This is a genomic window from Anaerosphaera aminiphila DSM 21120 (genome assembly GCF_900129925.1).
Lineage (GTDB): Bacteria > Bacillota > Clostridia > Tissierellales > Peptoniphilaceae > Anaerosphaera > Anaerosphaera aminiphila.
This window is the reverse complement of the sequence record NZ_FQXI01000002.1, coordinates 1-115,343: the sequence shown is the minus strand read 5'-3', so window position 1 is coordinate 115,343 and position 115,343 is coordinate 1. Positions and strand designations below refer to the sequence as shown.

Genomic DNA, 115,343 nt, shown 5'->3' with positions numbered 1-115,343 from the left:
GAATTTTCCTTTTTTACAAACTCTAGCTGAACGACTTCCTCTTCTCTTTCGGTTTCCTCAGAGATGTCAAATATTTCACTGTCTAAACTTTTTAAAGCTTCAAATATTTTTGAAGTTCGCACTAATAACTCAGGCTCATCTATTTTTTCAATGGTAATTTTTCCAAAATTTTCCAGTATTTCCCTAGGTAAAACACCGTGGTATCTAAAGACTTCCACTTTTATTAAACCTAGAAATCTGTCCTTGTCAAAATAAGTTCTATCAGTTACCTTTGCCAGTGAGTGTTTGTTTTTATAATTTATCCAAATATAGTCACCATAATTTATTCCCAAAATTAAATCTGCAAATTTACTTATTTCATCTTCAATTTTTACTTTAGAATTATTTTCACGACGAGTAATACACTCGTCATCTTCAACAGACTTATAACTTATGGCTATAACTTCTTTTTCAAAAAGCATTTCATAACTTTTTCTGTCGAGTAAATTCAGCCTATATAACATAGTGCACCTCTCCAGCTATTAAAATCCTCTCAATACTTCAGGTTTAAAATTTTTCTTCTTTAAAACATCGTCTATTTGTGCTATTAACATCTCTCTGTCTTTATTTAGTGTACCACCTAGAGATACGTAGTTAGATGCATGATTAGATCTAAATACACTTCCCTCAGAATCCACATTTTCTAAAAACAATCTCATTTCAACTAAGAGCTCTTCTGCACTTGGCATTTGAAATTTACCCTCTTCATAATCTCTATATAGAGGAGTATTTTGGTAAAGTCTCATAGTTAAATAAGATACGTAGTCGGGCTTTGTCTCTGAAATTAACTTTGCAGTGTTAAGAGCATTTTGTCTCCACTTTTCAGTTCCACCAAGTCCCACAATGATAGTAATTGAAGTTTCAAAACCAACCTCTCTACACTTCTCCATTGCATCTAAATAGTCTTGGTATGTCAGACCTTTTTTAATATCTCTTAGTATTTCATCGTCGCCACTTTCAAAGCCTATATAGAGCATTTCAAGACCCATATCGTAAAGCTTTTGAAGTTCCTCTACAGACTTTCTATTTATGTCACCTGCTGTGGCATAAGAAGAAACTCGCTTTACATTTGGAAAGTTGTCTTTAATATATTTAAGTAACTTTAATAAATCTTCAGTTTTTAATACAAGAGCATCTCCATCTGCTATAAATATTCTCTCAAATCTTGGAAAATACTCTCTAATTTCTTCTAAGTCCTTTACTATATCTTCATATTTTCTAATAATAAAGGGTTCGTCTTTATACATATAACAAAATGTACAGTCATTGTGAGCACAGCCAATAGTAGCTTGAATAATAAGTGACCTTGCCTCACTTGGTGGCCTAAATACATTTCCATAATAATTCATAAATTCCCTACTCTCTAAATAATTCTACTTGTAATTCTTTCCATGTTTATCCAGTAGCTCATCTTTTACTTTCCAAAGGTCATAAGATAAATCTACAATGTACTCCTGAGGATTGTCCAGTCTCTTAACTTCTTCCCAGAGAGTTCCCAGTTCCTGTTTTACTTTAGATCTAATTTCTTCCAAGGTAGGCAGCTTGTAAATTAAATTGCCCTTGTCATATATTTGAACTAAAAGGGGCTTTGCTGTGAAGTCATATATGTCTCTTCTCTTCCAAGTATATATTGGGTGAAAAATTTCATAGTCCTTTGAATCGTCTATTTTTTCATCATGTAAAGTAATTACGTCAGCTAGTGCCTTTCCGTTGCTATTGCTATAAAGTCTATATAAATTTTTAAATCCCGGATTAGTTATCTTTGCAACATTTTCAGATATCTTAATCGTTGGGACAAGTTCATCAGTTTCATTGTTTTTAATTGCAGTTAATTTATATACTCCTCCAAATACAGGAGAGCTCTTTGAAGTAATAAGTCTCTCTCCAACTCCAAAGGAATCGAGCTTCGCCCCTTGAAGCAATATATTTTGAATAGTAAACTCATCCAGTGAATTTGAAGCCATAATTCCCACATCTTCAAAACCTGCATCGTCCAACATCTTTCTCGCCTTTTTTGAAAGATAGGCAATATCTCCTGAATCTATTCTAATTCCCTTAGGTCTAAAACCTCTTGGAACTACTACCTCATTAAAAACTTTTATTGCATTTGGAATTCCCTCTTTTAAAACGTCATAAGTATCAACTAAAAGTAGACAGTTGTCCGGATATACATCAGCATAAGTCTTAAAAGCCTCATACTCTGTATCAAATAATTGCACCCAAGAGTGCGCCATAGTTCCAAGAGCAGGCACTCCATATATCTTCTCTGCAAGAGTATTTGCCGTTCCCACACATCCACCTATGTATGCAGCTCTAGCTCCAAGGTTTGCTCCTGAATAGCCTTGAGCACGTCTTGAACCAAACTCTACAACAGGTCTTCCCTTTGCAGCAGAAACTATCCTATTGGCCTTAGTAGCTATCATAGATTGATGGTTCATAGTTAAAAGCACCATAGTCTCTAAAAGTTGCGCTTGAATAATAGGCCCTCGCACTACAATAAGTGGCTCTTGAGGAAATACAATGGTTCCCTCAGGAACTGCCCACACATCACACTCAAACTTAAAATCTCTCAAATAATCTAAGTAAGCTTCATCAAAAATCCCCTTACTTCTTAAAAAATCTATATCACACTCTTCAAATTTTAAACTCTCTAAATACTCTATAACCTGTTCTAATCCAGCACTAATAGCATAGCTGGCATTGTCCGGAACAGATCTGAAAAACATATCAAATACAACAACCTTATCTTTAAAACCCGCCTTAAAGAAACCATTGCTCATGGCAAATTCATAAAAATCACAAAGAAGTGTATAGTTGTTTTTCTCATGTATGTCAATTTTCATAATGACCCCCTATTTTTACTAATTATATAATTAAATGAGCAATGTTGCAACTTAAGTAACTCTATTTCACCTAAAAGTACACAAAAAAAGAGAGCCCTAAGACTCTCTTTAAATACTTAATTTAGTTAATTTTTGTCCAAACTTCTGTATCATCAGTTGATGATTTTCTGTATGAATCATGAGCATTTGATGCATCCATTACATTTGCATAGAACCAGTCTGAAGACTTAACATCTCCAAAAGATTTTAAGCTAGATTTTACACTGTCAAATGATTGAGTATTTGAAACTCTACCAAATACAGAGTTAAGAATTGTAACTGCTTCTGCTCTTGTGATTTCATCATTAGGTTTAAATGTTCCATCTGGGTATCCTGTTACAGATTTGTTTCCGTAAAGTTTTTCAATTGCTTCTTTTGCCCAGTGATCATTTACATCTTTAAAGTTTGTAGCACTTCCACCCACTGTTACATAACCGGAAATCATTTGTGCGAATTCTGCTCTTGTAATATTAGCATTAGGTTTAAATGTTCCATCTGGATATCCTGAAATTAATCCCTTATTAACTACATAGTTAATAGCTTCTGAATACCATTGGTTATTAGCATCTGTAAACTTAGTTGTCTTTGTAGTTCCAAAGTTGTCAGAATTGTTTAGAAGTCTTGCAAACATAGTTGCTGCTTCCCCTCTTGTTATATTTCCATGAGGTTTAAAGTTTCCATTTGGATAACCTTTAATATAAGAAATTCTCTTTAAGTCTGCAGTTTTTGACTCAGATACTGTGTAAGTTATTGAGTTGTCGCTCTTACCTGATTCACTAGTAGTTATAGTAAGTTTTTCTCCTGATTTAAGAGTTCTATTTGCATAGATTGTAAACTTGCCATCTTTGTCAGCTGTTGCTGAACCTAGTTTAACATTATCTTTGTCTTTTACAGTTACTGTAGCATAAGCTGCTGCAGTTCCTTCAATTTTGTATTCGCCGGCTTTTGCGCTTGTTATAGTAGCTGCCTTTGTCTTATCAGAACTTGAAGTTCTAACATAGAATTTTAAATAACTGTCATCATAAATTTTTCTATCTGTCTTAATGTCAAAATATCCACTACTGTCAGTCATTCCGTCTCCAACAGATTTTCCGTCATACTCTACATATACTCTTGTGTTCTTATAGTCTGATAGACGACCTTTCACTCTATATCCACCATCATATACATCTATACTATTTGGATAAACTCTTTTGTTTGTTGAACTACTTGTACTTGAATTTGTATAGAATTTTAAATCGCTATTGTCTTTAATATATCTATCTGTTTTAAAGTCAAAGTATCCATTTGAGTCAGTGTAACCACTTGCTACTTGACTGCCATCATACTCTACATAAATTTTTGTATTTTTGTAATCTGATAGACGTCCTTCTACTCTATATCCACTATCATAAACTTTTATTCCTGTTGGATAAACTCTCTTATCGTAGTTGTTGTTACTGCTGTCTGAGGTTTTTCTCCATTGTGCATATAAATTAGTGTTTCCTGTAATTTTAATCTCATCGCCTGAGTAATAGTATGTTCCTGAACCTGAAGAATTTGTTGTCCAACCATCAAAAGTATAACCTGTTCTGTAAAGGTCTCCTCTTGATTTTACAGTTGCATAATCTCCATTTGCATATGTTTTAGAGTCTGTAGGAACTGCTCCTGAACCACCATTTCTGTTGTAAGATACTGTATATTTCCCAGTTGAATTAGATTCCCATTTTGCATATAAATCCATATCAGAATTTATATTAGTATTGAAATCAAATATTGTACTTCCATTTTTAACTTCTGTCCAACCCTTGAAAGTATATCCACTTCTTGTTGGGTTTGCAGGTTTTGTTACTGTAGAACCTTTTTTAACTTTTATAGTTCTATCTAACCCATTTCCACCATTTTGATAGAAATTAACCTCTACATATTCAGTTACTGGAGTTTGTTCAACTAATGCTTTAATAACGTCATCTAAAGCTTTAGTTGCATTATTAATTTGTGTTTGAGTTGTAGCAGTCGTTTTAACATTTTCAGCTACAGTTATTGCAGCTTTTAACAAATTAATACTTTCTGGTGTGTACTTACTTGTTTCTGTTACTTTTGTTTTAGCTTCTGTTATTTTTAGTTCTAACGCTGCTGTGTCTAATACTACTTTATCTTCATAATGAGCGGTGATTATAACAGCTTTATCACCCATTTTAAATGTAGTTTTTGAAGCGCTTGCATTTGTAATAGTTACATTTTCATCTGCGGTCCAATTTACAAATTTCTTTCCCACTGCAGGTTCATCTGCGGTTATTGTAACTATTTCATCTTTTTTTGCTGTAGCTTTATCAGATATTCCATTTACAACTGTTACTTTTTTTGCTTCTGGTGTAAATTTTGCTGTTAATGTTATATCGCTATCTGGCATTTTAAATGTCAGTGGATTATCTGTTAAATTTGCATTAATACTAACAGATGATTCCCATTTTTCAAAAACCTCACCTGTTGGTGCAGTACCTGCGGTAACCTTAACTGTTGCATTGGGCATCACTGGAGATGTCACATCAGAAGTTCCTCCTGTAACAACTAAGTTTCTACCTACTGGTTCATCTCTCATTTGTGCCTCTGCATTATTTTTTGTCGTATCAGTTGCTGCTGCAAAAACATTTAATGGCATAACACTTAGCATCATTACGAATACCAATAACAGGGATAGCCATCTTTTATTATTTTTCATTTACTATTCCTCCTTTAAATTAAATTAAGTAAATCCTGCTGTAGTTATTATACCCCTCCTATGCTTTCATATTCAAGGAGATTGCTAAAATTTAGATAATTTAATATGTTTGTAACAATCTATAGGAACCTTGAGACCCAACCTAACAATCTATAGAAACCTATGGTTTCGTCATAGATTTTATGCAAGAATTTCCCAAGAGAACGAAGTTCGATTGGATGAAATTTACTGCTAACATAATAGTTTTTAATTTATAAACCTTTAGTTTAGTTAGTATATAATTTAATATTTATATTTATTTTCTCTAAAATTAACTTCAATACATTTCTTGAGGGAGGGCGAAGGGAATTGCGATTTTCCCTCACAGCCCTCCCTCAAACTCCCTCCCCCTACACCCTTGAAACGCTTTGAGACCTAACAGAAATCTTTGATTTCGTCGTAGGTCCAATGTCAGGTTTTCCCAAGGCTGAAAGACTTGGTTGAAAACTACGGCAAGGTTTCGCCATAGATTTTAAACAAAAGTTAAACAGCTGAAATTTATTGTTAATTTTTGATTTATAATAGGTTTCTAAGGCTAAAATGCTTGGTTGAAAACTACGACTGAAACTAATCCGATTTACATAATAAATTACAGGTAATTACATATAGAGCATAAAACAAAAAAATACCCACCAACAACTTATATTTGTCAGGCAGGCATTTAAATTATTAACAATTATTTACTAAAACTTTTAAAAGTTTTACTTTCTACTTCTTTATTTAATTTCAATTTTCTTTTTAGTAGAAACTTCTTCTTTTTTAGGAATAACTACTGTTAAAAGTCCTTTTTCCAAGTTTGCTTCTAAGCCATCTTCATCAATGTCTTTAAAGTACATTGTTCTTTGCATTGTAGTTGATTTTCTCTCTTTGTGAATATAGTTTTTGTCTTTGTTAGAGTCATCTTTTTCTTCTGTCTTTTCTGCTAAGATTGTAAGCTTTCCGTCGTCAAGAGTTACTTCAACGTCACCCTTTTCAAATCCCGGAAGTTCTGCTTCTACTTTGTATTCTTTTTCGTCCTCTAATACATCTACTTTAAAGGATTCTGATTTCATTGCACGACTAGGTGTAAAATCATCATTAAAGAAGTCATCAATCATGTTGTAAAAATCTTCAAACCCTCTGTCTAGACTTCCCAATTCATTTCTTCTAAAAGGTCTTAAATTTGTCATATTAACATCTCCAATTTTAATTTACATTTATATTTATATTTATATTTTAGCACTCAACTCATTCGAGTGCTAAAAACTATCTTTAGTATAGTCTTAAGATCAAAGAATGTCAATAGATTTCAAATAAAAAAATTAAACTTTTCCAAAAAGTTTAATCAAGCGTTAATAAAATATTTAAAATTATTAAAAATATGTAGGTATATTAATTTTTTAGCGTTTCAAGGGTTAGCAGTAAATTTCAACCAATCGAACTTCGTTCTCTTGGGAAATTCTTCCATAAAATCTATGACGAAATCTTGCCATTCAACCTCCCTGTAATTTACGTCCTAAATTATGTTAGGTCTCAAAGCGTTTCAAGGGTGTAGGGGGGAGGGAGTTTGAGGGAGGGCTGTGAGGGAAAATCGCAATTCCCTTCGCCCTCCCTCAAAAATATACTAAAATTAATTTTAGAGAAAAATAAAGATAAGCATAAAATAATACTTTAACTAAACTAAATTTTTAAAATTAAAAAAATATTATACAACTACGTTAACCAAATCTATTATGAAATTTGATATTAAACCTACTAAGAAATTAAAAATGGCAATGAACTCTATTTCAAAAATTTACTGTGTTTTATTAATTTTTAAAACTTGACTAACGGCTAAAATTAAGTCAAATATTATTGCAACTGCCACTATACATAAGCTGATTTTAAAAAAACTTATGCTATAAAAATATTTTACCAATAGTGGATATATTAAAAGTAGTGAAATTACATCACAAAAAATCGCCAAGAAAGTTACATATCTTCCATATCCATCTTCTGCCAATTTATTAGAGTCTCTTAATATTAATAAAAATAAAATTGCCTGTAAAATTTTTATTGATGCGTCATTTGAAATTACAACTTCATTTGCAATTACTATAAATAAAAATAGTGAATTACATAAAAGTGGAAATGCTAGGGGTTTATTGAGTTTCGGCTTTTTAATGTAAAGGTCTTCTATTCTAAAGCTCTTTACTAAATTGCTCATTATCTTTGTACTTTTAACTTTTTCTGCAATCCAAAGAGATATTGTGGCACTAAAAAATATAGTTATCATTTCAGTTTTTAAAACGTTTAGCACATTTAAAATACTTAGTAGTTTTATATTAAATATAAAGTATATTACCAGCGCCAAAATCATTTGAATTGACAACACTTTTAGTACATCTATGTAGATAGTATAATTCTTACCGCTAATTAATATATTTGACTTGCTCTCATATTGTGCAGCTAGGCTGTAGGGACTTCCAAGCTTTAAAAGTATTTTTTTTAAATCTTCTTCTGTGTAGTTTTCAGGAAGTTCCTCCTCAACTATTTCTCGTATGTCTCTTTCTGCAGACTTGGCATTGTCGTATGCCATATATTTAGTTAGCTCTCTTAGGTATCTATCTAATAATTCCCTGCTTTTCAAATTAACACCACCAATAATTAAATTATAACATTTTAATTTAAAATAGACAAAACAGGTTATTATACCTTGTGAACTAAAGTTCCTATAAATTGTTAGGTTAGGTCTCAAAGCGTTTCAAGGGTGTAAGGGGAGGGAGTTTGAGGGAGGGCCGTGAGGGAAAATCGCAATTCCCTTCGCCCTCCCTCAAGAATTGTATTGAAACACACTTTAGAGAAAAGAAATATAAATATTAAATGATACTTTAGCAAAACTAAAAATTGGCAGTAAATTCTATGACGAAATCTTGCCGTAGTTTTCTACCAAGCCTTTCAGCCTTGGGAAAACTTGACATTGGACCTACGACGAAATCAAAGATTTCTGTTAGGTCTCAAAGTTCCTATAGATTGTTAGGTTAGATCTCAGTCGGAGTTTTCTACCAAGCCTTTCAGCCTTGGGAAAACCTGACATTGAACCTACAACGAAATCAAAGATTTCTGTTAGGTCTCAAAAAAAAGGAGCTATAAGCTCCCTTAATTAATCCAGTACATATACTCTTACGTTTCTTCTTCCAAAGCGAAGTGCTTCTGAGTTAGAATTGTAAAATAAATCTATTCTATTTCCCTTAATTGCTCCACCTGTATCTTCTGCTACACAGTATCCATATGATGTAAATCCATCAAGTGATTCTACGTATAGCTTTGTTCCCAGTGGAATTACCTTAGGATCTACTGCTACAGCTCCAACTCTTGCTCTTGTTCCCATTGCAGTTTTTGAACCTGCTGTAGGGTCGTAAGCTGTTGCTTCCATAGTTACAACTCTTTTTACATTTTTCCCTTCCAGTGCTGCTGATGAAGGAGTTTCCTTTGTTCCAATTTCTTCTACTTGAGTTACCGGCTCTTGGATAATTTCTGAATTTATAGTATCTATTGACACTAGTTCATCATTTACAAAAGTGTTTTGAATTGTATTTACTTGAATTCCCTCAACGCCTTGTTCTATTATCTTTGTTTCACCTTTGTACATATCAGCATTTTCATTTTGAATTTTTTCAAAAGGTAAAGTTATTTCTTCTGTAAATGTTTCTTTTTGAACTCTTTCAATGCTTATAGTTTGATTTGGAGAAACTTTTGACTCAAGTGCAGGTGTTACTACGTCATGTTCATCTAATTCAATTTCCGCTTCTTCTAAAACTTCTTCTACTGTCTTTCCCGTAGATTTTACTCTTCGCTCTTCTTCGTCTTCACGAATTACATAGTTCTTCGGAGTAGATATAATAATATCCATTTCTGGAGTAATTTTTTCATCTAGTGATGGAGTTACTACTTCGCCATCTTCTAATTCTATTCTCTCTGTCTTTAAAAATGAACCAACTGTTGAAGAGTAAGTCATTATCTCTCTTGTTTGTCCATCTACTATTAAATTAACATCCTTGCCAAGTACAGTGTTAAAACCCATTGTAAATGTTGAGGATAATAATGTTCCCCCTATTAATATTGTCGCAAGTTTTTTTCTGAATTTCCCTTGTGAAATATTCATAATTAAAAATAACCTCCCAAATTTAAAAATTACAAGATTGTAATTTTTGTTACTTCTTTGTAACTATTTGTTACTCTAAGTGAGTATAAAGGTTATTTATATAATTGTCAAATATATTGTTACTTCTTTGTAACTATTGACTCTTTTTATATTATATTACTGTTTTCAACTGTTTTAGAATATTCACTTTTCTACTACATTTTAAAGTTTATTATTTTATAATTTAAAAAAGGGCTAAAAATAGCCCTTTTAATTTTAATTATTACAAGAATATTACAGTTTTATTTTTTTTATTAAATTCTGTGTCATCTTGGCAGTAAATCCCCAAATTATCTTGCCTTCGTATTCATAAAACAGGACATTTTCTCTACCTCTTTTAAATTTATAGTCCTTTCCATTTGGTATTAATCCATAGGGAAATTCCTTGTTGTTCTTAACTGAAAGTTCCAAGTCGTAGGACTTTGGCTCTGTATTTAACAAATAGTCTAGTGGCACAGTAAAAATACTGTCCACTTCCGCTTCACTGGGAACTATTTTTTCATAGTTTACATTTATTCTACCTATTACAGAGTATAAAACTGAGTAGTAGGGATTTACTAAAAAGTCTCCCTTTGAAAATACTTCTATTTTTCGCTCCGGAATTAACAATTCTTCACTGGTTTCTCTAACTGCTGCTTTTACACAACTTTCTCCTCTTTCAATTCTGCCTCCGGGAAAGCTGATTTCCCCAGGTTGATTTCTCAAGGTCTTGGCTCTAACTTCATAGAGGATGTGATATTTTCCATCTATTTCAATAAACGGAATAAATACAGAGTAGTTATTTTTAACGTCTATAGGTCTTGGCTTTTGACCTTTTAGCTTATCTTTTACGCGATCTATCTTCATACCATTTCCCTCATTTATTCTATTTAATTATTCTCTTTACCAATTGATTAAATTTACTCACTTCGTAGTTTGCAAATTCAATGCCGTTTTTTTTCATCAACTCGTCTATGAGTTCAGAAATTTTATATATTCGCAAATATTCTATATTCTGTCTTTCAGATTCTTCTTCAACTAGTGCTGCAACAAAGTCTGCATAGGTATAATTTCCTCTAAGTCCCAAACTTGAAGATAACTTTGGAATTACTTCTTCAAAAAGTCTTCTATATTTTGAACTTAGATTAAAGCTACTGTCTTCTGCAAAAAAATCCAGCTTGTCAAAGAAGATGTCTTTTATTATTTTAAATGCCTCTTCTTCAGAAAAGTCTTCTATATAGTACTTATTTCCCCTTAGAGATTTTATTTTTTTATATGTGTCAAAATACCCTATTCTTATTAGTTCATCTGCTTTAACCGGATCAAAGTCCATAACAGATGTATGGTTTTTCCTAGGCTCTATTACTATGGCGTCCTTTGGAAAGGACAAATCTCTAATGTCTGCCGGTCCCGTTCTAACTATTATTGGAGTTAAGTTCAACTTTTCTACCATATTATATGGAACTTTATTGTAAAATCCTCCATCAAGGTAGTACTTTCCATCTAAGGGCTCCAATTTAAACACAGGCAAATAACAACTTGCAACTATATATTTATTTAGCTCTCCCTTTGGGATATCTTCTATATATAACTCTTCCGCCTTTTTATCTGTGACATTTACTGTTACAAGTCCAAACTTCATCTTTGAGTTTCTGACTTTTTCTTCATCTATGTTGTTACTCACTAAGTCCTTTAGTGGTTGTAATGAAACTGTTTTAGTATTTAACAAGTCCATAAAGGCACTTTTAATTGAATCTAAAATTTCATCTCCATCACTTAGTATTGCCTTTATAACTTCAGATATTTCTTTTTCTTCATCTGATTTGTCCTCTTGCTTATTTGTCTTGCTTGCTACTGTCCTTACTTCCGCTTCTTTTATTAAGTCATTTAAGTTCAACGTTCTCCAAAGTTCAACACATTTTTCAGCTTCGCCCATGGCAATCATAGCTCCATTTATTGAGCCAATTGACGTTCCAACTACAGCTTCAAATTCAAATCCCAACTCTACTAGCGCAAAGTAAGCTCCTATTTGGTAAGCTCCCTTTGCTCCTCCACCTTCCAGCACTAAACCGTACATTTTTATCACCTTAATCTAACTGACTTGTACAATTTGGACATCTTGTAGCTTCTATATTTATCTCCGTTTTACAGTAAGGGCAAATCTTCGTTGTAGCTTCTTCTATAACTTCCTCTTCCTTTATCATCATAGACTTTAACTTAGACATATTTTTAATTACTACAAATATTACAAAGGCCATAATTAAAAAATCAAATACACTTTGTATAAATGCCCCTACGCCTATCGTAGTACTTCCTAATTTAAAGGATATATCTGTAAATGTTTCTTTTCCAACTACTGCACTGATAAGCGGTGTAATTATATTTTTAACTAGAGAATCTACAATTTTACTAAAAGCACCACCTATTACTACCCCAACAGCCATGTCTATTACATTACCCTTGGAAATAAAGTCTTTAAATTCTCCAAAGAATTTTTTCGTACCCTTTCCAACTTTATCCATTTGTTCCATAATCTACTCCTTTAATAATTTAATTTTTTTACTATCACTTTATTTCTCTCTAATAGTTCAAGAGCATAGTCATCTATCCTATACCCTTCTTTATAGTAAATAGCCTCTATTCCAGCTTGAATTAAGGCCTTTGTACAGTTTAAACAGGGAAAGTGAGTTACATAGGCACTACACCCCTTTACAGAAATCCCCTCTTTTGCACAGTATAAAAGTGCATTCATCTCTGCGTGAATAGTGGCGATACAGTGTCCATCACGCATTGTATGGCCTATTTCATCACATTGAGGATTCCCTGAAACAGACCCGTTGTATCCAGTTGAAACTATTCTATTGTCTTTATTTACCAGCACACATCCCACAAAAGCTCTATCGCAAGTTGATCTGGTTGCAACCATTTCTGTAATTTCCATAAAATATTCATTCCACGATTTTCTCAACATAACACCTCATTTTGCTTCTTTAGCTAATTTATCTACTACATCATTGTATTCTACTCCACTGTGAGCTTTCACCTTTATAAAGTTAACTTTAATTTTTTTAGATATTTCACTGTAAAAATCTCTGTACTCCATAGTTCCCTTTTTATTGGCCTTCCAATTTTTTAAAGCCCAATTTTCTATACCTGCATAGTCATAATGAAGGTATAGGACTTTTTTTCCCAGCTCAACAGCTCTTTTCATTGCGTACATTGCACCTTCTATTTCACCTGATACATTTCTCATTGTAGCGTCTTCATTGTAAAATCTCTTAGAGTGCATTTCATATATTCCCGCTCCGTCAAATAACAGTGCCCCAAAAGAAAAACTTTTATTTGAATCATCATAGGAGCCATCTACATATGCTATTAATTCATCTTCTGCACAAATACTTTTTTCTTCTGTGCCGGAATTTAAATTTTCAACTTCATCACCCATAAATACTTTTGCATCTTCCTCATTGGAAAATTTTTTGTATACTGCGCCACTATATCCGTAAACTTGGTCTTTACAATCAGCCCAAGTTGTGTAAATTCCCGGTATCTTACCTTTTTTAACTGCGTAATAATTCATAACTGCTCCTTTTTTATCTAGATACTATTATTATACTTCATTTACCCCGCCAATGTTAACACCTTTCATATTTATGCTATAAGAAATTCATCATTTATGGTATACTTACTTTATTGTAATGTAGCGTTATTTTATGGAGGTATTAAATGAATACTAAACAATTTGAAAGAATTAAAAATGCAAAAGGTTTTATTGCTGCTCTTGACCAAAGTGGTGGTTCTACACCAAAAGCTCTACAACTTTATGGAGTTGAACCAAGCAGTTACACAAATGATGACGAGATGTTTAAACTTGTACACGACATGAGAACTAGAATTATTAAGAGCCCTGCTTTTACTGATGATAGAATTCTCGGAGCAATTTTATTTAAAGTGACAATGAACTCAAAAATAGATGGTCAATACACATCTGATTTCCTTTGGGATAAAAAGGGCATTGTTCCATTTTTAAAAATTGACGAAGGTCTTGACGAGCTAAATAAAGGCGTTCAACTAATGAAGCCTATGAAGAGCTTAGACACACTTTTAGAAAATGCAAAAGAGAGAAATATCTTTGGTACTAAGATGAGATCTGTAATTAAAGAACTAAATGAAGAGGGAATTGTTGAAATTATAAAACAACAATTTGAATATGCAAAGATAATTTCCGCTGCAGGCTTTGTTCCTATAATTGAACCTGAAGTTGACATTAATGCAAAAGACAAAGAAGAAATTGAAGAAATTGTAAAACGAGAAGTAGTTGCACAATTAGATGCACTTCCAAAAGACTGCTATGTAATGTTTAAATTTACTATTCCTTCAAAAGTAAACTTGTACTCTGATCTTTTAGAATATCCTCAAGTTGTTAGAGTTGTAGCTCTTTCAGGTGGATACACTAGAGATAAGTCAAATGAACTCTTAGCTAAGAACGAAAACCTAATAGCTAGTTTTTCCAGAGCTCTTTCTGAAGGATTAAATGTAAATCAAAGTGAAGAAGAGTTTAATAAAATGTTAGATAATTCAATTGAAGGCATTTACCAAGCTTCAATTGCAAAATAAGTAATTTTATGGAAGAGAGCTTAAGCTCTCTTCTTTTGTTTAAAGGAGTTATTATGGAAAAATACTACGAAGAATTAATTGCTCTTAGAAGAAATTTTAGACAAATAGCAGAAGTTGGCTGGTTGGAAATGCAAACCACAATAAACATCATTAAATATTTAAAGATGTTGGGCTTAGATGTAAAATATGGCAGAGAAATTCACTCTGCAGATAGAATGGGACTTCCCTCTGAAGAAGTTATGTCTGAACATGGTAAAAAAGTAAATACAGATAATTTAAACTTTGACGTTTCAGATATATTAAAGGGATATACAGGTTGTATTGTGGAAATAAATAGTTCAAATCCGGGGAAGAATTTCGGATTTAGATTTGATATTGATGCCCTTCCCCTTCACGAAACTGACGATCCTGAGCACATTCCAAATAAACTCGGCTTTCGTTCAAAGGACAACTCCACAGACCATGCCTGCGGCCATGACGGTCACATTGCTATGGGGCTTGGACTTTGCCACTGGATAGTGGACAATATAGAAAAACTATCTGGAAACTTTAGAATTATATTTCAGCCTGCCGAAGAAGGTGTAAGGGGCGGAAAATCCATGACTGCTGCCGGAGCTGCTGATGGGCTTGACTATATGATAGCTTCACATATTGGCATGAACGAAAAGATAGGTGTAGTCGGTGTCGGCTCCACAGGATTTTTGGCAACTTCTAAATTCGACCTGTCCTATGAGGGAGTTACTGCACATGCAGGAGCTAATCCTCAAGACGGAAGAAACGCTCTTTTAGCTGCCGCTTCAGCTGCCCTTTCTCTTCACACACTTCCTCAGTACTCAACAGGTTCTTCCAGAATTAACGTGGGAGTTTTAAATGCAGGCACTGGCAGAAATATAGTTCCCGGAGAAAGTTATATGCAAATAGAAACCAGAGGTAGTGACGAACTTATTTTAAACGACCTTTCAAAGAGAGTTGAGCAAGTTGCAAGAGGAACTGCCGAAAGCTTTGATGTAAAGTACAATCTAAGTAAAGTTGGAGAGGCAATTAACTTTGAAACTATTCACCCTGAATTTATAGATTATATGGCAGAAAAGCTTGATGAAAAAGGATTTACAACTCACTTAAGACCAAATCTTGGCGGTTCTGAAGATGTAAGCTACATGCTTAAAAGAGTTGAAGAACTTGGTGGATATTCTATTCACTACATGCTTGGCACAACTTTAAAAGCTCCACATCACAACGTTGCCTTTGACTATGATGAAAGTGTTTTAAAACTTGGACTGGACACATATATTAGCACTATTGAAATACTTTCAGATAAGTAAAAATTAAAGCTTAGTTAGATAACATTAATTTTAATGGTTTAAAGTGCACCTTAAAAGTTAGACTCAAAACCTAATTTTTAAAGGTGCATTTTATATATTTAAATAAAAATAAAGCCGATACCTTAGTTGAAGTGTCGGCTTAGACTTTTGATAAAGTATAAATAAACATAATATTATCTATGTTTTCATTTGATTTCAAATTTATTTTTAAAATTCTTGGGAGGACGAAGGAGATTGCGATTTCTCCTCATGCCCTCCCAAACCCTCCCCTTTAACAATTTATAGAAATCTACGATTTCGTAATAGATTTTATGCAAGAATTCTCCACGAGCATTAGCGAGTGGATAGAATTTACTGCTACACCTCTGAAACGCTTTTGAGTTGATTAATAGGTTTAGTTGTTTTTAATTTGAAAGTTTATTAAAGTTCCAAAGCTAATTATTTTTTATAGGAAAAATGTAATAAAAATAATTTGCAGTATTTGTCTTCACTCTGAATCACCACTTAGCCAAAGTATCGACTTTTATTATTTTATTAAAGCATTATTTGCCCACCTATTCCTATTGGAAGTGGAATAAAGAAGTACCAAACCAGTGTAAATATTATCCATGTAATTAACATTGCCACTGAATATGGAATCATTGTGGAAATTAAAGTTCCCGCACCTGCATCTTCATCATATTCTTTCATAAAGCTAAGTATTATTGGGAAATATGGGAACAGTGGCGAAATTATATTAGTTGTTGAATCTCCAACTCTATATAAAAATTGTGTCCACGCTGGGTGATATCCCAGTAGTGTCATCATTGGCACAAATATTGGAGCAAGTAGCGCCCACTTTGCAGACCCTGAACCGATAAATAAATTTATAAACGCCACTATTAATATATACAGTACAAAGAGCGGTGCTCCTGTGAATCCTCCCTCTTCCAAGAAGTTTGCAAGTATTATAGCCAAGTATTCACCCATACTAGTCCAATTAAACCAAGCTATAAATTGCCCGATTATAAATGCTAAAACTATAAAGGAACTCATTTTAGCTATAGATGTCTCCATAATTTTCGGAACTTCTCTCAAACTGTCTTTTATTTCTCCGGAAGCCTTACCATAGGCAATTGAAATTATTAAGAACAAAAACAAAATCAATGGAATAATACCACTCATTAAAGTTGAACCTGAAGTAAGTGAACCTGTCTCCGCATTTCTCATAAAGGAATTTTTTGGTATACAGACTGCCACTATTACTACTAAGTAAATAATAAGTGAAATTGCCGCAGCTTTTAATCCCTTGTTTTCCTCTGTTGTGATTTCTTTTCTCTCTACATCAGTATTTCCATGGTACTTCCCAAGTCTTGGCTCAATAATTTTATTATTTACAATGGTACCAACTATTGTCAATATAAATGTAGATACAATCATAATAAACCAGTTGGCTGTAACTTGTATCTCCGGACCATTTACAATTTCAGATGCCGTATTTGTAATTCCTTGAAGCAACGCATCAGTTCCGGCTATTACCAAGTTTGCCGAAAATCCTGCAGTAGTTGCAGCATATCCCAGAGCAACACCGGCGAGTGGATTTTTTCCTATGTATAAAAATATCATTGCCGCCAAAGTTGGAACTATAATAATAGCTGCATCAGAAGCTAAATTCCCGCAAATACCAACTAACATAATTACAGGCACTACAAATTTGTCATTTACTCCTAAAATTGTCTTTCTCATAAATGCACTCATAAGTCCCACTTCTTCAGCCAGACCTATACCTAAAGTCATCGACAACACAAGTCCCAGTGGTGCAAACGAAGTAAAATTAGTAACCATGCTGGTTAAAGCATAGGATATTCCCTCTCCCGAAAGAATGTTTTTTATTACTACCTCTTCTCCTGTGGCAGGATTAATAGTTGTTGCTCCCTTTGCCAAAAGTGAAATCACCGCTATAATTACCATAAGTGCTAAAAACAAAATAAACGGATGCGGAATTTTATTTCCCACTCTTTCAATCCAACCCAAAAAACCTCCCATGTCATTAGACTGCTTTTTCTTTTTTTCTGACATATTAACTCCTCCTTTACCTATATTAAATTATTGAATCATATATACCCACTTTTTATGAATTATAAAGCATTTTATAAAGTAATAAATTAATAAAGTATTGAAGTATTGAGTATAGTTTAGATATAATGGTAAAAAAGGATGTGATGTTAGTTATGGATAAAAAATTAAAGGAACTCGCCAAAAATTTTAGAGAAAAAACTATTGAAAATAGAAGACATTTACACAGACACCCTGAATTGTCCCTTCACGAAAAAAATACAGCTGACTTTGTAATGAAAAATTTAGATGAACTTAGAATAAACTACAAGTCAAATGTCGGAGGATATGGAGTTGTAGGACTAATTGAAGGTGCTCACAAAGGTCCAACTATTATGATTCGAGCAGATATGGACGCTCTTCCCGTTAATGAGATTACAGGACTTGAATTTTCTTCTGAGGTTGAAAATGTAATGCACGCCTGTGGTCACGACATACATACTTCAAACTTAATCGCCGTTGCATCTATATTAAATAAATATAGAGATGAAATGCATGGAAGTGTAAAACTTTGTTTCCAACCCGCTGAAGAGGGTTCAGGAGGAGCTCTTGCAATGATTAACGATGGGGTCCTTGAAAATCCAAAAGTTGACTACGCCATTGGAATGCACATAGAACCTTCATTGAAAATAGGAACTGCCTCTATTGAAGTTGGCCCAATAACTTCCTACCCAAGATTTTTTTCTATAAAGTTAACAGGTAATGGAGGACATGGAAGTGTTCCCTACAAATCTATTGACCCAATAGTCGCAGGAGTTAGACTTTACGAAGCACTAAATTCAATTTCTAAGGAAATCTCTCCGCTAAATCCAAATGTACTACAAGTTTGCGCTTTTAACGCAGGTGAAGCTGCAGCTATTATCCCCGATGTCTGTGAGATAATGGGTACCATTAGAACTCACTATGTAGAAGACAAGGAATTATTTAAAAAGAGACTTTATGAAATGACTAAGAGTATTGCAGAACTATTTAATGTAGAATATGAAATAAAGTACTGGGGCATTTCCGAACCTGTCATAAATGAAGAAAAACATACTCTACTTGCAGCTGAGTGGGTTGAAGATATTTTTGAGAAGGGTCTTGTTCAAAGTGAGAGCTTTAAGCTGGCTGGAGAGGACTTCTCCAGATACTCAGTCCTTGTGCCATCTACTTTCTTAGTAGTGGGTTGCTCAAATGAAGATCCAAAAACTCAGTACGGACTTCACAATGCCAAGTTCAATCCAGATGAAAATGTTTTGGACTATGGAGTATTGGCACTTTCTACTATTGCATTAAAGTATTTAAAAGCTATATAGTAAAAACACCTTACATTTTAAAATGTAAGGTGTTTTATATTTATTTACCAAACTACAACTCTATTTTCAGGTGCAATATACATTCCGTCGCCTTTTTTTACATCAAAGGTCTTATAGAAGTCCTCTAAATTTGAAACTTGAATATTAGTTCTCAGCTTACCTGGAGCATGAGTATCTGTCAAAAGCATTATCTCTTCAGTTTCCGGGGTTGCCTTTCCCCTCCAAGACATAGCCCAATTTTCAAAAAACTCTTCTAAATTTGCATCTTTACTTTCTTTAGCAGCTTCTAAGGCTACAATTAAGCCTCCAGTATCTGCTACATTTTCAGTAATAGTCAACTTGCCATTTATTTTTCCACCAGCATATTCTATTCCGTCAAATTGTTTTACTGCTGCCTCTGTTCTCTCTTTAAATGCCGCATAATCTTCCGGCGTCCACCAGTTGTTTAAATTTCCCTTTTCATCATATTTAGATCCCTCAGGGTCAAAGGCGTGTGAAATCTCATGTCCTATAATCGCTCCAATTCCACCATAGTTTTGACTTGGTGTCTGATCTATACTATAAAAGGGTGCTTGTAAAATCCCCGCTGGAAAAGTAATAGTATTGGTTGTAGGCATATAAAATGCATTTACTTCTTGAGCTCCCGTTATCCATTTATCTCTATCTACAGGTTCACTATAACTACTAAAAAGTAATTTGTTATTCTCTCTACTCATATTTAAAGTATTTTCGTATAAACTCAAATTTTCATCTACTGTTAGCTTTTCATCTTTTGAATTGTCATAATCAGGGTATCCGATTTGTATTGTCATGCTGTTTAATTTTTTTATTGCCTCATTTCTAGTTTCTTCAGTGAGCCAATCTGCATTTTTTATTCGCTTGCCATATATTTTAATCAATTCATCTACCATAGTTTCCACATCTTTTTTTGCTTCTTCACCAAAATAAGTCTTTCCATAATATTGACCTATTTCATCATAAAATGCTTCTCCTGCCAGTGAATAAGCTCTAAATTCCGGATCTTCAGCTTCAGAAATTCCAGCCACTTCCATAGCAGCCTTACTTGCTATATTTTCTAAATTCTTAGATAGATAGGGTGTGCTTTCTTCAAGGGCCAGTATATACATCCAACTCTTTATTAAATCCAGATTTTCTTCAGAGATTATTTTATCTAAATCTCTATAATATTCTAAATCTGCAACAATTACTTTTTCAGGAACAACTCCTATTGTTGACAGTAAAATATTATTAATATCTATATTTTCACTGTCTTTTAACAGTTCTTTTGTGCTTATAGGGTTGTATGAATTATCTATGTTGGAAGACTCTTCTGAGCTCTTTGCATAAGTTGAAAGCAGTTTATCAAATTCAATTGCCTGTTCAGCTATTTTTTTTGCATCACTTTCACTTTTCCCAGTTAATTTAATCATCTCTACAAAAGATTTTCTGTATATATCTAAAATTTCTTTTCCTCTTTTACTTGTCTCTTCATAATAGGACTTTTCGCCTTTTAACAAACCAGGCATTCCAAAATAAAGTGAATTAGTGTCAGATTTTTCCATATCTGTGTCTACAGAAATTATTGTAGGAAGTACATATCCATCTAAAAGCATTTCACTATAGTTTTTATTTAAGTCATCTAGAGATTTTAAATTTTCAATTTTACTTAACCTCTTTAAAACAGGTTTTTCTCCATCTTTATTTCTACGTTCATAGTCAGAAGCCAATTTATAGTACTTTAAAAACTCCTTTAAATCTGAACTCTCCGGTTTTGTTTTTCCCTCTAACATTTTATCAAAATCAGACTTTAGTGTACTTGCAATTTTATCTTGAATGTCTTCAGTAACACCTACTGAAGTAGTTGTTGGCGGTATTTCCACTTTTTCCATCCACTGACCATTTACAGCTTCATATAAGTCATCTTGCGGACGAACTTCTGCTTTTTGTATTCCCTTGTCTCCACAAGCTACGAGCAAAATACTTAAAGCTAATATGATTACAATTGATTTTATTTTATTTTTATTATACATCTTTCACCTCTATCAAATATTTTTCCCACACATACTAACACATTGTTTTAATTTATTGCAATACACTTTATGCCCTCTATTACACATCTTAGACAGTCTTTAAACTTTGTATTTTTTTATTCACTAAAATACTATACATATTTTTATTTAATTTTAAACAAAAAAATGGAAAGATAGAATTCTCCATTAAGAGCAGTATTTTATATGTTATAATAATATTTTTAACAGATCACAAATAATGGGCCAAAAATATGTCACCACTGTAATTTCATCTTTGATTTTAAGTTTTGAATCTATAATTTCCGTTATTTCGGGAGCTTTGATTTTTCACGAAGTTTTATCTGGAAGAGAAATTATTGGCTGTGTTCTTATTTTTCTTGCCATTATACTTGCACAACTTCCCGATATACTTAGAAACCGAATTTAGCTTTTTTAATAATATTAAAAAATAAGGAGCATATAATGACAGCTACGAGCTTAAAATTTTTAATGATGTTTTTAATGGTCTTAGACCATATAGATTACTTTATTCCAATAGAATTTGCATCGCTATTTCACCTAATTAGTAGACCTGTTGCAGCTGTATTTGCCTACTTTATAGTTGAGGGATTTATCCACACAAAAAGTGTTAGAGCATATGCCTTTAGACTTTACTTCTTTGGTTTTGCAATGTCTATGGGATCATTTTTTATAAATGAATATATAATTATAAAACCTGAATACTTTGTGAATAACAGCATTCTTTTGACATTTGCTCTGGGGCTTACAGGACTTTACACTCTAAATAAACTCTACTATGAGAAAAATAAAAAGCTGCTGGCAATTATTTTATTGCTTTTAATTTATTCCGCCTCTCTTTTATTTGAAGGTGGTATTACTATATTTCCCTTTATGATAATTTGCTACATATATAAAAATAACTCGAGGAAGAGAAATCTTATATTTGTACTGATAACTTTTTTATTTTCACCGGGACTTTTCCAAGGAAATTCCCTTAGAGAAATTTTAATAAATTTTGGACTTCACTCAGATTTATTATTCTTCATTGCAGGTCTTCCATTTATTAGACTATATAATGGCAAGAGAGGACTGAATAACAATTTTACAAAGTACATTTTTTATATATTTTATCCGGCTCATCTCTGGATAATCGGAATTATCGCATCAAGAGTATTATAATTTTAAACACAAAAAAGAGACCTTAAAAGGTCTCTTAATTTTTTAAAAATTTATTTTACATCATGCCCATTCCTGGATTCATTGGTGCTTGTGGTTCTGCTTCAGGAATTACTGCAACTGCTGCCTCTGTAGTAAGAATCATAGCTGCAACGCTTGATGCATTTTGAAGAGCTGATCTAGTTACTTTTGTAGGATCTACAATTCCAGCATCTATCATATTTTCATATTTTCCATTAAGTGCGTCAAAGCCTGTTCCAACTTCAAGAGTTTTAACGTGTTCTACTATTACTGAACCTTCAACTCCTGCATTTTCTGCTATTTGGCGAAGTGGTGCTTCAAGTGCTTTTAACACTATGTTAACTCCGGTTTTTTCGTCGCCTTCCATTTCTTCTGAAAGTTTTGCAATTGCGCCTATACAATCTACTAAAACTGTTCCGCCTCCTGGAACAATTCCTTCTTCAACTGCTGCTCTTGTTGCAGATAGTGCATCTTCAATTCTAAGTTTTCTCTCTTTAAGTTCTACTTCTGTTGCTGCACCTACTTGAATTACTGCTACACCACCAACAAGTTTAGCAAGTCTCTCTTGTAATTTTTCTCTGTCAAATTCAGAGTCTGTTTCTTCTATTTGCATTTTAATTTGAGCAACTCTTGCTTCTAAATCAGATTTATTTCCTGCTCCATTTACAATTACAGTAAGCTCTTTTTCAACTCTTACTTTAGAAGCTGAACCAAGCATGTCAATAGTTGCGTCTTTAATTTCTTGACCTAAGTCAGTTGAAATAACTTGTCCACCAGTTAAAATTGCAATGTCTTCAAGCATTTCTTTTCTTCTATCTCCATATCCTGGAGCTTTGATTCCAACTACGTTTATTGTTCCTCTTAATTTATTTAAAACAAGTGTAGCTAGTGCTTCACCTTCTATATCTTCTGCAATTACCAGTAATGGTCTTGATGCTTGTAGTACTTGTTCAAGTAGTGGTAATAGGTCTTGGATGTTTGTAATCTTTCTGTCTGTTATTAGGATATATGGGTTTTCCAACTCAGCCACCATTTTTTCATTGTCAGTTACCATATAAGGTGATAAGTATCCTCTGTCAAATTGCATTCCCTCTACTACGTCAAGGCTTGTTCCCATTGATTTAGATTCTTCAACAGTTATAACTCCGTCTTTTCCAACACGTTCCATTGCCTCAGCTATTAACTTTCCAATTTCTTCATCAGCTGCTGATATTGCCGCAACTTGTGAAATAGATTCTTTTGTTTCAACTTCTTTAGAGAAGTTTTTAATTTCTTCTACTGTCTTATCTACCGCTTTTCTAATTCCCTTTTGTAAAATCATTGGATTAGCGCCTGCTGCTAAGTTTTTCATTCCCTCAAGAATTATAGCTTGAGCTAAAAGTGTAGCTGTAGTAGTTCCATCTCCTGCAACGTCATTTGTCTTAGTAGCTACTTCTTTTAAAAGTTGAGCTCCCATGTTTTCAAATTTATCTTCACATTCAATTTCTCTTGCTATTGTAACACCGTCATTTGTAATTAATGGTGCGCCATATTCCTTATCTAGTATTACGTTTCTTCCCTTTGGTCCAAGAGTTACTTTAACAGTATCTGCTAAAATATTAATTCCATCTATTAATCCTTTTCTTGCATCATCTGAAAATTTAATTTCCTTTGCCATATCTAATCTCTCCTTATTACTTAATTACTGCTAAAATATCTGAAAACTTAATTATAGTAAATTTTTCATCTTCAACTTCAAGTTCTGAGCCCGCGTATTTTGAAAATATTATTTTATCTCCAACTTGAATTTCGTCTTTTTTCTTTTCGTCATCTAGTATTCCCTTACCTATGGCTATAACTTCTGCCATGTTAGATTCTTCTTTTGCAGAACTAGGAAGTACTATACCTGATTTTGTTGTCTCTTCTTTTTCAATTTTCTTAATTACTAGCTTGTCTTCTAATGGTTTTAAATTCATTATTGAACCTCCTATATAAAATATATTGTTTTCTTACCTTTAGCACTCCACTTACCTAAGTGCTAACAATAATATTAGTGTAATACAATTTGAGAAATTTTGCAAGTGAAATTTGACATTTTTTTACCTTTAGAAAAAAATAAAGCCACCAGAATACTATATAAATCTGGTGACTACTTCAAATACTATTGGGATGACAACAGCCGGCAACATATTGGCAACCTCTATCTCTTTTATATTTAAAACTTTTAAACTAAGTGCAATTATTAATATTCCTCCTACACCTGATATATTTGCAATTAGCACATCTGAAAACAGTCCGCTTGAGAATATAGCTATTAAAACTATACAGCCTTCAAATAGTGACACACTTAGGGATGAAAAGATTACTCCCAATCCCAAACTTGATGCCAATACTATAGCTGTTATAAAGTCTATTATGGACTTTGTGTAGAGCACGTCATATTTTCCCAACAGTCCCGCTTCAATTGAACCCACTATTGTCATTGCACCTACGGCAAATATTAAAGTTGAAGTTACAAATCCATCTACAAAATTTTCATTTTTTACATTTTTAAAAGGCTTTTTTAATAGACTTCCCAAACTGTTTAACTTTTCTTCTATATTCAGCCACGTTCCAATTAGCGTTCCCACAATTGATGAAATTATGAGGATTAACATATTGTCAGTTTGAAGCACTGAATCAATTCCAATATATAGCACACATAGCCCAACCACTGTCATTACTACTTCTTGGTATCTTTTATTTAATCTGTTGCCAAATAACAGGCCTATTATTGAACCTATTACAATAGCAATGGCATTTACAATGACAGCTTTCATAGCTACCTCCCCAAATTATTTTCCCTGCCATAGTAAAATAGATATTGCTGTGCAAATCCGGCATTTTTGCCAAATATTCTTCTACCCTCATCGGCAATTAAATTTTTATTAGTATCTTTTTTTAAATATAATTCTTCCATTACACGTTTTATCCATACATCTACAGGAAATGACTCCGACCTCTTAAACGCAAATAGCAACACGCAGTCAGCTACTTTAGGTCCAACTCCCGGAAGTTTCATAAGTTCTCTTCTGGCGTCTTCTAAGGGAATTTCATAGAGGGAGTTTAAGTCCACTGCCCCTTCACTTATTAACTTTGAAGTTTTAACAATTCTCTCATCTCGAAATCCAACTCTTGCAAACTCTCTAAGGTCTTCGACTTTTGCTCTTGAAAGTTCATCACTACTTGGAAAACTATAGTACTCTCTACCACCATAACTTCCAATTTTAGAGCCATACATCTCAGAAATTTTTGCCACTGAATTTTTTATTCTGGGTATTTGATTGTTGGCGGAAATAATAAAAGTTATTATAGTTTCAAAGGGGTCTTGATTTAAAATTCTAATTCCACTTCCGTATTCCATGGCATTTTTTAAAGTTTCATCAAGAGATAGTTCTTCCCTTAAAGCTCCATAATCTCTATTTAAGTCAAAGTAATCCATCCAAATACTTTGGAAGTCCTCAAGAGAAGAATTGTCTATTACAATATTTTCGCCCTTACTTACATTTATAATCTTATTATGTGCCACATTTGTATATGAACCGTCTTCTTCCTCTATCCATCTAAAAGCTTGCCCACATTTAAAAATATGTTCCGGATTAAAAAAGTCCAACTCTGCTATTTCAATTTTATTATTTCCCTCTAATATTTTCATTTACAGTCCTCTTTAAGTTATTAAAAAAGGTACAGATACCTGCACCTTAAACTTTAATTTATAAAAAATTTTCTTTTAAGTAATATGACAACTTTAATAGTGAGTCATTTAACCTGATGTTTTCAATTACTACATTGTCAGGGACACTTATATCAATAGGCGCAAAATTCCAAATTCCCTTTATTCCACACTCTATAAGTCTATTGATAACATCTACTGCATATTCCCTTGGCACTGTGATAATTGCCACATCTATGTTTTTATTTTGAATGTATTCTTCCATTTTATCAACTGAAATTACAGGTATTGAATCAATTTCTGTTCCAACAATTTCCGGATTTGAGTCAAAAAGCGCTTGTATTTTAAAACCATTTTCTTTAAATTCATTGTAGTTTGCTATTGCAGATCCCAATCTTCCTGCACCAACTATTACAGTGTTATAAACATGGTCCATACCAAGAATTTTATCTATTTGTTCTCTTAAATCTATTGTATTGTATCCGTAGCCCTGCTGACCAAATCCTCCAAAATTATTTAAATCCTGTCTTATTTGTGATGCAGTAAAGCCTGTCAAATTGCTGAGTTCAGAAGATGAAATTCTCTCAACTCCCTTTTCAATAACATCAGTTAAATATCTGTGATAAATGGGAAGTCTTCTTATTACCGTTTCAGAAACTCTGTTCGTCTTATTCGACATTGCACGCCTCCTGTTTTTCATGATAATATTATAACAGTCTTTCCATCATTTGTAAAATTTGATACAATGATTTTTTGAGGTGAGTTATGTTACTTAGTATATCAAATATTAGCAAGAGCTATATTACAAATCCCATACTTGATGATATTAGTTTAATCGTCGAAGACAGGGATAAAATAGGATTAATAGGCATTAACGGCAGTGGTAAAACCACTTTATTCAATATAATAACTGAAGAAATCTCCAAAGATTCCGGAACTATTTTTAAACCCAAGGATTTAAAGGTTGGATATTTAAAGCAACAACTTCACAATGACAGCACTAGCTCAATTTATGAAGAGTGCGAAAAAATATTTTTGCCCCTTATAAATATGGAAATAGAAATAAGGGAACTTGAAATTAAAATTTCAAATGTGGACTCTTTGGACTTTGAAAAGAATATGCAGAGATATGGACATCTTCAAGAAAAATTTCAAGAACTTGGCGGTTACCAATACCCGTCAAAGATCAGAGGCACCCTAATAGGTTTGGGATTTAAAACTGAAGATTTTGAAAGAAAAGTTGATCAACTTTCAGGAGGTCAAAAATCTAGACTCGCCTTGGCAAAACTGCTCTTAACTGAGCCTGATTTGCTATTACTTGACGAGCCCACTAACCACCTTGACATAAGTGCCATATCTTGGTTGGAAAAATATTTAAAGGACTTTAACGGTGCGGCAATAATTATTTCCCATGACAGATATTTTTTAAACAACATTGTAAATAAAATAGCTCTCTTGGAACATCACAAGCTAACTACATTTAGAGGTAACTACTCTGAGTACTCCAAGCAGAGAAAAATACAACTGGAGCTATTTAAAAAGCAATTTGAAGATCAACAAAAGGAAATAAAAAGACAAGAGCAAATAATAGAGAGATATCTGGGCCTTGGTAGAGAGCGCTTTATAAGACAGGGAAAGTCCAGACAAAAGCTGCTAGATAAAATGAAAAAACTACCTCCTCCACAGGATGTAAAAAAATCTACAATTAGATTTTCTCCGAAATTTGAATCAGGCCAAGATGTTTTAAAAGTAGTGGACCTTAAAAAGTCCTTTGAAAATAGCCCACTTTTTGAAAATATTTCATTTAATATTTTTAAGCGGGATAAAGTTGGATTAATTGGTCCAAATGGCGTGGGCAAAAGTACACTCTTTAAAATACTCACACATAAGACAAGTGCCACTTCTGGAGAAGTAATTTTTGGATCAAATGTTACAATTGCATACTTTGACCAGGAAATGGAGTCCCTTAGCTACGACAAGACTGTAATTGACGAAATATGGGATGAATTTCCAAAGTTGACACACTATGAAATAAGAAGTTACCTAGCTAAATTTTTATTTGTAGGCGATGATATCTTTAAGGTAATTGAAGACCTTTCCGGTGGCGAAAAGGGAAGAGTTTCAATACTAAAGATAATGTTAAAGGGTGCCAACCTCCTCCTTCTAGATGAGCCCACTAACCACTTAGACATTGACTCTAAAGAAGTACTTGAAGAAGCTTTAAATATATATGACGGAACTGTTTTATCCATATCTCATGATAGATATTTTTTAAACAACACTTGTAACAAAATACTTGAAATGAGTGCCAATGGAATAAGCGAATATCTTGGAAATTATGACTACTATTTGGAAAAGACAACTATTGACTCAGACATTGAAGAAGAATATATATCTAAAACGGAGCTTGCCAATCTTAAAAAGAGAGAAAGAGAAGATAAGGCCTTAGCTAAAATTTTAAGAGCTAAAAAGAAAGAGTTGGAAGAACAAATAAAAAATTTAGAAGAGGACATCTCTAAAATAGACATTGAACTGTCCAATCCTGAAATATATGAAAATATCGAAGAAGTTAACAAATTATCTCTAGAAAGAGATAATAAATCCAAGGAACTGGACAAACTCTATGAAAAGTGGTTTGAACAAGAAGAAGTACAATAATTTTTAGTAACTATTGTACTTCTTTTTTAATTATTAATCCACAAACTTAAAGATAATTGACTTTACCCACAAAGTTATCCACATTCTCAACAGGTTCATTTTTCAATCTTCTTATTTTTATTGTGTATAACCCAATTGATAATCTGCATTTTCAGCCATTCTCCTCCAAAAACATTTATCCCCAGCATATTTTTTTCTAAAACTGCTTAAACACCTTATCCCCAGAGTTATTAACATTATCCACAATTAATAGAACATACTTTTTTGTGGAATATTTTTACTCTAATAGAATTTCACTTTGAATTTTCCAACTTTTATGTGACATAAAATTTACTACATGATAGAATGTAACAAATAATTTTACAATATAAATTTATGTGAGGTACTTATGAATAAAAATAATTTAACTTTTAGATATGCCACTGTTGACGACATTCCTCTGGTTTTAAGTTTTATAAAAGAACTTGCTGAATACGAAAAAATGAGCGAAGATGTAATTGCAACTGAAGACCTGTTAAGAGAAATGCTCTTTGAAAAAAAGAGAGCGGAAGTTTTTTTCGCCCTATTAGATGAAAGTGAAATAGGGTTCGCACTGTTTTTCCACAACTTTTCCACATTTTTGGGAAGAGCCGGCCTATACCTTGAAGATATATACATACAGCCCCAATATCGAGGCAATGGATATGGGAAACAAATTTTTAAAGAGCTTAGCAGTATTGCACTTGAACGTGGCTGTGGGCGTTTGGAGCTACTGTGCTTAGATTGGAATCAACCAAGCATAGACTTCTATAAGTCAATGGGAGCAGAGCCCTTAAACGAGTGGACTGTCCACAGAATCACAAGTGACAAATTTAAAAGTATTATAGAAAAATAAATAAAAATTTAATTTAAGAAAGATTGATTTAAATGGAAAACTTTAAAATAAAAAAAGAAACTATTTTGACAGGAGAGGAAATTGCATATGTTCACGAGGGTTCTGGAAAAACAATTTTGCTAATTCATGGAAATATGTCAAGTTCCACTTTTTTTTCAAAACAATAGAGGAACTCTCTAAAGATTTTGAAGTATACGCTATAGATTTAAGAGGTTTTGGGGATTCAAGTTATAATAAAGAAATTAATTCTCTCTTTGATTTATCGCTGGATGTAGCCGATTTTATTACTAAAAAACTTCTTAATGATATTACTATACTTGGTTGGTCTGCCGGCGGTGGTGTTTGTCTTGAACTTCTTGCCAATCCTACAATCCAAAGTAGAATAAATTCTTGTATATTATTAAGTTCTATTGGAGTTAAAGGGCTGAAGGGCTTTGAAAAACCCACTTACTTTAATTACCCTTTTTTCTTCGAACCTTTTAATTTAGAAAAAATTAATGAAAATCTTCAAGAAAAATTTTTTATGGCAACAGAAAATATGAGAAATTTATATTCAAAATTAAAAATTGACGATTTGGAAATTAGGCGAAAAGCCACAGAAGAAATTTTTAAACACTATGTCTATAATGTGAAAAAAATAGATGAGGAAGAACTTAATAGAAACATTGAAGCAGCCCTTAAACAAAGAAACCAAGTTGAAATTAATCGTGCATTAAATTCTTTTAATATTGTAGATAATAATAAAATCAATAATATCAAAGTCCCAATATTAATGCTCCACGGATTAAAAGATATAGTAGTTAGACCTTATGTAGCGCAAAAATCTGCCGAACTTTTAGGAAACAGGACTTCATTAAAAATTTTTGAATATGCAGGCCATTCTCTAATGACAGATTCTTTTAAAAAATATATTTCTGAAATAAAAAACTTTACAAGTAAATATTAAATAACTTATTTATTATAAATTCAAAAAAATGAACACTGTATAATACAGTGTTCATTTTTTTGAATTAAATTTATGCTGCTGGTTTTACTTCAGTTTTAGAATCAGTTGTAGTTGTAGTTGTTTTTGTATCTTCAACTTTCACATCTTCTACTTTTGTTTCTGTCTTTGCGTCTTCAGCTTTAACTTCAGTTGTTTTAACTTCTTCTGTTGTTGCTGGAACTTCACCGTTTATTTTAGCTTGTAATTCAGCATCAGTGATGTTGTAGATATCAATTAGATATACTCCAGGAACAGAGTTGTCAAATTCAACTTTATATCCTAAGTTTTCAGATACGAATCTTACTGGAATCATTGTTCTGTTGTTAATAACTTGTGCTGGAACGTCCATGTCTACTTTGTTTTCTCCAACAAGAGCAGTTTTGTTACCAATTTCAAATACCATTCCAACGCCTTCTTTATTAGCTCTAACAGTTCTATTTACTTCATCCCATTGTACTTCAGCACCCATTTTTTCAAGAAGTCCTCTAAATGGTACTAGAGTTCTGTTTTCTTTTACTACTGGTTGTTGATCAGCAAATTCCATTAATTCACCATTAAGTCTAACAAATACTGCAGTTTCTCCAGGAGCTACTGTTGCTGCTGGCATAAATATATTCATATATTCTTCCATTGTAATTACTTTAAATGATGTTGGCATTGTAACTTTAACTTCTTCGTTTTTGTCAGTAGTTGACTCAACGTTCATAGTCATTTTAAACATTCCGCTTAAATTTAAAACCATGTCAATTTGGTCTACTTCTTTGTCATCTGTAAATGTAGAAACAAGTTTAAGTTTTGAACCTTTAATAGCTTCTTTTACTTGAGCAAGAGTAGTATCTAAGTCAGCTTCATTAAATTCGTCAAATGCTTTGTCTAATTCTGCTTTTTCAACTTTCATGTCCATTTTTTCTAAAACAGGCACTAATAATGTTGTTGTATTTGACCAATTAGCTTTTAAAGCTGTAATTATAGCTTTAGCTTCTGTTGCCATTTGATCAGAGTTGATTTCGTAAGTATAAGTTCTTCCATCAACTTTCATATCTACAGTTGGCTTATAGTCTTTAAACATAGCTTCCATTATCTTTTCTGCTTCTGTTTGATATTCAGCACTGTTTAAATAGTCCATAGTTTTTTTAGAAAATACATTAGCTAATTCTTCATTTCCAGCCACATCTACATTCGTCATTGACGCAGTGTCAATTACTATGTAGTCTTCTTTAATGTCAGTTAAAGCTTTAGGAGCTTCTGTACCTAATAATTTTACAAAAGTATCTTTTTTAATGTAAGCTTTTCCATCTGCATCTGCAAACATCTTAATACTAACAGTATCAGGAATTGCTGCATCAATTTCTGCTTTTTCTTCTGCAGTAGCCATTGCTTTTATAGCTTTCATGTCCATTGTTATGTCCATTTCAACTTTTTCAGCGCCTTCTGCTTTACCTTTCATTTCCATAGGAATAGTAACTTTTTCAGTAGTTCCCTTTTCGTCAACTACCATTTCCATTTCCATGCTCATTGTTCCCTTGAACTCTGAACCCTTCCACTCTGCTACCTTTTGAGTTTCAGCCATATAAGCTTTCATGTTTGGAGTACATCCAACTAGTGAAAACATCATAGCTGCAACCATAATTACTGATAATAATTTTTTCTTCATGCGTATCCTCCTTATAAAAATACAAATTTCCTGTATATAATACCACTTCTCCAAAGATAATTCACCTTATTTAAAGCTGTATATATATCATATGTACAGTATAGTTAAAAGATGCTTAGCTGTCAACGTAGATTTTATTACCATAATATTAAATTTGTATTACAGAGCTAAAGCACAAAAAAGACTAACCTCTTCGTTAGTCTTTGTATTTTTTTATATTCAATTGTAATTCATCATATTCCAATTATAAAACTACGTGTTTTCGCGTTTAGCATTTAGCTACTCTTTAAATTCTAATTATCCTATGATTTTCCCCAGTGCCTTTTGTGTCAAAAAGACTAAACTCTTGTATTTTCATCGGCATCACCTTCACTTTACTCCACTAAGTTATAGCTCATTTCAATTTTCAACGGTATCACCTTTCCTCTTTTAACAAAAGTTATAGCTCAATTACCATTTTCATTGGAATCACCTTTTTTAATTTTTCATCTTAGTCTACATTAAACTTACATTCACAAGTTCTATTTATATATTACCCTCATAAATAATTTCTAAACTATTTTTTAATAACCTTATATGCTATAATTTTTTGTGGAGGTATTACAATGAATAAAAACAACGCCAAATTTGCATTTACAGTACTTATATCAGCACTTATTCCCCTTTGGTTTCAATTCGCTCTAACTGATAGAGCCATACTTGAAAATACATCTATGTACACTATTCTATGGGTACTTAGTAATTACTTATTTATTTCTACTATACTTGACGTCTTCGAAAAATATAGTCAGATGTTTAAGTTAAAAAAATTAAAAATTAACAAAACTACATTTTTTGTAAATATAATTACCTATGTTGCATTTTTAATTTTTATAAACGCCTATTTTATACAAACTCTATATATAAGAGACAATGCACTCTTAAATAAATTTGCAAATATGTTTACTTTTAGTTTAATTATTATGACTTTTATCATTAACTTAATGTGTGGAGCATTTCCGGAAAAATCTGAAAATGAAAACACAAATATATATTCCGTAGACAATAAAAACTCCTTTAGACATGGAAGAGAAATGTGGAGAACAGTTATAGGAAGTTATGAAAGTGGAATATTAATAGGATATTTACCCTTTGAATTTGACGACATAAAAACTGTATTCTTAAATAAAAAAGATAAAGAATTAATTTTAAAGGGAAAAAATAAAGACGGCCAGTTCAGAGTTGGAATAGTAGCTCCCAAGAGTAGAGACATTGCAATTGACATAATAAGAGAAGCTGCTGCAGAGGGAAAATTTGAAAATTCTAAAATAAATATATAAAGAGCTCCTCAACTGAGGAGCTTATTTTATATTAAATCCCTGTTTTTCTATTGATGCCAATACATCTCTTCTCTTTTGTGATACTTGTTTAAATTTAGACACTACTTGGTCTGAAAAACTGTCTGATCTTCTTCCCTCATCCCTTGTATCGTAGTACTCTGTCATTTCATCGTCATATTTTTTTATTGCCTCCAAGTAACTTGGGAAAATTTTATATTCATTTTCAAATAATTTTAAATCCATAGGCATCTTAGGTTTTAGCTGAGGTGTTTGTGCCGGATATCCAAATCCCACTCCAAATACTGGAAAAGTCAACTCCGGAAGTTTTAAAACTTCACAAATTCTGTCATAGTCATTTAGTATTGAGCCGAAATACACTCCACCAAGTCCTAAGCTTTCAAGTGCTACCATCATATTTTGAGCACCTATTACTGCATCTGTAAAGCCTTGGAAAAACCTGTCCATATCTCTATAGCTATCACCTTCAAATCCCTTTTCAACTGCAATTTTGTAGTTTCTATAAACATCTACAATAAATATAAATAGCTCCGGACAATCTTCTAAGTACTTTTGAGTTGAAACTTTCATTATTTCTCGTTTTATATCTTTATTTGTAACTCTAATAATTGAGCACTGTTGCATTCCCGTAGAACTTGCACTGTGATTAAACACATCTACTAAGGTTTTTAAAGTTTCTTTCTCTACACTTCTCTCTTCAAATTTCCTAACTGTTTTGTGGTTTAACTGAGTCTTTATAGTTTCATTCATATTATTCACCTCAACTAACTTTTACCCAAATTAAATAATTAATTAAGTTTATTTTTAAGTTCTCTTTTTTGAAGTATGAAGAAAAAAAATAAATAAGAGTAAACTGCACAGTCCCATTATTAAAAACTGAGTATTTTCAATTAAAAATTAAAGTATTTATTATATAATAACGAGAAAAAGTTTCTAGCTTATAAAAGTTAGACTCCCAGCTTATAATCAGCATTTCAAATGATATTTTCTTTATATAACTATCAATTTTTATTATATTTTTAATAAAAACTAGACAAATTGTAACCAATATGTTACTATTTTACATTGTAACTAATATGTAACTATTTAAGGTTGCGATGTAAAATTTTAAGGGGGAATTTAAGAGAACGTAGTTCTCGTTTTTATGAGTTCGTTAAAGAGAGTACCTATGCTAATAATGTTTTTTCTAGTGGGCTTTGTATTTTTTATGCAAAGTAGTGAAACATATGCAGCAGAATTTAATATTTATGAAAAATCAGGTTATAGTGTAGAGGAATTTAATGCTATGTTAGCAAATACTAACTTAGCTAACCATGGAGAAGCTTTTAAAAATATGGAAGATACTCACAATGTAAATGGTATATATGCAATGAGTGTTGCTGCATTGGAAAGTGGATTTGAATCCAGAAAGCTTAATTCTTCAAATAATATATTTGGAATGATGAGCAAGGGCAAACTAATTAAGTATTCCAGTATTTCCGAAAATATCAATGCTTTTGGAAGTTTAATGAATAAGTCTATTTACAAGGGTAAGCCTATTTCAAAAATTGCAAAGACTTACTGTCCACCAAATGCTACCAAGTGGGAGTCAACTGTTTGTGCTAAGTATGAGCAGTTTTCAAGTAAAGCCAGATAATAGTAAAACTAACTGCTATGACAGTTTAATAAATTAATATTATTTAAAAAAGATGAATTCAAAATTTGAATTCATCTTTTTTACTTTTCCTATATCCAATTAATTCTAACTTTTAACAGTCTTTTTATTCTCTTTCCAAACTATTTTATTGTCTATTGCTCCAGTTGGACAAACTCCCTTACAATCTAAACATCTTATGCACTCACTGTTATTTGGATCCTTAAAAGGTTCAATATGCATCTTACAAATTTTACTGCACTTATTACACTTTATACACTTATCCTGATCTACTTCCAGTTTATAAAAGGAAATACCGTTAAATAGACCGTAGAATGCTCCCAGAGGGCAAATATATTTGCAGAAGGGCCTATATATAAAAATTGAACTAACTACAAATAAAATAGCCAATATTAATTTCCAATTAAAGAGCATTCCAATTGCACTTCGCAAGTATTCGTTTTTTAATAAAAAGGGAGCTGCCCCTTCAATTAATCCCGCAGGACATATGTACTTGCAAAAGTAGGGATCAGAATATCCCTTTACCATTGCCACAATAATGGGCAGTGCTATTACAAATACTATTAGCATTATGTATTTTAAGTATTTTAGTTTATTGTGAATACTGTCTCTTACTTTAAACTTTTTAGTTTTTATCTTGTATAGTAAATCTTGAATAAATCCAAAGGGACACAAAAATCCGCAAAAAAATCTTCCCAGTGTAATTCCAAAGAGCACCAGAAGTCCTATTACATAAAATCCGATTCTTCCTCCTGATCCTGATACTGCTTGAAGTGAACCTATTGGACAAGCTCCCAATGCTCCGGGACAGGAATAGCAATTTAAAACGGGAACGCATATCCCCTTAGTTGGGCCCGTGTAAATTGTCCCTTCTACAAACCCCTTAAAGTTTCCATTAAAAACTACAGCACCAAGTGCCTGGATTAAGTGTCTGTTATTTTTTTTTAATATATTAACCAATTCCAATACACTCCATACAAATATTTATAGCTTTAGTTATTACTATGTTCACTTCTCCATTGTATATTCCAACTGCTATTAAAAGAAATGAACACAATAGTATTATTTTTTTCATCTAATCACCACTAAGTTAAATTTTAATTCTAAATAAATTATAGTTTAAAAAAGCACTTTAAACAAGATTTTCAACTTGTATAAAGTGCTTCTACTACTTAATTTACTTAATTTTTCCAAATTTATATAGAGGACTTTTTTCCTCTGCTAATGCACCTATTTGGGGAACAAGTTTTATAAAGTGTTCTGTCTCTTGATGAGCAGCCAAATACTCTATTCCCTCCCACTCCTCATATATACAAAGTCCAAATTCACTGTCTAAGTCCTGATAGACTTCATAGACTATACAACCCTCTTCTTTCTGCGATTCAGCTACAAGTTCTCTAATGAGTTTTAGAGCTTCTTCGTAATTTTCTTTTTTAAATATTTTTCTGTTAAATAAATACATACTGACCTCCTAAGCTAGTGAACCCATTGGATCCCAAGGTTTTAATCTAATAGGTTCTTTTTCCCAGTTACTTAAAATTTTCTGAGATAGATACTTCTTGTCTATCACTACTTGGTACATATATTCATCAAACCATCTGTCACTCATTACAAGGTAGCCATCTTTTCCACTGTCTTTACCCCAAGAGTTTTCAACTCTCCACCTTACAGGGGCTCCATTGTCATCAAGTTCAACTCCCATAAATACCATTGCATGAGTCATAAGAGATTCACCATAGTCAAGTCTCTCTTCCTTTGTCATATCAAAGCTAACGTTAAATAAGTCATCTACTTTTACAGACTCAAAATCCAGTACAGAGCCCTTTCTGTTAAAGAACTGTCCTACATCACAGCCAAACCAAACTGGATGATTATCTTTTAATTGACTGATTGCAGCTTTTTTTAAATCATCTATCGGAAGATTTATATACTTTATTTCCTTGCCTTCAATTACACTTCCCAAGAAATCCACAGTATAGGTGTTGTCATAGGGTTTGTCCTTAGTTGGAGCATTTATTATAGAAATGTAGTTGTCTAAGTTAATATTTACATACTTTTCAAAAAATTTAAGTGGAGTTATATTTTTTTCTGAAATATATTTTCCATCTGCATCTCTTATTTCAAAGTCAAATTTTTCAGGAGGAGTTCCAAGAGAAATGCAAAGCACTCTGTGAACTTCACTCATATAATCATCTACCATGCTCTCAAGTTCTTTTATTGTCTTGCCCTCACTGTGAGCTCTTCTAAGTTTTGAAGCGTAACCCCTTAATAATTTTGTCAAATAGTTATTTAGCTTTCCTGTATTTGAAGAGTTTTCATTTTCACCCATAGCTTCTTTTGGAACTAATCCATATTTATTTACCAGCCCCACAAACATATCCCACTGGCCACCATCACCTATTGGGTCTTTTAAAATGTGAGATACTAACCTTCCCTCAGTTTCTTCATCAAGTGTCTTTAATATGCTGTTTAAAAAGTAGTTGCTTTTTTCCAGTTTGTCAAAAAACAGAGGATATACTACAGAAAATTCAAATTCCTTTAAATTTAAATTCTTTACAACTTCAAATCTCATCATATTTAAAGCTGAAAACATCCAACATCTTCCGGACTTCTTTTGGTTAGTGACACCAACTTGATTTAAATTAATATTAAAATTGTGTCTTTGTTCTTCATTAATATTTAAATTTGTTGCAGCACTTTCTATTCCATTTGACATGGCAGCATTTTGCGCAACTCTATTTGCTCTATCTTCACTGAATTTCTCATTTAAATCCTTTAATTTTTCTACTTTTATTTCCAAATTTATCAGATCCTTTCAATAGTTTATAAATACTTTCTACTATTTAATTATACTCTTAATTAAGCTATTTTCAAAAACTTCTCAAATTTCTGTTATATATTCTTTTTTTATATATGTTGAATTCATAGCCAAGAGAGCAGAAGCATAGCCTAGTTTTAAACTTATTTTATCTCCTATTTTATAATTTTTATTTGAATCTGATATATCTAACATTAAATGGTCAGAACTTGCTCCCACAATTCCCACTCCACTGTCACATGGCTTTGTAGTTCCTACATCCATAGATTTTCTTCCCACTGCACAGATAGCTCTCTTCCTAATTCCCCTATCAGTAAATGTAGGTGTTCTTCCATAGGAGTCTGCTCCAATTTTTCCCCATGGAAATGAGGGTTTTTCCTTTATTTCCACAATTTCAGCTTTTAAGACAAATGTATCTGAATAAGTTCCATCTAAGTACTTGTACTTAGCTCTCTCCTTGCCAAATATTAGTGATTCTCCCAGACGTAAATTATTTATCTCTACTGGCATTTTTTTATTTAACATTAAGTCTATGGAGGAAGAATTCCCACCACTTATCATAAATTTTCTATTTCCAAATACTTCTTTTGACATTTTTACAAGTCGACTTAAATTTTCAACACTGGGTTGAACAAAGGACAGACAAGTTAAATTCGTTCCCATTCCATATAGTTCTATCCACTTGCTATTTAAAACGTAATCAGCAGTTCTAATCAGTTCTTCTCTGTCTAAGATGCCCTCTCTTAAATCTCCCAACTCCTGCATTAGTATAATCTTGTGAATTTTCCCCTGTTTTTTTGATTGCTTTTCTATCTCCTTTATTACTTCCAATTCTGAATTTAAAGAGGCATCGCTGTATTTTATAAGGTCTTCTATTTCACTTAATGCCGGTATTCTAACCATCCACTTTTCTGCCTCTATACCTGAAAGATTTTTTAAGTTGCTTATCTCTGAATCTCCAAGCTTTTCCAAACCTCCACTTAAGTACATATTTGCAATTTTAGGATCCCCTGAAAACATTTTTGTAATTCCCGTAATTTCAATATTGTTTTCATCGCACAAATTCTTTATTATAGATACATTATTTTCTATTTTTTTTAAATTAATTTCCAAAGTCGCCGTCATAAAACCTCCTCCTTTGATTTTTTATAAATGTCTATCTAAATTAAGAGGGTGCTTAAAATACATATAATAGAAATGTATCTCAAATACCCTCTTAAAAGTGTTAAATTTCTGTTTTTTGTCCCGCTTTTGCTTCAAAGATTTTGTAATCTCCTCCACAAACTTCTTTAATATTTTCACATATTTCTTCAAGTACTTCCATTCTCATTTCAGCACTTGTATTTTTATTTCCCTGAATTACAAGTAGTACGTTCTTAGTATCTTCTTTAATCTTAAATCCGTCAGCATCTCTGGCATCTAAGTAAGCTGCTATTGCATTGTCATCTCTATAGACAAAGTCACCTACATGAACAGGTTTTGTGCCTCCTCCAACTGGTACGAAGGAATCAGCTTCTTCTGTAAATACAAATCTGATTGGTCCTGTAAATGAATCTGCATCATGAGCTCCAATTGAAAGCATACTCTTTAATGACCCAATGTTATATAGGTCTATTAGCGAGTTTATTCTAGGCATAGACTGCCTTTTTTTCATATTGTTTATTAGCGCTTCCGCTGATGGAGGATATCTCTTTAGAGATCTTCCTATCTGCCTAATTTTTTCTCTATATCCCTCTAATACGGGGTTTTCTTCTAACATTTCAGGTGTTACGTCCATTGCATATTCTGTAAGGTCTTTAATTTCATCTTCAAATTTTTGTGGAAGTTCAGCGTCTATGTCTACATTAGTCAATAGAGCTCCCACTATTGCGTCTACACCCAATACTGACTTTACTTTTTCATCGACTATAAATTCCATATTATCCCTACTTTATTTTTTCTATTATTTCTTCAACGGTTAACTCTTCTTGTTCACCTGATTGCATATCTCTTAGAGAGTACTTTTCAGTCTTTACTTCGTTTTCACCAATAACTACTACATAAGGTACTTCTAAAGCATCTGCGTATTTAAATTTCTTTCCCAGTTTCCCCTCTTCTGTGTAGATAATACAGTCAATATTTCCAAGTCTTAATTTTGAAACTAATTTTATTGCATCCTCCACATATTCATCCATTGGAATTACAATTAAATCTATTAAGCTCTTTCTCTTAGGTTTTATTATTTTGGCTTCATTTAATTGGTAAAATAATCTGGAAAGTCCTATTGAAATTCCCACTCCTGGAAGTTTTTTATCTGTGTAGTTACTTGCAAGGTCATCATACCTTCCACCTGAGCAAACTGAGCCGATTTTTGGATAGTTATCAAGAGATGTCTCATAAACTGTTCCAGTGTAGTAATCCAACCCACGTGCTATTTTTAAATCTACTGTGAAGTTTTCCACAGGCACATCATATTCTTCTATATATTTAATAACTTGTTTTAACTCAGTTAAACCAACATTAAATACTTCATTTTCTATATTTAAATCTTCTAATGCTTTAAACACTTCTTCACTAGTTCCAGTTATTAGTGTAAACTCTACAATTTTATCTGCCTGTTCTTCAGTTAAACCCAACTCTAACAGTTCAAGTCTCACATTTTCTTTTCCGATTTTGTCTATTTTATCTACTATTCTCAAAACTTCCACAGAGTCTGTTATACCTAGAGATTCATAAAATCCCTTTAGCAATCTTCTGTTGTTAATTCTAATAGTAAACTCATCAAATCCCAAATCTTTAAATGTATGGTATATTACAACCGGAATTTCAGCATCATTTGTAATGTCTAACTTTTCATTTCCTATAGTATCTATATCACATTGGTAGAACTCTCTAAAACGTCCCTTTTGTGCTTTTTCGCCTCTATATACCTTTGCTATGTGGTATCTTCTAAATGGAAAAGAAAGCTCATTAAAATGTTCTACAGTATACCTCGCAAGTGGAACTGTTAAGTCAAACCTAAGAGACATATCTGTATCTCCCTTTGTAAATCTGTAAATTTGCTTTTCTGTATTACCTCCTCCTTTAGCTAAGAGTACTTCCGTTCTCTCAATCGCTGGAGTATCAATAGGTAAAAAACCATGCTTTTCAAAGTTCCTTCTTATTGTGTCCATCATTTCATTAAATAGTATTTGATCTTGTGGTAGCAACTCTAAAAAACCAGGCAGAGTTGAAGCTTTTACTTTTTGAATCATAATTGGCCTCCTTTTCATTATTTATAATATTAATATTTAACCTATTTTAGGTTATTAGTATTATTTTAACATATTTTAGATATTACTTAAAGTTTTTTTGGAAAACCAAAATCTCCATCCCTTGACAAAATGCAATATACATACTATAATTTTGTTGTTCCGGTAGGTGAGGCTACTATAGGGATAAGGACTGTTGCCGCAACTTAATGGAGACATTAATCGCTGGTTTGAACAGGCCATATCATGAAGGTATGGCATAACACAGTTTCATCGCCCTATAAAGTCAAAGCTCAAACGGCAAATTTATATTTTTATATTTTGCGTGTTTCACTTACTATTACTTATGGTAGGTGTTTTTTTATTTAAAGAGAGGTGAGATCATGGATTCTGGAGGTTACGTTCCGGTCTGTAGTTATTTAATTTCAAATGTTCAAATTAATTATTATACAAATTTTTTAATTTCCAATGATTTTACTCTTTTAAATCACATATAATTTTCTAATTCCAATAATAATTTTAATTTGACCACTACTTGAATTTATTTAAAAATTAACTTTGTTTCCACAAGGTTAATTTGTTGAGCAATTAACTTTATTATTTAGGAGGGTTGAAAATGAAAAACAATACATCAAAAGATGTAGTACAAAATATTGAAAACTTGGATTCTAATAAGAGACTTAAGGACTTTGCCAAACTGGATAAAGATTCTCTATTAAAGGTTTTTAATACCAGTATAAAGGGTCTTTCCAAAGAACAAGTTTTAAAAAATAGAAAAGAATATGGCGCCAACATTATTGAACATGGCGAAAAAAAGTCCATTCTAAAGAGACTATCCGAGGCTTTTATTAATCCTTTTACCCTCATACTTTTATTCTTGGCAATCGTATCAGTGGTAACTGATATTATAATTCCCATTCGCACTAATAAACTGGAAGATTTAAATTATGCCACAGTTATTATTATTTTAGCAATGGTACTATTTTCAGGAGTCCTTAGATTTGTTCAGGAAACTCGTTCCGGAAATGCGGCTGAAAAACTTTTAGAAATGATAACTACAACTTGTACTGTAATTAGAGAAGAAAAAAAACACTTCTTTGAAATTCCACTACAAGAATTAGTTATAGGAGATATAATTCACTTAAGTGCAGGAGATATGATTCCGGCAGACGTTAGAATACTTGAGGCAAAGGACTTATTTGTCAGTCAAGCATCTCTTACAGGTGAAAGTGACCCCATTGAAAAGTTTCCGAACCTAGATGAAGATAAGTACAGTTCCATCACTGACTATCCTATTTTTGGATTTATGGGAAGTAACGTAATCAGTGGAACTTCAAAGGCAGTAGTAGTTTCAACTGGAAACAACACTTTATTCGGTTCTATTGCCAAGACAATAACTAAAGAAGAAGTGGAATCCAGTTTTACTAAGGGTGTAAACTCAGTATCTTGGGTTCTCATTAAATTTATGATGATAATGGTTCCAATAGTGTTTTTTATAAATGGACTAACTAAGGGCAACTGGGTACAAGCATTTTTATTTGCCATTTCAATTGCAGTGGGCTTAACTCCTGAAATGCTTCCAATGATTGTCACAACTTGTCTTGCAAAGGGCGCAGTTTCAATGTCTAAGAAAAAGACTGTAGTAAAAAATTTAAACTCCATTCAAAGCTTTGGAGCAATGGACGTACTATGTACAGATAAGACAGGAACTATTACAGAGGACAATGTAGTCCTTGAATACTACTTAGATATTCACGGCAATGAAAGCACTAGAATACTTCGCCATGCTTATTTAAACAGTTACTTTCAAACAGGATATAAAAATTTAATGGACAGGGCAATTATAAAGAAAACTGAAGATCACGAATCTAAAGACAAATCTCTAGTGGACTTATCAGAAGCTTATACAAAAGTTGATGAAATTCCCTTTGATTTCTCAAGACGTCGTTTAAGCGTAGTAGTAGAAGATAAAAATTCCAAAACTCAAATGATTACTAAAGGTGCAGTAGAAGAAATGCTTTCAATCTGTTCCTACGCCGACTATATGGGAAATGTTGAACCCTTGACTAAAGAAGTTAAAGAGCAAATATTTAAAGTTGTAGATGAATTAAATGAAAAGGGAATGCGCGTGATTGCCCTTGCCCAAAAGACTAATCCATCCCCTGTTGGAGCTTTTGGCATAAAAGATGAAACTGATATGGTGTTGCTTGGATATTTAGCTTTCTTAGATCCCCCAAAGGAAAGTGCTAAAGTTGCAATTGAAACTTTAAAAGAATACGGTGTTTCTACTAAGGTAATAACAGGCGACAACGAAAAAGTTGCCAGATATATATGTTCACAAGTTGGAATCTCAACAGATAAGATTGTACTGGGAAGTGACCTTGACAATTTTTCAAGAGATGAACTTTTAAAAGTTGTAGAGAGTACCAGTTTATTTGCAAAAATTTCTCCGGACCAAAAGGCAATGATAGTAGCTGCCCTAAAGGAAAACGGACACGTTGTAGGATTTTTAGGTGACGGAATTAATGATGCCGCTGCTCTAAAGAGCTCCGACATAGGAATTAGTGTTGACAGCGCCGTTGATATAGCAAAGGAATCTGCTGATATAATCTTGCTTGAAAAGAGCCTGATGGTATTGGAAGAAGGCATTATTGAAGGCAGAAAGACCTATGCAAATATGATTAAATATATTAAAATGACTGCTTCATCTAACTTTGGAAATATGTTTTCAGTACTTATAGCAAGTGCACTACTTCCATTTTTGCCAATGACAAGTATTCAGCTAATATTTTTAAATTTAATTTACGATTTATCATGTATAGCAATACCATGGGACAATGTAGACGAGGAATTTATAAGAACTCCGAAAAACTGGGAGGCCTCAACTATTGAATCTTTTATGATTTGGATTGGACCTACCAGTTCAATATTTGACTGGATAACATATGCAATTTTATACTTTATAATTTGTCCGGCATTTATTTCAAACGGAGCACTGTACAAGACTATTTCAGACACTGCAATTATACAAAGCGGAGTATTGCAAGGACTCAATATGAAGAGTGCATATGAAGCTCTATTTCAAACAGGTTGGTTTATAGAGTCCATGTGGAGTCAAACTCTGGTAATTCACATGATTAGAACTCAAAAAATTCCATTTATTCAAAGTAGGGCCTCAGCATCTGTTACTATACTTGGAGCTGTTGGAATTATTGCACTTACTGTAATACCATTTACTCCAATTGGAGATATGCTTGACTTGCTTCCAGTACCTAAAATATTCTTTGCATATCTCGGCGTAATTATATTTTCATATATGGTTCTGGTAACTATTGTAAAAAAAATATATGTCAAAAAGTATGGAACTCTTTTATAACATATATTAAAGTAAAAATTAAGGGATGTAGTTTAAACTACATCCCTTTTATATTATAGTGAATATGAAACTATTTTACTTTCATCCAGTATTCTAAATGTGAAAGTTTCTGTTGCAAATAGTCTAACTGTCTTTTCCAGTTCTCTTTCAAATCCAATGGAGAAATCCTGTCCAACAGTAAATTCCAAATCCTCATCTCTATGTGGAATTAACAGCGCTCCCTTTAGAGCCTTTGATCTGATAATTTCCCCACCTATTAGTTTTTCAATTCCATGCATTAAAAAAGCACCTTCATATACAGTGTTTATTTTGTTATATGCTTCAGGAGAAACTAATAAGTCAAAAGGACCTTCTACATAGGAGTTAAATAACTTGTATTTTCCCTCTCCAATTGACTGTAGTATTTCATTTCCATTTGCTCCCAGTTTTAACTTATGGCCTGCTGATTTACTAAGGCCCATAATATTTCCCTTGTCATATCCATTGTAGATTGCATTTTCTTCAAATATTGCAAGTTGTTCGCAAGCTATTTCCAGATTTGTAAAGTCTATGTCCTTTGCGCCTCTTTCAATATTATCAAGTTCCCACTTATCTAATTCAAAGCCAATTCTCGCCTCTACTAAATTTTGTGTTTCAAAAATTCCGGTTTTAACATTGCCCTTGTCTTTTACTCCATCTAAATCCTTCAGTCTTCCCTCAGATATTGAAGTATAGTCCCAACCCTTAGGTCCATTAACTTTTAAAACTTTTCTAGCTGAGAGAATACTCTTAATAACCTCTGCTGCCCTATTGTCTATTTCCGACCATGCTTCTGATGATACTGGTGCAATACTTCTCTTTAACACATCCATAGTCTTCTCCTTTATTATAGTTCCCCAATTTCAAGTGAACCTGAGCCACTGTTTGACCCTTCGCCTGATTCCGCATCTTCTTCAACTTCCAGTATGGGCTTTTCTGTAAATAAGTATGTTCTCATCTGCTCATCCCAGCCGTCCATATTTCTTCTTAACCACTCAAGAGCCATCATTGCATGTTCCATTTCCTCTTTTGCATTGTGCCACATAATGTCTTTTAATTCTTGATTTGATGCAACAGCAACTCTTTGCATATACCAGTCAACAGCTTCAATTTCTTCTTTTAAGCTGTTAATAGCACGTATTTGATCACGTACTTTTTCATCTAACTCTTCTGGTGGTTCGTGATAATCTCTGGCCATATTTACACCTCTTTATTATTACAATTTACGATTTATCTTACCTTTATTTATTACCCAACTTTTACCCTTTAATTCTATATTGTATTAATTTATTTAGTTATAAAACTCTTCACATCTAAGTCATCTACATTTTTTCTTAAGATTTTTGATGCCGTACTTTTAAAGTCATCCTGACTTCCGGATATAAAGTACTCCACTTCTCCACTTCCACTATCGCTTAATAATCTGAGCTCACTAAATATCCTCTTTAATTGAATAGCTGTAGAACGCCCCGGATCTACTATTGTCGCATCTTTATTTTTCTCTTTTAAAATTTTTCTAATATTTTCCTCTGCCAATGCAAAATGTGTACATCCAAGTATTAATGTATCGTAGTCGTAGTCATTATATCTGTCTATATATTTTTTACATGTGCTAAATCCTATTATGTCCTCTGCATGACCTTCTTCAACTACTTTAACTATATCCGGGCACCCTTCCGCTTTTACTTCTATTTTTGAATCTATTCTAGATATTGAATCTTCATATATCCCACTGTTCACTGTTGCATTTGTAGCCAGAAGCAAAACTCTCTTGTTTTTTGTAACCATTGTCGTCTCAAGCGCCCCTGCTCCTATTACTCCAACTGTTGGAAAGTCAAATTTTTCCTTAACTTCATCAAGTGCATAACTTGTAGCTGTATTACAGGCCAGTACTACACCTTTTACATTTTCTTCTCTTAACTTTTCAAAGCATTCCAGAGTATAGGCTTTTATTTCCGATGCTTCTTTGTCTCCATAGGGAACTCTTAAAGTGTCTCCAACATAAATAAAGTTTTCATTTGGTAAAATTTCCCTTAAAACTTTAAGTACACTTAAGCCGCCTACTCCACTATCAAATACTCCTATGGGTCTGTTGTCTGAAAAACTCATCTAAATATCCCGCCTTCAATAATTAACTCAATCTCACTATTTTATTTGCTCTCATTAACTTTAAATCTAACTCATCATGGGTAATGTAAATCAAAGGTTTTACTCCCTTATGCTTCATTAAAAATTCTATCATTCTTTTTCTGTTATTAGTATCTACTTCTCTTATTGCTTCGTCCATCATAAAAATATTACCCTCTTTTGCCACCGATCTAACTAGGGACAATCTTCTTTTCATTCCACCTGATAGAACTTTCGCTTTAGAATTTGCATATTCTCCTAATTCCAGCTCTGTTAATAAATTTAAATTTATTTTCTCATCTCTTTGAACAAACTCTAAATTTTCCAGTACAGTTTTTTCTTCAAAAAGTAAATTTTCTTGAAACACCACAGAAAATTTAGGTCTATCGCTATACTCTACACTACCTCCGTCACTATCTTCAATTCCCAACAGTATGTTCATTAAAGTAGTTTTTCCTATTCCTGAGTTTCCTAAGAGTCCAAGTACGTCTCCATCTTCTACTTCAAAGTTTAAATTTTCAAAGAGTACTTTTTCATTAAAAGATTTTTTTAAATTTCTCACTTTAAGTTTCAACGGGCAATCCTCCTAAATATGTAGAGCACTAACTTTTCAAATAAAAATGCCACTACCACTGCAAGTATGGTGTAGGAAAATAAATTAACTGTGTCTAAATATATTTTACAGTTGTAGATTAGCGTTCCGATTCCATATTTTGGAAGTGCTATAACTTCTGCTGCCAGTCCGGATTTCCATGCCATTCCCACACTTAATTCAAGTCCACTTTGAATATACCCTTTTAAACTTGGAATATATATATAACTTATTTCTTTTAAAATTCCCACGTCAAATACTTTAGCCATATTTAAATATTTTTTATCTACATTTATAAGTCCCTCATATACATTTAAATATATTATGGGAATTACTATTATAACAGAAATAAATATAGGCAATCTCTCTGAACTCATAAAGAAAAGTATAAGAATTATAAAACTTACTACGGGAACTGACTTTAAAAACAGTATTAGTGGATATAGTAATTCTCTTACAACTTTAAATTTATAAGACAGTGTAGCAAGAGCTGTTCCAATTACAAAGCCCACTATAAATCCAAGGGAAATCTTAGAAAGAGTGCTTATTAAAGCCCTCCAAAATACTCCATCTGAAAGATTTACAAATATTTGAGGTATAACCTTAAGAGGAGATACAAATAGTATCTCCTCTGATATAAAAGTGCTAAGCACTTGCCATATGAAAATCCAAAATAAAACTACTCCAAAGCTCTTAGCTTTATTTTTTATAGTAGAAGTTTTCATCAGGTAATACTCCTCCAACTGAGCTCTGATCAGCTTCAAATAAAATATTTAAATAATTTGAAAGTGCATCTTCACTTTCCTGACCATCAATATAGACTATATTACAATCGGGAATTGCAATTTTAGCAACTGCCTCAGGAACTATGTCATAATTTCCCACAAGAGCTGCCGCTTCATCAACATTATTATTTACAAAATCAACTGAATTTTTATATTCACTTAAAAAAGCATTAAAGTTTTCTTTGTTTTCCTCTAAAAATTCATTTCTAACTACTAAAACTCCAGTTATTAAAGGTTCTCCATTAATTTCTTTCCATAGGTCATTTAATGAAAAATTCACCTTGAGACCTTCAACCTTTTGCTTTGCCACAGTTAAAAAAGGTTGAGGCAACATTACAACAGCTGACTCGTTATTTATAAGTTCAGCTAAAACTTCTTCATGTTGTGCCTTGTACTCTATAGTCACATCATTATCAGGGTCGATATTGCTTTTTGACAGGATTTGTCTTAGAGCAAACTCAGGTGTAGAACCTTTCCCACTTGTAACTATAGTTCTGCCTTTTAAACTTTCAACATCACTAATATCATCCCTTGATGCTAAATATAAAACACCTAGAGTATTAATATTTGAAACCTTTAAAAGTTTTCCCTCTGTCTTATTGTATAAAATTGAAGCTAAGTTTGCAGGAATTGCAGCCACATCAAAGTCTCCCTTTGAAAGTCCGGCAACTATTTCGTCTGGACTTGCCACAATTTTGTAGTCGTAAGTATTACTTTGTTTAACACCTTTGTCGGAATCGTCAAATACTTTGACAAGTCCCATTGCTGTAGGTCCTTTTAAAGCTCCAACCTTAATCGTTACATTGTCTTTTATAGCTTCATCTGTCACTATATTTTCATTTTTATTTCCACAACCTACTAGCGAAAATAAAAAAACAAACACTAATAATGTACTTAAAATTTTATTTTTCATATCTACCTCCAGTCATTAATTATATATAATTGCATACCCTTTGTAAATAAATCAATTTTATTTTATTGTATTTTATTACCTTTGATATATAATAAATTCTACTAACCTATAATTTGAATACAAAGTGGAGGATTTATGATTTATTTAATAGTTGGTTCATCTGGTTCAGGAAAGACCACTCAAGCTAATATATTGAGAAAAAGGGACAACTTCTTTAGAATAATTACATATACTACAAGGGCTCCTCGCAAGGGAGAAATAAATGAAGTAGACTATTTCTTTGTAAATAGAGAGACCTTTTTAAAATTAAAAAGAGAAGATTTTTTCTTGGAGGTTACAGAGTATTCTAATAATTACTACGGAACTCCTAAGCTTGAAATTGAAAAATACATTAACTCTGATAAAAATGCAGTTTTAGTGGTAGATTTAAATGGAGTTAAAAAAATTAAAGAGAAGTTTAAAAACTCCATATGTATATACTTAAAGCTGGACCAAGCTACTTTAGTTGAGAGAATGAACGCCAGAGGTGACTCCACAAAAAAAATAGAGGACAGGTTAAAAGCTGCTCAAGATTTTACGCCCTATGCCAACTATATTTTAGATGCTTCAAAGTCAGTTTCTAAAATCTCCAGAGAAATATCTGAAATTGTAGACATAACTCAAAAGTAATTTAGCTACTTATACTGTTAAACTCCATAAATTAAATTTAAATATCTAAAAAGTGTAACTACAATATTTGTAATTACACTTTTTTATTTATCTTAAAAAATAAACTACTACATCAACTAAAAATACAGTAAACAAAATTATAAAAACTGTATTAAGATGTTTTTTATTTAACTTTGTAATAGTCTTTTCAAATAGAGGCTGCAATAAATACATTATTATCATTCCGCCTATTCCAAATCTAATACTGGGATTTAAGGCAATTCTGCCCTGAAAGTTTAAAAAATAACTACTGTAATCCCACATCCACTCACCCTTTGTAAACTCCATTATGTAGCTTCCCAAGAGCTCAAGTAACGTTGTAATTACTACTATTCCAAGAAACACCAATACTGGTGAAATATTTATTCCCAAAAAATTTACTTTTCTATTTTTTAAGCCTGTCAAGCAAAAAATAAAGCTCATTGCTCCAATTCCATATATGGGCAGATAGGGTCCAAAGAGTATTCCCCTATTTGAAAATCCCCATCTATATACTACCACTTCTAAAAAAACTTCATAAAGCCAGCCTACTACACAGTAAAACAAAAAATTTAAAAATACTTTTTTAACATCTACATTTTTAATTTTCATATCTTCTCCAAAATTTTATTGTCATCCCTTACTATTATCTTATATTTTTAAAATGTATCAACTAAAATTATCTAATTAGAAAGTTATCTAAATAGTTTTGTTAGGAGAATTTTATGGAATTTGCAAATACATTTAAGGCCCTGTCCGATCCAATTAGGAGAGATATACTAATTCTCTTAAAAAATGGCAGACTGACGGCGGGAGAAATTGTAGAAAATTTTAATTTAACTGCTGCCACTATCTCATACCACTTAAGCATTTTAAAAAAAGCTGATTTAATATGGGAGACTAAATATAAAAATTACATTTACTATGAACTAAACACCTCCATTGTAGAGGAAATAATGCTTTGGTTTTCAGAGCTTAAAGGAGGAAATGATGAAAAAATATAAAAATACAATTGTACTTTCAACTATTATCTGTTTAATTCCAATTCTAATGGGAATTTTTCTCTGGAATAAGTTGCCGGATTCAATTGCCACCCACTTTAATAACTATAACCAGCCTGATGGATGGAGCAGCAAAGGTTTTGCAGTTTTTGGACTGCCTACACTTTTAACTATTATTCACTTAGTTTTAATATTTATGGTTTTACATGATCCAAAAAAGAAAAATGTGGGAAATAAAATGTTAAGTGTAATTTTTTGGCTTATTCCCATTTTATCTTTATTTATAATGTCTCTAACCTATGCCGTTGCACTGGGACACAGTTCAAATATTATAGGACTTGGAGTAAATTTACTAATAGGTGTTATTTTCGTAGTTATTGGAAATTACTTTCCAAAGACCAAACAAAACTACACTGTTGGAATAAAAATTCCATGGACCTTAAACAGTGAAGAAAACTGGAATAAAACTCACAGATTTGCATCAAAGCTTTGGATTGCAGGGGGACTTCTCTTTATATTTAATGGTATATTTTTAATTGATACAAAGTTTTCCTACTTGCCAATAGTATTTTGTCTAATACTTGTACTTGCACCTATGGTATATTCTTTTATACTCTATAAAAGAGAAGTTAAAAATAAAGAAGAGCTGTAAATAAAATCTACAGCTCTTCTTTAAATCTAATTTTTCTTTTTTAAAAATCTGCTTTTTCTTTTAAAAACACTATTGCATTTTCAAGCATTTGAGTTGTCAGTTGATGTCTTGTGTTTTCAAATTTTTCAAATACTATAATATCTTTATTTTCATATCTCTCAACTACTTCATTGTAAAAATTCTCTTGTGATATAGGTGGAACTGTCTCATCTTCTGCGCCATTAAACAGTCCCAGAGCTCTGTTTTCTATGTTTTCCAAGTGAATTTGAGGATTCATTTGAATCATAAAGTCATTAATTCTCATTCTCTCATAACTTATTTCATCTTCCCCTTCAATTAAAGTGTCTACTACATCTTTCCAATTCATAGTTCCATTAAATAAAAGGGCAGTTTTTAAATCTTTCTTAAATGTAAACAGACCTCCTGCAGTTATTGCTCCCATTGAGTGTCCTGCAACCGCAATATTTTTTTCATCTACATTTAAATTTTCAATTACATATTTATATATGCTTGGAAATTCTTCAATGTTGTGCATTATAACTTTCATCATATTCTCTTTAGAAACTTCTTCTGATTCATAGTCAAGAGTTCCCCTCTCTCCATGAAATCTGGCTTCAGGCAAAACAACTTGGTAGCCATAGCCGGCAAAGATATTTGCTCTAAATATTTGATTTTTTGCACAGCTACTCCACCCATGATAAAAAATTATAGTCTTGTACTTTTCCAAATTGAGCTTTGGAGTTACAACATATGCAGGTACGTCTCCTATATAAATTTTTTCAATATCTGTAAAATCTGATTTTAAATATTCCATTATACCCTCCAACTAGGTGGCTCTATATTGTTCTCTTCAAGAAAGGCATTTGCCTTAGAAAATGGTTTAGAACCAAAGAAACCTCTATTTGCAGACAATGGACTGGGGTGAACTCCCGCTATTACCAAGTGTCTTTCATTTTTTATTAATTTTATTTTAGACTTGGCGTGATTTCCCCACAGTATGAAAACTACTGGTTCTTCTCTCTCATCTATTATTTCTATAACTCTATTTGTAAAAATTTCCCACCCTATTTTAGAGTGGCTCATTGGTGTATGCGCTCTAACTGTAAGCGTTGTATTTAAGAGCATAATCCCCTCTTTTGTCCAGTTTACCAAATTTCCTGTGTTTGGAATTTCAAGTCCCAAGTCACTTTTTAGCTCCTTGTATATATTTACAAGAGATGGTGGAGTTTTTACTCCCTCTCTTACAGAAAATGCCAGCCCGTGAGCTTGATTTACATTATGATAGGGATCTTGCCCTAAAATTACAACTTTTAATTTGCTATAGGGTGTGTAGTTAAATGCATTAAATATATCTTCCGCCTTTGGAAATATTTCATAATCTTTATATTCTTCCAATAAAAGCGCCCTTAAATCTTTATAGTATGTCTTTTCAAACTCCTCAGCAAGGTAATCTTGCCAATCAGTTTTTAATATTTCTCTCATTTAAAACCTCTTTTACATAAAAAACTTCTCTAAAAAACTCTTTCCACTATTTGGAGAAACAAATTTTTCCAACTGTCTTCTATTTTCACTTTTATAAAAGACCACTAGAGTGTCTCCCTTTTCTATTTTACTATTTCCCCTAGGTATTACAGCTGTGTTGTTTTCTCTTGTAATTCCACCTATCAGTATTCCCTTTGGCAGTGAAATATCTGCAATAGACTTCCCTATTAACTCACTACTGTCCAGTAGTTGTATTTCTGAAATTTCAGCTTCTCCGTTAAATACTAACTGCGTTGAAATAGTTCTATCATCTCTTAGTTTTCTGATAATCTTATTTGCAGACAGAGTTATTGGATTTAAAACAGCAGTAAAATCCAATCCGTCAATAATTTGCGAATAACCCATAGTGTCTAACTTAATCATAACTTGTGGTATTGAGGTCTTTTTAGCCATCATTCCAAGTACAATATTTAGCTCATCATTATCTGTCAGAGCAATAAATACATCTACATCGTCAATTTCTTCATCCTTTAAAAAATCTGCTCCCATAAAATCTCTCTTTACTACAAATAAATTGGGATACTTCTTTCGCAACTCCACTACTTTTTCATAGTCTCTTTCAACAATTGTAATATTGTAGTCATCTATCATCTCTGCTATTTTTTTAGAGACGCCTCCTCCTCCAACAATTACAATTTTTTCTTTTTCCTGTTTTGGCTCAAATCTAAAGTACTTCATTTTAAAACTCATAATATCATTGGAAAGGCCCATTAAGTACAGATAGTCATATTTTTTAATAACTGTATCTCCATTTGGAATTATCAGTTCATTTCCTCTTTGAACGGCTACTATCAGTAAAGTTGCAATACTTCCTATATCTTTTATTTTTTCATCTTCAAATTCAATGTCATTTTCCACATAGTGTCCAACAACTTCAATTTTACCCTTTCCAAAACTATCTGACTGATAAACCAGCTTATCCTTAACTATTTTTTCCACAGTTCTGGCTATTTCCAAATCAGGATTTATAATATAGTCTATTCCAAGAGAATCTCTTAAGTAAAATAATTCGTCAATAGAATCTGCCTGTTCTATTAGTGCAATAGTAAATTTAGCTCCTAAATTTTTTGCCATAGTACAAATTAAAATATTTATCTTATCTGAACTTGTAAGAGATACTACAAAGTCAAAGTCCTCTACATCAAGTTTCTTTAAAAGAGACCTATCCAGTCCATTGCCAAGTACTGTCTTTACTTTTGAATTGGCGTTAATTTCAGCTAAAACTTTTTCTTCAGAATCTACTACTGTAATTTCACAGTCTTCTAAACTCATGGTCTTTACAATTTTTTGTCCCATTTTACATGCGCCTATAATTAATATCTTCATAAAATACATCCTAACTTATTTTTTTATTAAAAATATCTGTCAATTATTATATTATAATAATAACTATCACCAAATTCTCCTTGTAATCTACTTTTAACTAATTCTCTTATTCTCTCTCTGTCTTCATGTCTCTTTACAGTATTTCCATCTACTACGACTTCCACTCTAACTGCGTTATCTTCACAGAGCAAGTCGTGAAAAGACAATACATCACTGTTTTCTTTTATTAATGTATCTAAAACCTCAACAATTTTTTTCTCAGTTTCTGAGTACATTCCCACTGGATCTACATGAATACTCACGATACAATTTAATTTTTCTTCTATTTCCGTTTCTATTTTGTCAATCATAGAATGAGCCTCAACTAGAGACATATTAAATGGAATCTCTACATGAAAGCTGACATATACCCTTTGAGGTCCATATTTTGAAACTATTATGTCGTGTACTCCTAAAATTCTCTTGTCTTCTAATGCAATACTTTGAATTTCCTTTAGCATTCCCTTTGCAGGTGCTTCACCTATTAAATCACTTAGTGTATCTCTTATGAGATCATAGCCTGAATAGAGTATAAATAAACTGATTATCAAACCCGCATATCCATCTACCATTTTGCCTGTAAGTTTATTTACTATAATTGAAAAAACTACAACTCCTGTCACAAAGACATCTGCCATAGAATCTTTTGATTGTGCCTTTATGGGTGTGGAGTCAATACTATTTGAAATTTCCTTATAAAAGTGTGCCATATATAATTTCACAGCCATACTCAGCACCATAATTAAAATTGAATACATGTTGAATTCCACAACTCTCGGATGTATTATCCTATCAAATGAAGTTTGAATAAATTCCACTCCTGCATAAAACACCAATATTGCCACTATAAGGGCTGAAATATATTCAATTCTCCCATGTCCATAGGGATGTTCTTTATCAGCTGGCATTGCAGAAAGCTTCACTCCCACAAGTGTAACTATTGAAGACAAACTGTCTGTTGCGTTGTTTATTGCATCGGCTAAAATTGAAACTGAACCTGTAAATACAAATAGTGCAATTTTTACTACAGCTAATACTATATTTGAAGCTAATCCAAGTACTGACGTAATTACGGATATTTCCAGACGGTCCTCTCTCTTTGTTCCAAATTTTCCCATTTTTAATACTTTTTTAACTAACATTTAAAAACCTCAACATATCATTTCCTGTAATTATACAATAGAAAAAAGCCTTTATCAAATACAGCGATTGAAAGATTCTAAGCAATAATGTAAAATTAGACAAGGTGATATTATGTGTAAATTAACAGTCCTATGCGACTACACTATTTTAGATGATTTTAAATACAGTATTTATGAAAATGACGAGTTAACTTTAAGTGCTTTTGTAGATTTTACAGCTCCTTTTAAAGACTTCTTTAAAAATAGAGAGCTATACCAATCAAAAATTACAGTATATGAGAAAGAAAGTGAGTTTCTGCAAATATATAGGCACATTCAAACTCCCATTTCTGAAGACTTATTTAGCATTTTTATAGATAAAAATAAATATGTTTTAAAAGAAAAACGCAGTTTCAAAGTTCCGGATTTTTATATTCCAATACCATCGGGAACTCTATCAATAACCGGTAAGATAAATATTCAGTACTTTGAAATTTTTCACAACAATATTAAATGTGGCACAATTAAAGGCTCATTGGAAAAAAACAAGAAAAAATATGTTTTAGAATATGAACCAATTTTAAAAAATTCCAGAGAACTTTTCTTAAGCTGTCTATTAATTATTGACAACTTATATCATGATTATTAAATTAAAGCTTCACAATATTTTTATTAAAGGGGTGCCATTATGAATAATCAACAGGATAGTAGCGGGTCAAAGAGCTTTTTAAATAAAAGACTCTTTATCACATTGATACTTGCAATATCTTTTTACTTTGTACTCTTAAATTTCTCTTCAATTTTTAATGTAGTAAAAAAAGTTCTGGGCATAATATCTCCATTTATAGTTGGAGCTGCACTTGCCTTTGTGCTAAAAATTCCAATGAACTTTTTAGAAAAAACTCTTTTTTCAAAAATAAAAGGAGAAAAATTTCAAAAGTTTAAAAGACCACTGTCCCTAGTTATTTCAATTGTAATTGTATTTTCTCTAATACTCTTTTTAGTATTTCTAGTTGTTCCTCAGCTGGTAAAATCTGTACAGAGCTTAGAGCAAAAACTTCCAATATTTTTTGAACAGCTTATAAACTGGATGAACTCAATTTCTCCACTGCAAAAATATGCAAGTGAACTTGAAGTATTGATTGCCGAATTTAGTTGGGACTCCATGTTTGAAAGTGCTAAAAGTCTCTTACTCAGAGAAGACTCTAAGTTTTTTACAACGGCTCTGAACACTGCAACGTCATTTATAAGCTCTATAAGTAATATGTTGGTTTCAATTATATTCTCAATTTACATTGTCATGGACAAAGAAACCATTCAACTTCAATCTAAGAGAATGTTGTATTCAATATTTAATAAAAAACATGCCGATATTGTAACTCATGTTTTCTCACTTTTACACCATTTCTTCCACAATACAATTTTAAGTCAGATAACTGAAGCTACAATTCTTGGTGTAATGGTATTTATAAGTATGACTATACTACGACTCCCAAGTGCTGCAACTATATCTATACTAACTGCATTCTTTGCACTTATTCCAATTGTTGGTGCCTTTATTGCCGGTGCAATAGGTGTAATACTAATACTTATTGAATCACCTACAAAGGCCTTAATATATTTAATTATGGTTCTCGTTGTTCAACAAATCGAAGGAAATATTATATATCCAAAAATCGTTGGCGATGCAATCGGACTTCCTCCAATGTGGATACTCTTTGGAGTGTTAATTGGTGGTTCTCTATTTGGAATCATAGGTATGTGGATATTTGTTCCACTTTTTGCAGTACTCTATACTTTACTTGGTGAATTTACTGAGTACAGACTTAAAGAAAAAAATATTGCCCTAAAAAAATAGAAGTTCCTTATTAATGGAAGTTGGCACTTTACTCTGCTATAATAAATTAAGGGGGGATTTTATGATTAATAGAATTTGTACGTTTTATTTTACAGGCACTGACACTACAAAAAAAGTTGTAGAGGAATTTGCCAAAGAATTGGGAAGTAAACTTGAGGTAGATAATTTTTTCCACTACAACTTTACTACTCCTGATGCTAGAAAAGAAATGCCAACTTTTGGCAAGGGAGACATAGTTATTGGCGGCGTTCCCACAATTGCCGGGAGAGTGCCCAACTTGTTATTACCTTACTTAAAAACTATCAACGGAGAAGGTGCATTGGGTGTCAGCATCGCTCTTTATGGAAATAGAAATGTAGATGACTGCTTAGTTGAATTTAGAGATTTAATGGAACAAGGCGGAATAAATGTAATTGCAGGAGGAGCTTTTGTTGGAGAGCACTCTTTTTCTGAAATACTGGCAAAGGGAAGACCTGATGCTGAAGATCTTAAAATAGTAAGAGAATTTGCAGGAAAAGTTGCAGAAAAAATAAAAGAAGGCGACTTAACTAAACCTGAAATGGTGGGAGAAGTTCCATATAGACCTTACTACACTCCAAGAGACAGAAACGGCAAGGGCATAGACATAAGAAAAGTAAAACCTAAGACAGATATGACTTTGTGTATTGACTGTAAACTCTGCGCAGAAGTTTGTCCTATGGGAGCAATTGACTTTGACGACGTTTCACAAGTTCCCGGAATTTGCATGAAGTGCTGTGCTTGTATTAAAAAATGTCCTACTGGAGCTAAGTACTTTGACGACGAAGGATATCTATACCATGCTCACGAGTTGGAAGATATGTATGAAAGAAGATCTGAACCAGAATATTTTGTATAGTATTTAGGAGAAAATTATGAAATATAGCTATGATACTAAAGTGTGCCCTCTTTCTTTTTATGAAGAAGATGGCAAAATTGTAAAAATTGAATTTGGTCACTGCACTAGGGATGAAAATTACATTGAAACAAAGGTCATTAAAGATGCATATGAAGAAATATGTGAGTACCTCAATGGAACAAGAAAATATTTTGACTTTCCAATTGAAATGAGCGGTACTGACTTTGAAAAAAAAGTATACAGAGCCCTTTTAAACATACCCTACGGAACACTTAAAACTTATAAGGACATAGCTGTTGAAATCGGTCACGATAAGGCATACCGTGCAGTGGGACTTGCCAATCACAAGAACAACCTTCCAATTGTAGTTCCCTGTCATAGAGTTGTGGGCTCTAACGGAAAGTTGACGGGTTTTGCTGGAGGACTGGATGTAAAACAAGCTCTAATAGACTTAGAAAAAGAAAATATATAAAAATTTATATTATTTAGAGGATTTTGCTTATGATAGATGCAATTAAAAATAGAAAGAGCATCAGAAAGTTTAAAAGTGATGCTATACCAAATAGTAAATTAAATTCAATATTGGAGGCAGCACGAATAGCTCCCTCCGGTAGCAATACTCAACCTTGGAAGTTTATCATAGTTCAGTCCAGAGAAACTATTGAAAAACTTTCAAATGTATCTAAAAATCAATCTTGGATGAAAACAGCTCCCATGCACATAGTGGCAGTTGCAGATATAAGTTCTAGAATTAAAGATAGCGAAAACCTATCTCTTGATGAAACATCTTCTATATTTGAACTTAAACAAGTAATTAGAGATACAGTATTTTCAATTGAAAACATTCTATTGGAAGCAGTAAATCAAGGACTGGATACTTGTGTTGTAGCAGACTTTACTCAAGAGGGAGTAAGGCCTATTTTAAATATTCCAAAGGATAAATTTGTAGTTGCAATTATAACTTTGGGTTATGCAGATTTAAAGAACAACACTCCTCACAACAGACATCCTCTAGAAGATATGGTCTACTACGAAAAGTGGAATAACTTAAAATAAATTTAATAAAACTCCTGTACTTTTAAAAGTGTAGGAGTTTTTTATTTGCTATTTAATTTTCTCTATCAACTGTTGATGCACCAGATAAGTTTTTTATAACTTTTGGATTTCCCTTGTATAAAACTGAACTTGCTCCACTTGCACTTACATCTAAATTATCTTTACAACTTATTTCAAGGTGAGATGCTCCACTTGCTATGACTTTACTATTATTTGTCTGTAACTCAAAAAAATTCATATCACTACTTCCACTTAAGCGACAGTTTAAATTTTGAACTTCTCCTGAAAATTTACAATCTGAACTACCACTAATTTCCACAGTTAAATCTTTTACTTTTAATGGCAAATTGGAACTTGACGCCCCTGATATTTGCACATTAAAAGAATCTGAAACCATAGTATTCTCTGATTGAAAACTCGATGCCCCCGATAGTGCTAAAGCATTTATTTTTGGTGCAGTAATATAAATGTTAGGATAATCCTTCATATTTAGCATAGGCTCTTTTAAATTATCTTTACAATAAATTTTAAGTTCATTATTTTTTACTTCAATAACTAAATTTTCTAAAAAATACTCATTTACTTCAGCACTTACTGAAACTTTTTCTCCAACTGTATAGTAGACATCTACCGGACTCTGCACATATATTTTTTCGAAATTTTCAACTTTATACTCTTTAGTAGATAAGCCCTTGCTGTTTATCGCCTCTACTTGCTCTTTTTCAAGGTTACTACTTTCAATACTACTTTTTTCAACGCTATTTTCTACCTTATTTTTCCCACAGCCCGATAGAGATATTGTAATTAACATTAAAATCCCCATAGTTAAAATTTTTCTTTTATGCACTTACCTTCCTCCTTATTTAAAATTTAACCCACACCAAAATCTGTGTTTTCAAATAGTATTTCAATTCTGGGATTTTCTTTTAAATAATAGTATTTTTCTCTAAACCACTTGATTAATTCTTCGTCACGTTTAATTTCAGTTTCATTTTCTATAAAAATATTTACAGTAGCTCTTTTAAAGTGATTTTCTATTATGCTCATATCTCTATCTATCATTTCTCTAGTCTGACCTTTTATTCCCACCATAATACAAGGCGAGTCAAAGTGCTTTTCAACTTCTCTATAGTCTTTAAATCCGGCACCTTTTTTTAATACCTTATTTCTAAAGTCATTGTCAAAAGTTTCAACTCCCACTTTAAAAAATATTGGCACTTCAAAATAATCTCTAATTTCATCAAGTCTATTTCTATAGAAATAGTGAGCTTCAAATACTAATTCTTCTATTCCTTTGTCTTTAACTACTCTTTTAATAGATTCTTTGGTGTGTTTAGTGAGTTCAAACACAGAGGCTGAGTCAATCACTTCAAGTCTCTTATAAACTCCTGTAACCTCTTTTAAAACCTCGTCATTTAGTTTGTCAATTTCTCCTTCATCTTCAGAGTTGTCCAGTATATAGTCACAGAAAGTACACTTCCCCCAAAAACAAGGCTTGCCCTTTAAGAGTACAATTTCTCTTGGAAATTTATCTTTAATTATTGAATATCTTTGCATTTTTATCTCTCTTCTATATTAAAATTAATAATTTTTTAAGCATATTTATAATAACACAATTATATTGTTTATGTATATTCATTACATTTTTTTTAAATTTACTCTTATCTTATAAAAACAAGTCTATAAACTAAAAAGTAGGAGATTTTATTATCTCCTACTCTCAATATTTTTAATATTTTAAATACTATAGTTTTATAGTTACTTTTTTAACTTCTGAAAGTTCAACATAGCCTCCAATAGAAAATACAAAATCTCCTTCTTCGTCTCTTCTACCTGTTGCAACTATACTTCCTTTCGGCTGTATAATTTCCTGTTCAAAGCTATCTTCTTTTGAATCTCTAGTTAAATAAGTTGCCACAGCAACTGTTCCAGAGCCGCATGACCCTTCTCTTATTAATGTATCTGAGTCTTTTACATATACATAGGGCACCATTTCACTTTTTTCTCTGTCAAAGAACAGCACTCCATATGCATCTTCACTGTATTTAGATTCAATTATTTTCAATGCCTTTTTTACAAAGTCTTCATCTTCACTTCTATCTTCAACTATTGTGTGAACTATTCCCTCTAGTTCAACTACTGTATAAGTAGAACCTTCTATTTCTATTTCAGATATAGCTTTGGCCTTTGGAATTTCAACAGAGGCTGTAGATTTTTCCTTGTTTACTACTACAGTCATCGGTCCCTTTACTCCACTTACATAGACTTCTACTTCGCCTTCGCCTTCAAAATCTGCAAAGCTTGCAGCATATAGTCCATAACTTCTTGTGGCATTTCCGCAAAACTCTGAACCCATCATGTCCATTCTAAGTGGTGGTCCGTCATAACTTGGACTTATAAATCCAACTTGTTCTATACTGCTATCTATTTGCTCCATTAGAGCTCTGGTATAATCTGCTCTTAAATGTGGATCCACTGGCCACACTACAAATCCCGTTATATTTCCGGCAGGGTCTGCCTTTACAAAATCAAATGTTTTTTCTTTCATATATTAACCTACTTTCTTTAAATACTTTTTCATTATCCTAAGTGCTTCATTAGGTCTTACTGTTCCTAAAATACCCATTGCTGAAAGTATATACTCAGAATCTACATAATAACTTGGATTTTTAGGAGACAGGGTCAAAGGTCTATCTTCGTGGTAGTTTGTATGTTTTAATATTTCATTAGGTCTTTTGGAAAAGACTATTACGCCACCTGTTCCAATTACAGTTTTTATGTCCCTTAGGTCTTTTCCATTTTGATAGTAAATATACCTTGTATATGAAAATTCTCTTCTCAAGTGTCCAACATGTCTATCTGTGGCAAATTCTACAGCACATTTAGCCATTGCCTCATCAAATTCAAACTCTTCATCTGTCTTTGGAACCATCATTATGTCCTTGCTTCTTCTAAGGCACTCATTGTGGATGTCATAGTTTCTATTGAGGTTGGATTTTAATTTTTCCTCTCCCACAGATTCGTATAAACTTAGAGCTGAATACCTCATACCTAAGTCGCCCTCTACAGTCCTCTTGGCAAAGGGCTCTTCCAAACCTTCAAATCTCACATTTCCATCAATAGAATATCCATTTCCTATGGAGTGAACGTCAGTTGTTGCTCCTCCAACATCTACTACTAAAAGGTCGCCCCATCCACTTTCTTCTTTAGTTCCTACAGAAAGTAACTCCGCTCCTTTTATTACAGCTCCAGGAGTTGGCATAACTACACCGTCAATAAATCCCTTCACCGTATTAATACCCTTTGCAAGGGCAATTTTATTCATAAAAATTTTTCTTATACACTCTCTTGCCGGTTCAGCATTTAAAGTATTTACTTTTGGCATTACATTTTCTGTAACAACATAGTCCATGTTGTTTTTGTCAAAAATTTCTCTTATTTCTTCTTGTGCAGCACTATTACCTGCAACTACTATTGGAATTTTTCTTGTCAGAGAGGTTAATTTTTTTGCATTGTGAAGTATGTAGAACTTATTTCCGTATTCAGTTCCCCCTGAGAGAAGAATGATATCACAATCTGAATTTTCTATTTCCTCTATATTTTCATCTGTCATTTCATAGCTAAAAGTCTTTAAAATTCTTGCACCAGCTCCTAAAGCTGCTCTCTTAGCCGCTTCTGATGTTAAATCTTTTGCAAGTCCCACTGCCATCATCTTTAGCCCACCTGCAGCTGAAGAACAAGCTAATGTCTTTTCAAATTTAATATCTTTTGGAAGTTGTTTTTTTATTTTTTCCAGTCCGCTGTAGAATCCATCCATTAAACCTGTTTTTACAGTGGTTATAACTTCTTCTTTCGCTATAATCTCCTCAGATTCAATATCAACACAAGTGAGCTTTGTATATGTGCTTCCAAAATCCAACAATAAATAAGTCCTCATTTTTTCCTCCAAATAAATTTGCCATATAAAACAATTAGGGACTTGATATCAAGTCCCTAATAAATCATTAAAATATTTTATTCAATCATTGATTCGACAGTTTTTAAAATGCTATCTGTTCTATTTTCTACTGTAGCTAAAGCTTCTTTCATTTGCTTTTTTAAATCAGCAACATAAGCTTCATCTTTTATTGAACCTAAATTAATTTTTACATTGTAAAACGCTCCAGTAGCAGCTAGTTTTAAGTTTAGAATTCCAACTCCAACATCAGTTATTGCATTTGAATTTCCCTTTTCTGCTAGCACTTCTGCTATATCAAGTAACTCAAGAGTTTTTAAACCAACTGATAGTGGTACATTTGCTGCGTTTTTGTATTCTTCTTGAATTTTTGCACTTCTTGCAGCTTTTTCTTCATCAGTTTCTTTAGGCATTTTAAATGCCTTCATTACTCCGTTAAATGAATTTGCATCTCTATCTATATCTTCTACAAAGTCTTCTTCATATTTTTTACATTGTTTAGCTATTTCAGCCATTTCTTCATGAAGTTCTTCGTATTTTTTACTCTTTACAGTTAAATTTGCAACCATTCCAAGTAATGCTGCTGCTTGTGCTGCTGCAAGAGCTGATACTGATCCACCACCTGGTGCCGGTGAGTCAGAAGCTGTTTCTGCAACAAAATCTTTTACGCTTAAATCTTTTAACATATTTCCTCCTTAGAACAATCCAACCATGCTTCCGTCTGCCTTAACATCCATTTTATTAGCTGCTGGAACTTTTGGAAGTCCTGGCATAATCATTATGTTAGATGTTTGACATACTATAAATCCTGCTCCTGCAGATACCCTTACGTCTTGAACTGTAATTTCAAATCCTTCTGGTGCACCTACTGCTTTTGGATCATCTGAGAAAGAGAATTGAGTTTTAGCCATACAAATTGGCATTTTATCTAATCCTAATTCTTCTAATTTCTTAACTTGTTTTTTAGCTGCAGGTGTAAGTGTAACTTTTCCACCTCTATATATTTCTTTTACTATAATATTTAATTTTTCTTCTATAGTATCTTCTACATCATAGATTGGCTTGTAGTTGCTCTTTTCAGTTTCAATTAAGTTTACAACTTTATTAGCAAGGTCAATTGCACCTTCTCCACCCTTAGCCCAAACTTCACATAGAGAAACTTCAACGCCATATTCTTTACATTTTTCTATTAGTAAATTAATTTCTGCATCAGTATCTTGAACGAATCTGTTTACTGCTACAACTACTGGTAGTCCAAATTTCTTAAGGTTTTCAATGTGTCTTCCAAGGTTTGCAAATCCCTTTTCAAGAGCTTCAACATTTTCAGTTGAAAGTTCTGTCTTAGGAACTCCACCATGCATTTTAAGAGCTTTAATTGTAGCTACTATAACAACTGCATCTGGATTTAATCCACCTAATCTACATTTAATATCTAAGAATTTTTCAGCTCCAAGGTCAGCACCGAAACCTGCCTCAGTTACTAAATAATCACTCATTTTTAAACCAAGTTTTGTAGCTATTAGAGAGTTACATCCGTGAGCAATGTTTGCAAATGGTCCACCGTGAATTAACGCTGGTGTGTGTTCTAATGTTTGAACTAGGTTTGGTTTAATAGCATCTTTAAGAAGCATAGCCATTGCACCTTGAGCTTGTAGGTCTCCTGCTGTTACAGGTTCACCGTCAAGGTTGTAAGCAACTATCATTCTAGCAAGTCTAACTTTTAAGTCTTCTAAATCGTGTGATAGACAAAGTGCTGCCATTATTTCAGAAGCTACAGTAATCATAAAGTGATCTTCTCTTACGAATCCTTCAGCTTTTCCACCAAGTCCGATTACAATATTTCTCAAACTTCTGTCGTTCATATCAAGAACTCTCTTCCAAGTAACGTTTCTTGAATCTATTCTAAGAACATTTCCCTGTTGGATATGGTTATCAAGTAATGCTGCAAGTAAGTTATTTGCTGCAGTCATTGCGTGTAAGTCACCAGTGAAGTGAAGGTTGATATCTTCCATTGGAACTACTTGTGAATATCCACCACCTGCTGCTCCACCTTTAACACCAAATACAGGTCCTAGTGAAGGTTCTCTAAGTGCAACTATTGAGTTCTTGCCAATTTTATTTAAGCCTTGAGTAAGACCAATTGACACTGTTGATTTACCTTCTCCAGCTGGTGTTGGAGTAATTGCAGTAACTAAAATTAACTTTCCATCTTTTTCTTTTTCCAATCTTTCAATTGCGTCAAAAGAAATTTTTGCTTTATATTTACCGTAGTTTTCTATTTCATCTTCATGTAGACCACATTTCTTCGCTACATTAACTATTGGTTCCATTTCAACTTCATTAGCTATTTCAATATCAGTTTTAAACTCTGCCATCTTTTTTTCTCCTTAAATTTAAATTAAATTCTATATCCTATTTGTAGGTAATTATTCTTCAATTAAAAGTGTTTCTAAAACTTGATCATATTCAAAGTTTTCAATTTGCATATAGTATTGAGCAGAGTCAATTAGTGCTTGTAGTGGAATTAATCCTATTAGTTCTGTTCCGTAAACACTTACACCATATCTCTTTGCTTCTGATTTTATCATTTCAAGAGCTTGATAAACAGCTGTCTTTTCAAAGTTTACTAAGTTCATTGACACTTGAACTTGTCCTCTTTCTTCAAGTGGAAGTCCAATTGCCTTAACAAATCTAAGTCCTCCGCCAACGTGACGAACTTTTTTAGCAATTGCATCTGCAATTTCTACTTTATCTGTATTTAAGTTAACATTAAACGCAACTAAGTGGAATCTTGCACTAACTCCAGTTACACCACTTTTAGCATTCATTTCTTGTGGACCGTAATCTGGTTTCCACTCAGGTAATTTTATCTTTTCAAAGAATCCTTCATATTGTCCTTTTCTAACTTTAGCAAGGTTCTTTCTGTCAGGAGTTGTAGCTGCATCTTCATATAGATATACTGGAATTCCTAAATCACCAACAGCTTTTCCAACTTCATTTGCGTATTCAACACAATCTTCAGTTGTAACATTTTTTACAGGAATAAAAGGAATAACGTCAACAGCTCCCATTCTTGGGTGTCCACCTTCGTGTTTAGTCATGTCAATAACTTCTTGCGCTACTTTAACAGACTCAATAACAGCTTTAATTATTGGCTCTGGTTCACCAATTAATTCAACAACTGTTCTGTTATGATCCTTGTCTGGTTGGTAGTCAATTAATTTTACTCCCTCTTTACCTCTAAAGCACTCAACTATTTTGTCTATTTTGTCTAAATCTCTTCCTTCTGAATAATTTGGAATACACATTACTTTTTTCATTTAAATATTTACCTCCTAGATTTCTATGTACCTTCTTCGTATGGAGTAAGATTATCAAATAACTATCTACTAAACGTCTAATAAATACTAGTTTTCAAAAATATAAAAAATTTTACATACTATTTTTTATATTTGCGCTAATAATAGTTAATTACATTCTCCAGTAATAGTAAATTAGTGATTTTCCCAACTCCACCAGGCACAGGACTATAAGCTTCAATTTTCCCATCTACACTATCTGCCTTTAAATCACCTCTCATTTTTCCTTCTGCATTTGCAGAAAGTCCAATATCTATTAATACACTGTTCTCATTAAAATAACTTTCATCTAGGCTTTCTGCCCTTCCCATTGCCGTAAAGACATAATCAGCCCCCTTAGTATGCTCTTTTAAATTCTTCGTCTTTACATGGCAAAGTGTAACTGTTGCCCACTTGGCAAGAAGTATCATTGCCAATGGCTTTCCAACAACACTTGAGTGATTTATAATTACACAATTCTTCCCATCTACACTATACCCACTCTCTTCCAATAGCAAAACTGCCGCCTTTGGAGCAAGTGGAATAAATCCTGAAATATCTCCTGAGTAAACTTTTGCCTTGTTTATTGGGCTCATACAGTCAATGTCCTTACTTGGGCTAATAGTGTTGTTTATTTTTTCCTCGTCTAAGTGCTCCGGAAGTGGTCTAAAAATTAAAAGTCCTCCCAGACTGTCATCACCATTAACTTTTTTTATTAAGTTTAATACGCTTTCCTCACTTTCATCTCTGCTCAACTCATTTACTTGAACCTCTATACCCAGTTTTTCCGCACTTTTCTTTATGCCACGTTCATAGGCCAAATCAGCAGGATCCGCTCCAAATCTAATCACAGATAAAATCGGCTTAAGTTTTCTCTTTTCAATTCTATCCTTTAAATCTACAACTAACTTTTCTGCAATTGCATCTGATTTTAAAACTTTAGTCATTCTCTCACCTCACAAATAATATAACTAATAGCTACTTATTCTAATTCACACTCAAAGAACTATTATAATATTTCTTCACTGCACTTGCTAGTATTGGAATTATTATTATTTGAATTATAATTCCAGGTATACCTGTAATAACCGCTCCTTTAATATATATCACCGGATTCATATTTAAACCAAATAGTTTAGCTAATATTGCCACAGTTAAACCCGCAAATACTCTCCCTACTATCATTGAAATTATTAAAGCCACAATCATAGGTAATTTGAACTTTTTCAATAAAATAGAACTTACAAATCCATATGTACCTAGTTCAACAACCATGATAATTGCCATAGGAAACATCACAGGCATTCCTGTTAAAGCACTACTAATAATCGGAGTTATTATCCCTAAACTTAAAGCTAACACTGGAGGCAAGAGTAACCCTCCTAATAAGATTGGAATGTGCATAGGTAAAAAAATTTGTCCAGCAATTCCAAAACTATGAAACAACATAGGTAAAATCAATCCTAAACACAATAAAAAAGCACACAAAACTAATTCTTTAGTAGATATTTTTGTCTTCATATAGATATCCTCCCTTAATTTATTTATCATTCATAAATTTAACAATTGTTTATATTCCATTTTTTTCTAAAAAATTTTGAATTTCCCCTAATAATATCTCTGTATCATCTATATTTGAAGAAATTATTTCCATAGGGCATAGCCCTGTATTATCTCTGTTCCTTATATGCAAAGTAGACTCTAAGTATGTATATTCTACTTCAGAATTATTTAAAACTTCCATTGCTTCTTCAGATACTACTTCTGTATACAATGTATCTATTTTCCCATAAACACACAACATCGCTGCAGCTTTACCTGTTATTTTATCTGCAACTGATGCATTTAATAACATTTCACCATTTTCCATTATAGCTGTGTATAAAGGTTTAATCCCCCTTTCAAGACTTTTAATAATCACCTTGTTGTTTTTAACTATTACCAAAGATAATTTTTCATCAAAAAATATTTTCTTTGCCATTTCAATATCATTCTTCATAAAACACCCCCTATTATTACCAACTAATTAAAGAAACTTTTAGAATACTTCCATTTGTATAATTTCTTTTTCCATTTCCAAAACCAACTTTTTCCACAACATAATTCTCAGGTAAAAAATCCATAGTTTTTATCCCTGCGAGTATACTTGCACCAGTAGGAGTAACCATTTCTCCTTTTTCATCAGTACTAACTAAATTTAAATTGTATTTCTGAGATATTAGTTTTGTTGCTGGCACTGGAACACTTAAAATTTTATCTTTACATTTTATATAACCACACCCATCATTTACTCTTAAATTTATAACTTCCTCAACTTTTAAATCATCAAAACATATTGCCGCTCCTACAATATCCGCAATTGAATCAAGTGCCCCTTGCTCATGGAAATAAAATTTATCAACAGATACATTATGTGCTTTAGCACCAGCTTCTGCTTTTATGTTAAATATTATTTTTGATATTTTTTTTGCATTTTCTGAAATCAAAGATTGTTCTATTATTTTTGATATATCATGTATATTTCTGCTTTCTTTTGGATATCCTTCTAGAATGACATTGTAATCACATACTTCTATATTTCTTTTCCGTTTTTTCTCAATTTCTATTCTGAATCCATCTATGTTTAAACTTTTTAATCCATCTATTAATAATGTTTTACTTGCACCTAAATCCAAAAGAGCCCCCACTGTCATATCTCCACTTATTCCTGAATCACATTCAAAATACAGTCCCCTCATCACACATATCTCCTTTAAAACATCATAGAATATCTTTTTTATTAAAAATTAACTCTGTTTGCTCTTCATTAAACAAAGTTTGAACTTTTTCATATATTAGTTTAAGTGGAACTTCTATCTTACAAAATTTCCGTATTTCTTCCTTTAATTTAATGCAATTACTGTGTTCCGGTCTAATACTTCCAGCTTCTCCTTTTACTTTTTTACCTTGAAGTTCAAATAAAAAATTATAAGAATCTATTAATATTTTTACTTTTCTAGTAACTATTTCCACTGGAACATGCATATGGTCTGTACTTATTCTATGCCAACCTGTAGAGCCTAATTCATTAATTATTATACATTCTACTTCTTTTATTTTTCCTAAAGGAACATCTATTAACAAGATGTTTCCCGGTCTATTCTTTTTTGTAATAGTTTGTATACATTGTACATTTAAAGCTCCTGCTTCATATAAATACTCAAAGACAGAACCTAATATTTCACCATTTAAATGATCAATTTGTACCAGTAACAATATTCCTTCTTTAGAAAATAATTTATTCATATAATCATCCCTATTTTAAATTTGAATTATTTTTAAAAATTCTAATCTATAGTTGAAAATATTTTCAACTATAGATTAGAGCTAAATTCAATATTCCATTATATTTAGTGCCAATTTTCCTACATTTGTTCCAGCTACTTTTCCTCCTGGTATTGCTCCCGTTATATATGCTGCTTTTTCTGAAATTGTTGCTGCTTCCTTTGGTGAATACAACTTAAGCGCCGATGCAACTGCAGCCGGAACTACTATGTTTATAATACTTACAGAAGCAAGGACCAATTCACTTACTACTGTTGCTGCAAATGGTGCTGCCCAAGCAATGTCCTCTCGCTCTCCTCTACTAATTTGAGGAATCAACTCATGAACAAAGTTTTCCATAACTGCAGTATTATTACCAATTGTAAGACTTATATCTACTAATGGGTCAAATGCCAAGTATTTTTTAGCCGTCTTGGCTTTTCTTCTTGCACCTGGTTCTATTTTTAATACTTTAACTATAACTTTATCTCCAGCCATTGCCGAAAGAATCCTATTCGCATTCTCTTCTACATTTCTGATACGTTCGTCTTCTAACTCTTTTACTATATCTTCTAAATTTTTATCTAAAGAAAGTTCATCAACTACAAATTCTGCTCTTTTATGAATCGCATTTGCTCTCGTTGGTTCTGTTGCTTCTATGAGCATATTTGTAACAGGTCCTGAAAACAGTTCATTTGCTTTCCTACAAATTGTATTTATACTGATCATCGCAACTTCTGGATCAAAAGAAGATGCCTCACGTTCTTTTGCAATCATACTTGCTACTTTGTCAACATCGCCTTCATTTTCAATTAATGCTTTCATGCCAATTACAGCATATGCACCAACGTGACCTATAGGAGCATTTATTGGCGACCCTGAAAATCCTGATATCATTTCTTCAAAAGCTGCAAATATTTCGTCAAAAGCCATCATTCCTATAACCGATGGTCCCCCAATATCTTTTAATATCAACCCGACATCGCCTACAACTTGCGCAGTATCAAATTCTTCTCCAGTAACTTTCAAATGTAATTTTTCAGGCAATCCTGCAGTCACCATTGCTGATTTTCCCACTAAATATGCAGAACTCATTCTTCCATATGTACCACTTTCTTCAGGGACTTCTGCATCTGGGTGAATCACTTCTAAAATTGCCGCTGCTCCTAATACAGCTGCTGTAAATGGATGAGGTCTCATTCCAGCACCTGCCATTGCATCAAGCATAGCTTGCGTTCCTATTCTCGCACCATTTTCTGCCATTTCCGGCCATATAAAATCTTCTCCTAAAGCACTATGACCGTATAATGGTCCTCCAGCAACAAAATTTGGTATATTTCTTCCATCATAACTTGTCAGCTTTCCTTCCATCATTGCCTGATAAATAGCCATTACAGCCGGAAAACCTGATATTTTATTATTCATCTTAGCTGTGGGGACGTTAGCTACTCCTATTCTATCAACTCCAGCCAACATTCTAGCTGTTGCTCCTAACTTTCTATTTCCTGCTGGTATTCCCACTTGTGCTTTTGATCCTGCTAAGTACATAATACAGGCTACTATTAATGCTGCATTGGCACTATCAGCTCCTGATTTTTTGGCAACTTTTATAGCTTTTTCCATCAAATCATCTATTGGTAATTTTCTTGCATCTGCAAATTCAATTGATAATTTACTGCCTCTTAACAATTCATCAGTTATTACATTTGCTACAGTATGTATAGCCATATTTACCATCCCGTGTCCACCTGTTAAAGCAACCACTCTATCTGCAGTGAGATTAGATACATTTGATACTGCTGCCATCTCCACAGCAGAAATTACTTTAGATTTTTCACTTGAGCTCAAATTCAACATTTAAATTGCACCTCCATAAATTATTAAATACACCAAACAAAATTTGTATAAATTAAAACTATTACCACCTCCTAAATAAATATATTGCATATAGCTATGTATAAGTAATATACCCCTATTTGAGTAATATACTTGTTTTTTTACCTAAGATATAACACAAAAATTTAGATTTTAACATTTTTCTCAAAACTTTTAATATATGACTATTTAATATATGACTATCATAGTATTTTAGGTAATGATATTTAATACATTAAATTAAATAGATTACAATAAAATGTATACAATTGGTTTCGTTTGTTTTATTTGAGAAATTTAAAATAATAAGTCGTAAACTATAAAAAGAAAGTTAGGTTATTGCGATTTTTAATCGACATACAACCTAACTTTTTTATTTAGCATTTACAAATAATCTCTATATTTTCTTTAAAACTTCCAGAGCATAGTCCAGCTCTTCAAATCTATTGAATGTGGAAAAGGAAAATCTCACCATTCCCCTCTCTTTAGTCCCCATACTCTCATGGTACCTTGGAGCACAATGAGAACCTGCTCTCGTTGCAATTTTATACTTGTTCCAAAGAACATCTGCAACTTTAGCTGAAGAGTAGTCCTTTACATTTAATGCCACTATTGGAACTGAATTTTCATGAAGTTCATTGTAGAGTACTACATTTTCATTTTTCTTAACTTCGCTGTAAAAGTAATCTGTCAACGACTTAAGCTTTTTCTCAACTCTATCCATTCCAATTCCATTTAAATACTTTACTCCCTCTAAAAGTCCCAAGTTTGAATGAATGTTTTGAGTTCCATATTCAAAAATATCCGGCAACATATTTGGCTGTTCTCTCTCAAAAGATTTTATTCCACTTCCACCGCTAAATACAGCTTTTGGTTTTAAATCTCCTATAAAAATCAGCCCACCTGTGCCTTGAGGTCCATATAGAGATTTATGTCCAGTAAAAGCATAGACCATATTGGGAAGTTTTCTCCCACTTAGTTTAAAGTTTATGGTTCCAGCTCCTTGAGCTCCATCTACAATTAACAGCAGACTATTTTTAATGCAAAAATCATATATATAGTCCAAGTTTGTAATTATTCCCGAAATATTTGAAGCCTGTGTAATCACAACGGCCTTGGTATTCTTTTTTAAGTTCTTTTCTAAATTTTCAACTAATATATTTCCCTTGTCATCAAGGGGTAAGTAGGAAATATCTGCACCTAAATCTTCAAGTTGGTACAGCGGCCTCAGTACACTATTGTGCTCTGCATCACTGGTTATTATGTGGTCTCTTTCATTTAAGAGACTTTTTATTGCAAGGTTTAGTCCAGTGGTTACATTACTAACCAATACTACTTTTAAAGGGTCTTCTACCCCAAAGAACTCTGCAATTATTTCTCTGGTTTCAAACAACCCCTCCAGCGAATTTAGCGAGTAGTCATGAGAACCTCTTGAAGGATTCCCAAATTTTTCACTTGATATTGAATTGTAAACGGCCTTTGCAACAGACTTAGGCTTTTTTACTGTAGTTGCTGCATTATCTAAATAAATCATCTCTAACCCTTTCAATGACTCTATCTTCTCCAACGCTATAAACTTCTTCAAATTCAACATTTTTATTTTTTAAAACTTTAACTACTTCTTCAAGTTCTCTTCCGGAGTACTTTAGTGCAAGTCCACAGCCTGCTGAAATTTCAGGAATTAATGGAATTATTCTCATATCCTCTATATTTTTTGTAGCTGTTTTTGCTGCCATCGCCTTATTTGACGACTCAAATGTAAATAGATAATAACTTAGCATGGACTTACGACTTTATATAATCTTAAAAGTTCACAAATTCTATACATATTAGTTGCAGTCCCAACTTTTAACTCCTCTTTTAAATTGTAGTTATCCAAGCAAAGTCCACATGACAATACTTCAGTTCCATTTTCTTCAAGATATTTTAAATCTTCCACTGTAGTCTTGTTAAGAGTTGATAACTTCACTCCCAAATTGTATAGCACTACATATTTAGGCAATACGTCTTGTTCTCTTAGAGCATATACAAATCCCTCTAGTAGAGTCTTAGAAAAAAGTTCATCTCCTCTGCCCATTTCATCTGCAGAAATTGCAACTATATACTCTGAACTATCTTCCTCAGTCATAACTTCACATTGACAGTCTTCTGATTTTATTAAAGTCACTTCATAGTCACTATCTGAGATCTTTTTAGTGTCTGAAGTAAATCCAAGCTGTGTTCCCATTTTAGATAAATTTTGAGTGGCTATTTCATTGTCCACTTTTACAGTTAACTCTTCTAATTGTTCTTCTTTTATAGCTTTTTTAGACATAATTACAGGTCTTGGACAAGCCAGCCCTCTTGCATCAATTGTTTTCATAACTTACCTCACATAAATAGATTTTTCTCTTTTTGAAACGACTTCTCCAATAATTGTTGCCTCTATATTGTTCTTTCTCAACTCTTCAAGCGCTTCTTCTGCACTTTTATAGTCCAGTGCACAGAGCAGCCCTCCTGAAGTCTGAGGGTCAAATAACACTTCTTCCATTGCAAAATTATCTATTAAAAATTTAACTTTACTTTCAAAGGCATTTCTATTTCGCTGACCACCTGCAGTAAATAAAAAATCAGCAGCTGCCTCTTTCGCACCTTTTAAAATATTTACAGCATTGGAATTAATCTCTGCACTAAAATCTTCTGTAAGCATTTCACTTAAATGTCCCAGCAGTCCAAATCCCGTTACATCAGTAAGGGCATTTAAATTATACTTACTTAAAATTTCAAAGCTGTACTTATTTAATTTAATCATACTTTCAACAGCTCTATTAAAATCTTCAACACTTACTTCTCCAACTGAATATCCGCTTGACAATAGGGACACACCCAGTGGCTTAGTTAAAATTAATTTGTCTCCAACTTTTGGAGTATTGTTTCTATATATTTTACTTGGATTTACTTTTCCTATTACACAAAGTCCATACTTTATCTTTGGATCGTGAATGGAGTGTCCACCACTTAAAGTTGCCCCTGCCTCTTTTACTTTATCTGCTCCGCCCCTTAAAATTTCCTCTAGAACTTCCTTGTCCTCTTCTTCGGGAAAACAGACAATATTTAAACAAGATACAGGCTCTGCACCCATTGCATAGCAATCACTTAGTGCATTTGCAGCAGCTATCTGCCCAAATATATAAGGGTCTTCAACCATTGGAGGAAAGAAATCTACAGTAAATACAATTGCAATATCCTCTGTAATTTCTATAACAGACGCATCTTCTTTTCCATCAAATCCAATCAGTATATCCGGTCTTTTAAATATTTCTATATTTTTTAAAATTTTATCAAGGGAGCCTGCGCCAATTTTAGCATTGCAACCTCCACAAACATCAAGTTTCATAATACACCTCGAATATATTTTATCACTTAGCACCTACATTAACTACCTTTTAAAAATTTTTTATATCTAGTATAATGACCTTTGAAGAGAGGTTATTATGTTTAGATCTACAGAATATGAAGAATCATTAAATTTTGAAAACCCATTGTATATTGACCTTAGAAGTGAAACTGAATTTGAAAACTCCACCATTCCAGGCGCAATTAATATGCCCATTTTAAACGACATTGAGCGAAGAGAAGTAAGTATTTTATATGTGAACAGTGAAATTGAAAAATCCAAGGAACTAGGAGTAAAATACGCTTCCATTAAATTAAATGATTATTTTAAATATATTTCCAATATAAACCACGGAAAAGATATTGTACTATTTTGTTCAAGGGGAGGATACAGAAGTACAGTTCTCTTTAATTTTTTAAAGAGCTTAGATGAGAGAGTATTTAAACTTAACTTTGGATACAAGGGCTATCGCCACTACATTATTGAAGAACTTCCAAAACTGTCTGAAAAATTTGAATTTATAAATATAAACGGCTACACCGGAACTGGAAAGACCAGAATTTTAAATGAACTTGAATCCCTAGGAGCACAAGTTTTAAATTTAGAAGAACTGGCATCGCATAGAGGATCTTCCTTTGGAAGCGTAGGACTTGAAAAACAGCCAACTCAAAAGATGTTTGAAAGTTTGTTATTTGACAAGTTAAACTCCTTTAAAAATAAAACTGTATTTGTGGAAAGTGAAAGTATAAAAATTGGAAAAGTTTCAGTTCCAAAATACCTCTATGACGATTACAACTTATCTTCAAATCAAGTATTAATAACATCAAAGATTGAAGACAGAGTGCGACGAATAAGAGAAGACTACGTAAACTCAGCTAATGAAAATTTTGAAAGTGAAATTTTAAGCTCATTAAATGAACTTAGAAAATATATAAGTGCAGAACGATTTAAAAACTATAAAAATCTAATTGAAAATAGAGATTATGACACTGTAATTAAAGACTTAATAGAAAAGTACTACGACCAAAACTACAGCATTAAAAAATCAAACTTTGACCTTGTATTAAAAAATAACAATTCTAGAGAAGTTGCAAAAACTATATTTGACTATTATGAGATTTAAAATAAGGTTCTTGGTATTTTAATATTGTCTTTATATTCAAAAGCAGATACTGCGAAAATTAATTTTCACAGTATCTGTTAATCTTTATATCACATTTCAAATAACAATTGTCAGAATAAATGTTGTAATCAAAGCTGCACATACACATAATGGAACAGCCTTAAATAACAATCTTGGGAACATTTTGTTTCTTTCTTCCTCTCCTGAAATAGAACCAAGTATTAAACTTCCTCCTGAAGAAAATGGAGAAATAGAACTTGATTGTGCACCAACTACTGTAGCTGTAAACAATAAAGTTGTACTCAAATTTGTAGCAGCCGCAATTTCGGGAATAATTGGAAATAATGCTGGTGTTACAACTCCTAAAGTTGAACTGAAAAACGACATTGCTGCCGCTATTAAGGCCAATACATAAGGTACTAAAAACTTTGGTATGTTTGTAGATACAAAACTAGCCAATAAGTCTATTGTTCCTGCTTTTATTGCAACTTGTATTAACATACCTACACCAGAAATCATTATAAGAGTACCCCAAGGAACTCTAGCTATTACTTCTTTTTGATCTCCAAGTTTAAATAAGAATGCTATTACTGAAAATATCATAGCCACCAAACCAATATCCAATTTTGAATTAATAAAAGCTATTGTCTCATTTTTAGGTAAAATATTATGTAATATAGGAAAAATTAATACTATTGCTATCATTGAAAAAATTAAATATAAATTAATTTTTTGCTTTTTATTATATTGCTCAGGTTTTTCTATTTCTAAATGCTTGTTATCTTTTCCTCTGTTGCTCAATAACATCATCCCTATTATAACTACTATTGGCATTATAAATGTAGCACCAAATATATATGTTGCATCTGAAAAAGCCTGACTTTCTAACCCTGTGTCAGCTATTAATCCTCTAAATATGATTCCACTTGCTGAAATCATAAAATTTGCTCCTGCCAAGGCCCCATAGTTAACTGCTATAGCTCCTAATAGACTATTTGTATTTGTCTTCTTACAAAGTAACAATGTAATCGGAGCAAAGAAAGCCAATATTGTAAAATATCCTGCTCCTAGTCCGGCTGTTAAAGTTGCTGCAAAATATATAACTAATAATATCAACTGTGGAAATTTTCTACTTGCATATAATAAATGCATTGCTAATTTTTCAAGTGTTCCATTAACTACAGCAAAATTATAAAATAGCGATACCGACAATATTACAAAAAATATACTTATAGGCCATGTGTTAATTATTTCTTTTGTCTCCATATTCAATAAAAATGCACCTATCAAATAGGCAAATCCTATAGAAAACAGCCCTGTATTTATTCCTGTTTTATATCCAAGAAATATAGATATTGCAATAGCCGCTATAACTAATAAACTAATATAATCCATATAATTAACCCCCTATATCAACATCCAACAACTTTGAAGGAATAGTTCTAGTCATATGATATATTTTTTCTTCACTAATACCATTATCTAATAGATACTGCATGTATTCTCCAAGTGCATCTTCCCATGGAGGATTTTCTACTTGCCCTCCATCGGTATCTACCATTACATTCTCATAACCAACTAAATTAACTATCTCTAAATTATCTTTTAAATTACTCTTATACTTTCCACCACCAAGTGGTTGAGCATAGCATCTTTCTAAAATAACGTCATAGTCTTTTACTATTTGCTGTTGTTCTTCATGAGTCATCCCTACAACCCAGAATTCAGGATGAGTTATAACTATTTTTTTTAATCCCATATCTTTAGCCTGTTTTACAACTTCAAAAATTTCTTTAGGAGATATATGACCTGTTCCCAACGCTACATCATAGTCTTTAATTAACTTAAAAATTTTTTTCAACGGCTCAACAATTGTACCTTTTTCATCTAAACATTCAATTCCACCTAATTGTCCATATTTTTCCCTATGGTTTCTAGCATCCATAGTTGGAAGCCAAATAACTTTTGCTCCCATTTTTAAACCTGTTTCAACAGCAACTGGATTAAGGCCCCCTATTGCATTATTTAAAACTACTGATCCAAACATTTCAAATTGATTCTTCCCATGAACTTTTTTATTATAAAGATTGCACAAAAAAGCTCTGTTCATAGTTGTTCCATGGTGAGACTTTAAAACTATGCCCCTAGCATGAATTTTTAATCCTGCTTCTAGCATGTCAAAGTCTGTATAACGCCTTTCTCTAATATCAGGTGATGTATGTACATGCATGTCAAACACATTCGTTAAATCAACTTTTTTCATTTTATCCCTCCTAATTATTATTTTTATTTAAATTAATTAACGACCCTGCCACAAGTGTTTCCCTTTCTATATCTGTTAGAAAGTCCAATCCTAAAAATATTTCTTCTAATGTGTTATTTTCTGATATTACATATGCTTTAATAGACTTTTCACCTAATAAAACACTTTGTTTTATATTAGGTATATATATATAATTACCTTCCTTAAACTTCTCATATTCTTCAGCAATAAAGGGAATAATACCCCAATTAATTAAATTAGACCTATATCTTTTCGTTGCATAATTCTTGGCAAAATTGGCAACTCCTCCTAAAACTTTTTGATTTGATGCAGCTTGTTCTCTAGCGGAGCCTTCTCCAATGCTATTAGCATATATTCCACTTCCATACACTAATTCATTTAAATCTAAATCACCTATATCTCTAGAAAGTATTTTTTTAATTTCTAAAACTTTTTCAGAATTTTTTAAATTAAAATTTTCATCTCTAATTTTTTTAGAGTTTTCAACATAACTAGGATATCTACGACTCAAAGTATATTCTGCTAGCCTCTCTGGATTAGACCTATAGGCTGACGTTTCTCCTGATGGAATCAGTTCATCTGTAGTCGTTACTTCATCTGTTATATATGCAGCAATTTTAACAAGTAAATTATTTTTCAATCCCATAAATTCTGGCCAATCCTTTATATTTGGTCCGTATACTAATTTTATAGAAGGATCTGGTTTTTTATAGCAATCTAAAACTCTCTTCTCATAAATTCCCCCATTAAAATTATAGGGCTTTACTTCTGATGAATATTCAATTTCATCGGCACCTGTCAATTTCCCTAAATTTAAAGCAGTCGCTGCTATACTTCTTGCATCCATTAGTGCAACTAAAGATATTTGTCCCTCTGTCGGCTTTGATCCTTCTCTATTTGGAAAATTTCTAGTTACATGCCTAATTGAAAATCCATTATTTTCAGGAGTGTCTCCTGACCCAAAGCAAGGTCCACAAAAAGCTGGTTTAACAACCACTCCAGACTCCATTAAACTGCTTACTGTTCCATTTTTAACTAATTCTAAATATGCAGGTTGACTTCCCGGATAAACATTTAATGAAAATTTATCATTGCCTATAGAGGATTCTCTTAATATGTTTGACATTTCTACAATATTGTCATAAGTTCCGCCTGAACAACCAGCTACTATACCTTGATCAACATAAAAATCTCCATCCTTAAAATTAGATGTCAAGTCTATATTTATATTTTGATTTTTAAACAACTCATTCGCTTCTAATTTAATTTTTTTAATTATTTCACTTGTATTTTCTTTAAATTCTTCTATTGTATATACATTACTTGGATTAAAAGGTACAGCTATAGATGGTTTAATTTCTGATAAATTTACTACTACTGCTCCATCATAATGTGCAAATTCTTCGGGCCGTAACTCTTTATAATCTTTCTCTCTCCCATGAATTCTATAATAATTTCCAACCTCTTCATCTGTCTGCCAAATTGAACTTAAACATCCCATTTCTGTTGTCATAACATCAATTCCATTTCTATATTCAATTGGAAGATTTTTTATTCCATCTCCTATAAATTCTAAAATTTTATTTTTTACAAATTTCTTTTCATACACAGCCTTTATTATATTCAATGCAACATCTTGTGGTCCTACACTTTGCATTGGACTGCCCTCTAAGTATATTGCTATTATTTCCGGATATTTAATATCATATGTACCACCTATTAACTGCTTAACCAACTCGCCTCCACCTTCGCCAATTCCCATTGTGCCAAGTGCCCCATACCTTGTATGAGAATCTGATCCCAAAATCATACTTCCTACTTTTGTCATCATTTCTCTATTATACGAGTGAATTACCGCTAAGTTAGGTGGCACATAAATGCCTCCATATTTTTTTATAGCAGATAGGGCAAACTTATGATCATCTTCATTAATAGTTCCCCCAACAGCGCATAAGCTATTGTGGCAATTTGTTAATACATAGGGCTTTGGAAAATATTTCATTCCACTTGCTCTAGCAGTTTGAATTATATTTACATATGTAATATCATGTGAAGTTAATGAGTCAAATTTAATTTTTAAGTTCTCACTACTCTCATTTACATTATGTTTTTCTAAAATTTTATATGACATCGTTCCTTTTTTGGACAGTTTTTTATTTAGTCTATCTCCACATTTTTTACTTGCTTCTTCTTCATCAAGTAATCTATCATTTACTAAATAACTGCCATTTGTTAATTTAATCATCTTATGCACCTCATTATTATTTAAAAAGAAACACTTTCTTAAATACTTATTATTCGTTTTTTTCAGCATATCACTTTATTATAGTAAAGGCTAATATCCATTTCTTATAACTTTCATAGGATATATACTATAAGATTGAAATGTTTTCTATGACCTTTAATTTGGTTTTTATAATATTTAAAAACTTTTTTTCTGCCTTACTCATATAATAATCTTTACGATAAATAGCATATATTTTTCTATTGAGAAACTCTCCATTTGTTTTTTCTATTAAGAAATAATCTAATTCATTATTATTTCTTAATAATTCCCTAGTTCTCGTTGGCACAATAGTTATTCCCAGTCCTTTACTTGCCAGCAACGCTGAATATGTATGGCTGTCTGTCTCCATATATATTTTTTGATCTTTAATATCTTTTAGTAATACATCTAAAGTCAACCTCATTGCATGGCCTTTTTTAAGCATTATCAAAGGATATTTATTTATATTTTTTACAGGAAAAACATTTTTATAATTCCCAATTAAATCCTCGCTTTTTACAAGCCCTTTTTTAGCTGCCAATAATAATTTTTCTTCATATATAAATTCATCTTCAATATCTAAATCTATTTCTTGTTCTTTTTGAGGAAGCAAAAGTATATCTACTTCTTTTTCAACGAGCATTTTTCTTAAATTTTTACTACTATTTTCAATAACAACAACTTCATATTTTGGATATTCTCTTTTAAAATCTCCTATGACTAACGGAATAACATGAGCTGCTCTTTCTGTTGGCGTACCTAACCTTATTTTCCCTTGTTCTCCATTATTAATGTCTGATAACTCTTTTAAAAGATTATCTTTTAAGCTAATTATTTCTTTAGCTATCTCAACATATCTTTCACCAGAATAAGTAAGTTTTATGGGAAAACAACTTCTATCGAAAAGTTTCACATTCAACTTTTTTTCAACATTTGTAATTGTTTGACTTATCGTAGGCTGAGAAACATATAGTTTTTCAGCAGCCTTTGTAAATGACTGATATTTTGCTACGGTTATAATATATTCAAATTCTCTAAATTCCATTTCTTACACCTCAATTTAAATTTAAATCCTAAACTAAAAATATATCTATATTATAAAAGACATCTTAAATTTAAGATGTCTTTTAGTTTATGCTACTTTCCCAATATTCGAAAAAATATCTTCATAGGCATTTTTTATTTTAAATAAAAATCCTCTTTCGCTAACTCTTTCTTTTACTATTAGGTCACTTTTTAAAATTTGTTCGTCATTCATTTTATAGGTTATAGTACCTACTACTTCTCCTGCTGCAATTGGTGCTTTTAATCCCGGCTCTATACTGATTTGTTTTTTTATTTCACTTTTCCCATCCCAGAGAACTGAGCCAGTATTTTCTTCATATACTTCTACCTTATCTTTGCTTGCTTCTTCAACTTCTATGGTCTTTACAGGTTTTTCCACATTTCCCACAACTTTGTACTTATAGGTTTCAAATCCCTCTCCTAAAAGTCTTTTTGCTGCAACGTATCTGGACCAGTCGTTTTTTGAGCCTGTTGTAATTCCTATAAGTCTAGTGTCCAAAGATTTTCCCTCAACACCTTTTCTAAGACCTGTGGCAACTAAACATCTCCCAGATGCATTTGTATAGCCAGTTTTCAAACCGTCTATTCCCTCAACTATTCCCAGTAGCGGATTTGTATTGTATTCCAAGAAATTTCTGGTGTCGTCTTCCAACTTTGGCATTGATGTAATTTCAAGTAGTTCGGGATATTCTTTTATAAGTTCTCTCGTCAAGAAAAACATCTCTCTTGTAGTCATTTTGTTGTAGTCTTCAATTGAGTAGTCAGTAAGTCCTGTGGGGTTTACCATATGTGCATTTTCAAGTCCAAGTTCTTTACACTTGTCGTTCATCAACACTACGAAAGCCTCTTTTGAACCTGATATGTGCTTCGCAAGAGCAGTTATAGCATCATTTCCCGATACTATAAGAGAGGCTTTTACTAAAGTCCAAACATCTACTTGTTCATTTTCTTTTAATTTATAAGTGGAACCTGAAAGCATTGCGCTTTCATGATCTATAGTTACAATATCGTCTTTACTTATTGTCCCATCTTTAATCTTGTCCATGACAACAAATATACTGACTAATTTTGACATGGAAGCCATAGATTTTATTTCATCTATATTGTAAGATTCTAAAATTTTCCCACTTTTATAATCTCCTAAAATATAGGAGTCGCAAAGTTCTATTAGGGGTTCTTGATTTAATTCTTCTATTTTTACAGCTTCTTCATATGTTGCCCTTTGAACTCCATTTTTTGTGGGCACATATATATTTTGATTTCTTATTTCCTTTGGTTCTTCAGTATTAGTGGTCTGTGTTGCAAAAGATACTGAAGGTGTTAAAAGCATAAGTATAGTCAAAAAAATACTTAAAGTTTTTTTCATCTTTTCACCTCTTGTATTATTCTACCAAAGACTTAAAAATATATAAAGAAAAAAATGAGATAAGAGTTTTCTTATCTCACAGTTTTTATTCTAATTCTCTTTTTGCTATTATGGCTTTAGCCATTTCTTCACCAAGTTTTATTAATTCCCTTAGCTCTTCCTCATCTGCTGCACCCTGTATTTCAGGTTGTATATCTAAAACGTCACACTTGTTTTCCTCAACAAACCCGCGCAATCTCTTAAGTGCTCCACCACTCCATGAGTAGGAGCCAAAAATTCCCCAGATATTATTTTTCATTTTTTGCTGTTTTAATTCTTCCATTAAAAAGCTCATTGGAGGAAATATGTTGTTGTTATAAGTGCAAGACCCTAAAATTACACCTCTTGTCTCCCAAGCTTCTGCCAATAGGTATGAAAATGAAGTCTTTCCAACATCTCTTATTTTAATGTCAGTTATTCCTCCCTTTGCCACTCCTCTTGCAACAGCCTCTGCCATTCTCTCAGTATTTCCATACATTGAGCCATATATGATTAAAACGCCGTCTTTTACTTTTTGTTTAGCTAAATCTGTATATAGATTAAATATCTTTTCAGGATTTGTTCTCCAAATAGCTCCATGCACAGGACAAATTGTCTTTATTTCAAGCTCTGACAATTTATTTAAAGCTTTAAGTGCCTGAGAGGCATATTTTCCAACTATATTTATAAAATATCTGGTAGTTTCAGAGTAGTAGTTGTCATTAAACCTAACTTGGTCGTCAAAAATAGCTCCGTTTAAAGTTCCAAATCCGCCAAAAATATCCTGTGAAAATAGAGTTTTAGTCTCCTCTTCATAAGATACCATTGACTCAGGCCAGTGAACCATAGGTGTCATGTAAAATGTAAGCTTTCTATTTCCCAGCTCCAATGTTTCTCCCTCTGACACTATTATTAAATTGTCTTCTATATTATAGAAGTTCTTTAAAAATGGAGCAGTTTTTTTATTACATATTATTTTTACATTGGGATAGAGTTCTAAAATATTCTTTATTCCCGATGAGTGATCCGGCTCAACATGGTGAATTACTATATAGTCTAAATCTCCACCATCTAAAATTTCCTGTACTTTTTCAATATAAGTACTTATTGTATTTACTTTAACCAAGTCCATTATAATGTTCTTTTCACCGGTCATTAAAAACGAATTATATGCAACTCCATCAGGTAGCGGCCACATATTTTCAAAAAGTTCTGTTTGACGGTCGTTTACTCCAATATAATATAAATGGTCATTTATTTGTTCTGTTAGTAAGTTTTCCATAACTCCTCCTACTTTAACAACAATTCTACTGGGCAGTGATCTGAACCCATAATTGATTGATGAATTTTTGCATCTACAAGTCTATCTTTTAATCTCTCAGACACTACAAAATAGTCAATTCTCCAGCCAATGTTTCTCTCTCTGGACTTTGCAAAGTGACTCCACCACGAATACTCCTGCTCCTTATCGGGATAGAAGTATCTAAAAGTATCTATATACCCTGCATTTAACAGTTCTGTAAATTTATTTCTCTCTTCATCAGTAAATCCTGCACTTTTGTGATTTGTCTTTGGATTTGCAAGGTCTATTTCGCCATGTGCCACATTTAAATCTCCACATAGTATTACAGGTTTTTTCTCATTTAAAGTATTTAGATAATTTCTAAATTCATCTTCCCAAACCATTCTATACTCAAGTCTTTCAAGCTTCCTCTTGGAATTTGGCGTGTAGCAGGTGATAAAATAAAAATCTTCAAATTCTGCAGTTATAACTCTGCCTTCATCTTCGTGTTCTTCCATACCTATTCCATAGCTTACATTTAAAGGTTTTTTCCTTGTAAAGATAGCTGTTCCGGAATATCCCTTTCTCTGGGCATAGTTATAGTACATTTCATATCCTTCTAATTCAAGGTCAAGTTGTCCCTCTGAAAGTTTTATTTCTTGTAACGCAAAAACATCTGCATCAAGTTCATTAAAAATATCAACAAACCCTTTTTTTACCACCGCTCTAAGTCCATTTACATTCCACGAAATAAGTTTCATACTTTATTTTGTTCCTCCTGATTATAATTTTCCAAAAATGAATGTTTTTCATCTCTAGTCTTCCATCCTACTATTGCACCCATATTTATATTTTCAGCAGACCTGAGTATATTAATATCAGCATTTTCATGAACTCCCTTAATTTCTTTAATTAAGTCCTTCACGTAAAATCTCATATTGCCCTCTTTTTTCTCTGCAATTGTACATGCGCAGTCAAGGGCATTTAAGCCAGTAGATTTCATAAATCTAATAATGGCTTCCTCCTCTATATAATACATCGGTCTGATTAATTCCAACCCCTTAAAGTTATCAGAGTGAAGTTTTGGCATCATAGTTTTAAAATTTCCCGCAAATAAAACATTTAACATAATCGTCTCTACAACGTCATTAAAGTGGTGTCCCAGTGCCAGTTTATTGCAGCCCAACTCCTGAGCTTTTGCATATAAATTTCCCCTTCTCATTCTTGCACACATATAACAAGGGCTATCTCCCGCAACTCTATTGGCCACTTCAAATATATCTGAATTGTGAATTTTAACAGGAATATTTAAATAATTGCAGTTATACTCTAAAAGCTTTCTATTCTCCTCTTTAAATCCGGGATCCATTGCAATAAATTCCAATTCAAAATTCATCTTCCCATGTTTTTGTAACTCTTGAAATAATTTTGCAAGAGTGAGAGAATCTTTTCCCCCTGAAATTGCAATGGCTATTTTATCTCCATCTGCTATCATTTCAAATTCATTTATCGCCCTTATAAATTTAACCCAAATATTTTTTCTGTAGGTCTTTATTATGGAGCGTTCTATATCCCCTATGGGCTTTTCTTTTATTTGATCTTCCAACCTATAATCTCCATTCTTCATAGCTTTAACATTTATATTATACCATAATACTGTGAATTAAAAACACCGCATATTTAAAATACAAAATAACTCTAATCTGTTTTCTTAGTAAAAATATGTATTTGAAAAGTACAAATCTGGAAGTATGAATAATTTACATACTGAGCTACTGCGCTTATAATGGTATTAAGTTTAATATTAACCTTAACAGTTCATATAGGAGGACAATTATGAAAAAAATAATAATATTAGCTCTTAGTTTACTGCTACTGACGGGATGTACTAACAAGCCTACAAGCTCCGGTAGTTCTAACAACGTTGATAATGAAATTAAAAATACAATTACAAAGTACATAGAAATAAAGACCTATACTGGAGAAGATATAACATTTGACGAAAATGACACTAAGACTTTTAATGGTGAAACTTACACCAGAATTTTAGGAGAGGACTTTAACAGCGTAGAAGATTATAACAAAATGATAAATAGTACTTTTACTAAAGAAACAGTTAAATACAACTTATTAAAGGACTCAAACTCTTTTAGTGCTATTAAAAGTGATGATGGAAAAATTTATATTTCCAATCAAACTCTTGAACATATCAACCAATATTATAAAGACAGGCCTTTAGATTTAGACAATTTAAAAGTAATTTCCAAAAAAGATGACATTCTTATAGTGGGATTTACTTTTATTTCTGAAACCAATATAGAAGATAGACCTATATCTAAACTGGTATTTATTAAAGAAAACGATAAATATCTAATTCACGATGACATTTCAAAGCTTTCCTACAATGCTGTAAGTGAAGATGAGGAAAATTTAATTAGAAAGCACTTTAATATTCCAGATGACAAGTCCACTTTTATTGGAAATTTTAATAATTCCTTTCCCAATAAAAAATATAACCACTCAACTTACGGTGTATTTGAAATAAATGGAAAAACTCTTACCTTAAAGGAGGCTTGTGACATTAATAAGGATACAAACAAAGTAAAGACGCTAAAAGTTGATGGTGAAAATATAGTAAATAATATATTTGAAGATATTCCCCACGAAAGTGATGATGTAGAGCTATTAATTTGCTACGTTCCAGAAGACAAAGCTAACTTAACTGACGATTATATAGAATATAGCTTTATGGGAACATTTGATGAAAATCCGAAATCTACTAAAGTAAATAATAAGTACATTATAATTCCAAAGTATATTAATGATCCTGGTCATAAATTTGAAATTGATGGCGTGTACCACTCTTCACCTACTTTCAGTTTACCTATTTATGGAGTAGAGGGCGATATTAAAATTGAATTTGCATCTAAAGAATATAACTTGGAAGGTGCTAAAAATGACGTAAAGTTACTTGAAAATGCAAATGTAGTTAATTATGACCATATTGTAAAATATTTAACTGAAAATTAAAAACATACTTGAAACCTTGGAGGCAAGTTATGAGAAAAATAATAGCATTAACTCTTAGTTTACTGCTAACAGGATGTATTAATAATCCTATAAATTCCAGTAGTTCTAACAAAGTTGATAATGAAATAAAAAATACAATTACAAAATACCTATCCCTAAATACTTATACGGGAGAAAATATAAAATTTGACGAAAATGACACTAAGACTTTTAATGGTGAAACCTACGCCAGAATTCTAGGCAATGACTTTAACAGCCCTGAAGACTATAACAAAATGATAAATAATGCTTTTACTAAAGAATCTGCAAAGGACTACCTTTTAGAAAAACCCAATACATCAAATGGAATTTTATATACAGATAAAAGTGGAGTTTATATTAACAAAAAGGTTATGGAACAGCCTCTTCAATTTACTCCAGATCTAAACACTCTTGATGTTGTCACTGAAAAAGATGATGTTTTAATAGTAAGTTATGATAATTTTTATAAACCTACAAAAGAAACTTACCCACTCTATGTAACTCTAGTAAAGGAAAACGATAAATATTTAATAGATAATTATAAAATTACAAATTGTAAACTGGCAGGTAAAGAACATTCTAAAATAATTAGAGAACACTACAATATTCCAGATGACAAGTCCACTTTTATTGGCCTTATATCTCAATACAAAGATAAGCACTTTGCATTTGTAGTCTATACAGTTAAGGGAAAAGACTTATATTTAGAACAAGCCTGTGACTTTGACGTTGATAAAAATACTATTGCGCCCCTTACTATTGAAGGGCAGAGAAAAATATATGGAGCCCGCGAAGAACTCAGTGAAACAAATCCTAAAGTACTTAACAATATTTTTGAAAAACTAAGCCCGGACAGTAAATTAGAAACTTTAATTGCCTCTGTGCCTAAAGATGCTTCGCCTTTATTTGAAAAGTATATTGAATTTGAAGAATTGTTTCCATCTGAAGAAAATAATGCAGTGCTTAATAAATATATTGTAGTTCCAAAATACTTTACTTCTTTTTCTTTAAGTGCCGCTGATGGACCCACTGTCATTTGGTCAGATTCACCATTTTTAGGGATTAAGGGCAGCTTTAAATTAAAAGAAAATATTAACTATGAAACACTTCTTAATTTCTTTGCTGAAAATTTAGGAGATTAAACAAGTTTTTAAACTTAATAGTAATAAATTAACACACAATTTCATTTAATACAGAAAACATAAAAAACAACACTTTAAATATTAAAGACGTTAAAATAATCTCATTTAACGACTTTATAAATTATTTCAAAAGAAAGTAGGAATACATGAAAAAAATACTAACAACTATACTGATAGCCCTGACGTCAATCGTTCTTTTAACAGGGTGCTCTAAAGCTGATAACTATATTGGAAATGCCGACGACGAAACTAAAACTCTAATAGGTGAAACTATTTTAAATTATAAGCAGTCCCATCCATTTGAATCTGCAATGGTTCTGGATGAAAATAAAACTAAAGTTTTTGATGGGGAAACTTATATTAAAATAGTATCGGGCTATGGATATGAAAGTTTTGACTCCTATAAAAACTTGCTAAATAATACTTATACAAAAAACAAAATAAAAGACCAGTTAAACTTTGATTCTAAAGACAGTTTAATTAAAGAATCAGACAATCTTCTATACTTAAATTCCAATGATGCAGAACTTTTTAAAGAAATATTCGGAAAAACCAAAGTGGACTTAAATAGCATTGATGTCATTACAAAAAGTGAAAATGCTTTAGTTATAAGTTATAAGACTTATTCATCTGACTTGTTTTTTAAAGAACCTTTCACTGACTATTTAGTTTTAGTGAATGAAGGTGGAAAATTCTTAGTTGAAGATGTAATTGACAAATACAGCATTCCAGATAATGAAGAAATTTTAAAAATCAGTGAACACTTTAATTTAGGCTCTGAAAATTCAAATCTAATACTAAGAGGATCGGGAAGTTCCTTTAACAATGCTTCTAAAACTTTTTTTAAAGTTTATGAACTAAAAGACAACTCACTGGAGATAAAATATGCCTGCGCCCTTCCCCAAAATCCAAATCTTCCCATAGAAAATTTGGAAATTGAAGACGGACAAATTTTAAATAGTTATTTTAAAAAACTATATCCAAATAATGACAATACTAAAATGCTAATAACAGTTGCAGAAAATACTGAAAATACAAACTACTCTCCTAAAACAGAAGAACAATATGTAATATATAGCTCTTTTAATAGTGGTAATGGTTCTGGCGAATATATTGTAATACCCAAGTATGTTGACAGTGGATTTATTCAACTTAAAAATTACAAGGAAAATGGATTTTTTCAACTAGATGACTTTATAAATGGAGTTTCAGGTGACTATACTATTTTTTCTAATGACAGTAAAGAACCTGCCTTTGAATTTAAAACTGAAGATTTAAAAAACAATATAATTCCAGATGGAGTTAAGCTAGTTAACTACTATGATGTTTTAAATATATTGGAAGAAGCTCTATAGCATAAAAATACTTTCAACTTTGGAGGAAACAAATGAACAAAATAATTTTAACACTGCTTTTAATTCTTTCAATGTCCTTAACTCTTGTGGGCTGTTCCAGACCTGACAAGTTCGTTGGAAGTGCAGACGACGAAACTAAAAAACTGCTATCTGATACAATATCTAACTACGACTTAACTAGAAATATCTTTGGGGACAACGTAACTTTTGACCTCTCTGATGTAAGAGAAATTGAAGGGAAAAAATATATAAGAGTTTCAGGGGATATCTTTGAAAATTTAAACTCCTATAAAAAAACAGTTGAGGAGACTTTTACTTTAAAGAGAAGTGAAGAAATATTAAACCAACTGGAAGATTCAAAGAGCATTTTAAGAAACTTTGACAATAAATTGTATGTAGCAGACTACTATGCCCAGCTTCCAAAAGAAGTGCAAAAGCTAAGAGTGAGTATTGACAGTCTTGACTTAATAACTAAAAAAGATAATCTCTTAATAGTAAACTACAGAAAGACAAATACAGGAATGACAAAAGTAACTTATACTGACCAAGTTCTTCTACTTGAAAAAGAAAATGGCAAGTACCTAGTATCTGAAGATATTTCAAAGTACACTCCTGCAGATAATGAAGTTAAGAAAATAATTGAGGAGAACTATAAAATACCTGAAGACAACTCCACTTTCATAGCTTCCAATAGTTTATATTTAAAAAATGTTGGAGAAAATGACGAAAATACATTTTTAACTCTCTATAAAGTTTTTGAACCTGAACAAAGTAAATTAGTACTTAAATACAGTGCTATGTACAACAGTTCAGAAAAAAGCATAGAAAATTTAAGCATTGTAAATAATCGAACTGTAAATAAAGTCTTTACTGATTTGTGTTCTAATTCAAGTGCAAAGCTGTTAATCATTCCAATAAAAGAAGGGGATAATCCCAAAAAAGTAGTGGAGTTTATAAACTACAGTGATGAGGAAAAAGAAAATCTTCCCAAATATATTTTAATTCCAAAGTACCTTGATGAAAATAATTTAAAAATCAGCAGTAGTAACTTAAACCTAAAAGACCTATATTCAACATTTTACATGGGCTTAGATGGAAATTATACCCTTACCTACAGCGACAGTGAAGGTGTTTTAAAATTAGATACAAGTACCTTGGAAACTGAAAAACTTCCAGCAGAGGTAGAAAAATTAAATTTTGAAAAATTTAATGACTATTTGGGAAATATTAAATAATTTACTCCCATTATTCACAATTTTCTTGTATATTATAAGTACTTGATAAAGGAGTGATACTAAAATGAAAAATGTTAAACGCAAAAGAGGTCCTTCCTTCTTAAGTTTTCTGGGATCTCTTGCAGCTATTATATTTGGTGTTCTCTGGACAGTACTGGCATATCTTGGAACTTCCAGTTTACGTGCTACAGATGGCACTATGAAAATTGTAGGCTACGCTTTTCCAATCTTCGGAATAATATTTATACTAATGGGTATTTTTGAAGCCACATATAACTTTAAAAGAGCCATGTCTCAAAAAAAATCTATAGAAGAAGACACTCTCCAAGAAGATGAAAATAGAACTTTTAGTTTATTCTCTAAAAAAAATAAAAATCCCTATAGGTCTACACGCTCTTCCTCTAATGCTGAAGATGAATACGAAGATGAAGACTATGACTTTAGTCAGACAAATCCAAATATGAATTTTAAAAAATACTGTACAGAATGTGGCGCTCCTCTAGATAAAAATTATAAATACTGCCCTGAATGTGGCAAAAAAATATAAGACCTAAAAATTTAGGTCTTATTTATATAAATTAGATTTTTCCAACAAGATCAATTCCCGGAGTTAAAACTTCATCTCCCGGTTCCCAAGCTGCAGGACATACTTTATCACCAAATTTAGCTACAAATTGAGCTGCCTGTACTTTTCTCAACAACTCTTTTGCATTTCTACCTATTCCAGGAGAGTTAACTTCATAAGCTACTATTTCAAGCTCCGGATTTACTATAAATGTTCCCCTTAGAGCTTGTCCTTCTTCTTCCATTAACACTCCAAAAAACTTAGATAATTTAAAGTTTCTATCAGCTACCATAGGATATTTTGCCTTTCCCACAGCTTCTGATGATTCGTGCCACTCTTTGTGAGTAAATTCTGAATCTGTTGAAACAGCATAAATTTCACAATCTGCCTCTTCAAATTTATCATATATATTTGCAATATCCTCTAATTCTGTCGGACAAACAAATGTAAAGTCTCCCGGGTAAAAGAAAAATACTGACCACTTTCCCTTTAAGTCTTCAGTTTTTAATTCTCCGAAAGATTTCTCATGATAAATAGGTGTTGTAAACTCTTCTAATTTTTTTCCAATTAAATTTTCCATTAAATCTACCTCCTCTCACTATTTACCCCGCAAATTATTTTTTACTCCATTTTTGATAATAATTATTATTAATATTTTATTTAATATAATTACTTAATTCGTAGCTTTCAATTACTTCTTTTCCCAAAAGGGTTATTGCGCGTTCAGGGCAGATATTTATACATCTGTAGCACATTGTACAACTGCTTTTAGCTATTACTTTATTTGCCTCTGTCTCCAAATTTTTCATTGGACAAATATTAATGCACTTCTTACAGTTAATGCATTTAGAACTATCTATTTTAATTGCATCTGTATAGTTTTTAGTCTTATTAGAAAACCATAGTCTTTGTCCCAAAAGCCCCAATATATGACTAAATAGTCCAAGTCCTTCTCTTGTAGTATTTCCATTTTTAAAACTGTATGCAGCCTTCTCTATCTTCTTAGTAGCCCTATTTATTATCTCTCTATTTTTCTCATTCTCTTTTTTTAACAACTTTGAATCACTAATATTGTCAGGCATAATTATATGAAGTCCACCTATAATATTTCCGCCATATTTTTTAAACAGTCTCGCAGAACATCCTGTGCCGTCTCCACTAAAAAGTCCCATAGTTGCTATTATAAAAATATTCTTATTCTTAAAAATTTCACTGTTATTTACTATAAAGTCACTTACTATCTTTGGAGTGTTGCTAAAGTAAATAGGATAAGCAAATACAATCTCACTATTATTTTTTATTTCATCTAAAACTTTGCTATCTTCTATAGATACTGTATTTGAACCTTCAAAATTTTCTAAAAATTTCTCCACACAGTACTTTGTATTTCCCGTTCCGCTAAAATATACTCCTAACATTTTAAACTCCTTTCAAAGTTAAATACCTGAAAAAAATCGCTTAACTTATCTTCCAAGTTTTTATCATATTTTACATTTTTCATTGTGGCTATAGAAGTTATTCCATAAATAAATGCCCACAGTGTAATTACCAAGTCTTCCATTTTTTCCTGTGAATAGTTAAATCCTTTAAACAATCCTAGAACTACATTTTTATAAATTACGTAGGGTTTATAATTAAATTCATCGCTACTTGCTATAGACAAATTTATATTTATATCTGACATCCCGTATAAAAAAGAAAAATATTGAGGCTTTTCAAGAAAAAATTTCACATAAGCTCTTCCCAAGTACAACAGTATATCTTTATCTTCTCCATGCTCTTTTACAGTTTCTTCTAAAGTTTCTGCAAATTTATCTGTAATATATTCTTTCATAGCACTTAAAAGCTCGTCTTTATCTTTAAAGTGACTATAGGGAGCAGAGTGGCTAACGCCACATTCAAGAGCAACTCTTCTAAGAGATAATTTTTCTAAACCATGTTCACTTATAATTTCAATTCCCTTTTCTATTAGCTCTTTTTTTAAATTATTGTGATGGTAAGATTTATTTAACATTTTGCCCTCCAATCTTTACACTGTCTATATTATAATTCCTAAACTTTACACTGTCAACTTACTTATAAAAAAAGCAGCGTGAAAATTCACGCTACTTATTCTGCTCTTATAGTTTCTACTATAGACATCTTTTTAATTCTATTATAGGGACTGTAAATTGCCACTATAGAAGCACCTATAACTATTAATACTATTACTGATATTTCAGTTAGCGGAAGTGTCCACGGTGTCCCCCAATAAGCTGTGACCATATTTTTAAATAGGTATTTATTTATTGTAACTCCCACTGCACATCCTACTATGCTTCCAACTATTGAATAGGTTAATGTTTCAGAAGCCACCATTTTTAAAAGCTGCTTATCACTCATTCCAACAGCTCTCATAAATCCATATTGTTTAGTTCTGGCAGATACACTCATTGATACACTGTTATTTATATTAAATACTGTAATTAGGGAAATCACTGCAATAAATCCGTATATGAATAGCAGCATAGAATAATAAGCTCCCTTTGCTTCACTTTTTCCCTCTCTTAAATCAGAGTAGTCTACATACTCACCGGCTATTTCGTGTATTTCTTCAATATCTCCATCAGTGACGTCTCTATTAAATTGAATATCTATTACACTATATCCGCTTTTCCCAGTCAGTTTTTTAAATGTATCTTCACTACAAATTAAAATTTCCTGCTCACTATATAAATCAGCGCTGGACAATAATCCCACAACTTTTAAATCAAAAATATTTCCATTAACTTTTAAATTTACGCTGTCGCCAACTTTAAAAGCATTTTCTCTGTCTTTTACTATTAACACTCCACCATTTTCCACATCACTTAATGAGCCCTTTAATAAATCTCTTTTTGCCCAATTAATTCTATTTTTTTCATAGGAGTTTAAGCTTATCTCCACTTCTCTATTATTTATTACAGCTGTAATATCGCTGTCATTCATTAGACCATATACTTTTTTTACACCTTTAATCTCTTCTAGTTCTCTTACTAAATCCACATTAATTAGAGAATTCTCTCTACTTATTATTGAAAAATCAGGTGAACTCGGTCTTATGGGCTTTACTCCATGGTTCATAAAATCTATTATAGAAGAAAATGCCAAAAACAAAATTATACTAAGTGAAAATGAACTCACCATTAATATAAAATTTTTCTTATTTGATTTTGCATGTTCAATTCCAAGAGCTGTTTCAACATTAAATAATTTTGTGTTTGCAGCTTTTTTAACTGCTTTAATATTATTTGCATTTCCACGTATTGCCATTAGCGGAGATACCTTTGAAGCTTTTTTCGCAGGAGACTGTGCCGCTAAAAGCACTGTCAACACTCCCACTACTACACCTAATACAATTCCCACAACACTAACTCCAAAAATCGGCATTTCTGAAAAGTAGCGTGGGCTTGCAAATCTAAGTACTCCACATAATGCCCAAACCACTACTACACTCATTAATACTCCAATTGGAATGGCTATCTTACACCAGTTTAAAGCCTCTTTTCTCACAAATTTCATAACTTGTTTATCTGTTGCTCCAAGACAGCGCATCAGTCCAAAAAATTCCGTTCTCTGAATTACATTTGTATTTAAACTGTTGGTTATCATTATAATTCCTGAAAGCATTACTAAAACAAATAAGACAAAAGCCACAGTATATAATTGCAATGCGTAGTTGTGGTCACTTTGTCCTAAGATTCCCAATAACTTTGTGTTACCTTCAACTTGAGAGTCTGATAAATTATAACTGTCTTTTATTTCAGACAGATTTTTTTTCATATTGCTGTAAGGGGAGAACTGTACTAAAAACTTACTTTGTTTAACACCCTCTGTAATATTTTTTGCAAAGGAATTTGAAGTAAGCCATGCTCCATAGAAGTCGTCAGCTAGATTTAAAGATGTGCTTTCCATAAATCCTACAACTGTAAAATTTATTGCTCCTCCACTTGGACTACTTAAAATCACACTATCTCCTATTGAACTTTTTAAACCTCTCTTTGCATTTTCACTTATTAATATTTCATCGTCATTTTCCGGATATTTCCCCTCTACTATTTTTAAATCAAAAATATTTTCAAATGGTTCTTTATCCATTCCCACAATGGAAATTTTTTTATCACCAATTAAATACCCTTGATTTTCCAACATTTGAGAATATAATCCCGAACTTTTTACATCTGGTCTTAGAGAAATCATCTCAGCATCACTTTGGTCTACATTAAATCCATAGTGCCAATTCCCTTCATCTTTTATAATTTGTATTTTTTGACTTCTTATTTCCATATCTGCCATTCCAAATATTGCAGACACTAAAAATACAGCCAACACAATACAAATAATCGTCATTGTATTTTTTCTTCTGTTTTTCTTTGCTGAAATACTTACAAGGTCAAGATAATTTTTCATTGCTCTCTCCCCCTAAATCAGTAAGCACTCCATCTGTAATACTAAGCACTCTGTCCACTGATGAGGTTAAATTCACATTGTGAGTAATCATTAAAATAGTCTGTTGAAATTCTCTTGAAGCTCTAACTAACAGCTCCACTACTTCCCTACTGTTTTTAGTGTCTAGGTTTCCCGTAGGTTCATCTGCTAAAATTAGCATTGGCTTAGTAATAAGAGCACGTCCTATTGCCACACGCTGTTGCTCTCCACCTGAGAGCTCACTTGGAAGGTGAGCACGTCTATCTTTTAAATTTAACACTTTCAGAATTTCTTCCACTTCTTCCGCCTTTGGCTTTTTATTGTCCAAAAGTATGGGAAATATTATGTTTTGTTCTACTGTCAACTCTGATATTAGTTGAAAATTTTGAAATACAAATCCAATATTTCTCCTTCTAAAAATTGTCCTCTCTCTTTCTCTCATACTAAATAAATCTCTTCCGTCTAGGTAAATTTTCCCGGAAGTAGGGTTGTCAAGAGCTCCTACACAGTTTAATAAAGTACTCTTTCCCGAGCCGGATTCTCCGATTACTGCAATAAACTCTCCCTTATTCACAGAAAAAGACACATCTTTTAAAGCCTCTACTCTATTTGCAGTCTTGCCATAGGTTTTATATAGTTTTTCTACTTTTAACACTTCCATCTTCTTCACCTCTTTCTATAAAGAGATTAACAAATTTAGATTACTTAAACGTGAATTCCAGCTTACAATTTTGTAAGAAAGGACAGTGTAAATACTGTTCCCCTCTCTTTACTGCTCTCCACACTGAGTATTCCATCTTGCCCCTCAACTATAGATTTTGAAAGAGAAAGTCCAAGACCCACACTCTTCGTGCCATGTGATTTTTCTCCTCTATAAAACCTCTTAAATATATGGTGTATATCTTTTTTTGAAATGCCACTTCCCCTATCTGAAACTGTTATCTTTAACCTATCTGCCTTTTTTCCCCAAATAATAGTTATACTGTCTCCACTACTTGTATAGTCCAGAGCATTTTTTACAATATTTCCCAGAGCTTCACTTGTCCACCCTATGTCACAGAGCAATTTTTCTTCTACTGCTCCAACTATGACTATTTCCTTGCCCTCTCTTACTGAGCGCTCTTTAAGTTGGTCTATTGACTTATTAACTAAATCTATTACAAAGTACTCCTGTTTTTGAAATTCTATACTACCTGAATCCAAACGAGTAATTTTTAACATTAAAACTATTAATTCTTCTATTCTGACTATTGAATCAGCAATTTTATGGGAAAATTCTTCAATCTTCTCTGGATTTTTACGCTCATCTAATATTATTTCATTGTAAATACTAATTGCCGATATTGGCGTCTTTAATTGGTGAGAAATATCTGAAATTGTATTTCTCAAAAACAACTTTATACTTTCTTCTCTCTCTATTTTAGATTTTAATATTAGTGCCAAATTGTCTATCTCTGTAAATAATCGGTACAGTCCTCCATCTCTTTGTTGGGATAGTCGCCTGTTAAAATTTCCCTCTTTGAACTCCTCAACTGTTTCAATAGCACTACTATAAATACTCTCCCTCTTTTTTAAGTAGAAAGCTGAAATCAGTACTATTAAAAGCGAAAAAAATAAAGTAAAACACAGTGTTTTTAGTATGTATTCATAGCTAAAAGATGAAATATTATCCATAGTATATACGCTTGTTCCCTCTGTCTGTCCTATTTTTCTAAGTAAGTTTTCTCCCTCAGGGTTAATGTTTTTACTTGCCATGGCTCTTGCCACAACTTCTTCTGAAACACCTTCCTCTAAAAGTGAACTTGATATCAAACTCTTACTTTCCAAAATTAATTCTCTCACACTGTCTATTTGCGCTGTAGAAAATATTAACAAGCCCACAACCATAGTAATACAAATTAATATTAAGCTTATAAAGTAGTTTTTTGTCTGCTTCTCATATAAAAAGCTCATTTACTCACCTCATCACACCTATATCCAAATCCTCTAACTGTAATTATTCGCCTTGGCTTAGATGGATCTTCCTCAACTTTTTCTCTAAGGCGCCTAATATATACTGACAAAGTATTATCGTCTACAAAGTTTCCACCTTCATCCCACAATTTACTCAATATTGTATCTCTGGTTACAGTGTTACCTGAATTCTGCACTAGTAAGCTGAGAAGTTTATACTCTGCACTTGTTAAGTACAAACTCTTTTCCTTTAACTTTATACTGCTGTTTAAACGGTCAATTACAATATCTCCACAGATTAGTTTCTCGCTGTCTTCACCAAAGCTTTCCATTCTTCTCAAAAGAGCATTTATCCTGGAAAACAACTCCCCCATTTTAAAGGGCTTTGTTATGTAGTCATCTCCTCCACTGTCCAGCCCTCTAATAATATTTATCTCTTCATCAAAGGCAGTTAAAAAAATTATGGGAACTCTATTTCCCCTCTGTCTTGCATATTCACAAACTTCAAATCCCGTACCGTCTGAAAGTCCAATATCCAGTAGCAGTAGATTATATTTATTTAAATCTATGCTCTCCTTAGCTTCTCTAACTGAGCAGACTACATCTACATTATAACCGCCTTTATTAAGTGAGTACTTAAGTCCATCTATTAAACTTAAATCATCTTCCAGTAGAAGTATTTTATTTTTCATATTTCCTCCTAAATTTATAAATCATATAGTAATTTAAGATATTCTTCTTTAAATTTAACACACTACTCAATAAAACAAAAGAGCAGTTGCTTTCACAACAGCTCAATCTTTTTCTCTATCTAACATATGAGAAGTGTAGTATTCTATATTTTGAAATTTGTCTATTTCCTCCTGTTGTGCTTCAGTTGGAGAGTCTGTTGCAACATCATCTATGACGAACCAAGTTTCTTTTAATATTGAAACATCTTTAGTAAAGTCTGTTAAAAATTGATTGTACTCATTTCCCGTCCAACCAATTTGTTTAAAAACTTCATTCATTAAAAATGCAGGCTCTAAATCTCTTCCCACTCCCACAAAGTCATTTCCCAATTTTTTCTTTGCAGCGTTATTTGCCCAAATTATATAGGGTGTTTCATACATATTTCTAATTCCCTCTGACTCATCTAAGCTGTGCTTTATTCCAAACATGTCAAATAAAATTTTATTGTCTCCCATTGATGGACAGTGGTCCCCATACATTACAAGCACTGTGGGCTCCTTTGAATTTCTGAGGTGCTCTACAAGTATATTCATAGAGTTTGTAGACTCTTCTATTCCGCTTAAATAGTTGTTAAAATAATTGTACCACTCTTGATCATAGCCGTCTTTCCACTTTATAAATGTCTTATCTCCGGCTTCTTTTGAATATGGTCCGTGATTTTGATAGGTCACTCCAAAGGAAAAATATGGACCTTTGGCTGTTTCTTCATCAAATTTTTGATTTAAATAACTGTAGAACACGTCGTCCATTGCCATACCTTCACTTAAGTCTTTAAAGGCATTGTTGTACTCATAAAATCCGTTAAACCCAAGTTTTGGATATATGTTATTTCTGTTGTAAAAACTCCCAACATTAGGATGAAATCCATAGCTGGTATAGCCCTGTTCCCTTAAGTATCTTGGATAAGACTGCGTTTCCTTGTTAAAGGGAGGATTGTGTTTATACCCTGTTAAAAAATTTGTCTCTGTTAAAAAAGTTCCTCCACCAAAGGAATTTACTACTACTTGTCCTGCAATGGACTCCTTTTGCAACTGCTGAAAATATTCATAGGGATTAGATTCAAATTCGAAAGATTCATTTTGAAATTTATAAAAATCCTTATAGGACTCCAGCATTATTGCCACAACGTTTACTTTTTTATCTTCTTCAATATCTTCATAGTTATAGCTGTTATAGAGCTCCTCTGCTTCTTTTTTATTGTAGTCCGGATACTTATAAGCCTTTGATGACTTAATAGAGTAAATGAATGGGTACAAAAATCCCTTAGACTCATATCCATCTAGTTCAATCCACATATTTAACTTACTTCCTGCTCCAAGAGCGTGGTATTTTTCAAAATTAAACAAGAACAAACCGGTAAATAACGCCATTGCACAGGCAAATCCAAAAACTTTTCGCCATCTAAACTTATAATCAAAATTAAACTCTCTTAACTTAAAAAATAAAATTACTGTAATTACGAGAATTGCAGCTAAAACTAAAAAGTTTAGAGAAGTAAAATTTAAATCGTACTTTTTTGACATTGTGAAAGCTTCACTTACTAAAGTCACATCTCTAGCTAAAAGTGGCTCTTCTCTATATATTATCTTTATATAATTTACATATGCGCCAATATTTACTGCAAGTGAAAGTATTAAAAAAGAAGTCCTTAGAGATTTTAGTAAAAACCCAAGTAGAACCATTAAGAGAAACATTGGTATAAAATTATATAAAAATATTTCAAATTCTTTAAAATAATTTATAAATAGTCCCTCGCCATATCCATAACTGCTAATAAATAGAGAACTTACAGTTATTAACAGTGACAACACAAGAGACACTACATATATATTTTTTTTCTTTGTGTCCAAAACATCAGCTCCAAATACTTTAATTTTTTGATATTTTATAATTATACCTCAAAATTAAAGAGCAGTCTAAAATAATTATTTTAAACTGCTCTTTTTATTAATTATCATGTACTATTAACTCTAAAACATCAGGTCTTGCATAGTGTCCTGACGGGTCAAAGTCCATTCTACTCAACGGAACCTGACCAAGGTCTAAGTCTGCATATGCTATTTCTTCTCTGTTCCAAATAGGTTCTACAACATACTTTCCAAAGGGATTAACTATACAACTTCCTCCGGGGCAAAGTTCTTCCGGCAAGTCATCTAAATCACTTTGGTAGTTAAATATATTTGGATACATAGATTTATTTACATATTGATTACACCCTATGACAAAGCACCTTCCTTCAAGTGCAATGTGCCTCATTGTAATTTGCCATTCTTCTCTGTTATCAGCTGTTGGCGCTAAGTATATAGAAACTCCTCTTTCGTAAAGTGCCGCCCTTGCAAGTGGCATATAGTTTTCCCAGCAAATTAAGCTACCCATTGTTCCGAATTCTGTGTCCACTGTAGTTATAGAATCAGAGTGACCATCTCCCCAAATTAATCTTTCACTACCAGTTGGTTTCATTTTCCGATGTTTTCCAACTATCTCACCTGTAGGTCCAAAAATTAAAAATGTGCAATATAGAGTACAGTTACGTGAATCTCGCTCTGTAATTCCAATTCCCACATAAGCCCCTACTTTTTTAGCTGCCTTTCCTATTTCATCTGTGTCTTTACTTGGTACAACTACAGAGTTGTCATAGAATATCTTCCAATCTTCTCTGCCCTCCATAGTTCTACTGCCAACTACAAATCCATAGGAAAATCCCCTTGGATAGCAGGGAATAAAAGATTCCGGAAATATTATAATATCTGCTCCCTTATCTCCTGCCTCTTCAATTAGTGAAATGGTCTTTTTTACAGTTGCATCCTTGTCAAATAACACCGGTGATGCTTGAACTAGGGCTACTCTACAGTTTTCTCTTACATCTTTCAAAATACTACCTTCTTTCCAATAAATACTATATGTAAGTTTATTTACAAATCTTTTTTCAATAAAGAAATATTTAAATACTCTCTTAGAACTTGTAAACTATCTCTACATCTAATTAAATCACAAAAGCTCAGCTATTTAAAGCTTTTACATTTTTTATATGTGCCTTTAGCTTTTTTATTGCCCAGTCATAGTGACTTGATGTAGCGGAAATGCAGTAACTTCCCAAACTTGAAGTTCCTGTCCACGGGAAATACTTTTTAGTAAACAGCTCTTCATCTGTAAATGAATCTATGATTTTTATAACTTCAACATGGCTTTTCTCTAACATTTTCTCTGCTTTTATTTGAGAAGCGCTTTGATGCTTTTCCCAGAACTCCACATTCATTTTGCCATATGTTTTCCAATTGTAAGGCTCAGGTAAAAATGGTTTATCATCCCCGACTCTATTTGCACTCACCCAATTAATTAATAAATTATGCCATTCATATAAGTGTATAAGTACGTCTCTAATATTTTTATCTCTATTCCAATGAGCTTCCTTTTTCTTTAAATCAGCTTCAAAATTAAAAGGTGTAGATATTTCTTCTTCACTCATAGACTGGATTAACTCCATTAACTTCTTATACTGACTGTCTGCAGCAATTAGTAAATCCGCTTTTGTGGTCGGTCTTGCCATAAATCTTCCTCCTGGTAAATTTAGAATCTATTAATAAATTTTTATATTTTCTTAACGGGATGTCTAATAACTGTCTTTAATTTTGAAGTTCCCGTCTTCCTGGGGTCAGACAAGTAAATTTCATGATGGTGCCTATTTTCTGTTATATCTTTTAAATACCCATTTTCTTTTAAATACTCATCCATCTTCTTTACAGTTTCAGGTTCATCATCATAGGAGCCAATATGCATTATTTGAACGCAAAGTCCCTCAGTTATATTTAAAAATTCAGCTTTAGAGCAGTCTAACTTCTTCTTTTTTTCTGCTTCATCTACTGCCCACTTAAAGTCCGCTTCTGTTACAAACTCCGGAAGTCGAATAAGAGATATCCAATTAAAATTCTCCTTGTTACTGTAGTCCACACCTATTACATTATCCTGCCACCAAAACCCCTCAAGTGGTGGAACTACAAATTTATAGTATCCTTCAATTTGATGCTCCGACTTATAACTCATTCTAATAGTATAAGCTACTGCATATAGCACACTTATAGCTCTGCTATATTCTCCCTCTTTTTCGTTGGGATCTCCCTTTCCCCTTACTGCAATAAAGTTTATAGAAGGCACATTAACTATCTCAGGCTCAAGCTTAGGTAAGTAAAATTCTCTATACTCTTTTTTAAAATCAAAGGTCATATCACCATCTCCTCTATTTAATGTGTAAATTATACCAATAATATAGGACAACAGTCTGTCATATTTTAAAACTATTTTAAAAGGCGACTAATATTTAATGAAAAATTAGTCGCCTTTTAACTTTATTTTTAAATTTAATCTAACAGATATCCAACTTCTGCTTCCACTGCCTTTTTATAAATTGCATTTGCAGCTACTATGTCAAAAATTGCAATTCCCACTGTCTTAAAAAAGGTAGTCTTGTGTTCTAAGTCCTTAATTTCTCCTCCACTTGCTATTAATTTACTTATTCTCTTTACTTGAGAATTTTTTAATAACCCTGCTGCTATTGGCTGAATTAAATCTCCTGTTTCTTCCAAGGCAATATCTGCATCAATATATACATCTTCTACCAGAGAAGAAAGGGCATCGGGATACTCTCTCATAGTCGGCTTATAAGAACCTATTCCTATAAAGTGTTTTCCCCTTAATAGTTCTGTAGAATTTGGCATTGTAGGTTCTGTTGCTGTAGTAGCTGTTATTACCACATCAGAGCGCCTAACTAAGTCTTCTGAACTTTTACAAATTATAATCTCCACATCTGTTGGAATTACTTTTCTTAACCTATCCACAAAATCAGTTAAATCTTTTACATATTCATCAAAAATATATACTTTTTTAAAATTTCTCACCTTGCATGCATATAGTACTTGATAAAATCCTTGAACTCCTGCTCCGATTAATCCCACTGTTTTCACATCTTCAGGTGTTGTATATTTAATTCCCACGCCGCCGACTGCTCCTGTTCTAAGAGCCGTTAAAATTTTCCCATCCATTAGGCAGGTTGGCTTTCCCGTTTCAAAATCATTTAACAACATAAGTCCATCTAGAGATGGAATTTTCTTTTCCACATTTTCAGGGAACACTGTAAGTATTTTTGTTCCAAAGACATCGTCTAAAAAACAGGGCATATACAACAGTGTTTTATTTTTATAATCTACGTGAAACCTATCAGGCATATAGTATTTACCTTCCTCATAAATAACATAAGCTCTCTCAATAGCTTCAATCATCTCTTCATAGGAAATAACACTTTCTATATCTCTACTACTTAAAACCAGCACTTTAAAATCCCCACCTTTTTATTTAGGTTACTATACTTACACTTGAACAACCTGTCTTGTCTTTTTTAACTATAATCTGTCTGTCAATTTTTTCTTTTAATTCAGATACATGAGATATTATCCCAACTAATCTATTTCCCTCTGACAAACTGGAAAGTGTTTGAATTGCTTGGCTAAGTGACTCGTCATCAAGCGACCCGAATCCCTCATCTACAAACATTGTATCCAATTTTATTCCACCGGCTGAGGATTGAACTTCATCTGATAAACCCAGTGCCAGAGAAAGCGATGCCTTAAAGGACTCTCCTCCTGAAAGAGTTTTTACACTTCTCTCAGAACCGTTGTAGTGGTCAATTATATTTAATTCCAAGCCACTTTGACTTCTGTTGTTTTCCTGCTCTACTCTTCTCTTTAATTCATACTGTCCATTAGTCATATTCATAAATCTGGTATTTGCGCGAGCAATAATCCTGTCAAAATAAGTCATCTGTATATAGGTTTCCAGCATTATCTTTTCCTTACCTGCTATATTTCCATTGGCAGTCTTGGAAAGTGAACTAACCCATGTGTATTTAGTTTCGCCTTTCCCAAGTGTTTTTAACTGTAGATTTATATTTTCTAAAGCCGAGTTGTTGTTGTCAAGGCGGGAGGAAATGCTTGTAAACTCCTCCATATATCCCGATTTTTCTCTTTGAAGATCAAATCTTCTTTTTTCTTCTAGTTCTATATTTACTTCTTCAGCTACTTGAATTTCTTCTTCCAGTGTTTTTATTTTAGATTCCAGTCTGGTAATTTCAGATTTAATAGAGTCTAATTTGCTTACAGCCTCACTGTAATCCCGCTCCATTTTATTTAAAACTTGCTCTTTTTCTAAGATAACCATCTCTGCTTCTTCTCTGCTGCTGTGAGCAAGATTTTTTCTAAGTTTTTCCAATCCTTCGCTCTTGTGTTTAACACTACTCTTTAAATCTGCAATTTGTCTATCTCTTTCCAGTGTTTCTCTCTTTATATCTTCTTCTCTTTTATTTAACATAGGTAAAGTTCTTTCAAGCTCTTCTAACTTTTCCACATTTCCATTAGAAATTTCAAGTTCTTTTAACAGTTCTTCTCTTTCTAATAGCAATTTATTTTTACTTTCTAAAAGCTCGGCGTAGACATTTGAAAAATCAACTTCTTTAAATATTTCAGTTGAGCTCTTTTCTATTTCCAGTCTCTTACTTTCAACTTTACCGCTTATCTCCGAGCACTTTCCACTTGCAGCACTGCTTTTAAGTGAAAGTTTCTCATAATTTTCCTTTAACTTATCTAGAGTTTCTCTGTCAGGTGCTTTTTCTGACAACTTAGCCTTAAGGGGATGCTCTGTAGAACCACAGACAGGGCAGGGTTCACTTTCTCTTAGCTCACTTGCCAAAATTCCGGCTTGTTCATCTAAGTAGGCCTTATTTTGAATGTCATATTGATTTTTTGCGCTTTCCATTTCACTGGATAAAACTTTGTAATTTTGCTGTTCACTTTCTAACAGCTCTTTTAAATTATTATACTCGTGAAATGCTTCTATTACGCTTTCTACTTTTCTTCCTTTATTTTCCAGCTTATCTATTTTAGATAGGAGTTTTTCTCTATCAGCTCTGCAGTCTTTTAAATCACTTTGCTCTTTTAACTTCTCACTTATTTCTTTAGAAATTAACTCTGACGACTTAGTTAAACTCTCCAGAGAAGTTTTTTCATTTTCCAAAGACTTCTCTATTTTTAAAATTTCACTTTGAACTTCATCTAGTTCTATATATTTTTCCAGCTCTCTCTTTAAAATTAAAGTTTCCTCTTTAAGCTGTTCTCTGCTACTTTTCTTTTCTTCTTCAAGTTTGAGATTTCTCTCTGCCTCTTCCCTTTTAGGCGAAATTTCTAAAAACTCAATTTTATTTTGCTCTAAGTTCAACTTTGTCTTTTCATTATCCTTTGCCTTAGCTATCTTTTCTGAAATTTCAGACAGCGTTTTTTCTGTATTGTCTAACTTTTCTTTAACTTCAGACTTTTCTATTTCATCTTGCTCTATAATTTTTTTAAGAATTTCAACTGTCTCTTCTGTAGTGATTTCACTGTTCTTACCCATATTTAACTGATCACTTAGCTCACTGTCTTCTCTTACTTTTATTCCATCTATATACTGCCTTATGCTATTTTTGTGCTTTTCTAGTTCTTTATATAGCTTTGAGGCCTCTGAACTTAGCTCTCTTTGTAACTTTTCATAGGGTTCGGTGTTGAAAATCTTTCTAAAAATTTCCTTTCTCTCGTCAGTGGAGGCAAGTAGCAGTTCTAAAAATTCACCCTGTGCAATCATGGCTATTTGCTTATACTGATTTCTATCTACTCCGATTATTTTATTTATTTCCTCAGTGACTTCTCTGGTCTTTGTAATTATTCTGCCATCGGGACAGATTAACTCCGCCTCTGCTTTTTGAGTAGCCATGCCCGTTCCACGCTTTGAAGGTCTTTCATATTCAGGATTTCTCTTTACAGTGTATTCCTTTTCTCCATACTTAAAGACAAGTTCTACAAAAGTTGGAGTTTCAACAGCTGCATACTTACTTCTAAACATATTTGCATCACGATTTTCTCCACTGGGATCGCCATATAGGGCATAGATTATAGCGTCAAAAATCGTAGTCTTTCCCGAGCCCGTATCCCCTGTAATTAAATAAAGTCCTCTTTCTCCAAGACTGTCTAAGTCCAGCACAGTTTTATTTGCATAGGGTCCAAAAGCCGAAAGAGTTAATTTTATCGGTCTCATTTACTTGCCCTCCCACACTTTTTCTATTAATTCCACTAAGTAATTTTCCTGTTCACTGTTTATCTCTCCATTGTTTTGCAATTTATAAAAATCTTCAAACAGTTCCAAGGGAGATTTAGTCTCCACATCACTTGCTCTATCTATTTTATTTTCTGTTCTGGTTCTCTCATTGTCATAGTCAATTCTCATAATATTTGGGTAAATAGTCCTAAGCTTTCCAATTGCATCTACTATATTTTCTTCATCAGTAAGAGTAATGTGAAGGTAGTCCTCTTTATTAGTATTTTCATAAAAACTCTTTGCAGTAACTTCCATATAAGTTCCCCTAATTTCCCTTAAATCTCTAAGTGGAATCAGTTCTCTCATCCTTATTTTCACTTCTTCTTTTTTATCTCCAAATTCCAATATGGTCACAGATTTTTGGTGACTTGCCTCTGAAAAAGAATATTTTAACGGTGTTCCACAGTATCTAATAGTATCTCTCATTATTTTTTGTGGCTTGTGAATATGTCCCAGAGCAACGTAGTCAAATTTTTTAAAAACTTCACCGTCTACGTTGTCAGAACCTCCAACTGACACTTCCTCAGAGTCCGATCTCACTGCACCTGTTACAAATTGATGAGTTATTAAAACATTTCTCTCATCTTCATTTAAATCTATATTTTCTATAGCTACACGTACTGCATCTGTGTAGGAGTTTATTTCTTCTTCCGGAAAACACTGTCTCACATTAACTGGCTTTATAAATGGCAACAAATAAAAATTAACACTGCCATATTCATCAGACAAGCTGACCTCTTTTATATTGCCGTCGTAAATTGGCGATATATATACTCCGCTATTGTCAAAAATTCTGGAACCAAAGGACAGTCTCGCCACTGAGTCGTGATTTCCCGCAATTATCAAAACTGTTACCTCTCTCTTTGCCAACTTAAATAAAAAGTCGTCAAATAGCCCTACAGCCTCTGCAGGTGGCACTGATTTATCATATACGTCTCCCGCTATCATTACTACTTCAGGATTTTCACTGTCTATTATTTTTAATATTTCCTCTAATATATATTCTTGATCTTCAATCATGGAAAACTCATTTACTCTTTTCCCAATATGTAAATCTGATAAGTGAATAACTTTCATAAGCACCTCTACATTTATATTCATTACAACAATGTTTATTATATCATTTTAATACTCTATATTTTTTAGTATATATTTTAATTATAATTATATTTTAAATTTTAACATAAAAAGACTCCATATCCTAAGATATAGAGTCTTTAACTATTATTTTTGAATTACATTGTAAATTATCTGTGCTATTTCCGCTCTAGTTAGATTAGCTTTTGGGTCAAATTTATTATCTTCTTTCCCTTTAATAAATTCTCCCGCCTTTAAAAAGTTTACACTTTCTATTGCCCAATCTGAAATTTTATCTTGGTCTTTAAATAGTTCATTTGAACTTTCTCCAAGGTCTACCTTCATATATTTTAAAGTATTATATAAAAGCACAGCCATCTCTTCTCTGGATATATTGTCTTCTCCTCTAAATGTTCCATCTTCATATCCTTTTACTATTCCAACTTCAAAGGCCCAGTTTACATAAGGTTCATAAAAAACACCCTTGTTTAAATCTTTTGCTTTGGCAATTTGGTACTTGCTTACATCTACTTTTGCCAATCTGCCTAAAACTGTTATAAATTCTCCACGAGTTGCCTTTTGATTTGGTGCAAAGTTGTATTTGTCAACTCCGTTAAAGTAACCCTTTTCAACTACATATTTAATAATATCTTTAGCCCAGTGATTGTCTATGTCTTTAAAGTCATTTGTACTCACTACTTCTTTTGAAATCACTGTATTCTTTGATACTTCTTTAGTAGCTTTACTAGGTGCCCAGTTCCATGAACCGCTTGAACTACTACCACTGGAACTTTCTTCCTTACCTTCTTTTAAGTTTAGAGATTTAATTGCACTGTTTAAGTTTCTAAAAGCTGTGTCAACTTCTTCTTGACTAGCACTTAAATCATTTAAAGTTATCTTAGCTTTTTCTAATGCATCTTTTAAATTAGCTACAGAGCTACTAGTGTATTTTCCCTCATCTATTTTCTCTGCTTCAGATATCTTTTCACTTAATTTAGATTTATCTACTGTTGGCTCTGGTTCATTTTCTTCTAAATTGCCTATTGATGTATTTAAATCTGATAGTGCATCATCTACTTCTGTTTGAGTTGCATCAGCTTTATCCAATACAGTTTTTGCATTATTTCTTACAGTTTCAAATGCATTCCAAGATTCATCAGTATAATTGTCTTTAGCTTTGTTCTTCACTTCATCATATTTTGCTTGAAGGGCAGTTTTATCTACTGCCGGTTCTGGCTCTTTTTCTGCCAAGCCGGCTACTGCTGTATTTAAATTCGCCAATGCTGTATTTACTTCTTCTTGCGTTGCATCATCATTTTCTAGTACAGACTTTGCAGCATCTCTTGCAGTTATAAATACAGTCCAAGAACCATCTGTATAGTTGTCTTTGGCTTTATCCTTTACTTCATCATATTTTGCTTGAAGTGCAGTTTTATCTACTGTTGGTGCAACCGGTTTTGCAACCAATCCATTTATTGCTGTATTTAAATTTGATAACGCATTATTTACTTCGTCTTGCGTTGCATTATCATTTTCATTTACAGTATTTGCATTTGCCAAAGCATCTTCTAAAACTTTAAAAGATTCTGCTGTATAATCCTCTTTTTTCTTACTTTCTGCATCTGCTATTTTTTCTACTAATGCAGTTTTATTTGCTTTTTCTTTTAGGTTAGTTATTGCTGTAGTCAAATTGTTTAATGCTGTATTTACTTCTGTTTGAGTTGCATCAACTTTATCTAAAATATTCTTTGCAGCTTCTCTTGCAGTTTCAAATGCATTCCATGAATCATCGGTGTAATTGTCTTTAGCTTTATCCTTCACTTCATCATATTTTGTTTGAAGTGCATCTTTGTTTACTGTTGGTTCTGGTTCTTTTTCTACCAAGCCTTCTACTGCTGTAGTTAAGTTCGCTAATGCGTCGTCTACTTCTGTTTGAGTTGCATCCACTTTCTCCAATATAGCCTGTGCTGAATCCCTCGCAGTTGTAAATGAATTCCAAGAATCATCTGTGTAATTGTCTTGTACTTTATCCTTCACTTCATCATACTTTGCTTGAAGTGCAGTTTTATCTACTGTTGGCTCTGGTTCTTTTTCTGCCAATCCAGCTATTACTGTAGTCAAGTTCGCTAATGCTGTATTTACTTCTGCTTGCGTTGCATCAGCTTTATCCAATACAGTCTTTGCTGCATTTCTTGCAGTTTCAAATGCATTCCAAGAATCATCTGTATAGTTGCCTTTAGCTTTATCCTTTACTTCGTCATATTTTGCTTGAAGTGCAGTTTTATCTACTGTTGGTTCTGGCTCTTTTTCTACCAGTGCATCTACTGCTTTAGTTAAGTTCGCCAATGCTTTATCTACATCATCTTGGGTTGCATTGTCATTTTCATTTACAGTCTTTGCATTTGCCAAAGCATCTTCTAAAACTTTAAAAGATTCTGCTGTATAATCCTCTTTTTTCTTACTTTCTGCTTCTGTGATTTTTGATTCCAAAGCAGTTTTATCTACTGTTTCTACTTTTTTATAAGTGAATATCAATTGTTCATTTAATTGTGTCTGACCATAGAACATAAATATCCAATAATCTTTTCCATCAACTAATTGTGATGTATCAGAATTTTCTAAAATTATATCCTGTTCCATATCCTTTTCAATTCTAAAAGCTTTTGATGAAAAGTTCATAAGTTCATTTGCTGTTCCATATTCTGCTACGACAGCACTAAAGCTACCTTCTACTAATCCGCCAATTGCTTTTATCTTTACAACTATATTTAAATCACTTGGCTTACTTACAATTTTAGGGTTGGTGTTTTCAACAAATCTAGGGTTTTCTAAAATATTCATTTGACCTAAAACTTTTTCTTTTATTTCTACATCAATACCATTTCCTAAATATTCATAGCTTCCCGTAGCAATTTCATCTTGTGTATTTCCCTTGTTGTATATTATTTTAGCTGTATATTCTCCAACTGGGATTGGATTATTATTATATGTTATATCATCATTAATATTAAAGTTTTTTGTCTCACCTTCAGAAAGCACGATTTGACTTTCTCCAATGATATATTTTTGCCCACTTGTCTTATTTTCAAGTTCAATATATATAAGGGAGTTGTACTCTTCATTGCCATTATTTTTTATATTCGCATTAAATTTAGCTGTTGAGCCTGAATATAACTCCCAGCCTGGGTCCCTTGAAAAATCTAATAATTCAAGGTTCACACTATCTAAATCATCTAAATAATAGGTTACTTTATCTCCCTCAAGTCTTACTTTTATTACATCAGATTTATTAGTTTTACTTGGTATTTCTGAAAAACTCGTCTCATCTGTTGCTTTTTTATACATCTTAAGTTCATAATCGCCATCGGTCACATAATCAAGATTTTGCCAAATAATAGCTTGTTGAGAACCATACTGTCCAACTTCCATATTATTTATTGTTTGGAAAAGTTTTATTTCACCATTGATTTCTAATCCTAGTCCATATTCTCCTTGGAAACCAGATAAGCTCTCTACAAATAAATTCCATTTACTAATTAAAAGTTCTGATTTACTTGTAGTATATGGTCCATTATTCAAATCGGAAACTTCCTGTTTTGAATCATAATTTATAAGTTTTCCAGTATTTTCTGCTCTAATGGTTTTGTCCACTATATTTTCATCTTTTGGTTTTATTCCAACTAAAATTTCTTGATGCATATTATAGGTTCCACCTGCTGCACCTGTTCCAAGGGAAGTAGGGTTCATTGCGTCTAATGCATAATATCCATTGGCCATTCCACCCCAACCCCAGTTTACATGATAAAGGTTATTGTCATCATAACCATCTAATATAAATTGATGTCCACCAGATTTACCTGAACCACCATAGAACACCGGTCTTTTTTCAATTAATTCTTCTCTTACAATATTTTGCCAATCCTCTTTACTATATGAAGAGCGATATAAATCCTTTAAGCCTTCATCGTAACCAAAGTTTTCCACAAAAGCTTGTCCTGCATATAGTGATGCAGTCCCACTAGATTCTCCGTATTCCATTTTAGCTGCAACACCTGCATCATACATAAGCTGTGCTACATTTTGTCTTTGGGCTTCATCAGTTACTCCAATATAGGATTTCGGCATATTATCCCAATCATAAGTATGATTGGATATATCTGAACTAAGATTAGTAACCACACCTGTATATGGATTTCTCCAGTCATAGCTGGTATCTTTCACACCTTTTGTTGGATAGTTATAGTACTTCATAACTTGTGCCATAGCTGTTGCCACACATCCTGTAGCGGACTTTTTACCTGCTTCATATTCAGGTGCAAGAAGATTATAAGGGTCTAATTGGTCCCATTTTATATCATTTAAAAAAGGTGCAACTGTTTGAGATGTAGCTCCGTGTTCATCTCTAAGTAATACTTTTTCATCTATTACACATTTAAATTCTTTAGGGTTATTTCTAATATATTGGATTTGATTTTCATATTCTCCTATCCAATCCTTTACATATTCTGGAGCTTTATCATAGTTAAAACTTCCTTCATCAGAATACCCTAATATATCAGTAGCTCTCTTATCACCTGATACGATTACAAATCCAGAATCAGCATTGTTAAATATAAATAATTCCGGAGCATCATCACTTGAAAATAACGATCTCTGTGAAACTTCTTCAGGATAAACTTGCTCTAAATCTATTATCTCTTCATCATGAAATACTCTTTTAGACTTTCCACTTCCAAGTTGGCTTAAAAATTCTACTGCCACATTTTCTGCCCCTTTAGACGTTCTAGTCTCCCCGCCTACTTCCACATCTCTTGCAATAAATTCATTAAAAGATGTGTCCTGCGCTTTTAAGTCTTCATTTGCAAATGTTGATATTGGCAAAGAAGTAACCAGCAATATAGTTACAAATAAAACGGTTAAAAAACGTTTGAAAAAACCTTTCTTCATATATTATTCCTCCTGTCAGTAAGTAATTAACTATCTCTCTACTTATATTATATTTGTATAATATTATTTAACAAGTGGAAGTTTGTTTATAGTAAAACCAGTCATCAAAATCTGCTAAGAATTTGTTAATATTATAACTCATATATAAAAAAACACTTCAGATATTAAATATTTAACATCTGAAGTGTTTTCAAATCTTTTATTTTCTATTAGAAAATATTTTATTTATTGTTACTTAATTCTTTGAACTAGTTGCTGCAATAATATCTTTATATGACCATAAACTTTCATCTACATCTTTAAATGGATTTACAACATTAGAACTGCTTTTTTCTACGTCGATATTTTCCATCCTATTGATTATTACTACTACTTCTTCACGGCTAATATTATTGTCTGGTTTAAATGTTTCATCTGGATAGCCTTTAATCCAACTTTTTGTAGTTACTGCTCCAATATATCCTTCTGCCCAATGTCCATTAGCATCTGCAAAGCTATTATCTGCTGATGTCAAACTATTATATCTTGCAATAGCTGTTACAAATTCTGCTCTGGTTATTTTTTCTTCCGGACGGAATGTTCCATCTTCATAACCTTTCATCAAGTTATTTTCAGTAACGTATCCTACATATTTTGCATACCAGTCAGTTGAGTTAACGTCACTATATGCTAAATTTGAAGTAACATTTGGCTCTGCACCATTTGTCTTAAGTCTAGTAAATATAGCTGCTACTTCTGCTCTTGTCATATTTTCTTTTGGTCTAAATGTTCCATCTTCATATCCTTTTATATATGCTTGTTTAGTTGTGCTAGGTATTGTACTTACCTGTGTTGTTTCTATACTAGGTTTAGATGATGTCCAACCTCCAGTAAATCCAAAATCTCCACCACTACTATCTTTTTCCCAAATTGCATATAGAGTTGTGTTTTCTCTTATTGTAAATGCATCTCCTAGTTGGTATTCTCCTCTTGTTGCATATTTACTTGTTGACCAACCTTTAAAAGTATAATCTGATTTTTCAAGTGAGTTTCTTCCTAATACTATAACATTGTCTCCATCATTATATTTATTAGAGTCAAATGGTGCTGTTCCTCTTGCTCCATTACCATCATAATTAACTTTATATGTTACTTCTTCAGGTGTTTCTACTCCTGGAGTAACTTTGTTGATATTGTCTATTGCTTCTTCTTTTTCCTTTGTTACTTCTTCTTCTGTTCCTGCATTATCTACTGCTGTCTTTCCTTTTTCTTGTTCTTCTTCAACTTTTGATATTGCATCTTCTTTTGATTTTTCAGAAATATCGGTTCTATCTTCTATTTCTTTTATCTTATCTGCTGCCGCTTGGTCGATTTCTGCTTTTGCTTTTGCTTTTGCATCTGCTAATTCTTCTGCTTCTGTTTTTGGAGTAACTTTATTTATTTCTGTTATTGCAGTATCTTTTGCTGTTCCTACTTCTGCTATTGTAGTTGCATCTTCTACTGCTTTATTTCCTGCTGTTTGTTCCTCTTCAACTTTTGATATTGCATCTTCTTTTTCTTTATCTGAAGCGTCAGGATTTGCTTCGATTTCTGCTATCTTATCTTCTGCTGCTTTGTCGATTTCTTTCTTTGCATCTTCTTTTGCTTCTGCTAAGTCTTTTTCCCCAGTTTCAGGAGTAACATTCTCTATATTTTCTATTGCTTCTTCTTTTTCTTTAGTTACTTCTTCTTCTGTTCCTGCATTATCTACTGCTGTCTTTCCTTTTTCTTGTTCTTCTTCTACTTTTGATATTGCATCTTCTTTTTCTTTATCTGAAGCATCAGTATTTCCTTCGATTTCTTTTATCTTATCTTCTGCTGCTTTGTCGATTTCTTCCTTTGCTTCTTCTTTCGCTTCTGCTAAGTCTTTTTCCCCAGTTTCAGGAGTAACTTTGTTAATTTTATCTATTGCTGTAGTTTTTTCTGTTTCTACATTTTCTACTGTAGTTGCTTCATCTACTGCTTTGTTTCCTGCTGCTCTTTCTTCTTCTACTTTTGCTTTTGCTTCGTCTTTAGCTTCTTGGGATACATTGTTCATGCCTTCGATTGCTGCAGTTCTATCTTTTGCTGCTTGGTCGATTTCTGCTTTAGCTTTGGCTTTTGCATCTGCTAATTCTTCAGCTTCTGTTTTTGGAGTAACTTTGTTTATTTTGTCTATTGCATCTACTTTT

At 32.4% G+C, this 115,343-nt stretch carries 107 protein-coding genes and 1 riboswitch (1 of these 108 running past the window's edge); of the genes, 27 read left to right on the top strand and 80 right to left on the bottom strand.

Translation table 11 applies throughout. The features are described from left to right. The 6 genes from BUB47_RS02965 to BUB47_RS02940 all read right to left on the bottom strand — a co-directional run. Nucleotides 1–503 carry the 5' portion of a hypothetical protein gene (locus BUB47_RS02965; protein WP_073183610.1) on the bottom strand. The gene continues 322 nt to the left of window position 1, outside the view, so only the first 503 of its 825 coding nucleotides appear in the window; it begins with the start codon at nucleotides 501–503; its stop codon lies beyond the left edge, outside the window. A gap of 18 nt (nucleotides 504–521) precedes the next feature. Next, nucleotides 522–1,388, bottom strand: coding sequence for a radical SAM protein (locus BUB47_RS02960; RefSeq protein ID WP_073183608.1), 867 nt, complete (start codon nucleotides 1,386–1,388; stop codon nucleotides 522–524). Between the two features lie 24 nt (nucleotides 1,389–1,412). Continuing rightward, entirely contained in the window at nucleotides 1,413–2,882 is a 1,470-nt protein-coding gene (locus BUB47_RS02955) for a nicotinate phosphoribosyltransferase (protein WP_073183606.1), read from the bottom strand. A 121-nt stretch (nucleotides 2,883–3,003) separates the two neighbouring features. After that, nucleotides 3,004–5,622: an S-layer homology domain-containing protein gene (locus tag BUB47_RS02950; protein WP_073183604.1), complete on the bottom strand. Its 2,619-nt coding sequence runs from the start codon at nucleotides 5,620–5,622 to the stop codon at nucleotides 3,004–3,006. Nucleotides 5,623–6,377: 755 nt separating this feature from the next. Continuing rightward, the gene (locus BUB47_RS02945) at nucleotides 6,378–6,830 is read right to left on the bottom strand and encodes an Hsp20/alpha crystallin family protein (RefSeq protein ID WP_073183602.1); all 453 of its coding nucleotides are present in this window, start codon (nucleotides 6,828–6,830) and stop codon (nucleotides 6,378–6,380) included. A gap of 605 nt (nucleotides 6,831–7,435) precedes the next feature. Next, nucleotides 7,436–8,269: a hypothetical protein gene (locus BUB47_RS02940; protein WP_073183601.1), complete on the bottom strand. Its 834-nt coding sequence runs from the start codon at nucleotides 8,267–8,269 to the stop codon at nucleotides 7,436–7,438. Between the two features lie 272 nt (nucleotides 8,270–8,541). Between BUB47_RS02940 and BUB47_RS10155 the strand changes: the two genes are divergently transcribed. After that, complete coding sequence (locus BUB47_RS10155; protein ID WP_268761867.1) at nucleotides 8,542–8,664, top strand: hypothetical protein; 123 nt, start codon at nucleotides 8,542–8,544, stop codon at nucleotides 8,662–8,664. Between the two features lie 118 nt (nucleotides 8,665–8,782). Here the strand turns inward: BUB47_RS10155 and BUB47_RS02935 are convergent, their stop codons facing one another. The 6 genes from BUB47_RS02935 to BUB47_RS02910 all read right to left on the bottom strand — a co-directional run bounded on the left by BUB47_RS02935 (nucleotide 8,783) and on the right by BUB47_RS02910 (nucleotide 13,382). Continuing rightward, the gene (locus BUB47_RS02935) at nucleotides 8,783–9,784 is read right to left on the bottom strand and encodes a ubiquitin-like domain-containing protein (protein ID WP_143270594.1); all 1,002 of its coding nucleotides are present in this window, start codon (nucleotides 9,782–9,784) and stop codon (nucleotides 8,783–8,785) included. Between the two features lie 273 nt (nucleotides 9,785–10,057). Next, the gene (locus BUB47_RS02930) at nucleotides 10,058–10,669 is read right to left on the bottom strand and encodes an NUDIX hydrolase (protein WP_143270593.1); all 612 of its coding nucleotides are present in this window, start codon (nucleotides 10,667–10,669) and stop codon (nucleotides 10,058–10,060) included. 19 nt (nucleotides 10,670–10,688) lie between these two features. After that, on the bottom strand, nucleotides 10,689–11,879 hold the full coding sequence (locus BUB47_RS02925; protein ID WP_073183599.1) for a patatin-like phospholipase family protein: 1,191 nt from the start codon (nucleotides 11,877–11,879) through the stop codon (nucleotides 10,689–10,691). Between the two features lie 10 nt (nucleotides 11,880–11,889). After that, on the bottom strand, nucleotides 11,890–12,333 hold the full coding sequence (gene mscL, locus BUB47_RS02920; RefSeq protein ID WP_073183598.1) for a large conductance mechanosensitive channel protein MscL: 444 nt from the start codon (nucleotides 12,331–12,333) through the stop codon (nucleotides 11,890–11,892). A gap of 11 nt (nucleotides 12,334–12,344) precedes the next feature. Beyond that, nucleotides 12,345–12,770 (bottom strand): deoxycytidylate deaminase, encoded by a 426-nt coding sequence (locus BUB47_RS02915; RefSeq protein ID WP_073183689.1) that lies wholly within the window; start codon nucleotides 12,768–12,770, stop codon nucleotides 12,345–12,347. A 9-nt stretch (nucleotides 12,771–12,779) separates the two neighbouring features. Then, nucleotides 12,780–13,382 (bottom strand): ribonuclease H1 domain-containing protein, encoded by a 603-nt coding sequence (locus BUB47_RS02910; RefSeq protein ID WP_073183596.1) that lies wholly within the window; start codon nucleotides 13,380–13,382, stop codon nucleotides 12,780–12,782. Between the two features lie 146 nt (nucleotides 13,383–13,528). Between BUB47_RS02910 and BUB47_RS02905 the strand changes: the two genes are divergently transcribed. Both BUB47_RS02905 and BUB47_RS02900 read left to right on the top strand, forming a co-directional pair. Continuing rightward, nucleotides 13,529–14,419 carry a fructose bisphosphate aldolase gene (locus BUB47_RS02905; RefSeq protein ID WP_073183594.1) on the top strand — a complete coding sequence of 297 codons (891 nt, stop codon included), beginning with the start codon at nucleotides 13,529–13,531 and terminating at the stop codon, nucleotides 14,417–14,419. A gap of 53 nt (nucleotides 14,420–14,472) precedes the next feature. Further along, nucleotides 14,473–15,741, top strand: coding sequence for an amidohydrolase (locus tag BUB47_RS02900; RefSeq protein WP_073183592.1), 1,269 nt, complete (start codon nucleotides 14,473–14,475; stop codon nucleotides 15,739–15,741). Nucleotides 15,742–16,275: 534 nt separating this feature from the next. Here the strand turns inward: BUB47_RS02900 and BUB47_RS02895 are convergent. Beyond that, nucleotides 16,276–17,799: an AbgT family transporter gene (locus BUB47_RS02895; protein WP_073183591.1), complete on the bottom strand. Its 1,524-nt coding sequence runs from the start codon at nucleotides 17,797–17,799 to the stop codon at nucleotides 16,276–16,278. A gap of 152 nt (nucleotides 17,800–17,951) precedes the next feature. Here BUB47_RS02895 and BUB47_RS02890 point away from each other — a divergent pair, with 152 nt between their 5' ends. Beyond that, nucleotides 17,952–19,130 (top strand): M20 metallopeptidase family protein, encoded by a 1,179-nt coding sequence (locus BUB47_RS02890; RefSeq protein WP_073183589.1) that lies wholly within the window; start codon nucleotides 17,952–17,954, stop codon nucleotides 19,128–19,130. A 44-nt stretch (nucleotides 19,131–19,174) separates the two neighbouring features. On the opposite strand, the gene BUB47_RS02885 is transcribed toward BUB47_RS02890, so the two are convergent. Then, nucleotides 19,175–21,160 carry a M13 family metallopeptidase gene (locus tag BUB47_RS02885; protein WP_083529048.1) on the bottom strand — a complete coding sequence of 662 codons (1,986 nt, stop codon included), beginning with the start codon at nucleotides 21,158–21,160 and terminating at the stop codon, nucleotides 19,175–19,177. Between the two features lie 238 nt (nucleotides 21,161–21,398). Here BUB47_RS02885 and BUB47_RS02880 point away from each other — a divergent pair, with 238 nt between their 5' ends. Next, the gene (locus BUB47_RS02880) at nucleotides 21,399–21,587 is read left to right on the top strand and encodes an EamA family transporter (protein WP_073183587.1); all 189 of its coding nucleotides are present in this window, start codon (nucleotides 21,399–21,401) and stop codon (nucleotides 21,585–21,587) included. A 35-nt stretch (nucleotides 21,588–21,622) separates the two neighbouring features. Next, a complete protein-coding gene (locus BUB47_RS02875) occupies nucleotides 21,623–22,339 on the top strand; it encodes a TraX family protein (RefSeq protein ID WP_073183586.1) in 717 nt (238 codons plus the stop codon). A gap of 55 nt (nucleotides 22,340–22,394) precedes the next feature. On the opposite strand, the gene groL is transcribed toward BUB47_RS02875, so the two are convergent. The 5 genes from groL to BUB47_RS02850 all read right to left on the bottom strand — a co-directional run bounded on the left by groL (nucleotide 22,395) and on the right by BUB47_RS02850 (nucleotide 26,727). Further along, nucleotides 22,395–24,014 carry a chaperonin GroEL gene (gene groL / locus BUB47_RS02870; protein ID WP_073183584.1) on the bottom strand — a complete coding sequence of 540 codons (1,620 nt, stop codon included), beginning with the start codon at nucleotides 24,012–24,014 and terminating at the stop codon, nucleotides 22,395–22,397. 16 nt (nucleotides 24,015–24,030) lie between these two features. Beyond that, entirely contained in the window at nucleotides 24,031–24,312 is a 282-nt protein-coding gene (locus tag BUB47_RS02865) for a co-chaperone GroES (protein ID WP_073183582.1), read from the bottom strand. 156 nt (nucleotides 24,313–24,468) lie between these two features. Further along, nucleotides 24,469–25,155, bottom strand: coding sequence for a DUF554 domain-containing protein (locus BUB47_RS02860; RefSeq protein WP_073183580.1), 687 nt, complete (start codon nucleotides 25,153–25,155; stop codon nucleotides 24,469–24,471). A 2-nt stretch (nucleotides 25,156–25,157) separates the two neighbouring features. Then, on the bottom strand, nucleotides 25,158–26,030 hold the full coding sequence (locus BUB47_RS02855; RefSeq protein ID WP_073183579.1) for a DNA-3-methyladenine glycosylase family protein: 873 nt from the start codon (nucleotides 26,028–26,030) through the stop codon (nucleotides 25,158–25,160). Between the two features lie 58 nt (nucleotides 26,031–26,088). Next, nucleotides 26,089–26,727: a redox-sensing transcriptional repressor Rex gene (locus tag BUB47_RS02850; RefSeq protein WP_073183577.1), complete on the bottom strand. Its 639-nt coding sequence runs from the start codon at nucleotides 26,725–26,727 to the stop codon at nucleotides 26,089–26,091. Nucleotides 26,728–26,813: 86 nt separating this feature from the next. Here BUB47_RS02850 and BUB47_RS02845 point away from each other — a divergent pair, with 86 nt between their 5' ends. The 4 genes from BUB47_RS02845 (at nucleotide 26,814) to BUB47_RS09810 (ending at nucleotide 30,526) form a co-directional block, all read left to right on the top strand. After that, on the top strand, nucleotides 26,814–28,706 hold the full coding sequence (locus BUB47_RS02845) for an ABC-F family ATP-binding cassette domain-containing protein (protein ID WP_073183575.1): 1,893 nt from the start codon (nucleotides 26,814–26,816) through the stop codon (nucleotides 28,704–28,706). Between the two features lie 388 nt (nucleotides 28,707–29,094). Next, complete coding sequence (locus BUB47_RS02840; RefSeq protein ID WP_073183573.1) at nucleotides 29,095–29,580, top strand: GNAT family N-acetyltransferase; 486 nt, start codon at nucleotides 29,095–29,097, stop codon at nucleotides 29,578–29,580. Nucleotides 29,581–29,612: 32 nt separating this feature from the next. After that, nucleotides 29,613–29,747: a hypothetical protein gene (locus BUB47_RS10150; RefSeq protein WP_268761866.1), complete on the top strand. Its 135-nt coding sequence runs from the start codon at nucleotides 29,613–29,615 to the stop codon at nucleotides 29,745–29,747. Further along, a complete protein-coding gene (locus tag BUB47_RS09810) occupies nucleotides 29,744–30,526 on the top strand; it encodes an alpha/beta hydrolase (protein WP_327021161.1) in 783 nt (260 codons plus the stop codon). Before BUB47_RS10150 ends, BUB47_RS09810 begins: the two co-directional genes overlap by 4 nt. A gap of 70 nt (nucleotides 30,527–30,596) precedes the next feature. On the opposite strand, the gene BUB47_RS02825 is transcribed toward BUB47_RS09810, so the two are convergent. After that, the gene (locus BUB47_RS02825; RefSeq protein WP_073183567.1) at nucleotides 30,597–32,219 is read right to left on the bottom strand and encodes a copper amine oxidase N-terminal domain-containing protein; all 1,623 of its coding nucleotides are present in this window, start codon (nucleotides 32,217–32,219) and stop codon (nucleotides 30,597–30,599) included. 605 nt (nucleotides 32,220–32,824) lie between these two features. Between BUB47_RS02825 and BUB47_RS02820 the strand changes: the two genes are divergently transcribed. Beyond that, nucleotides 32,825–33,538, top strand: a complete 714-nt coding sequence (locus BUB47_RS02820; RefSeq protein WP_073183566.1) for a hypothetical protein — start codon at nucleotides 32,825–32,827, stop codon at nucleotides 33,536–33,538. Between the two features lie 21 nt (nucleotides 33,539–33,559). On the opposite strand, the gene BUB47_RS02815 is transcribed toward BUB47_RS02820, so the two are convergent. Next, nucleotides 33,560–34,306, bottom strand: coding sequence for an NADPH-dependent oxidoreductase (locus BUB47_RS02815; protein ID WP_073183564.1), 747 nt, complete (start codon nucleotides 34,304–34,306; stop codon nucleotides 33,560–33,562). A gap of 418 nt (nucleotides 34,307–34,724) precedes the next feature. Here BUB47_RS02815 and BUB47_RS02810 point away from each other — a divergent pair, with 418 nt between their 5' ends. Continuing rightward, complete coding sequence (locus BUB47_RS02810) at nucleotides 34,725–35,192, top strand: glucosaminidase domain-containing protein (RefSeq protein WP_073183562.1); 468 nt, start codon at nucleotides 34,725–34,727, stop codon at nucleotides 35,190–35,192. Nucleotides 35,193–35,297: 105 nt separating this feature from the next. On the opposite strand, the gene BUB47_RS02805 is transcribed toward BUB47_RS02810, so the two are convergent. The 7 genes from BUB47_RS02805 to hisS form a co-directional block, all read right to left on the bottom strand. Further along, nucleotides 35,298–36,170, bottom strand: coding sequence for a 4Fe-4S binding protein (locus BUB47_RS02805; RefSeq protein ID WP_234945622.1), 873 nt, complete (start codon nucleotides 36,168–36,170; stop codon nucleotides 35,298–35,300). Next, nucleotides 36,163–36,285: a CD1871A family CXXC motif-containing protein gene (locus tag BUB47_RS10145; RefSeq protein WP_268761865.1), complete on the bottom strand. Its 123-nt coding sequence runs from the start codon at nucleotides 36,283–36,285 to the stop codon at nucleotides 36,163–36,165. Before BUB47_RS10145 ends, BUB47_RS02805 begins: the two co-directional genes overlap by 8 nt. A 102-nt stretch (nucleotides 36,286–36,387) precedes the next feature. Further along, nucleotides 36,388–36,672 carry a putative quinol monooxygenase gene (locus tag BUB47_RS02800; protein WP_073183560.1) on the bottom strand — a complete coding sequence of 95 codons (285 nt, stop codon included), beginning with the start codon at nucleotides 36,670–36,672 and terminating at the stop codon, nucleotides 36,388–36,390. A 9-nt stretch (nucleotides 36,673–36,681) separates the two neighbouring features. Next, nucleotides 36,682–38,010 (bottom strand): C1 family peptidase, encoded by a 1,329-nt coding sequence (locus BUB47_RS02795; RefSeq protein WP_073183558.1) that lies wholly within the window; start codon nucleotides 38,008–38,010, stop codon nucleotides 36,682–36,684. A gap of 81 nt (nucleotides 38,011–38,091) precedes the next feature. Next, nucleotides 38,092–39,153 carry an alanine/ornithine racemase family PLP-dependent enzyme gene (locus BUB47_RS02790; RefSeq protein WP_073183556.1) on the bottom strand — a complete coding sequence of 354 codons (1,062 nt, stop codon included), beginning with the start codon at nucleotides 39,151–39,153 and terminating at the stop codon, nucleotides 38,092–38,094. 100 nt (nucleotides 39,154–39,253) lie between these two features. Beyond that, nucleotides 39,254–39,946 (bottom strand): B3/B4 domain-containing protein, encoded by a 693-nt coding sequence (locus BUB47_RS02785; protein ID WP_073183554.1) that lies wholly within the window; start codon nucleotides 39,944–39,946, stop codon nucleotides 39,254–39,256. Between the two features lie 7 nt (nucleotides 39,947–39,953). Then, nucleotides 39,954–41,261 (bottom strand): histidine--tRNA ligase, encoded by a 1,308-nt coding sequence (gene hisS / locus BUB47_RS02780; protein ID WP_073183552.1) that lies wholly within the window; start codon nucleotides 41,259–41,261, stop codon nucleotides 39,954–39,956. 151 nt (nucleotides 41,262–41,412) lie between these two features. Continuing rightward, nucleotides 41,413–41,567: riboswitch (M-box (ykoK) riboswitch) on the top strand. Nucleotides 41,568–41,874: 307 nt separating this feature from the next. Here hisS and mgtA point away from each other — a divergent pair. After that, complete coding sequence (gene mgtA / locus BUB47_RS02775) at nucleotides 41,875–44,634, top strand: magnesium-translocating P-type ATPase (protein ID WP_073183550.1); 2,760 nt, start codon at nucleotides 41,875–41,877, stop codon at nucleotides 44,632–44,634. A gap of 53 nt (nucleotides 44,635–44,687) precedes the next feature. Here mgtA and BUB47_RS02770 read toward each other — a convergent pair whose 3' ends face one another. The 6 genes from BUB47_RS02770 to BUB47_RS02745 all read right to left on the bottom strand — a co-directional run bounded on the left by BUB47_RS02770 (nucleotide 44,688) and on the right by BUB47_RS02745 (nucleotide 49,069). Then, a complete protein-coding gene (locus BUB47_RS02770) occupies nucleotides 44,688–45,485 on the bottom strand; it encodes a family 1 encapsulin nanocompartment shell protein (RefSeq protein ID WP_073183548.1) in 798 nt (265 codons plus the stop codon). A gap of 14 nt (nucleotides 45,486–45,499) precedes the next feature. Beyond that, complete coding sequence (locus BUB47_RS02765; RefSeq protein WP_073183547.1) at nucleotides 45,500–45,850, bottom strand: encapsulin-associated ferritin-like protein; 351 nt, start codon at nucleotides 45,848–45,850, stop codon at nucleotides 45,500–45,502. 89 nt (nucleotides 45,851–45,939) lie between these two features. Beyond that, nucleotides 45,940–46,761, bottom strand: a complete 822-nt coding sequence (gene murI / locus BUB47_RS02760) for a glutamate racemase (protein WP_073183545.1) — start codon at nucleotides 46,759–46,761, stop codon at nucleotides 45,940–45,942. Between the two features lie 22 nt (nucleotides 46,762–46,783). Then, entirely contained in the window at nucleotides 46,784–47,353 is a 570-nt protein-coding gene (locus BUB47_RS02755) for an ATP-binding cassette domain-containing protein (RefSeq protein WP_073183543.1), read from the bottom strand. Beyond that, nucleotides 47,350–48,096, bottom strand: coding sequence for an ABC transporter permease (locus tag BUB47_RS02750; RefSeq protein WP_073183541.1), 747 nt, complete (start codon nucleotides 48,094–48,096; stop codon nucleotides 47,350–47,352). The genes BUB47_RS02755 and BUB47_RS02750 overlap by 4 nt, the downstream gene beginning before the upstream one ends. Further along, a complete protein-coding gene (locus BUB47_RS02745) occupies nucleotides 48,071–49,069 on the bottom strand; it encodes an ABC transporter substrate-binding protein (protein ID WP_073183539.1) in 999 nt (332 codons plus the stop codon). The genes BUB47_RS02750 and BUB47_RS02745 overlap by 26 nt, the downstream gene beginning before the upstream one ends. A 135-nt stretch (nucleotides 49,070–49,204) precedes the next feature. Here BUB47_RS02745 and BUB47_RS02740 point away from each other — a divergent pair, with 135 nt between their 5' ends. After that, a complete protein-coding gene (locus tag BUB47_RS02740; protein ID WP_073183537.1) occupies nucleotides 49,205–49,738 on the top strand; it encodes a guanylate kinase in 534 nt (177 codons plus the stop codon). An 87-nt stretch (nucleotides 49,739–49,825) separates the two neighbouring features. Here BUB47_RS02740 and BUB47_RS02735 read toward each other — a convergent pair whose 3' ends face one another. Continuing rightward, nucleotides 49,826–50,368 carry a putative ABC transporter permease gene (locus BUB47_RS02735; RefSeq protein ID WP_073183536.1) on the bottom strand — a complete coding sequence of 181 codons (543 nt, stop codon included), beginning with the start codon at nucleotides 50,366–50,368 and terminating at the stop codon, nucleotides 49,826–49,828. A gap of 113 nt (nucleotides 50,369–50,481) precedes the next feature. Here BUB47_RS02735 and BUB47_RS02730 point away from each other — a divergent pair, with 113 nt between their 5' ends. Continuing rightward, nucleotides 50,482–50,760 carry an autorepressor SdpR family transcription factor gene (locus BUB47_RS02730; protein WP_073183534.1) on the top strand — a complete coding sequence of 93 codons (279 nt, stop codon included), beginning with the start codon at nucleotides 50,482–50,484 and terminating at the stop codon, nucleotides 50,758–50,760. Further along, the gene (locus BUB47_RS02725; protein ID WP_073183532.1) at nucleotides 50,747–51,409 is read left to right on the top strand and encodes an SdpI family protein; all 663 of its coding nucleotides are present in this window, start codon (nucleotides 50,747–50,749) and stop codon (nucleotides 51,407–51,409) included. The genes BUB47_RS02730 and BUB47_RS02725 overlap by 14 nt, the downstream gene beginning before the upstream one ends. A gap of 40 nt (nucleotides 51,410–51,449) precedes the next feature. Here BUB47_RS02725 and BUB47_RS02720 read toward each other — a convergent pair whose 3' ends face one another. Genes BUB47_RS02720 through BUB47_RS02705 form a run of 4 tightly spaced genes read right to left on the bottom strand, consistent with a single transcriptional unit; the run spans nucleotide 51,450 to nucleotide 55,458 of the window. Further along, the gene (locus BUB47_RS02720) at nucleotides 51,450–52,223 is read right to left on the bottom strand and encodes an alpha/beta hydrolase family protein (protein ID WP_073183530.1); all 774 of its coding nucleotides are present in this window, start codon (nucleotides 52,221–52,223) and stop codon (nucleotides 51,450–51,452) included. Continuing rightward, nucleotides 52,223–52,891, bottom strand: coding sequence for a uracil-DNA glycosylase (locus BUB47_RS02715; RefSeq protein WP_073183528.1), 669 nt, complete (start codon nucleotides 52,889–52,891; stop codon nucleotides 52,223–52,225). Before BUB47_RS02715 ends, BUB47_RS02720 begins: the two co-directional genes overlap by 1 nt. Before the next feature lie 12 nt (nucleotides 52,892–52,903). Next, entirely contained in the window at nucleotides 52,904–54,277 is a 1,374-nt protein-coding gene (gene trkA / locus BUB47_RS02710; protein ID WP_073183526.1) for a Trk system potassium transporter TrkA, read from the bottom strand. Nucleotides 54,278–54,303: 26 nt separating this feature from the next. Then, nucleotides 54,304–55,458, bottom strand: coding sequence for a cation diffusion facilitator family transporter (locus BUB47_RS02705; RefSeq protein ID WP_073183524.1), 1,155 nt, complete (start codon nucleotides 55,456–55,458; stop codon nucleotides 54,304–54,306). 112 nt (nucleotides 55,459–55,570) lie between these two features. On the opposite strand from BUB47_RS02705, the gene BUB47_RS02700 reads away from it, so the two are divergent. From BUB47_RS02700 to BUB47_RS02680, 5 genes are all read left to right on the top strand, one after another. After that, nucleotides 55,571–56,086, top strand: a complete 516-nt coding sequence (locus tag BUB47_RS02700) for a hypothetical protein (protein WP_073183523.1) — start codon at nucleotides 55,571–55,573, stop codon at nucleotides 56,084–56,086. Nucleotides 56,087–56,125: 39 nt separating this feature from the next. Then, nucleotides 56,126–57,295 carry an AI-2E family transporter gene (locus tag BUB47_RS02695; RefSeq protein ID WP_073183521.1) on the top strand — a complete coding sequence of 390 codons (1,170 nt, stop codon included), beginning with the start codon at nucleotides 56,126–56,128 and terminating at the stop codon, nucleotides 57,293–57,295. Nucleotides 57,296–57,356: 61 nt separating this feature from the next. Further along, on the top strand, nucleotides 57,357–58,172 hold the full coding sequence (locus BUB47_RS02690) for a 4Fe-4S binding protein (RefSeq protein WP_073183519.1): 816 nt from the start codon (nucleotides 57,357–57,359) through the stop codon (nucleotides 58,170–58,172). Nucleotides 58,173–58,188: 16 nt separating this feature from the next. Next, nucleotides 58,189–58,644: a methylated-DNA--[protein]-cysteine S-methyltransferase gene (locus BUB47_RS02685; RefSeq protein WP_073183517.1), complete on the top strand. Its 456-nt coding sequence runs from the start codon at nucleotides 58,189–58,191 to the stop codon at nucleotides 58,642–58,644. 29 nt (nucleotides 58,645–58,673) lie between these two features. Continuing rightward, nucleotides 58,674–59,228, top strand: coding sequence for a nitroreductase family protein (locus tag BUB47_RS02680; protein WP_073183516.1), 555 nt, complete (start codon nucleotides 58,674–58,676; stop codon nucleotides 59,226–59,228). A gap of 52 nt (nucleotides 59,229–59,280) precedes the next feature. Here the strand turns inward: BUB47_RS02680 and BUB47_RS02675 are convergent, their stop codons facing one another. From BUB47_RS02675 to selD, 17 genes are all read right to left on the bottom strand, one after another. Continuing rightward, a complete protein-coding gene (locus tag BUB47_RS02675; protein ID WP_073183514.1) occupies nucleotides 59,281–60,075 on the bottom strand; it encodes a head GIN domain-containing protein in 795 nt (264 codons plus the stop codon). A gap of 23 nt (nucleotides 60,076–60,098) precedes the next feature. Continuing rightward, the gene (locus BUB47_RS02670; RefSeq protein WP_073183512.1) at nucleotides 60,099–60,785 is read right to left on the bottom strand and encodes a radical SAM protein; all 687 of its coding nucleotides are present in this window, start codon (nucleotides 60,783–60,785) and stop codon (nucleotides 60,099–60,101) included. A gap of 187 nt (nucleotides 60,786–60,972) precedes the next feature. Then, nucleotides 60,973–61,776, bottom strand: a complete 804-nt coding sequence (locus BUB47_RS02665) for a histidine racemase CntK family protein (RefSeq protein WP_073183510.1) — start codon at nucleotides 61,774–61,776, stop codon at nucleotides 60,973–60,975. A 3-nt stretch (nucleotides 61,777–61,779) separates the two neighbouring features. Then, entirely contained in the window at nucleotides 61,780–63,165 is a 1,386-nt protein-coding gene (gene glmL, locus BUB47_RS02660) for a methylaspartate mutase accessory protein GlmL (RefSeq protein WP_073183508.1), read from the bottom strand. A gap of 77 nt (nucleotides 63,166–63,242) precedes the next feature. Further along, nucleotides 63,243–63,869 carry a cyclodeaminase/cyclohydrolase family protein gene (locus BUB47_RS02655; protein ID WP_073183506.1) on the bottom strand — a complete coding sequence of 209 codons (627 nt, stop codon included), beginning with the start codon at nucleotides 63,867–63,869 and terminating at the stop codon, nucleotides 63,243–63,245. Between the two features lie 9 nt (nucleotides 63,870–63,878). Further along, nucleotides 63,879–65,558 (bottom strand): formate--tetrahydrofolate ligase, encoded by a 1,680-nt coding sequence (locus tag BUB47_RS02650; RefSeq protein WP_073183504.1) that lies wholly within the window; start codon nucleotides 65,556–65,558, stop codon nucleotides 63,879–63,881. 51 nt (nucleotides 65,559–65,609) lie between these two features. After that, a complete protein-coding gene (gene ftcD, locus BUB47_RS02645) occupies nucleotides 65,610–66,503 on the bottom strand; it encodes a glutamate formimidoyltransferase (RefSeq protein WP_073183502.1) in 894 nt (297 codons plus the stop codon). A gap of 137 nt (nucleotides 66,504–66,640) precedes the next feature. Beyond that, the gene (locus BUB47_RS02640) at nucleotides 66,641–67,468 is read right to left on the bottom strand and encodes a bifunctional 5,10-methylenetetrahydrofolate dehydrogenase/5,10-methenyltetrahydrofolate cyclohydrolase (RefSeq protein ID WP_073183500.1); all 828 of its coding nucleotides are present in this window, start codon (nucleotides 67,466–67,468) and stop codon (nucleotides 66,641–66,643) included. A gap of 40 nt (nucleotides 67,469–67,508) precedes the next feature. Continuing rightward, nucleotides 67,509–68,042 carry an ECF transporter S component gene (locus tag BUB47_RS02635; RefSeq protein WP_073183498.1) on the bottom strand — a complete coding sequence of 178 codons (534 nt, stop codon included), beginning with the start codon at nucleotides 68,040–68,042 and terminating at the stop codon, nucleotides 67,509–67,511. Nucleotides 68,043–68,091: 49 nt separating this feature from the next. Continuing rightward, nucleotides 68,092–68,520 (bottom strand): DUF1893 domain-containing protein, encoded by a 429-nt coding sequence (locus BUB47_RS02630; protein ID WP_073183496.1) that lies wholly within the window; start codon nucleotides 68,518–68,520, stop codon nucleotides 68,092–68,094. A gap of 16 nt (nucleotides 68,521–68,536) precedes the next feature. After that, nucleotides 68,537–69,259, bottom strand: a complete 723-nt coding sequence (gene larC, locus BUB47_RS02625; RefSeq protein WP_073183494.1) for a nickel pincer cofactor biosynthesis protein LarC — start codon at nucleotides 69,257–69,259, stop codon at nucleotides 68,537–68,539. A 22-nt stretch (nucleotides 69,260–69,281) separates the two neighbouring features. Continuing rightward, nucleotides 69,282–69,806: a nickel pincer cofactor biosynthesis protein LarC2 gene (gene larC2 / locus BUB47_RS02620; protein WP_073183492.1), complete on the bottom strand. Its 525-nt coding sequence runs from the start codon at nucleotides 69,804–69,806 to the stop codon at nucleotides 69,282–69,284. A gap of 87 nt (nucleotides 69,807–69,893) precedes the next feature. Further along, on the bottom strand, nucleotides 69,894–71,681 hold the full coding sequence (locus BUB47_RS02615; protein WP_083529045.1) for a hypothetical protein: 1,788 nt from the start codon (nucleotides 71,679–71,681) through the stop codon (nucleotides 69,894–69,896). 415 nt (nucleotides 71,682–72,096) lie between these two features. Next, the gene (locus BUB47_RS02610; RefSeq protein WP_234945621.1) at nucleotides 72,097–73,248 is read right to left on the bottom strand and encodes an aminotransferase class V-fold PLP-dependent enzyme; all 1,152 of its coding nucleotides are present in this window, start codon (nucleotides 73,246–73,248) and stop codon (nucleotides 72,097–72,099) included. Beyond that, the gene (locus tag BUB47_RS02605; protein WP_073183488.1) at nucleotides 73,217–73,480 is read right to left on the bottom strand and encodes a putative Se/S carrier protein; all 264 of its coding nucleotides are present in this window, start codon (nucleotides 73,478–73,480) and stop codon (nucleotides 73,217–73,219) included. The genes BUB47_RS02610 and BUB47_RS02605 overlap by 32 nt, the downstream gene beginning before the upstream one ends. Next, entirely contained in the window at nucleotides 73,474–74,061 is a 588-nt protein-coding gene (gene yedF / locus BUB47_RS02600; protein ID WP_073183486.1) for a sulfurtransferase-like selenium metabolism protein YedF, read from the bottom strand. The genes BUB47_RS02605 and yedF overlap by 7 nt, the downstream gene beginning before the upstream one ends. A gap of 3 nt (nucleotides 74,062–74,064) precedes the next feature. Next, the gene (gene selD, locus BUB47_RS02595; RefSeq protein ID WP_073183484.1) at nucleotides 74,065–75,075 is read right to left on the bottom strand and encodes a selenide, water dikinase SelD; all 1,011 of its coding nucleotides are present in this window, start codon (nucleotides 75,073–75,075) and stop codon (nucleotides 74,065–74,067) included. 97 nt (nucleotides 75,076–75,172) lie between these two features. Between selD and mnmH the strand changes: the two genes are divergently transcribed. Then, a complete protein-coding gene (gene mnmH / locus BUB47_RS02590) occupies nucleotides 75,173–76,198 on the top strand; it encodes a tRNA 2-selenouridine(34) synthase MnmH (RefSeq protein WP_073183482.1) in 1,026 nt (341 codons plus the stop codon). A gap of 96 nt (nucleotides 76,199–76,294) precedes the next feature. On the opposite strand, the gene BUB47_RS02585 is transcribed toward mnmH, so the two are convergent. The 8 genes from BUB47_RS02585 to BUB47_RS02550 all read right to left on the bottom strand — a co-directional run bounded on the left by BUB47_RS02585 (nucleotide 76,295) and on the right by BUB47_RS02550 (nucleotide 86,085). Continuing rightward, entirely contained in the window at nucleotides 76,295–77,593 is a 1,299-nt protein-coding gene (locus BUB47_RS02585; RefSeq protein ID WP_200779470.1) for an SLC13 family permease, read from the bottom strand. 4 nt (nucleotides 77,594–77,597) lie between these two features. Further along, complete coding sequence (locus BUB47_RS02580; RefSeq protein ID WP_073183480.1) at nucleotides 77,598–78,461, bottom strand: DUF6282 family protein; 864 nt, start codon at nucleotides 78,459–78,461, stop codon at nucleotides 77,598–77,600. 10 nt (nucleotides 78,462–78,471) lie between these two features. Then, nucleotides 78,472–80,727, bottom strand: a complete 2,256-nt coding sequence (locus BUB47_RS02575; protein ID WP_073183478.1) for a hydratase — start codon at nucleotides 80,725–80,727, stop codon at nucleotides 78,472–78,474. A gap of 127 nt (nucleotides 80,728–80,854) precedes the next feature. Next, nucleotides 80,855–81,793 carry a LysR family transcriptional regulator gene (locus BUB47_RS02570; RefSeq protein ID WP_073183476.1) on the bottom strand — a complete coding sequence of 313 codons (939 nt, stop codon included), beginning with the start codon at nucleotides 81,791–81,793 and terminating at the stop codon, nucleotides 80,855–80,857. Between the two features lie 87 nt (nucleotides 81,794–81,880). Beyond that, nucleotides 81,881–83,179 (bottom strand): D-alanyl-D-alanine carboxypeptidase family protein, encoded by a 1,299-nt coding sequence (locus tag BUB47_RS02565; RefSeq protein WP_073183475.1) that lies wholly within the window; start codon nucleotides 83,177–83,179, stop codon nucleotides 81,881–81,883. Between the two features lie 85 nt (nucleotides 83,180–83,264). After that, the gene (locus tag BUB47_RS02560; protein WP_073183474.1) at nucleotides 83,265–84,479 is read right to left on the bottom strand and encodes an FprA family A-type flavoprotein; all 1,215 of its coding nucleotides are present in this window, start codon (nucleotides 84,477–84,479) and stop codon (nucleotides 83,265–83,267) included. 8 nt (nucleotides 84,480–84,487) lie between these two features. Next, complete coding sequence (locus tag BUB47_RS02555) at nucleotides 84,488–85,240, bottom strand: exodeoxyribonuclease III (protein ID WP_073183473.1); 753 nt, start codon at nucleotides 85,238–85,240, stop codon at nucleotides 84,488–84,490. Further along, complete coding sequence (locus BUB47_RS02550) at nucleotides 85,237–86,085, bottom strand: tRNA 2-thiocytidine biosynthesis TtcA family protein (RefSeq protein ID WP_407639557.1); 849 nt, start codon at nucleotides 86,083–86,085, stop codon at nucleotides 85,237–85,239. Before BUB47_RS02550 ends, BUB47_RS02555 begins: the two co-directional genes overlap by 4 nt. 230 nt (nucleotides 86,086–86,315) lie before the next feature. On the opposite strand from BUB47_RS02550, the gene BUB47_RS02545 reads away from it, so the two are divergent. From BUB47_RS02545 to BUB47_RS02525, 5 genes are all read left to right on the top strand, one after another. Then, nucleotides 86,316–87,509 (top strand): lipoprotein, encoded by a 1,194-nt coding sequence (locus BUB47_RS02545; RefSeq protein WP_073183471.1) that lies wholly within the window; start codon nucleotides 86,316–86,318, stop codon nucleotides 87,507–87,509. 29 nt (nucleotides 87,510–87,538) lie between these two features. Next, nucleotides 87,539–88,672, top strand: coding sequence for a hypothetical protein (locus BUB47_RS02540; RefSeq protein WP_073183470.1), 1,134 nt, complete (start codon nucleotides 87,539–87,541; stop codon nucleotides 88,670–88,672). Between the two features lie 146 nt (nucleotides 88,673–88,818). Further along, complete coding sequence (locus BUB47_RS02535) at nucleotides 88,819–90,027, top strand: hypothetical protein (RefSeq protein WP_073183469.1); 1,209 nt, start codon at nucleotides 88,819–88,821, stop codon at nucleotides 90,025–90,027. A 32-nt stretch (nucleotides 90,028–90,059) separates the two neighbouring features. Beyond that, the gene (locus tag BUB47_RS02530) at nucleotides 90,060–91,262 is read left to right on the top strand and encodes a hypothetical protein (RefSeq protein ID WP_073183467.1); all 1,203 of its coding nucleotides are present in this window, start codon (nucleotides 90,060–90,062) and stop codon (nucleotides 91,260–91,262) included. A gap of 64 nt (nucleotides 91,263–91,326) precedes the next feature. Beyond that, nucleotides 91,327–91,809, top strand: coding sequence for a zinc ribbon domain-containing protein (locus BUB47_RS02525; protein ID WP_073183466.1), 483 nt, complete (start codon nucleotides 91,327–91,329; stop codon nucleotides 91,807–91,809). 31 nt (nucleotides 91,810–91,840) lie between these two features. On the opposite strand, the gene BUB47_RS02520 is transcribed toward BUB47_RS02525, so the two are convergent. The 16 genes from BUB47_RS02520 to BUB47_RS02445 all read right to left on the bottom strand — a co-directional run. Continuing rightward, on the bottom strand, nucleotides 91,841–92,407 hold the full coding sequence (locus BUB47_RS02520; RefSeq protein ID WP_073183464.1) for a redoxin domain-containing protein: 567 nt from the start codon (nucleotides 92,405–92,407) through the stop codon (nucleotides 91,841–91,843). A 76-nt stretch (nucleotides 92,408–92,483) separates the two neighbouring features. After that, nucleotides 92,484–93,245 carry an EFR1 family ferrodoxin gene (locus BUB47_RS02515; RefSeq protein ID WP_073183462.1) on the bottom strand — a complete coding sequence of 254 codons (762 nt, stop codon included), beginning with the start codon at nucleotides 93,243–93,245 and terminating at the stop codon, nucleotides 92,484–92,486. Further along, nucleotides 93,239–93,841: a TetR/AcrR family transcriptional regulator gene (locus BUB47_RS02510; protein ID WP_073183460.1), complete on the bottom strand. Its 603-nt coding sequence runs from the start codon at nucleotides 93,839–93,841 to the stop codon at nucleotides 93,239–93,241. The genes BUB47_RS02515 and BUB47_RS02510 overlap by 7 nt, the downstream gene beginning before the upstream one ends. A 95-nt stretch (nucleotides 93,842–93,936) precedes the next feature. Next, a complete protein-coding gene (locus BUB47_RS02505) occupies nucleotides 93,937–96,255 on the bottom strand; it encodes an ABC transporter permease (RefSeq protein ID WP_073183458.1) in 2,319 nt (772 codons plus the stop codon). Beyond that, entirely contained in the window at nucleotides 96,239–96,934 is a 696-nt protein-coding gene (locus tag BUB47_RS02500) for an ABC transporter ATP-binding protein (protein WP_073183456.1), read from the bottom strand. Before BUB47_RS02500 ends, BUB47_RS02505 begins: the two co-directional genes overlap by 17 nt. 62 nt (nucleotides 96,935–96,996) lie before the next feature. Next, a complete protein-coding gene (locus tag BUB47_RS02495) occupies nucleotides 96,997–98,226 on the bottom strand; it encodes a sensor histidine kinase (protein ID WP_073183455.1) in 1,230 nt (409 codons plus the stop codon). After that, nucleotides 98,223–98,918 carry a response regulator transcription factor gene (locus tag BUB47_RS02490; protein ID WP_073183453.1) on the bottom strand — a complete coding sequence of 232 codons (696 nt, stop codon included), beginning with the start codon at nucleotides 98,916–98,918 and terminating at the stop codon, nucleotides 98,223–98,225. The genes BUB47_RS02495 and BUB47_RS02490 overlap by 4 nt, the downstream gene beginning before the upstream one ends. Nucleotides 98,919–99,020: 102 nt before the next feature. Then, complete coding sequence (locus BUB47_RS02485; protein ID WP_073183451.1) at nucleotides 99,021–100,808, bottom strand: LTA synthase family protein; 1,788 nt, start codon at nucleotides 100,806–100,808, stop codon at nucleotides 99,021–99,023. 97 nt (nucleotides 100,809–100,905) lie between these two features. Further along, complete coding sequence (locus BUB47_RS02480) at nucleotides 100,906–101,829, bottom strand: carbon-nitrogen hydrolase family protein (RefSeq protein WP_073183449.1); 924 nt, start codon at nucleotides 101,827–101,829, stop codon at nucleotides 100,906–100,908. Between the two features lie 127 nt (nucleotides 101,830–101,956). Beyond that, entirely contained in the window at nucleotides 101,957–102,505 is a 549-nt protein-coding gene (locus tag BUB47_RS02475; protein WP_073183448.1) for a ClbS/DfsB family four-helix bundle protein, read from the bottom strand. A gap of 41 nt (nucleotides 102,506–102,546) precedes the next feature. Further along, the gene (locus BUB47_RS02470) at nucleotides 102,547–103,179 is read right to left on the bottom strand and encodes a GyrI-like domain-containing protein (protein WP_073183446.1); all 633 of its coding nucleotides are present in this window, start codon (nucleotides 103,177–103,179) and stop codon (nucleotides 102,547–102,549) included. A gap of 134 nt (nucleotides 103,180–103,313) precedes the next feature. Continuing rightward, the gene (locus BUB47_RS02465) at nucleotides 103,314–104,282 is read right to left on the bottom strand and encodes an ornithine cyclodeaminase family protein (RefSeq protein WP_073183444.1); all 969 of its coding nucleotides are present in this window, start codon (nucleotides 104,280–104,282) and stop codon (nucleotides 103,314–103,316) included. Nucleotides 104,283–104,304: 22 nt separating this feature from the next. Beyond that, nucleotides 104,305–107,070, bottom strand: coding sequence for an AAA family ATPase (locus tag BUB47_RS02460; protein ID WP_073183442.1), 2,766 nt, complete (start codon nucleotides 107,068–107,070; stop codon nucleotides 104,305–104,307). After that, on the bottom strand, nucleotides 107,071–108,207 hold the full coding sequence (locus BUB47_RS02455) for an exonuclease SbcCD subunit D (protein ID WP_073183440.1): 1,137 nt from the start codon (nucleotides 108,205–108,207) through the stop codon (nucleotides 107,071–107,073). It lies immediately after the preceding gene. A 147-nt stretch (nucleotides 108,208–108,354) separates the two neighbouring features. Beyond that, nucleotides 108,355–113,154, bottom strand: coding sequence for a C10 family peptidase (locus BUB47_RS02450; RefSeq protein WP_073183438.1), 4,800 nt, complete (start codon nucleotides 113,152–113,154; stop codon nucleotides 108,355–108,357). 235 nt (nucleotides 113,155–113,389) lie between these two features. Then, nucleotides 113,390–115,343, bottom strand: a 1,954-nt coding sequence (locus tag BUB47_RS02445) for a DUF1542 domain-containing protein (protein WP_073183436.1), incomplete at its 5' end; no start/stop codon positions are given.

Coding starts and splice junctions, on each gene's coding strand:
- BUB47_RS02960 (WP_073183608.1), bottom strand. CDS start 1,388: ATGAATTATTATGGAAATGTATTTAGGCCACCAAGTGAGGCAAGGTCA.
- BUB47_RS02955 (WP_073183606.1), bottom strand. CDS start 2,882: ATGAAAATTGACATACATGAGAAAAACAACTATACACTTCTTTGTGAT.
- BUB47_RS02950 (WP_073183604.1), bottom strand. CDS start 5,622: ATGAAAAATAATAAAAGATGGCTATCCCTGTTATTGGTATTCGTAATG.
- BUB47_RS02945 (WP_073183602.1), bottom strand. CDS start 6,830: ATGACAAATTTAAGACCTTTTAGAAGAAATGAATTGGGAAGTCTAGAC.
- BUB47_RS10155 (WP_268761867.1), top strand. CDS start 8,542: ATGACGAAATCTTGCCGTAGTTTTCTACCAAGCCTTTCAGCCTTGGGA.
- BUB47_RS02935 (WP_143270594.1), bottom strand. CDS start 9,784: ATGAATATTTCACAAGGGAAATTCAGAAAAAAACTTGCGACAATATTA.
- BUB47_RS02930 (WP_143270593.1), bottom strand. CDS start 10,669: ATGAAGATAGATCGCGTAAAAGATAAGCTAAAAGGTCAAAAGCCAAGA.
- BUB47_RS02925 (WP_073183599.1), bottom strand. CDS start 11,879: ATGTACGGTTTAGTGCTGGAAGGTGGAGGAGCAAAGGGAGCTTACCAA.
- mscL (WP_073183598.1), bottom strand. CDS start 12,333: ATGGAACAAATGGATAAAGTTGGAAAGGGTACGAAAAAATTCTTTGGA.
- BUB47_RS02910 (WP_073183596.1), bottom strand. CDS start 13,382: ATGAATTATTACGCAGTTAAAAAAGGTAAGATACCGGGAATTTACACA.
- BUB47_RS02905 (WP_073183594.1), top strand. CDS start 13,529: ATGAATACTAAACAATTTGAAAGAATTAAAAATGCAAAAGGTTTTATT.
- BUB47_RS02900 (WP_073183592.1), top strand. CDS start 14,473: ATGGAAAAATACTACGAAGAATTAATTGCTCTTAGAAGAAATTTTAGA.
- BUB47_RS02895 (WP_073183591.1), bottom strand. CDS start 17,799: ATGTCAGAAAAAAAGAAAAAGCAGTCTAATGACATGGGAGGTTTTTTG.
- BUB47_RS02890 (WP_073183589.1), top strand. CDS start 17,952: ATGGATAAAAAATTAAAGGAACTCGCCAAAAATTTTAGAGAAAAAACT.
- BUB47_RS02885 (WP_083529048.1), bottom strand. CDS start 21,160: ATGTATAATAAAAATAAAATAAAATCAATTGTAATCATATTAGCTTTA.
- BUB47_RS02880 (WP_073183587.1), top strand. CDS start 21,399: ATGGGCCAAAAATATGTCACCACTGTAATTTCATCTTTGATTTTAAGT.
- BUB47_RS02875 (WP_073183586.1), top strand. CDS start 21,623: ATGACAGCTACGAGCTTAAAATTTTTAATGATGTTTTTAATGGTCTTA.
- groL (WP_073183584.1), bottom strand. CDS start 24,014: ATGGCAAAGGAAATTAAATTTTCAGATGATGCAAGAAAAGGATTAATA.
- BUB47_RS02865 (WP_073183582.1), bottom strand. CDS start 24,312: ATGAATTTAAAACCATTAGAAGACAAGCTAGTAATTAAGAAAATTGAA.
- BUB47_RS02860 (WP_073183580.1), bottom strand. CDS start 25,155: ATGAAAGCTGTCATTGTAAATGCCATTGCTATTGTAATAGGTTCAATA.
- BUB47_RS02855 (WP_073183579.1), bottom strand. CDS start 26,030: ATGAAAATATTAGAGGGAAATAATAAAATTGAAATAGCAGAGTTGGAC.
- BUB47_RS02850 (WP_073183577.1), bottom strand. CDS start 26,727: ATGTCGAATAAGACGAACAGAGTTTCTGAAACGGTAATAAGAAGACTT.
- BUB47_RS02845 (WP_073183575.1), top strand. CDS start 26,814: ATGTTACTTAGTATATCAAATATTAGCAAGAGCTATATTACAAATCCC.
- BUB47_RS02840 (WP_073183573.1), top strand. CDS start 29,095: ATGAATAAAAATAATTTAACTTTTAGATATGCCACTGTTGACGACATT.
- BUB47_RS10150 (WP_268761866.1), top strand. CDS start 29,613: ATGGAAAACTTTAAAATAAAAAAAGAAACTATTTTGACAGGAGAGGAA.
- BUB47_RS02825 (WP_073183567.1), bottom strand. CDS start 32,219: ATGAAGAAAAAATTATTATCAGTAATTATGGTTGCAGCTATGATGTTT.
- BUB47_RS02820 (WP_073183566.1), top strand. CDS start 32,825: ATGAATAAAAACAACGCCAAATTTGCATTTACAGTACTTATATCAGCA.
- BUB47_RS02815 (WP_073183564.1), bottom strand. CDS start 34,306: ATGAATGAAACTATAAAGACTCAGTTAAACCACAAAACAGTTAGGAAA.
- BUB47_RS02810 (WP_073183562.1), top strand. CDS start 34,725: ATGCTAATAATGTTTTTTCTAGTGGGCTTTGTATTTTTTATGCAAAGT.
- BUB47_RS10145 (WP_268761865.1), bottom strand. CDS start 36,285: ATGAAAAAAATAATACTATTGTGTTCATTTCTTTTAATAGCAGTTGGA.
- BUB47_RS02800 (WP_073183560.1), bottom strand. CDS start 36,672: ATGTATTTATTTAACAGAAAAATATTTAAAAAAGAAAATTACGAAGAA.
- BUB47_RS02790 (WP_073183556.1), bottom strand. CDS start 39,153: ATGACGGCGACTTTGGAAATTAATTTAAAAAAAATAGAAAATAATGTA.
- BUB47_RS02785 (WP_073183554.1), bottom strand. CDS start 39,946: ATGGAATTTATAGTCGATGAAAAAGTAAAGTCAGTATTGGGTGTAGAC.
- hisS (WP_073183552.1), bottom strand. CDS start 41,261: ATGATTCAAAAAGTAAAAGCTTCAACTCTGCCTGGTTTTTTAGAGTTG.
- mgtA (WP_073183550.1), top strand. CDS start 41,875: ATGAAAAACAATACATCAAAAGATGTAGTACAAAATATTGAAAACTTG.
- BUB47_RS02770 (WP_073183548.1), bottom strand. CDS start 45,485: ATGGATGTGTTAAAGAGAAGTATTGCACCAGTATCATCAGAAGCATGG.
- BUB47_RS02765 (WP_073183547.1), bottom strand. CDS start 45,850: ATGGCCAGAGATTATCACGAACCACCAGAAGAGTTAGATGAAAAAGTA.
- murI (WP_073183545.1), bottom strand. CDS start 46,761: ATGAGTTTTTCAGACAACAGACCCATAGGAGTATTTGATAGTGGAGTA.
- BUB47_RS02750 (WP_073183541.1), bottom strand. CDS start 48,096: ATGAAAACTTCTACTATAAAAAATAAAGCTAAGAGCTTTGGAGTAGTT.
- BUB47_RS02745 (WP_073183539.1), bottom strand. CDS start 49,069: ATGAAAAATAAAATTTTAAGTACATTATTAGTGTTTGTTTTTTTATTT.
- BUB47_RS02740 (WP_073183537.1), top strand. CDS start 49,205: ATGATTTATTTAATAGTTGGTTCATCTGGTTCAGGAAAGACCACTCAA.
- BUB47_RS02735 (WP_073183536.1), bottom strand. CDS start 50,368: ATGAAAATTAAAAATGTAGATGTTAAAAAAGTATTTTTAAATTTTTTG.
- BUB47_RS02730 (WP_073183534.1), top strand. CDS start 50,482: ATGGAATTTGCAAATACATTTAAGGCCCTGTCCGATCCAATTAGGAGA.
- BUB47_RS02725 (WP_073183532.1), top strand. CDS start 50,747: ATGAAAAAATATAAAAATACAATTGTACTTTCAACTATTATCTGTTTA.
- BUB47_RS02720 (WP_073183530.1), bottom strand. CDS start 52,223: ATGGAATATTTAAAATCAGATTTTACAGATATTGAAAAAATTTATATA.
- BUB47_RS02715 (WP_073183528.1), bottom strand. CDS start 52,891: ATGAGAGAAATATTAAAAACTGATTGGCAAGATTACCTTGCTGAGGAG.
- trkA (WP_073183526.1), bottom strand. CDS start 54,277: ATGAAGATATTAATTATAGGCGCATGTAAAATGGGACAAAAAATTGTA.
- BUB47_RS02705 (WP_073183524.1), bottom strand. CDS start 55,458: ATGTTAGTTAAAAAAGTATTAAAAATGGGAAAATTTGGAACAAAGAGA.
- BUB47_RS02700 (WP_073183523.1), top strand. CDS start 55,571: ATGTGTAAATTAACAGTCCTATGCGACTACACTATTTTAGATGATTTT.
- BUB47_RS02695 (WP_073183521.1), top strand. CDS start 56,126: ATGAATAATCAACAGGATAGTAGCGGGTCAAAGAGCTTTTTAAATAAA.
- BUB47_RS02690 (WP_073183519.1), top strand. CDS start 57,357: ATGATTAATAGAATTTGTACGTTTTATTTTACAGGCACTGACACTACA.
- BUB47_RS02685 (WP_073183517.1), top strand. CDS start 58,189: ATGAAATATAGCTATGATACTAAAGTGTGCCCTCTTTCTTTTTATGAA.
- BUB47_RS02680 (WP_073183516.1), top strand. CDS start 58,674: ATGATAGATGCAATTAAAAATAGAAAGAGCATCAGAAAGTTTAAAAGT.
- BUB47_RS02670 (WP_073183512.1), bottom strand. CDS start 60,785: ATGCAAAGATATTCAATAATTAAAGATAAATTTCCAAGAGAAATTGTA.
- BUB47_RS02665 (WP_073183510.1), bottom strand. CDS start 61,776: ATGAAAGAAAAAACATTTGATTTTGTAAAGGCAGACCCTGCCGGAAAT.
- glmL (WP_073183508.1), bottom strand. CDS start 63,165: ATGAGGACTTATTTATTGTTGGATTTTGGAAGCACATATACAAAGCTC.
- BUB47_RS02655 (WP_073183506.1), bottom strand. CDS start 63,869: ATGTTAAAAGATTTAAGCGTAAAAGATTTTGTTGCAGAAACAGCTTCT.
- BUB47_RS02650 (WP_073183504.1), bottom strand. CDS start 65,558: ATGGCAGAGTTTAAAACTGATATTGAAATAGCTAATGAAGTTGAAATG.
- ftcD (WP_073183502.1), bottom strand. CDS start 66,503: ATGAAAAAAGTAATGTGTATTCCAAATTATTCAGAAGGAAGAGATTTA.
- BUB47_RS02640 (WP_073183500.1), bottom strand. CDS start 67,468: ATGACTAAAGTTTTAAAATCAGATGCAATTGCAGAAAAGTTAGTTGTA.
- BUB47_RS02635 (WP_073183498.1), bottom strand. CDS start 68,042: ATGAAGACAAAAATATCTACTAAAGAATTAGTTTTGTGTGCTTTTTTA.
- BUB47_RS02630 (WP_073183496.1), bottom strand. CDS start 68,520: ATGAAGAATGATATTGAAATGGCAAAGAAAATATTTTTTGATGAAAAA.
- larC (WP_073183494.1), bottom strand. CDS start 69,259: ATGAGGGGACTGTATTTTGAATGTGATTCAGGAATAAGTGGAGATATG.
- larC2 (WP_073183492.1), bottom strand. CDS start 69,806: ATGAATAAATTATTTTCTAAAGAAGGAATATTGTTACTGGTACAAATT.
- BUB47_RS02615 (WP_083529045.1), bottom strand. CDS start 71,681: ATGTTGAATTTGAGCTCAAGTGAAAAATCTAAAGTAATTTCTGCTGTG.
- BUB47_RS02605 (WP_073183488.1), bottom strand. CDS start 73,480: ATGCTAAGTTATTATCTATTTACATTTGAGTCGTCAAATAAGGCGATG.
- yedF (WP_073183486.1), bottom strand. CDS start 74,061: ATGAAAACAATTGATGCAAGAGGGCTGGCTTGTCCAAGACCTGTAATT.
- selD (WP_073183484.1), bottom strand. CDS start 75,075: ATGAAACTTGATGTTTGTGGAGGTTGCAATGCTAAAATTGGCGCAGGC.
- mnmH (WP_073183482.1), top strand. CDS start 75,173: ATGTTTAGATCTACAGAATATGAAGAATCATTAAATTTTGAAAACCCA.
- BUB47_RS02585 (WP_200779470.1), bottom strand. CDS start 77,593: ATGGATTATATTAGTTTATTAGTTATAGCGGCTATTGCAATATCTATA.
- BUB47_RS02580 (WP_073183480.1), bottom strand. CDS start 78,461: ATGAAAAAAGTTGATTTAACGAATGTGTTTGACATGCATGTACATACA.
- BUB47_RS02575 (WP_073183478.1), bottom strand. CDS start 80,727: ATGATTAAATTAACAAATGGCAGTTATTTAGTAAATGATAGATTACTT.
- BUB47_RS02570 (WP_073183476.1), bottom strand. CDS start 81,793: ATGGAATTTAGAGAATTTGAATATATTATAACCGTAGCAAAATATCAG.
- BUB47_RS02565 (WP_073183475.1), bottom strand. CDS start 83,179: ATGAAAAAAACTTTAAGTATTTTTTTGACTATACTTATGCTTTTAACA.
- BUB47_RS02560 (WP_073183474.1), bottom strand. CDS start 84,479: ATGGAAAACTTACTAACAGAACAAATAAATGACCATTTATATTATATT.
- BUB47_RS02555 (WP_073183473.1), bottom strand. CDS start 85,240: ATGAAACTTATTTCGTGGAATGTAAATGGACTTAGAGCGGTGGTAAAA.
- BUB47_RS02545 (WP_073183471.1), top strand. CDS start 86,316: ATGAAAAAAATAATAATATTAGCTCTTAGTTTACTGCTACTGACGGGA.
- BUB47_RS02540 (WP_073183470.1), top strand. CDS start 87,539: ATGAGAAAAATAATAGCATTAACTCTTAGTTTACTGCTAACAGGATGT.
- BUB47_RS02535 (WP_073183469.1), top strand. CDS start 88,819: ATGAAAAAAATACTAACAACTATACTGATAGCCCTGACGTCAATCGTT.
- BUB47_RS02530 (WP_073183467.1), top strand. CDS start 90,060: ATGAACAAAATAATTTTAACACTGCTTTTAATTCTTTCAATGTCCTTA.
- BUB47_RS02525 (WP_073183466.1), top strand. CDS start 91,327: ATGAAAAATGTTAAACGCAAAAGAGGTCCTTCCTTCTTAAGTTTTCTG.
- BUB47_RS02520 (WP_073183464.1), bottom strand. CDS start 92,407: ATGGAAAATTTAATTGGAAAAAAATTAGAAGAGTTTACAACACCTATT.
- BUB47_RS02515 (WP_073183462.1), bottom strand. CDS start 93,245: ATGTTAGGAGTATATTTTAGCGGAACGGGAAATACAAAGTACTGTGTG.
- BUB47_RS02510 (WP_073183460.1), bottom strand. CDS start 93,841: ATGTTAAATAAATCTTACCATCACAATAATTTAAAAAAAGAGCTAATA.
- BUB47_RS02505 (WP_073183458.1), bottom strand. CDS start 96,255: ATGAAAAATTATCTTGACCTTGTAAGTATTTCAGCAAAGAAAAACAGA.
- BUB47_RS02500 (WP_073183456.1), bottom strand. CDS start 96,934: ATGGAAGTGTTAAAAGTAGAAAAACTATATAAAACCTATGGCAAGACT.
- BUB47_RS02495 (WP_073183455.1), bottom strand. CDS start 98,226: ATGAGCTTTTTATATGAGAAGCAGACAAAAAACTACTTTATAAGCTTA.
- BUB47_RS02490 (WP_073183453.1), bottom strand. CDS start 98,918: ATGAAAAATAAAATACTTCTACTGGAAGATGATTTAAGTTTAATAGAT.
- BUB47_RS02475 (WP_073183448.1), bottom strand. CDS start 102,505: ATGGCAAGACCGACCACAAAAGCGGATTTACTAATTGCTGCAGACAGT.
- BUB47_RS02470 (WP_073183446.1), bottom strand. CDS start 103,179: ATGACCTTTGATTTTAAAAAAGAGTATAGAGAATTTTACTTACCTAAG.
- BUB47_RS02460 (WP_073183442.1), bottom strand. CDS start 107,070: ATGAGACCGATAAAATTAACTCTTTCGGCTTTTGGACCCTATGCAAAT.
- BUB47_RS02455 (WP_073183440.1), bottom strand. CDS start 108,207: ATGAAAGTTATTCACTTATCAGATTTACATATTGGGAAAAGAGTAAAT.
- BUB47_RS02450 (WP_073183438.1), bottom strand. CDS start 113,154: ATGAAGAAAGGTTTTTTCAAACGTTTTTTAACCGTTTTATTTGTAACT.